This window comes from Prevotella sp. PTAC (genome assembly GCF_013166535.1).
Lineage (GTDB): Bacteria > Bacteroidota > Bacteroidia > Bacteroidales > Bacteroidaceae > Prevotella.
The window spans coordinates 57,672-165,857 of record NZ_JABKKK010000008.1 but is presented as its reverse complement, the minus strand read 5'-3'; the positions used below and the strand labels follow the sequence as shown (position 1 = coordinate 165,857).

The following is a 108,186-nucleotide window of genomic DNA, read 5'->3' as shown; positions in this document are numbered from 1 at the left end:
GTTCATGTTATTTTTTCTGTCTTGTGTGTGATAGTCATCCTCGATAAAGCCTTATCAGGTGGTTATTGCGGCGGGGTCCCACCTCTTCCCATTCCGAACAGAGAAGTTAAGCCCGCCTGCGCCGATGGTACTGCGATGCAATGCGGGAGAGTAGGAGGCCGCCTTTTTTCCGTTCCCCCGGACACGTCATGGTGTCCGGGGGAACTTTTTTTGTGTCCCCGCGTCATGCGTTCCGTCAGGTGGCGGCCTTTGCGGGTCACCCGATAGACATATGGGGCTTACGCATATGAGATTCAATTGATAAAGATAGACCATAGTCCGGCCGCGCCGGTTTTCAATGTCATAGCTAAACCCAATGGATGGAGCAAGGATGTTAGAAGCTCTTCAAGTCAGGTTTCTTCGGATAATAGAACGGATTCGGAGATGGCACGATATGAGTTTTGGTCATCTTTCTGTGAGTATATGGTAGCTAATCCATCCGATAAATTCAGAACCCAATCCCCTTCATACAGCCATTGGATGAATATAGCCATCGGCCGTTCCAAGTTTCAGATCTCACTGCTTTTGAATGCAAAAGAGCGGAAGATCACCGTTCAGCTTTACTTGGGTGGCGAAATGGATAAAAAGAGTTTCGATAGATTGCTTTCCTATAAAGAGGAAGCGGAAGCTGCTATTGGACATGCTTTGGATTGGAGAAGGCTTGAGGGAAAGAAGACATCGACGATAGATTTATATAAGCAGTGTGACTATACGGATAAGTCTGTCCAGCCCGAACTGTTTGAGTGGTTAAAGACATATACGGATAGGTTTGTTGCTTCTTTCAGGCCAATCATCAAGAAATTGTAACATGGTTGTTATTGCCGTACTGTCGTTGTCTTAAAAGAAGCTGGTCTTTATCACATAATTACCCGCTTTCTCATCTTCATGGAGTAATGTGTCTATTCTTCAGTTATACATGTCTGTTGGTATTATGATATGGTTGACACAATGTGAACCGTGAAGTCCATTACGCCGACCGGCGTAATGGACTTTACTTTTATTGTATGAAGCGGCAATTGTTTATATCGGCATAACCGGTCTTTTGCGGGTCAGCAGCAAAATCCGGTTGAAGTGTTAAGAATTTCCGAGAGTAAAAAAATATTAGGCACACAGTTTGGACAGTCGGAAAAGGAAGAATGGAATGTCCGTCACTCCCCGGAACTGGCTTCTGAATGCTTTGACTTTGGCATTGAACGATTCTGCTCCTGCATTTGTGGACCGGTTTATGAAGTAGTTCAGGATAGTATCATAGTGATTGCGGAAAGTCTCGGTGACTGTGCGGAACTGTCCTCCGTCCATTTCATCCACTTTGTTATACCACCGGGCAAGATTTAGCCGTGCTACATCCTTATCTACTTTCTGATTGAAAATGTCAGTCAGATCCATAGCAAGATCGTAGGCTTTTTTCAGCTCCGGGTAGAACTCAAAGATGATGTCGGCTCTCCACCGCTGTGAGTGTGTCCACTTCGAGGCGTGTTTGGTGAGGATGTATTTTGCTCTGGCAAGCAGTTGCTTGCGAGTGTCACCGTTGGCGTAGCGAAACGGGACATAAGCCACGCCTTCCTTACGACAGCGTGCCATTTCATCGTTTTCAATGTCGCGGGCCATCCATCGCAGGGAAATGCGCAGTTCGTCGATGGCATCATAATAGAGTTTATGGACATGGAAGCGGTCGTTGGTGACAGTTGCCTTGGGGAATGACCTCCGGGCTATGAGCATCATGGATGATGACAGATCCAGTGTAATCTCTCTGACGGTATTGCGCTTTACAAGCGGTATCTTTTCAAGAACGGCCATGACGGCCTCGGCCTTTGTGCCGCATATGGCGGCAACCAGTGCTCCCTTGCCGCCATGAGCGTCGCGGTTGGTAACGAAAGTATAAAGCTCGCCGCAACTTAGAGATGACTCATCAATGGCGAGATTAGGACCGATATTCTGAGGATACAGAATATATTCCCCTGCATGGTCAAGCTGCTTACAGCTTCGGTAGTCACTGGACATTTCCTTGTATTGCCTTGACAGATTGGCCCCGTTTACACCATAGTGCGCCCCTATGGAACGGATGCTTTCGGGTGTTGACTCAATCCGCTTCTTTTAAAAAAGCTACGAACTCAGGGGTCAGGCGTGAGCCTTCTTCCGTCATGTCGTAGTCGTAGGTGAATATGCTTCCATCCTCTGTATCTCGCCATTTCCTGCGCCTCACATGCAGGAAAACCGCTTTGCCGCGTATGGGGAAATCCTGTATTTTACGCTCGTCTGTAAATCCATATTCGCGGACTGTCCCTTTCTTGTAATCCTCGAGTGACATATAACCGCGCTCATCAAGCCTGTAGTCCAGTTGATTGTCGCTTTCCTTATAATCAACAAACTCAAAATTCTCTGTTATAAATTCCGGAAATATTGTCCGTAATACTTGCCATTGTTTCATTCGGCAAAGTTCTCCTTTTTTCTCCTTTTTAACAACCGCTTTTTTACATTGACCCTCTTTTGCCATGCTCACGTTTTGTGTAAGACGAAATAACATAATCTGTGGCTGCAGGCACAATACTCATGAGATTTAATTATATAAAATAATATATGGGATATTCATAATCGGTAATCTTGGTTGTTTATTCGGGCAATTGTCCACGGCATATTTTCGGGCATTGCTGTAATTTTGCGGTGGATAGAACGGTTTACGGCCTGTTGTGCCAATACCGTATTTTAATAATGAAATCAAGAAAATCTATTATGAGTATTAAGACAATCGTTGTGACATGTCTGATATCCGCCGCTACTTGCGTTGTGGCGCAGACAAACAGAATTCCGGAGACGGACAATACGGCAAAGTTAAATCTGACAGAGGAATGGGATAAGACTTTTCCGAAGAGCGACAAGGTAAACCACAGTAAGGTTACGTTTGTAAACCGTTTCGGAATAATGCTTGCGGCAGACATGTACGTGCCTAAGAGTGCGGAAGGCCGTCTTGCGGCAATAGCGGTCTGTGGTCCTTTCGGAGCGGTAAAGGAACAGTGTTCCGGGCTTTATGCTCAGGAGTTTGCAGAACGAGGGTTTATCACTGTCGCTTTTGACCCGTCGTTCACAGGTGAGAGCGGCGGAACACCACGCAGTGTGGCTTCTCCCGATATCAATACAGAAGATTTCAGTGCGGCGGTGGACTTTCTTACCACTCTGGATAATGTGGATAAAGAGCGCATCGGGATACTCGGTATTTGTGGCTGGGGCGGTTTTTCGATCAATGCAGCTGCCGTCGATACACGTATCAAGGCTACTGTGGCTTCCACGATGTACGATATCAGCCGTTGTCAGTCGGCCGGATATTTCGATGCTTCCGACAGTGATTCCGCGCGTCATGAAATGCGTGTCCGGCTTAGCGCTCAGCGCACGGAGGACGCTCATACCGGCACTTACAGGCGTACGGTGATGAATCCGGAACCTGACGCCGATGCCCCGCAGTTCATGAAGGATTATTACGGCTACTACAAGACATCCCGAGGCTATCATCCGCGTTCCGTAAACTCCGGTCTCGGGTGGAACGCGACATCATCTATCACATTTGTCAACGCCCCAATTCTTGCCTATGCCGACGAGATTCGTAGCGCCGTGCTTCTTGTCCATGGCGAGAATGCGCACTCGCGCTATTTCAGCGAAGACACTTTCAAGTCGCTCAAAGGCGGCAACAAGAGGTTGCTCATCGTTCCGGGAGCCGTTCATACCGATTTATACGACAAGACAGATGTCATTCCGTTCGACGAGATTGCCGGGTTCTACATGACATATTTGAAATGAAAGTGTTGCCGGAATATACCGTTTGCCTATCGTTCCGGCCGGTATCATGGCGGAGAGAGGATTTGTTGAATTCCTCTTTCCGCCATGATTGTACAATATAACAGCCTCTTTACCGTTTAAAATATATTATCCGAATTGTTATGCAGTGGACAGACCGTATCAGACAGGTGAAGATAATTCTGGTGATTGCCGCCGTGTTGATAGCCGTGGCGTCGCTGGCGGTGTCTCATTTTCTGGTCAGGGATCTGTCTGACGAGGAACGCACGAAGATGGAGATATGGGCGCAGGCATTGAACGCGTTGAACAATGCCGACGAGAACACCGATGTCTCCCTTGTGCTCAACGTCATACAAGGCAACAACACCATCCCCGTGATAGTGATGGACCCGGGCGGACGGGTCACTGACTATCGCAACATCGACATCAAGGCCGGCAACGAGGCCGACTCCATCGCATACGTGGCCGAACTCGGTCGCCGCATGTACAATAGCGGGCGGTATATCCGTGTCGATTTCGGTACCGACCGAAAAGACTACCAGCTCGTTTGCTACGACGAGTCGACGATGCTCAAGCGCCTCTATTCGTATCCTTACGTGCAGTTGGGCATAGTGTTGATATTTGTCGTCGTGGCTATCTTCGCACTTCTTTCTTCAAAGCGTGCCGAGCAGAACAAGGTGTGGGTGGGCCTTTCCAAGGAGACGGCACACCAGCTCGGCACTCCCATTTCGAGCCTCATGGCGTGGGTCGAGATACTGCGCGAGAACTATCCCGACGATGAACTTATTCCGGAGATGAACAAAGACGTGCGCCGTCTGGAACGCATTGCCGAGCGTTTCTCCAAAATCGGTTCGCTGCCGGAGCCTGTCGACGCGAGCATGAACGAGGTGCTCGACCATGTTGTCGACTATATGGCAAGACGGACATCGGCCAGTGTCGACATCGTCCATCGCTTCCCCGACCATGACGTACGGGTGAGGATGAACGCCTCGCTCTTCGAGTGGGTGATAGAAAACCTCTGCAAGAACGCCGTCGATGCCATGGAAGGCCGCGGACGGATAACGCTCACCATGTTCGACGAGCACGACCGTGTGGTCATCGAGGTGGCCGACAACGGAAAGGGCATACGCCGCAAAGACATAAAAAACGTGTTCACACCGGGCTTCACTACCAAGAAACGCGGCTGGGGCCTCGGTCTCTCGCTCGCCAAGCGCATAGTAGAGGAATATCACAAGGGGCGTATATACGTGAAAAACTCGGAGATTGGCAAAGGCACTACGTTCAGGATAGAACTTCAGAAATAGATGGTTGTATGGTGAAAGCCTTGCCGCTTCTTTCAGTCCGATATCCGGTATATTGATTAATATATGTTAAAGACTGTTTGCATGTTATGTTCTTGTGTGTCTTTATATTGTAAACAGCTTTGAAGATATGGACGAAAAATCATTTGAGCATATAGCCGGGCGCCTGCGCGACAGGGCCGCCATGCAGGCACGGCGGTTCGGACTCGACATTGCTGATGCCGAAGACATAGCGCAGGATGTTATGCTGCGCATGTGGCAGATGCGCGACGACCTCGACCGCTTCCGTTCGCCGGAGGCTTTGGCCATGACTATCGCCCGCCGTCAGGTGCTCAACTCTTTCAGACGCAGGCAGCCGGAATCAATGGATGCCGTACCGGCAGACTTGGCGAGCACCGCATACGGCCCGTTAGAGGATATCGAAGACAAGGACAATGAGGAGTGGCTCGCCGCCCGACAGGCCCGGCTTCCAGAGACGTGGCACACCATATTATATATGAGGCAGGTGGAGAGATGCGGTGGTTCGGAGATTGCCGCCCGGCTCGGTATAAAGGAATCGTCGGTGCGTACATTGCTTGCCCGGGCCAGAAAGATATTGCTTGAGAAAATGAAAGAAAGGAGGTAGAACAATGAAGACAAATCACTCAAAAGAGTACATCGCCATACTGATAGACAGGTTTATGGCCGGAGATACCACAGTGGATGAGGAGCAGGTGCTGGGAGATTATTTCCGGACAGCCCGTGACATACCGGAGGAATGGAAGGCGTATAAAGATATGTTTTCATATTTTGACGACGGGATGCGCGAAAGGCGCCCGCCGCTGCGCATCGCATGGCCGGTGCGTTCCCTGTTGACGGCTGCCGCTGTGGTGCTGGTGCTTTTCGGTATCGCCGTTGCGGGGTGGCAGTTCCGCTCCGGTGAAGAGCAGCCGCGCCTTTCATGCAATGCAGATGTGCCGGCGGTCAGTCCCGGCCGCGCTCCGACTGCCGGAATGGAATCCCGTGAGACAGACTTAGACAATCGCCTTGCCGTAACCGGTGTGGAGAAGCCTGCCACAGAAAAATCCGGCGGTAACCCACGGATGAATAAAAAGAATAAAGCCGGACAGAACCGGCTGACGTATGAGAAGCCAATGTCAGACCGCACACCGGCCGCATCTTCGGAGAAGCCGGCAGAGATGACTCCCGAAATGATTTATGCCCGTGAGAAAGCGGAGTGTCTTGCCGCAATGGAGGCCGTCCGACGGGCAGACAACAATGAGGTGATGTTGCAGGCGTATGAGGCTATGATGCAGAGAAATGCAAACTATATACTCGTGAACGATGAAGACGATAACTATAAAATCGTCGCCCGTGATGCTGTTATTGTATTGTGACACATATTCAATTAATAACCTATTATAAAAAGAAGAATTATGAAAATCAGAAAAATCGCAGTCTTGTGCATGGCCGCTGTATGCGCCATGCCGGTTTTCTCTCAGGAGAATATAGTTGAGACGTTTAAGCGACTGGAAAAGCGCGTCGACCTGATAACGGGCGAAAACCACGTGAAGGGCATAGACAAAGCGACGGGCGAGGTGAACAGCACCACGGATGTATACGTTTTTTCGCTCGGTAAGGAGGATGTCAATCTGATTGATGATGTAAAGAGAGAATTTGCCAAAGACCGTGAGTCGGCCGCCAAGATATTCTCCCGCTCAGGTACCGGCGCTCTCAAATCACGGCATTCCGTTATCTCCGTCGGATCGGGCGACTTGAAGATAAATGTGGGGAGCAATGACCCTAAATCCAGTTATATGGTGATGGTCTTCCCTGATGTGAAGGATACGGCCCGCAACCGCCGCCATGTGTATGCCATTGAGTGGAAAGAAGACGGCAATGGCGGAGCCGAAATGTCGTTGATTGCCGATTATGGTGCCAAACCGGAGCCAAAGAAGGCATCGCATTCCACGTTTGAAAGCGATACGGAAGCGGAAACCCAATGGCTTTATACATTCAATATGTATATCAAAAGCATGAAGAGGGCGCTGGAAAGAATCAATAAAGGAGAACTTACAGTATTCCCGACAGAGATATATAAAAGCAGTTTGAAATGTCCGGTGAAAGACGCTGAAATGCGCAAATCATGTGCAGGAGAGTTGCGTGCGATAGCCGCGAAACTGACTTCTCCTGATGCGAAAATAGAGAAAGACCTTCTACTGAGAGCGGCCGATGCGCTCGAGAAATAGCCGCAGGCCGTTGTCCTTACGCCTTTAAACAACAGGGAGCGCCACTAAAAAACGCTCCCTGTTGTTGTATGAATATAGAGACTATTTGTAATTTTGCCGCCCAAGAAATATTGTATCTGTTGTAAATATGCGGTTTACAGCCATTTAAGATTGATATGAAAGGGCTGAAAGACGACTATACACACATCTCGTTTTTGCCCTTGACGACAGCTACTTCGAGGCGATGGACGCTCTTGAGGTGAGAAAGGGCGATGTGGCTGTCGACCTGTTCGTGAGGCGGGCTGCCGAGAGTTGCTTCTATTTGAGCTTTCATATCTCGGGCGAGGTGATGGTGTCGTGCGTTGCCGACCGTTCGGAACTATCTTTACAAATTGCTTTTCAAAACTCACTTGTTTAAAAATAAAAGTCCGGCGTCCGGAAATACGCGAGTTTTCGGATGGTTTGTGTAATTGCCTGTAAATCAGTTGTATATCTATTTTGTGTCTCGAGCGATGCCAGGAAAGCCTCGTTTTGGAAAGTCCGATCCGGCCGTTTAGTATCCCGTTGGGTTGCATTTAGCGTCCCGTTGCTTCCCAACGAGTATCTAAACGCCGCGCAACGGACGGCATAATGCAACCCAACGAGCCGCTGAATGCACGTTTTTGGCAAATCGGCCGATTGTCTGCCGGCCGCTTATCGCGATATATATCACAGTATATATCACATTGTCCACTCTGTTTCGATGAAAAATAAAGTGTTAAATTTGTGATAAAATAATTACAAAATATCATACCGTCGGGGGCCGTCGACAACAGTTTGATATGCCCGTGGCTTGCGCTATTTTACCGTCGTATTACGATAAGCGTCAAAATGTGTTGTGACATGCACCGAAATACACGTCAATTAATATCTCGTTATAACGCAAACAAATAAGTCATTAATTGCGCCGCAATTAATGACTTATTTGTTTGCGACGGTATCTGGCTTGTTTGCCTGTTTCCGATATTATAAAACATTGGTGTCCGGTAAAACTTTTCAATGTATTTTTCGCCATTCTGTTTGTCGGATAGCTGATGTAACTGCTGTACAGGAGTACTGAAATTACAAGAAAGTGGCATATATGGCCTTTATATAGCCATTCTAACGAAGTTCATGCGCTTATATGTTGGTGGATGTTTCAAAAGTAAGGCGCGTTTTACCGGACAGCGAACTTGGCTTGCCCAAAAGAGGGCTTGTCCATGAACAAAACCAGAAGGAATAAGTGCTATGACATGTTTACCGGACACCAAATAATTATAAAAGTAGGTAATCTTGCAAATATTTTGTAGCTTGATACAACACTTTTTAAAGAAACTTAACCCGTGTGGTCTTTTGGCTTTTCTTTGTCCGTTGCCGGAGTTGATATAATCCCAAAATCTTATACAGTTAAGGTGTTCTTAATCTGATTTGTTGTATTTTTTTTATTAATTAACAATCATCATGTAAATGTATCAATTATATTTTATATATTTGTAAAATAAATAAACACAAAAAACACACAGTAATTTTTGTAACTATAACTTTAAACAAATAATAAACAATGGCTTATATGTATTTTTTCAAAAATCTATGCACGTATGTTTTAGGAATTATCTTTATAATATCTGGATTGGCTAAGTTCATGAATATTGACGCTTTTGCCAATGAAGTTGCTCAATATTCGGAAATATATTTTGGGTCATGGCTTGTAAGTGCAAGGAGTTGGATTGCTGTTAGTGTCTGTATGACGGAGATTATGATTGGACTATTGGCCTTTTATAAAAAGCTCGATGTAATTATAGGAATTTTATTTCTTGTCGCGATATCATTTTTTGTTTTTCTAACAGGTGCCAATTATCTTTTCCCTCCGTCAGGAGGCAGTATAGAATCTTGCGGATGTTTTGGGGAATTGTTATCTTTTACAGCCCGGACATCATTTTATAAGAGCATTATATTATGGATTATATCCGTTTCGAATATATTTGTTATTATATATGTGTATAAAAAGAAAAAAATAGCTCTTTGCACAACCTGTGTTGAAAAATAACATGATAGATTGTCTGTTATGAATAATGCAATATATCATATTTTGTTGATAAAACATGGACGAGAGAACATTATATCCGCCATAGTTTTTATAATGACACTTCTTGGTATTTGTATAGAAACAAGCGGAGTGTTTATGGATGATATTGTATTGCCAAAATGGATAGTCTGTTATGTGTTGGCTGGAATTGCGCTGGTATTTGTTTCTATTACGTTAATAAATGCTTCACACTACGCATGTCTTTCCTGCAAGTCCATTGTGTTTTGTATTGGATTACTTGCTATATCATTATCAATGTATGGCGATAGATATTTTCAGTGTGTTTTTATAAAAACTGTATTTTTTTTATCTGTTTTTCTTCTTTTCAGAACATATCGTGATTCTAAAAAGATTGTTGAAAGTCTGAAGAACGCATTGATAGCAGGTTCTTTGTATTCTCTCTTTGTTATATTCTGCTTTCGACAGTCTACTAACGTCCTTATGGCAGGAACATATGACAACAGCGCCGGTCTGGCATTCACATTGTCTGTGACGGCTGTTTTCTTATTTCAAGACTGTAAACGAAATAAAAACTCTTTTTATTTCATATTAAAAATGATGATAGTGACAATGTTAATAATTACCATATTTATTTCCGGCTCGCGTACAGGGGTAATTGCGGTATGTGTTAGCGGAGTTGTAATATTATGTTCACGCCACAGGTATATAATCTCTGTCGTTTGTTTCTTTATAGTACTTACTCTAATGCTATTCAAACCTGCCTCAACAAGCGGCCGTGCACTTATTTATACCGTATCTGTTTCAATGTTAGATTCCGGTAAGAATATATTATTCGGAAGAGGCTCCGGGGGCTTTAGGCGTTCATACATGACATATCAGGCAAGGCATTTACGATGTGAGACAGAGAATAAGAAAATGCTTGCAGACAACGTCAAGCATCCATTAAATGAAATTCTTTTTTTCATGGTAAATTATGGCTTGATTCGTTTTTGTTTCCTTGCAGTATTATTATATATGTGTTTTCGCAGTATATATTCTGGAACATTTGTCATAGGATTGTCTGCTGTGATTATTATATTCACGATATTCTCATATCCATTCAGTTATCCATTGACATGGATTGTCACTGCGTATGCATTAGCTAATATAACAGACAATATTCCTATAAAAAATATGGAATCTCTTAAACCAATGTCGTTGGTAATGTTTATCGCCGGTATTGGTATTATTTCTTATTCTTTCTTATATGCGAAATGGCAGAAAGAATGGGAGAATGCATACGAGGATGTATGGATAGCTCAATATCCTAGTGCTTTACAAGAGTATGAAAGACTTTCAAAATCTGTTTTTGTAAATCCGGAGTTTCATTATAATTATGCGGCCGGTTTATTGCAGGCTGGGCGGAGCCGTCAAGCGCTTGTCGAGCTTGACAAGTGCGACATAATAGATTATGACTCTATGCTTCTTAGGGGAGAAATATATGCGGAGGAGAAAAATTATGACAAGGCTTTGGCCTGTTTTAGACAGGCAGCTGCAATGTGTCCAAATCGCTTTGTCCCTCTATTTGCTATTTACCAGATTTATGAAAAAACAAATGATGTGAAAGCGAAAGAAAATATTGCTAATAAGATTCTTACCAAGCAGATTAAGATACCGTCAGTTCGTATTAACGATATTATAAACTATATTAAGCAAACAAGGTGAAGTTATGAATACAAGATTATTTATCCTGTCACTGATTATTGGGTGGCTGTTTATTGGCTGCTCTGGAAACGGTGAGAAAAAAAGTCGTTCTGTTGGAAACATGTATGTTGAACAGGCTTATTTCAATTGCGGTGAGATGAACAAATCCCAAACACATATCAAGAATTTCCATTTCGTACTAGAGAACAAGGGTGCGAATGTTATATCGATACACAATATAGATGTCTCGTGTGGCTGTGTAAAGATAGATAGTGCTCCCCAAACAATTCTTCCCGGAAAAGAAGAAATGATTTCCGGTCATATTGATATAACGAATCAATCAGGAAAACTAACCAAGCCTATATATGTGAATTTTGATGACAACCAAGTTGTGCTTTTACGTATTATTGGTAGTATAAAATAGTCAAAAAAATAGCCGTCGAGTGAAAATGACAGTATACGTAAAACCTATTTTATGAGAGTAATGTATTTAAAGTATTAGTTCATTTTTTCACGGTAAGTATTAATTTAAATAGTTGTTTTTATGAAAAAAGTAAAGTTTTTTGCGGCAATTTGGATTTGCCAGCTATTTTTTACAGCATGCTCTCAAGACTATGATCCGGTCTACAGTTGTGACAAACAGATTGACGCATGGGTTAAATCCAATGTTGATGAAGTGCATGCCATGACCCGTGCCCAGTGGAAAGGGCTTAGTAATAAGGTCAATGTGGCTGTTTATAGAGCGTTTACTCCTGAACAGAAAATAAAGTTCTGGCAGGAGAAATTCGCTGAAGTGAAGTCCTTGAACTGGGATACAGAAGAACTTCACCATATACAGAAAGCAGAAGACTTTTTTATGGCTCATCATGATGTCTATTATGAAGGCCGAAGAACGGATGAAGAATTAGATGAGATAGATAAGTTCTTTTATACTTGGCAAAAAGAAGCGGAACGTAATTTTGGGTGGACAAAAGAAATAGCTTATTCTATCGCAGGAACAGGTTTGGCATTAAAAGACAGAAAGGGTACACTTGAAATAAGGAAAAAATCACTTCGCTCAAGTGCAAAAATGGCAGTTGCGTCAGAATCCGGAAATGACAAATCAGAGTGTAATTGTAATACGGAAAGTAATATATCTTGTTTTCCTACTGTTAGTTATCCATGTGAAGACGCAGATTGTATAGGAACCACTATGGGCTGTGGCTGGCTTTGGGTATCAGAATGCGATGGTCGTTGCGGTGGCCTTTAATATGTTAAAATTAAATGATTATGAATATATATCGTGAATGGCTTAAAATAGCAGGTCTGTCACTCTTACTGTTTATTCTCACCTGCTGGACAGCCGGAATCCATTTTGCTCTGGCAGCCGGAGTGGAAAGTGTTTGTTTTCTTGTATTCACATGGTATTGCCTGAAAAAATACAAATCGGAAGCCATGACAACAACGATGATTGTCATAGCAATCATTGTTGGTCGTTTTATATGTGAGATACCTCTCAGAATAAATGATTTTGGAGGGACACTTATTTCAATCTCTGTGCCTGTTATCTGTCTTGCAAGTATTTTTATGGGTGTCTTGTGCTTTTATAAAAACAAAATGTATGTTTGGGGAATTTGTCTTGCGCTTATTCTTGCATACAGTTTTGTAGTGCCATGCGAATGGTTTTTATATTGGCGAGAGAATTTCTCTGATAAATAGCACGTGGACATAGCGCGGCGATAAATGAAAGCTGACAGTTCATGCGGCTAAAAAATGATTGGATGAGCCGGAGTTAATGGGCAAAGACTATAGTATATATGTTCATTAACTCCGGTAAAATTCACGGACGAAATGCCGGTTTGGCTTGATTATATATCGTCAAGATACAATGTTATGAGCAAGAATACGAGTATTTCTAATTTTATTATTAATAAAAATACAGATAAATATAATGAGAAAAGCTATTCTCGAGGTTATATGTCCGGTTTTTGCAGCTCTTATATTCATGGCATGTGATGGTAACACCGAAACGGCGATGAATATAGCCCAAAAGAATAGTGGAGAATTGCGGAAAGTAATAAAACATTATAGCGGAACGAGTGGAGATGACCGAATCAAGTGTAAAGCTGCTGTGTTCCTAATCAGCAATATGGCAGCCCATTATACCGTCAGCAGTGCCGGTATAGATTCTTTTGCGACTAAAGTCCATAATTCAGACACGGTAATTGGTACAGGACAACTGAAAAGTATATGGAAAGAAATGAGGAAATATGACATAAACCGTACGAAAATTTTAGATGTGCGTGTATTAAATGCCGATTATATCATAGATAATATAGACAACGCTTTTAAGACATGGAAAAACACTCCATGGCATAAAGATGTGAGTTTTAATTTGTTTTGCCGTTACATTTTGCCGTATAGGGTGCAATACGAACGTCTTGCTCCTATTGGATGGCGTGATTCTCTGTGGCATGAGTATGAAACTCTTATTAGGGATGTTTCTGATATCAGAAAGGCTTATGCTAGGGTGTATACGGCATTGCAAAGAAAAATGTTGATAAAGTCATTTGACTATCCTTATCTGCTTGATGTCATTGACATGGAGCGTATAAATAAAGGTTCTTGCCTGCAAAGATGTGTTTATATGGCGATGGTGATGCGGGCACTAGGTATTCCAGTTGCAGTAGAAACTGTAGACCGTTGGGCAAATTACAGTACATCAGGGCACTCGTGGGTAGCGTTAGTTACAGATGACGGTGTTTTTACTGTGGCGGAAAGAGATTCTGTGGCACGATGCTGCAATCCTGTAGATGCATCGACTTTTCCGTTAAGTTTCAAAGCGGAAAAAGAATTTCCATATAGACTTGACTTTAAGAAAAAGTGTGCCAAAATAAAGCGTATGACATTTGAGATAATTCCATCAGATTATAATGACAATGAGGCGGATGAAGAAACGCGTGGGATGTTTATTAACCCTTATCTCGCGGATGTTTCAGCAAATTATAGGCTTAACAATGTTTTAAGTATCAGAAATAATACAGACTCTAAGTATTGTTATCTTTGCATTTATGAAACCGGACGTGGATGGCGTCCTGTGGCATGGGCAAAAAAGGAATATGGTATGTTCAAATTCAGAGATATAGGAGATTCCATTGTTTATATGCCCGCTGTGTTTAGGAGTGGGGAGTTGACTGCGATAGAAACTCCATTTCTCTTTGCGAACGAGAAAAAATACATGAAAAAAAACGGTAAATTGCGTAGAATTATCATAGACCGTAAATATCCGCTTGTGGGCGCACATGTCAAGAACTGGGTAGAGTTGCGCGGTGGATATTTTGAAGGCAGCAATGACCGGGATTTTGCAAACAGCGACACATTGTATAAAATAAATCAAATACCCATATTTCGCAATAAAATTGTTATAGAGTCTTCGAAGAAGTATAGGTATGTGAGATATGTATCACCGGAAAATCGCCGAAGCCCATTGACAGAACTGGAGTTTTGGAATGAGAATACCATGTTGTGCGGTAAGCCTTTTGCTATGAATGCAGAAAAAGTTGAAAGATGTTTTGACGGTGACACTTTCACGACAATGATAAAGCAAGAGAAAGGATATTCCATCGGTTTGGATTTTGGGAAACAGCAATCAATCAGTCATATTGTATTTTATCCGAAAAATGATGGTAATTTTGTAATCCCGGGTGATAAGTATGATTTGTTTTATTATAATGAAGGATGGCTTTCGCTTGGGGTACAGGTAGCTTATGGCTTCTCACTTGTATATGATGGAGTACCGGAAAATGCCCTATTGCTTTTAAAAAACAAGACTCGCGGTAATGAGGAGCGGATTTTCACATACGAAGATGGTAAGCAAATATGGTGGTAGTCACTTTTACCACTATGGGAGTTATCACAAGTTCTTTCTTTTGTATGGGGCCTAAATCTGGCAAAAACGGCAAGTCTACAGATTTATGTAAGGTACTTATCCTAAACTCACTCTTTCGCATTTTTTCACTTTTCCCGTATGTATGGGCTAAAAAAGCGTCTCTCTTGTTGCCCGAATGAAAAAATATTTGTAACTTTGCCGCCCGAAACAATATTGTATCTATTGTAAATGTGCAGTTTACAACCTTTTAAGATTGATTTGAAAGGGCTCAAAGACGATGAGACACGCATCTCGTTTGCCCTGGACGACAGCTACTTCGAGGCGATAGACGCCCCCGAGGTCAGGAAAGGCGATGTGGCTGTCGACCTGCTTGTAAGGCGGGTCGCTGACAGTTGCTTCGATTTGAGCTTTCATATATCGGGCGAGGTGACGGTGCAGTGTGACCGCTGTCTCGATGACATGCCACAGGCGATAGTTACAGACAACCGCATGGCGGTTAAGTTCGGCGACGAATACTCGGAAGACGATGACCTCGTGACGGTGCCCGAGGACGACGGTGTTCTCGACACGGCGTGGTTCATCTACGAATTTATAGCTTTAAGCATCCCCATCAAGCACGTGCATGCACCTGGAAAATGTAACCGTGACATGATAGAGACGCTCGCAGAGCACTCAGCTACCCGAAGTAGTGAAGGGGAGGCAGATAAGCCTATGGATCCGCGATGGAGTGGACTATTGAAGATTAAAGAACCAAAAGATTAAAATTAAAGAATTATGGCACATCCTAAAAGAAGACAGTCGAAGACTCGTACACTTAAAAGAAGAACCCATGACAAGGCAGTAGCTCCCACACTGGCAGTATGCCCCAACTGCGGCGCTTACTACGTATACCACACAGTATGCCCCACTTGCGGTTATTACAGAGGCAAGGTAGCTATCGTTAAGGACGAAGTGGCTGAATAATGGAAAAGATAAACGCGATAATCACCGGTATCGGCGGCTACGTTCCCGACTATATCCTCAACAATGAGGAACTGTCGAGAATGGTAGACACCAATGACGAGTGGATTATGACGCGTGTCGGCATCAAGGAGCGGCGTATACTCACCGAGGAAGGCCTCGGCACGTCATACATGGCGCGCAAGGCGGCAAAAGATCTTCTCCGGAAGACCGGCGTGGATCCCGACACCATCGATGCTCTCATAGTGACCACATCTACTGCCGATTACAAGTTCCCGTCCACCGCTTCAATCGTGCTGGGCAAGTTGGGATTGAAGAACGCCTTTGCGTTCGACATGTGGGCCGCATGCTGCGGATTTCTCTACACTCTCGACACGGCGGCAACGATGATACAAAGCGGTCGGTACAAGAAAATAATTGTAATCGGAGCCGACAAGATGTCGTCGGTGGTAGACTATAAAGACCGCAGTACATGCGCGCTTTTCGGAGACGGAGCGGCCGCTGTGCTTGTGGAGGCCACCACAGAGCAGAATATCGGAGTGATGGACTCGCACTTCCGCACGGACGGAAAGGGTCTGCCTTTCCTGCACCTGAAAGCGGGAGGCTCGGTCTGCCCGCCGTCGCACTTCACCGTAGACCACCGTCTGCACTACCTCTATCAAGAGGGTCGCACGGTGTTCCGCTATGCAGTGACGAGCATGAGCGACGACTGTGCCCTCATAGCGGAGCGAAACAACCTCGACAAGAGCAACATCGCTTACGTGGTGCCCCATCAGGCAAACATGCGCATCATCGAGGCCGTGGCCAAGCGTCTCGACCTGTCTATGGAGCAGGTTATGGTGAACATCGAGCATTACGGTAACACCAGTGCCGCCACCATACCGCTGGCGCTGTGGGACAATGAGAGCAAGCTCAAGAAAGGAGACAACCTTATATTCACGGCTTTCGGAGCCGGGTTTGTACATGGTGCGTCATACTACAAGTGGGCTTACGACGGCGCGTCGGTAGCGGGAGCGAAATAATAACAACAACAACAATACATCATAAAGAAAACGCATCCTAACTATGATTAAGGTGCGTTTTTTTTCTCCCTCATCATAACATCGTATATATGCATAAGGCAGGATTCGTGAATATTGTGGGAAATCCCAACGTGGGCAAGTCGACGCTGATGAACCAGCTTGTGGGTGAGCGAATATCGATAGCCACTTTCAAGGCGCAGACAACGCGCCACCGCATAATGGGCATAGTCAATACGGACGACATGCAGATAGTGTTTTCCGACACTCCGGGCGTGCTCAAACCCAATTATAAGTTGCAGGAGTCGATGCTCGCTTTCTCCGAGTCGGCCCTGCAAGACGCCGACGTGCTGTTGTATGTCACCGACGTGGTGGAAAATCCCGAGAAGAACAAGGACTTTCTCGACAAGGTGTCGCGCATGAAAGTGCCTGTTCTGTTGCTTATCAACAAGATAGACCAGAGCGACCAGAAGACGCTTGGCGACACGGTGGAGCGTTGGCACAGCCTGTTGCCCAACGCAGAGATTCTGCCTATCTCAGCTCTGAACAAGTTCGGGGTGGACATCCTGTTGCGCCGCATAAAGGAACTGTTGCCAGACAGTCCGCCGTATTTCGGCAAGGATCAGCTCACAGACAAGCCGGCGCGTTTCTTCGTAAGCGAGATTATCCGCGAGAAAATATTGCTCTATTACGACAAAGAGATACCTTACTCGGTGGAAGTGCGTGTGGAACAGTTCAAGGAAGACGACCGCCGTATACACATCAACGTGGTGATCTATGTGGAACGCGATTCGCAGAAAGGCATAATCATCGGTCATCAGGGTGTGGCGTTGAAAAAAGTGAGCAGCGAGAGCCGTAAGGCCCTCGAACGGTTCTTTGGCAAGAGCATTTTCCTTGAAGTGTTCGTCAAAGTGGATAAGGACTGGCGCAGTTCGAAGCGCGAGCTTGACAGTTTCGGGTATAATCCGGATTAGTAAGGCACGGTATGGAAAAATTGGGGTATATATCGGAGTGAGGAAAGTATATAGGGTATAAAAAGTGATAGCATGGCAAATTTAGTAGCAATAGTAGGACGCCCCAATGTGGGAAAGTCGACACTTTTCAACCGTCTGACCAAGTCGCGCCAGGCCATTGTCAGCGATGAGGCCGGAACGACACGCGACCGCCAGTATGGCAAGTGCGAGTGGAACGGACGGGAGTTTTCAGTAGTAGATACCGGCGGATGGGTGGTTAATTCAGACGATATCTTCGAGGAAGAGATACGCAAGCAGGTGATAATAGCCACGGAGGAGGCCGATCTCGTGCTCTTTCTTGTGGACGTGATGAACGGCGTGACAGACTGGGACGAGGATGTGGCGATGATTCTGCGCCGTACCAAACTGCCGGTAATTCTCGTGGCAAACAAGACGGACAATAACGATATGCAGTATTATGCGGCCGAGTTTTACTCGCTCGGTCTGGGTGAGCCGTTCTGCATAAGTGCCGCTACGGGTAGCGGTACGGGCGACCTGCTCGACATGGTCGTGGGCAAGTTGAAGTCAGACAACAGTGAGTTGCTCGAAGAGGGCATTCCCCGGTTTGCCATCGTCGGAAGGCCGAATGCCGGCAAGAGCAGCATAATCAACGCTTTCATAGGTGAGGACCGCAACATCGTAACCGAGATTGCGGGCACCACGCGCGACAGCATATATACCCGTTACGATAAGTTCGGCTTCGATTTCTATCTCGTGGATACGGCAGGTATACGCCGTAAGAACAAGGTCACGGAGGATTTGGAGTTTTACAGTGTGATGCGTTCTATCCGGGCTATAGAGAACAGCGACGTGTGTGTGCTGATGATAGACGCCACTCGCGGCATAGAGGCTCAGGACATGAACATCTTCCAGCTCATACAGAAGAACAACAAGAGCCTCGTTGTGGTGGTGAACAAGTGGGACCTTGTGGAGGATAAGACCCAGAAGGTGATAGACACTTTCGAGAACGCCATACGGAAGCGCATGGCTCCGTTTGTCGATTTCCCTATAATCTTTGCCTCGGCAATCACCAAGCAACGTATATTCAAGGTGCTTGAGACTGCAAAGGATGTCTATCTGAACCGCAAGGCCAAAATCGGCACGTCGAAACTCAACGAGGTGATGTTACCTCTCATAGAAGCATTCCCGCCGCCATCGATAAAAGGTAAATATATAAAGATAAAATACTGCACGCAGTTGCCGAATACGCAGATACCTTCTTTCGTGTTCTATGCCAATCTGCCTCAGTATATCAAGGAGCCTTATAGGCGTTTCCTTGAAAATAAGATACGTGAGAACTGGACGCTTACGGGTACTCCGATAAACATCTTCATCCGTCAGAAGTAAAACCGCTTAACGGGTCTTGAACATGACATTGACATCTTTCAGGCGATTTATGGCAAAGGCCGCTATATTGTTGCAGATGGCAGTCGTTGTGCTTTTTGTGTCGTGTGGCGGTGAAGTATCACCGCAAGAGTTGGCCGCTGTCAGTGCCAAGGGCTATTACGAGCACCTTATATCAGGTGAGTATGAAGCCTATCTGTCGGGTGTGAACATGGCCGACAGTCTGCCCGAGGGTTACCGCGAGCAGTTGCTCACCAATGCCAGGCAGTTCATGGCCCGACAGAAAGAGGAGCATGGCGGCATAACGGGAGTGTCGGTGGTTGGTGCAAGCACAGATTCGGTTGCAGGTCACACCAATGTTTTTTTGCTGTTGTCTTTCGCCGACAGTCTGCGTGAAGAGGTTGTCGTGCCGATGTTGGAGGTGAGGCCTTCGGAATGGCGTATGAAATGATCGCCATTTATTTGGTATACACGTTGTGAACGGTGTATGATGGGATGTTTTCCGATATAAGAGAAATTGGTATGTCAAAACTGTTTTTTCACTTGTCTGGGGCTGTAAACAAACGTTTTTGATATCAGACAAAATAATTAAGCCACGGAGATACAGAGGCTGATGGGCGTAGAACGCTTCCCTCTCTATCTCCGTGGCTTTGTTTATTCATGCGTATTCGATTGGTTTATCTTATGTCAACCGTGAAAAAATGCTGTTCTTTATGCTTGTCGAGAGGCGCAGAGTGATATTTTGTTTTGACGAAATCAATCTTGTTGAGGTCGATACAACGTATGTCGCTGTTGTACATCGTGCGGTAGTATATCTTTCGCCCGCTGATGTCTGTTGCTGCGGTCCACTGTGTGGCGCTTGGAATATCCGGCGGTGTGACGTTGTGTGCGCTTTCAGTTCCTATCGGCACATCAAAGTTGTTTAATATGTGGAAGCATTGTGTTATTGTCTTTTCCGCTGTCGCTTGTCTTGGCGCTGTGGTCTGGAAGTATGCGGCCCTGATGAAGCGTGAAGGCGGTGTGAAATCTCCCGGAAGTCCGAGAAGACCGCTTCCGGCTCCTGTGGAGTTCAGTTCCGTCTCGCCGAGATACTTTGATTTTACCGTGCCGGGAAACAGATTGATGTAGTTGTTGAGATTTGTCATGTGCCACTCGAAGCCGGGCGCGTTTGTCAGCACACCGAGTGTGTTTTCATGGAATGCAGGTTTGCCGTCGGTTATTTCCAGAACGACCTGACGTCCGCTGCTGTCTATGATGCGCCAGTGGGCTGTAGACGCTCTGCTGTCTATCGTTACAATATGTATTTTGGATATCGCTGTTTTCATTTCATCGATGGTCTTGAAGTTGCCGAGGATCCACGGCACGAGTTGAAGATCGCCGACAGACATTGATTTGTGCCGCGGGTCATATTGTTCATACTTACCATATTTCGGGAAATAGAACAGTCCGGCCGACAGTCCGGCCTCGTTTATGCCTTCAACGACAAACTCCTCCATCTCGACGGCCATGCCCACGTATCCGTATTTGGCCTCGATTGTCATACCTTCTTTCTTTCCGGACGGTGTTATTGCGTTCTGTTTGTGTTTTCTCGGCACCACTATAAGCCGGCTGTTCAGGTCATTGCCGTTCCATTCTATCGTGCGGGCCACGACGGTGTTGCCGTCGGCTGTCTTTAATGTGATACCGGTGCATGCCTCAGACGGAGTGGCGCATGCCAGCGACAATACTGCCGAAAATAAATATGTGTATCTCTTTTTCATAATGATGTAATTGTTAGTTGATAACGATTGCAAATATACGGATAAAAGTTCTGTATGCTGTAGCCTTTTTACCATTATTACAATATGTTATGTAGGGTTTGGTTACGCATAGTGAAATAATATGATTTAATATAAAAAGAAGTATTGTATTGAAACGGGTATTGATAATAACCTATAATGGCACGGCTTCTTGCCGTGCCATTATAGGTTATTATCGTATGCGATAGGTGTGCTTTTCGTTAGTTTGCTGGCATCGCTGTAGGTTGGATGTCCGTGGGAAGGACAAGCACGAAGCGTGCCCCTTGGGTATAGGCGGTGTCTACAAATATTTCTCCCGACAGTTTTTCGGCGATTAACCGGCAGATATTCAGGCCCAGACCCACTCCTTGCTTGAAGTCATCGAGTTTCTTGAACCTGTCGAATATGGTCTCGGCTTCTTCCGGAGGAATGCCCACTCCGGTGTCTGTGACAGAGAATGTAAGCTTGCCTGGATTTTCTGTTGTGGAGCAGTGCAATCTTATTTCGCCTTGTTCAGTGTATTTCTCTGCGTTTGTGAGCATGTTGATGAATACTTGGTCAAGTCGTTTCGCATCTGTGACAAACTCATAATCATCGTCTACCTCCGACGTGAAATACAGTTTCACGTTCTCCGGTTTACGGTGTATCACTGTATTGACTGCCATTGCCATCATCTCATTGCATTTGTGCTTGGCGAATGTCAACTGGTAGTTGTTGCTCTCCAACTCAGATATTTTCAGTATGTCGTTGATTAGTGTCATCAACAGCTCCGTGTTGTTGTTTATGATGACACCGAATTTGGCTTTCTCTTTATCTGAAAGTTCCATTTCCTGTTGTAACAGAAGTTGCGAGAATCCCACTATGCTGTTTAGCGGAGTGCGTATCTCATGGCTCATGTTCTGTATGAACTTGGTCTTCATGTTGTTTGCCGCTTCGGCCTCGTTGCGTGCTATTACAAGCTCGTTGTTTTTAGCTTGCAGCACTTTCAGTGTCTTTTCTCTCAGCCGCTTGCGGTTTAACAGATATATAATGAATACGATAAGTATCATTATGGCCACACCGGATAATAGAACTTTCGTCCTTGTACGGTTTTTGTCGGCCTCGAATTTCATTATCTGCTGTTCGTTGAACATCTGGTGCATCACCTTCTCGCTTTCATGCATGCTGATGTTGGCTTTCATCTTCTGAGCCTCCAACTCTGCGTTTTCAAGCATTATTTTTTGTTTTTCAGCATGCTCTTTCTCTGCGAGAATCTTTTGTTGTAGTCTTTGTTGCTCGAACATCGCGTTTTGCATCTCCACTTTCATCTTCTCGTTCTGCAACTTGTCGTATCCCATTTGCGCGTTGATCTCGGCGATATCGTTGTCGTGTATGGTGTAGAATGTCGAGTCGTTGAATCTGTTCAGCCTCGTATGGTATTTGTATGCCTGTTTCCAGTCGTTTCTCTGCTTGCTTATTTCAAGAAGCATGTTAAGTTTTACATCGGGTCTTGATATTCTCTCGGCATATTTCAAGGCTTCATCCGTATTTCCTTCGAGCAGGTTCCTGTATGCTTCCAACTCGTTTGCCTTGCCTGTGTAGTTTTTGGCGAGTGTGAGCTTGTTTTGCCGTGCCGTGATATTGGAGTATTCCTTGTCGAACTTACGCTTGTCTTTTTGGAGAAAATAGATCTTTGCCCTGTCGAACATTGCCAGCAGTTTGCTGTCGTCCGATTTGGTTTCCTTAATGGTTCGGGTACATATATTCTCAGCTTCCGAATAGTATTTTTCTTTTATAAGACATTCCGTATAAGGTCTTGTTATATCGCCAAGATCCTGATCGGGCAGGTTTGCCACGTGGTAATCGAACGCTTTTTTGAATGATTCGAGGGCCAGTTTGTTGTTTCTGCGGTGGCTGTATATATTACCGAGATTTTTCAAACTGTAATATATACCGTAACTGTTGTTGTCACTGATGGCTTCCTTGTGCATGGTCTCCGCTTTCCGAAGTGCCTGAAACATCCTGTTTTGCGCGATGTCGTGAAGTATATCCATCCTCAGGGCGAAATAATAGTATTGCGTGTATCCGAAAACTTTGGCCAACTGTTTCATGTTTTCCACCGTCTTGTCAAACAGGCTTTTGTTTTTCGCGTCTATGCCGTAGTGCTTTACTTGTACCGCAAGTGCGATACACTGTGCTTTTTTATCTCCGTTTTTTACGGCTTCGTCAAACATTTTCTTACTCAGCCTCAAACCTTCGGCGTTGTGCACATTGGCTTCGGCTTCCTTATACATGTCGTACAGCCTGTCGTCTATTTTATACAGGTTGCTTTGTGCGTTTACGGCTATTATGGCAGTAGATATTAATATGATAATAGTAAAAAATCTTTTCATTCCTGATTAGAGTTGATGGGCAAAGGTAATGATTTTTATTTTAAAAGTTATTCAAGTATGTAAAAATACTTCATAATTTGTATTATGTTTACAGTATCTGGCCTTTTATTTATTTTCTTTTGCAGAAGCAAGAGGAGTGCAGGTGTGTTTTTCTTGTTGCCTGTAGATATGCGTAAAGGTCGTTACTGTTGTTTCGGCAGTATGTCAAACTATTGTCTGCCGGTCACCGCTTTACGCATTTTTTTCAATAAATCGCTCGCAAAGATGAAATCCGTGAGTTTTTGATTGTCAGAGTCCATGATGTCTTTACTGTGACCCTGCCATTCCTTGCGGCCTTCATATATATATAGGATATTGTCGCCGATGCCCATCACCGAGTTCATGTCGTGTGTATTTATGATTGTCGTGATGTTAAATTCTTGCGTAATGCCTCTCAGCAGGTCGTCTATCACGAGCGATGTCTTGGGGTCGAGTCCTGAATTCGGTTCATCACAGAAAAGGTATTTGGGATTCAGCGCAATGGCTCTCGCTATCGCCACGCGCTTTTGCATACCTCCCGAAATCTCTCCCGGATACTTGTTTTCAGCCTCGGATAGGTTTACCCTGTCGAGGCATGTACGTGCGCGCTTGATTCTCTCTTTAAGGTTCATGTTCGAGAACATGTCGAGTGGGAACATTACGTTTTCCAGAACGGTTAGCGAGTCAAATAATGCCGCACTTTGGAAAATCATGCCCATCTCGCGGCGCAGCATGATCTTCTCTTTCTTAGACATAGCCACGAAGTCGCGCCCGTCATACAAAACTTCCCCGCTCGTAGGGTCGAGAAGACCCACGAGATTTTTCATCAGTACGGTCTTTCCGCTTCCGCTCTGTCCGATGATAAGGTTTGTCTTCCCGTTTTCAAACACCGCACTGATGTCTTTTAACACCTGTCTGTCCTCAAACTGCTTACAGAGATTTTTTATTTCAATCATAGTTTATAGCTTCTTTGCTTTTTTACACGTTACTTATGCATCCGGCATTCACATAAATATCAAACTCCTCGCTTTCTTCATCTGGTTTATTGCGGTCTCATTGGCATGTATTTTAATTGGCTTGATTGCCGATGGAAGCTTCTTTACCGGTGCTTTGCGGATTTCTTTCCGCTGTTTTACTGATTATTTTCCGGCTTTTCCTTATTTTATTGTCTATGTCTTTCCGCTTTATGACGGTCTTTTCAGTGCTTGCTTCCGCTGCTTACGACAGCAGTTGGGTGAGGAATACGTCTGAGCAGAGAATCAGTACGCTGCTGCTGACCACGGCATCCGTGCTGGCCTTTCCCACATTTACCGAGCCGCCATCTACCGTATAGCCGAAAAACGACGGTACGCTCGATATGATAAAAGCGAAGAATATGCTTTTGATGATGCTCATCCACACGAACCAGGAATTGAAAGAATGCTGCAGGCCGAGTGTCAGATCTTCAGGACTGAGCACATGCCCCACGTATGCCGTAGCGTATGCGCCGAGTATACCTGTGGCCGAACTGAAAATTACGAGAAAGGGCATAATCGTTATCAGACCGAGAATCTTTGGCAGTATGAGGTAGCACGCCGAGTTTACTCCCATTATGTCAAGGGCGTCTATCTGTTGGGTAACCCTCATCGTGCCGATTTCCGATGCTATGTTGGAACCGACCTTTCCCGCGAGGATTAGACACATGATGGACGAGGAGAATTCGAGCAGCATGATCTCACGTGTGGTATACCCAGTCACCCAACGCGGCATCCAAGGGCTTTGTATGTTTAGCTTCATCTGTATGCAGATGACGGCACCGATGAAAAACGATATGAGCAGAACGATACCGATGGAGTTGACTCCCAGTTGCGACATTTCCTTGACATACTCCTTGAAGAACATACGCATGCGCTCTGGCCGCTGGAATGTGCGTCCCATCAGCATGAGATAGCGTCCCAATGTGTTTAGATATTTGAACAATAGCATTTGTCAATCATTTTTATGTCTGCAAAAATAACCAAAATACTCTAAAAACCCTACTTTGGATAAAAGTTTTTTGGATCTCACGGCTGATATTACATTCTATTTAACGTGCGTTTCATCCGTATTACGAATTTTGCCGGCAGACGGAAGTAATACCGCCTGCCGGCAAAATCATTTTAAAGAGATTGGGCGTCATCCCCGGTCGTCGGTTTCGGGGTCTACACTCATTTCTCTTGCGGCGTCCCTCACTTCTTTCTCCGTGGGGTTCTCTCCATCCGTTATCACTTGTTGGATGGGCAGGCCCTGGTTCATTTCAGGGTAGTCCGCGATTGTTGTTTTTCTTGAATAGTCCATAATGTTATCCTTTCATAAATTAGTTAGACATTATCTCCTGTCTGCATGTCGGCCGTCGGCTTCGGATACAGGGAGATGATGCGAAGATACGAAAAACTATGGCAGGCCGGTTCGCTAAGCCGTCGTTTCTAAATCTTTTTCCGCTTTTTTATGAGATTTATTCAGTATCTCACTTTTTTGATGTATTTTTGCAGCGATAAATACGATATGCCTTATGGACGACAGCAAGAATATGGAAACCGTTAACGGCGCGGCAGGAGGCATGACGCTACGTGCCGAAAGCCTCGTCAAGCGATATGGCAAGCGCACCGTTGTCAACGATGTGTCTATAAACGTGAAGCAGGGCGAGATTGTGGGGTTGCTTGGACCTAACGGTGCGGGAAAGACCACGTCTTTCTACATGACTACCGGACTCATCGTTCCGAACGGGGGACACATATATCTTGATGACACCGATATAACCGACTATCCGGTATATAAGCGGGCGCGTGCAGGTATAGGATATTTGGCGCAGGAAGCCAGCGTATTCCGCAAGATGTCGGTGGAGGACAACATACTTTCGGTGCTCGAAATGACGGGCAAGCCGAGAGACTATCAACTTGCTAAATTGGAAAGTCTGATAAAGGAGTTCCGTTTGCAGAAGGTACGTAAGAATACAGGCGACCGCCTTTCTGGAGGTGAGCGGCGGCGTACCGAGATAGCGCGCTGCCTGGCTATTGACCCTAAGTTTATCATGCTCGACGAACCGTTTGCGGGTGTAGACCCGATTGCCGTGGAAGACATACAGCATATCGTATGGCAATTGAAATACAGGAATATCGGCATTCTGATAACAGACCATAATGTGCAGGAAACGCTAAATATCACCGACAGGGCATATCTGTTGTTCGAGGGGCGGATACTATTTCAAGGAAGTCCGGAAGAACTGGCGGCCAACAGCATCGTCAGAGAGAAATATCTCGGACGTGATTTCGAGCTGCGCAAGAAGGATTTTCAAGAGATAGACGAGGAGCGGCGAGCCAAGGAGGCAGCCGAAGAGAACGCTTAGGTGGCGATGATGCCGGTGATGGCATGCCAGGTGATGTCTGCCTGCGGCATTCAGTATGAGTAGGGTAGATGTGTGTCGTCTGTTGTGTATTTATTTTGACAGGATCGTGCTATTTTTGTATTTATAAATCATACTTGCCGATATTGTCGGTAATGTTTACAAAAGTCCGTTATATTTACCATGGGTATCTGGATATCTGTCAATAGTTTGTGGCAACATCATAATAAAAGATTCTTTCTGCAAGAGAGCTGCATACCATGGAGTTTCATTTATATGTGTATCACGTTGTATGCGGTTGCCTGTATTTGTGCCATTTTTTTATTTTGCAAAAGTGTAGTATCGACAGGGCAATTTAAAATGGATGAAAATTTTATCCCCACTAATTTTCTACTGACCCGGAAAATCCGCTGATCCATAATTATTGTGTAAAGCAATTCTGTCGGGATGGCCGTAAAAGAATAATCCGCAATCATCGGCAATGATTGCGGATCGCTTTGTGGGCGCTGAGGGATTCGAACCCCCGACCCTCTGCTTGTAAGGCAGATGCTCTAAACCAGCTGAGCTAAGCGCCCTTACTTGTTGTAAGCGGTTGCAAAGATAGTGTGTTTTTTTGAAACCTCCAAATATTTTTGTTGTTATTTTGCGATTTTATATGAAATATCCATTTTTTTACAGTGCTCTGTCGGGATACATCCTGCTGTAAGGGTGATTTGCCGGGCTTGTCTTCAGATGTACTTTTGGTTTGTGTATTCGAATGGTAATGTTCGAAAAACGATAAAAGGGTGATGAGAAAAATCTCATCACCCTTTTATTATCGAATTTTAAAACTGTTCCTTTGATTTATTTCAGAACAACAGTCGCACGACGGTTGTAAGAAACAGGAGAAAGAACGTTTACGCCACCTGCTGCTACAGTCTCGATGTTATCGCGGTTTACACCCATCTTAACAAGTTCGTTGACAACAGTGTTTGCACGTTTCTCGCTGAGCTTCTGGTTGAATCCTGCGCTACCGGTCTTGCTGTCTGCATAACCTGTAACAACAATCTTAGAACCGTTAGCCTTTGCAACTTCAGCGAGTTCCTTCACGTTTTGCAGGTCTTTCTTAGATGCAACGGTAGACTTGCCGATGTTGAAGAATACAGAAACGGGAGCTGCGACAACTTCCTTAACTGTCTGACCCTGCTGTGCAGCGGCAGCGGCCTTCTGGTTAGCCTCGTTGAGCATGTTCTTCAACTTAGCGTTCTCGTTCTGAGAATCAGAGAGCTGGGCGTTGAGAGCGTCGATCTGACCCTGTGAGAGAGCGTGGATAGCGTCTACGTCAGGAGTCTTGTTCCATTTGGCTTTGCCGAGGTTGTATGTCAAACCGACCTCAACAGTGAACTGATGATCCTTGTTCTTCAGCTTGTTGATACCGCCTCTTGTAGAGCCGCCACCTTTAACTCCGCTGAAATCGGGCTCGTATATGCCGTAACCGAATTCGAGGTTGGCAGCGAGTTTGTCTGTCAGACGGAATGTGTTCAGGATACCTGCGCTCAGACCCATAGCATATCTGTCATAGCTCATGTTGCGGGCAACACCACCACCGATATAGGGAATGAAGTTCCATACGCGTGTCTCGCTGTAACCGCAGAGCATGTTGCTCAGGTTGAAGAGCACCTGCTCGTTCAATGTCCAATATTTGTTTGCGTTGTCTTTCTTGTCTGTGCCCATAACTGTGCGACCCCAAACACCGTTGAACTTGGTACGAAGACCGAGACCCGGAGTAAACCATTTACCGATGGCTACCGAGAAACCGAGGTTGTTGCGGAAACCCTTGAAAGGACTCTTGTTCAGATTCAGACCCAATTCCTCGTCGCAATAGAAAGCGGAACCGGCTACATTAGCCTGAACAAACCAATTACTCCAAAATGAATTTGTAGCGACACTGTATTTTTCTGTCGGTACAGTCTCATTCTCCTGAGCCATAGAGGCTACGGAAATGCCGGCGAATGCCAGCGCGATTAATAACTTTTTCATACCTATATTTAATTACTTAATAATTATGCGCTTTGGTGAATTGTAGTGCAAAAGTATATAATAATTTTTTAACAGCCAACCAAATTTGAAGAAAAATTACATTTTTCCAATATTTTATGCTTTTAATTGTTGTTTTTTCAATAACTGCCTGATATATATGTTTATTTTAATGTTAATTAAGCAGATTTTCTATCTCTTTTTGAGGTAATATCCCTATTATGGCTTTCCCGTCGGGGGTGTAGTTCACGTTCGAACATGCGAACAGTTCGTTTACCACGTTTTCCATTTCGTTGTTGTCCAAAATCTGTCCTTGCGGTATGGCTGTGCTGCGTGCCATGCTCAGTGCGAGCGATTTGTTTATCTCGTCGGCGGAGTCGCCGCTCTTTTCGGTCGCGTCGCTGACAATGCTTTCCAGCAGGGTTGTGAAGTTGAGGCCGTCTATGCCTGATGGCACGCCGTTGATGGCATAGCTGTCGTGTCCCATGTCGGCAAGGTCAAATCCCATATCGGTGAGCTCTGGAATGATTTTGCGCAGCATGACGGCTTCCGACGGGGAGAACCTTATGATTTCGGGGAAGAGCATCTTTTGGGTGCCCCCCGATGTGCGGGAGTGGATGGAAGACAGGTATCTCTCATAGCGTATGCGTATGTCGGCGCGGTGCTGGTCAATTACCATCAGGCCCGATTTGACGGCTGTCATGATGTATTTGCCTTTGTATTGATAGTGCGCGGGCGATTTCTCTTCTATTATCATGTCGCCCGACGGAGTGCCGTCATTGGATGTGTCGGGCATGTCGAACATGGGCAGTTGTTCGGCCTGGCATGCCGTTGCCATCTCCTCGAACGTGGGTTCCGGTTCGTCATACAGTTGTTGCCATCCGGTTGGTACGGAAGCATGGCGGGGCGACGGACTGAACGGATTGTATGTGGGGTTGAGCGATGTCGTTGGCGGAGCCACTGTCTGAGACGGGTCGAAGACCGGAATGTCGGGTTTGCCTTCTGTGTCGAAGTCGATAGACGGCACTTCGCAGAATTTTCCTATCGCGTCTTTTACTGCGGCCGTGAGTATTTGCCATACGGCCTGTTCGTTCTCGAATTTTATTTCGGTCTTTGTGGGATGTATGTTGACATCAATGTCGGCTGGATCGATGTCGAAATAGATGAAGTAGGGTATGTGCATGCCCATCGGCACCAGTCTGTCGAACGCACTTGCCACAGCCTTGTGGAAGTAAGGATGTTTCATGTACCTGCCGTTTACGAAGAAGTATTCGTGCGTGCCCTTGCGTCTTGCCGCCTCGGGTTTGCCCACGAAGCCGCTGATGCGGCACATGGCAGTGTCTACTTTCAGTGGCAGTATATCCTGGTTGAACCGCTTTCCGAACACGTCGGATATACGTTGGTGCAGGCTTCCGGCACGTAGGTTCAGAAGTTCGTTGCCGTTGCTGTACATGATAAAACTTATATCGGGATATACGAGCACTATCCGCTCGAATGCGGTCATGATGTTGTTCAGTTCGGTGGCGTTCGTCTTAAGGAATTTCCGGCGTGCCGGCACATTGTAGAACAGGTTCTCAACAGTGAAATTGCTGCCCACGGGACATGATACCGGTTCCTGGCTCATCACTTTGCTTCCGGCGATGGATATGCTTGTACCGATCTCGTTTCCTTCGAGCCGGGTTTTCAGTTCGACCTTTGCCACGGCGGCAATGGAGGCAAGGGCTTCGCCCCTGAATCCCATCGTGTGGAGTGCGAAGAGGTCGTCGGCCTTCCGTATTTTCGATGTGGCATGGCGTTCGAACGCCAGTCTGGCATCTGTGTCGGTCATTCCGCGTCCATCGTCTATGACCTGTATAGATGTCCTGCCGGCATCTGTCACAAGCACCTTGATGCAGTGTGCTCCCGCGTCGACGGCATTTTCCACGAGTTCTTTTATTACGGAGGCCGGCCGCTGGATCACTTCTCCGGCCGCTATCTGGTTGGCTACCGAGTCTGGCAGCAGTTGTATTACATCGCTCATAGTCTGAAAGTGGTCTGTATTTATATAGGAAACCTCCCCGTCAGCAACCAATAGGCAAATAAAAGCAGTGCGGCTATGGCAACTGTGGATGTGAACCATTGTGTGGTGAGGATGGCTTTGTCTCTTTTTTCTTTTTGGCGTCGCACATGTTTTGTGGCTCCCGAGAATGCTTCCCGGATGTATTCCGGTGCGCGATGTTCGTCGTCGGGCATGCCGGATTCGTGTTTTGCGCGCTCTTCAATCTTTTTGAACCGCTCTTTTCGTTCGTCGGAATATATCAGCCTGTGGTTGAAGCGGCGCGGGCGCGGTGAGTAAAACAAAGTCATTTAACAACCATTCACGTATTGCCGGGGTTTTTCTCCGTTGTGTTTTTATTGTTCTTTTGTTGTGCTTGTTTGTTCTGCCGGCATTTTATCACCGTCATCCATTGGGCCTGTCGCACCTGAGGGTATAGGCTCTTGTCCGTTGCCGTCAATGCCTTGTGCATTGTTTGTCTTTTTGTTTTCCTCGTTTGGCCTGATGTTTCCGCTTCTGCCTGTGTCAGGAAGTTTCGGCACTGGCGCTTCGCGGCGTTTCACTTCTTTCAGTTCCGTTCCTGCCTTCTTGCTCCGCCAGTTGAAGATATCATCTTTGTCGAGCGGCCGTATGTAGTCAAACCATGCGTAGTTGGGCAGATATTTTTTGTCGGGCGGTATCTGGGTCATTGGATAGAACACCCCGTTGGCTTTCGGCGCCCATATCCTTTTGAGTCTTCTGTTTTCGAGAAACATCCTTATTTTGGTCGTTTCCATGTAGTTCATGGCTATCAGCGAGCTGTCACTGTCGTCTATCGGGTGATATATTGCCAGCACATTGTCTATCGCTTCGGCCTCGTATATCTCGCCGTTGTTGAAGTATGCGAACATTTCTGTCGATGCCAGCTGGTTGAAATGAACCGAATCATGCATTTGTTCCACCGAGAGCGCCTGGTTGATTACGTGTGCCCTGTTGATGGTGGAGTCTTTCATATATACTTTTATCATCTCGCCGAGCAACTGCTGGTTTACGTTCCATACGATGGGGTCTCGGTACATTGTCATGCAAGAGTCCTTGCTGTTGTATACCAGAGAGTCGCATACCGCCTGAACGTCAGTTCTGTAAGCCCGCACTTTATTGTATGCGTGTGCCACGCGATACACAGAGTCGGTGTTGATGTTATAGGTATAGATTTTGAATGTGTCGGCGTGCATGTACAGGGTATCTTTTTGCGAGAAGTCCATTGCCACCGCTTTTTTGGTCGCCATTCCGTAGCCTGTCTGCTCGTTGTAGAAACAGTAGTCGCAGGTCAGCCTGTTTTTGTTTACGGTATCTGTGTAAACTACATTCCGGAAAGCCTCGTTCGTACCGCTCTTACTGTCGTGATACACGCTGTCTCCGATGATTGTCTTGCCGTTGTTGGTCACCACGGAGCGTGCGTAGAGTTTCGATTTGTCATGTTTGGTGTCGTAATAACCGTCTTCCGTGTATATCTTGCTTTCTCCCGAGGTTATGTTAGACGGCCCGACGGCATGAGCCATTGATGTGTTTGTATTATAGTATAATGTGTCTGAGGTCAGGATAAAATTCTGTCCTCTCAGTTTCACGTCGTAGTTGAATATCGCCTCTTTGCTGTCGGTGTGGTATTCGCCCCAGTCGGCGGTGAGTGTGTTTCCCTGATCAACGAGTTTTCCGCCGTCGAAGAAATATCCGATGTTGTACAGCCTGTCGTAGTTGAGGCTGTCGGTGTACAGCGTCGACTTCCTGTTTTTCAGCACGACGTTATATCGGGCCTCAGCCATCTGCTCATTACCGTCATAGTAGGCGTACTCGCTGAACAGCGAGAGTGTGTCTCCCTGGTACATCTTCACGTTCCCGAATGCCTTGAACGAGTTTGACATTTCGTAGAAATATGCGCTGTCGCAGTACATTGTGGCTCCGTTGTGGCGGAAAGCCACGTTGCCGGTGAGTATCTGCGCCTCGGGGTTTTTATACATGTCATACCGCAGTTGGTCGGCATGCAGGAGGTAGACACGGTCTTTTTCCGCTTTCTCCTGCCGCTTGTCCCTGTTTTCCTGCTTCTTGCGCACCTGTTCTTGAGAGCCGTGCATCGAGCCGGCGGCGCATAGTCCAAACAGGCATAGAGCCACTATTAATGTGATTCTATGCCCGTTTGTCTGTTTGTATGCGGTCTTTCTGATTGTCATTTAATCCAACCTTGATATTCAAAATCGCAGTTCTTGTACTTGTCGTTTACCCTTACGTAGGTGGTTTTTATCTTATTTGTCACCCAATCGCGTATCTTCTGTTCTCTTCGTTTGGCAAGAACAAGATTTTTCATTACTTGAAAATCTTCCGTGATGGTGGCTTTGTGACCGTCGATACGTTTTTTTAGCTTCACTATCGCGCATATCGTTTTGCCGCGTTTGTTTATCATCAGGAACGGAGCGGATATGTCTCCGATTTTCATCGTGTCGACAACACGTCCTATTTCAGGCGGTAAATCTTGCATTCGGAATTTCGAAGTATGTCCCCTTTCCATTGTGTTGGCCATGAGGCCGTGATTACTTCGTGTATCCTTGTCGTCAGAAATCATCGAGGCAGCCAGTTCGAAAGTGAACTTATTGTCATTGATGTCTGTGCGTATGGAGTCCAGACGGTGTAAGGCTGCTGTCACGGCATCGTCCGATACCTGCGGTTTCCTCAATATGTGGCGCACCTTTATCTTGTCTCCGCGCTTGTCTATGAGCTGTATTATGTGGTATCCGAATTCCGATTCCACGATCTTCGATATTTTCTTCGGGTCTGTGAGGTTGAACGCCACAGCGGCGAACGCAGGGTCGAATGTGCTACGGCCGGCGTAGTCAAGCTCTCCTCCGCGTCTGGCACTGCCCGGGTCTTCGGAGTAAAGTCGTGCGAGCGTAGAGAAAGAAGACTCCCCCTTGTTTATGCGATCGGTGTAATCGCGCAGCTCGTTCTTTATCCTGTTGATTTCCTCTTGTCCGATTTCCGGTGTGTGGGTGATTATCTGCACCTCGACCTCGGTAGGGACAAACGGCAGGCTGTCTGCCGGAAGATCTTTGAAATGGCGGCGAACCTCGGCGGGCGACACCTTGATGTCTTTCACCAGATGTTCTCTCATGCGCTCGATGATCAGCCTGTCGCGGCATGGGTCGTGCATCTCTGCTCTCAGTTGGGTGATGCTTGCTTTCTTGTATTCCTCCAACTTCTCACGAGAGCCGATCTCGCTAATCCAATATTCGATATACCGGTCTATCGAGGCGGATATCTCCGACTCCGTAACCTCGATACTGTCTATCGCCGCCTGATGAAGAAACAGTTTCTGAACAGCAAGCTGTTCGGGCACCATGCAGTCGGGATCTCTTGTCCAGCGTGTTCCCTCTTCTTGCATCTGTTGCCTCATGGTCTCCACGTCCGATCTGAGGATGGCCTCGTCTCCGACCACCCATACAACCTCGTCAATGACACCTTTCCTGTTGTCCTGTCCGTCATCACCGCCGTTTACCTGTGCCGTTGCCGTCATTGCGGCCACCGGCAATATCGCGAGTGCCATGCGGCAGATATTCTTTGTTCTCTTCATCAGAATCCGATTAATGGTTATTTACGGTCTTCAACACTTCCTTGTCAACTGTCACTGTGTATTTCTTGCGCAGCTCTTTCACCCATTCCTTTTCCAGCATGTCCTGATAGTCGGCCGTGACGAGACCTTTCACATCGGTGTACTCTTCCGGTCCTTTCTTCAAAATCTTGCCGTATGTGGCGTCGAAAGGATAGTCTTTCATTGGGGTCGTTTTCACTTTCTGCTTGAATACGTCACGGTCTACAAGCGTGTTGTCTCCTTTCTTGAATATGCCTTTCTCCACACGGATGCGTATCGTGGAGTCGTTGTTGAACGTCTTGCGCAGCGTATCCGCCCAGTCTGTGAAAGGAATTTTCTTAACGCTGTTTTTCACAGCCTTTATATCGTCCTTTGTTTTCACGTGATAGGCCATGCCTTTAAATCTCGGAGTGTTCCAGGCATACTTGCTTTTGTTCTTCTTGAAATATGCTTTCAGGCCCGCTTCGTCTTTTGCGGCCTTCTCCCATACATGCCGGTTGCTTATCTCGTAGAGCAGCAGTCCGTCGTGGTATTCCTTTATCAGGTTGTCCATCTCGGGGTCGGCTGCTCTCAGTGAGTCGGCTCTGCGTGTCATGTATTCCTCTTTCGATATGTCGGCTTGTGTGGCGAGCGTGTCGAGTTTGCGGTTGATTATTCCCTCGCGCAGCTTGCGTTGCTCGATGTATGCCATGATGCTTGTGCGCAGCGAGTCGTAAGGCTCGAGCTGCTTGCGCTCTTTCAGCAACACTATATGATAGCCTGCGGGCGACATGAACGGCTCGCTCATCTCTCCGGCGTTCAGCTTGAAAGCCACGTCCTCAAATTCTTTGAGTGTCTGGTTCCTGCTTATCCACGGCAGTTCGCCGCCGTTACGCGCCGAGCCTGGGTCTTGTGAGAGTTGCCGTGCCAGTTCGCCGAAGTCGGCTCCGGCTTTCAATGCGGCGTATATCGAGTCTATCCGTGTCTTCGCCTTCGCTATGTCTTCCTGCGGGGCTTTCTGACCGAGCATCAGGAATATGTGTGCCGGGCGTATCAGCCCTTGCTCGCCGATGCTTTCTTTCGTCGTCGTGTATATCTTCCTCGCCTCCTGCTCCACGTCATTGTCTGTGATTAGTGTGGGGCGTACCTGCTGGTCGCGGTATTGGGCAAACTCTTTCTTGAACGATGTAAGCGTGTCGAGCCGTGCGTCGAGGGCGGCCGCCACTTTGAGCTTGTAGTTGACAAACAAGTCGACATATTCTTCTACAGTCTTCTTGTCTATCACTCCTCCGGTATTGTTTTTATTATATGAATATTCGAATTCGGAGCGAGATACCGGTTGTCCGTTTACCGTCATCACAGTAGGGTCGCTCTGTGCGAAAGCCGTACTTTGCGCTATGAGCGCGGCGGCAATCAGCGATTTAATCTTTCTCATGCTTGATATTAGTCGTTAGGCCGCGAGTAGTTCGGAGCTTCGCTTGTGATTGCGATGTCGTGCGGATGGCTTTCCATCACTCCCGCGTTTGTTATTCGTGTGAATTTGGCGTCGTGCAGTTTCTCTATGCTCTGTGCTCCGCAGTATCCCATGCCCGAGCGTAGTCCGCCCACCATCTGGTATACCACTTCCTGCACCGTCCCCTTGTAGGGTACACGCCCGGCGATACCCTCAGGAACGAGTTTTTTCGCTTCCTTGGTGTCGCCTTGGAAGTAGCGGTCTTTCGAGCCGTTCTTCTGCTCCATGGCTTCGAGCGATCCCATGCCTCGGTAGCTCTTGAACTTGCGTCCGTTGAAGATGATAGTCTCTCCCGGACTCTCTTCCGTGCCGGCCACGAGCGAACCGATCATCACCGAGCTTCCGCCGGCGGCCAGGGCCTTGACCACATCGCCCGAGTAGCGCAGTCCGCCGTCGGCAATGAGGGGCACTCCCGTGCCTTTCAGTGCGCTGTATACGTCGTAGACGGCGCTTAGCTGCGGCACTCCCACGCCTGCCACCACGCGTGTGGTGCATATCGAGCCGGGGCCGATGCCCACTTTCACTGCGTCTGCCCCGTTGTCTACGAGCAGTCGTGCGGCTTCTCCCGTGGCTACGTTACCCACCACGATGTCTACCTGCGGGAACGATTTTTTTGCCTCGACAAGCTTCTCTATCACGTATTTCGAGTGTCCGTGTGCCGTGTCTATCACAATGGCGTCCGCTCCCGCGTCAACGAGAGCCTGCATGCGTTCGAGCGTGTCGGCGGTAACACCCACGCCGGCTGCCACGCGCAGGCGGCCCTTGCTGTCCTTGCAGGCCATCGGCTTGTCCTTTGCCTTGGTTATGTCTTTATATGTGATGAGGCCGACCAGGTGGTTGTCCTTGTCCACTACGGGCAGTTTCTCTATCTTGTTCTCTTGCAGAATTTGGGCTGCGGCGGTCAGGTCGGCCTGCTGCGTGGTGGTCACGAGATTCTCGCATGTCATCACCTCGTCGATTTTCCTGTCGAGATGGCGCTCAAAGCGCAGGTCGCGGTTGGTCACGATGCCCACCAGCCTGTTGTCTTCGTCTACCACAGGTATGCCGCCGATGTGGAACTCGGCCATCATGTCGAGTGCGTCTTTCACTGTTTTGCCGCGGCGTATCGTCACGGGGTCATATATCATGCCGTTCTCGGCACGTTTCACTATCGCCACGTGACGGGCCTGATCTTCTATCGTCATGTTCTTGTGAATCACTCCGATACCTCCCTCACGGGCAATGGCAATGGCCATCTGCGACTCTGTCACGGTGTCCATCGCCGCGGTTACGAAAGGTATGTTCAGTTCGATGTTACGGGAGAACCGTGTTCGCAACTCTACCGTTTTTGGCAGTACCTCTGAATAAGCGGGGATTAACAGGACGTCGTCGTATGTCAAGCCGTCCATCACGATTTTATCTGCAATAAAAGATGACATATATTATTATGCTTTAAAAATTATTGCGTGCAAATTTAGCACAATTTTTTCACATATTTATATATTTACCGCATTTTCTTTATTTATTAACAACAATTATAGGCCGGATAAGCGACAGGTTCTCATTATGCGGTCGCAGCATGGGGCAAGGTTGTGAAATAATATTACAAACGGTCTCTCATATTTCGTTTTTTTGAAAATAGAAGTCAAGTGCCCGCAAATACGCGGATTATGGGGTGTTTGTGTAATCGCTTGTGTTTTAGCATGTTAGGTTTGATGTGCCGGATTAATTCTAAAAAGCGCCTGTGTTTGCCGTACTTATTTTCCGCAATAAGCACCTCGTTGCGTTGCGTTTGGTATCCCGTTGCATCGTAACGGGATACCAAACGCAACGTAATTGGCAACTAAACGCATTCCAACGGGAGTCCCGTCGCAAAAAAACCGCTTTTCACCATTTGGCGAAAAGCGGCCTGTCGCATTGTATATAGCGATGTATATCGTTTCTGTATTTCTATTTCACGAAAAAACAAAGTGTTAAATCCGTGACTTTTATCTTACAAGTTTTTTTTCTTTGCCGTGCCGTTGCACATTATATGGATACGTGACGTGATGCCGACGGTCTAATTTGCCATTTCGGAGATGAACTTGATGCGTACGAGTCGGATTTCGTCTTCCGGGTAGTCTTCTCCGAGTTCGTCCATGGCGGCCTGCAAGTCATCCGTTTCCGATTCGCGGAAATACTCGTATATCTCATCAATGTTGTCTTCGTCTATCACCTCTTCAAGGAAGTAGTCGATGTCAAGTTTGGTGCCAGAGTATACTATGGCCTCCACTTCCGTGAGCAGGTCGCCGAATTCTATGCCTTTTGCGTTTGCTATGTCGTCGAGCGCTATCTGTCTGTCTATGCTTTGGATGATGCTTACTTTCAGCATTGACTTCTTCGCTACGGTGCGCACACGGAGATCGGCCTGTCTCACTATATCGTTCTCTTCGCAATAGCGTTTTATGAGTTTGACAAACTCAGCCGCATACGGTTGCTTCACCTTGCCTTCACCTACGCCTTGGATGTTTTTCAGCTCGTCGAGTGTCACGGGATAGTCCGTGGCCATCTGTTCGAGCGATACGTCTTGGAATATCACGTAAGGAGGACGTTCCATTTTCTTGGAGACTTTCTTTCTGAGGTCTTTCAGCATGGCGTTCAGTGTCGGGTCGAGAGCGCTTGTCCCTCCGTCGTGATCGGCGGTCACTTCGTCCTCGTCGCCAAACTCATTGTCTTTCACGATCATGAACGGTTGCGGTGACTTGATAAACTTTCTTCCGGCGGCCGTGATTTTGAGCAGGCCGTAGTTCTCCACGTCTTTCTTTATGTATCCGGCAATCTGTGCCTGACTGAGAAGCGGAGCCCATATCTTCGGGTCGTCGTCCTCGCCGGATCCGAACTCGTCCAGCTCATGATGCTTGTGCGCTGTTATCTCGTCGGTTTCCCGCCCGGTGATGAAGTCGGTGACGTAGTCCGGCCTGAAGTTTTCTTTGATTGCAAGGATCGCTTTCAGTGCCGTGACAAGCTGGTTGTCGGCCTGAATTTTCTTTTTCGGATGCAGGCAGTTATCGCAGTTTCCGCAGTTTTCCTTGTCATAATCTTCGCCGAAGTAGTGCAACAGCATCTTTCTGCGGCATACGGAAGTCTCGGCATATCCGGCTGTCTCTTGCAGCAGCTGGCGGCCGATGTCTTGCTCCGCCACCGGTTTGCCCTCCATGAACTTGTCGAGTTTCTGCAGATCCTTGTTCGAGTAGAACGTAATGCACCGGCCTTCTCCTCCGTCTCTTCCGGCCCGTCCGGTCTCCTGGTAGTATCCTTCAAGGCTCTTAGGGATGTCGTAATGCACCACGAACCGCACGTCGGGCTTGTCTATTCCCATTCCGAACGCAATCGTGGCCACTATCACGTCTATCTTTTCCATCAGAAAGTCGTCCTGTGTCTGTGAGCGTTTTGACGAGTCGAGGCCTGCGTGGTAAGGCGCGGCCTTTATTTCGTTGGCGCATAATATGGCTGCCAGCTCTTCCACTTTCTTGCGTGACAGGCAATAGATGATGCCGCTCTTGCCGTGATGCTGCTTGATAAACTTGATGATGTCCTTGTCCACCTCCTTGGTTTTCGGCCTTACTTCGTAGTAAAGATTGGGGCGGTTGAACGAGCTTTTGAATTCCCTGGCATCCGTTATTCCCAGATTTTTCTTTATGTCCGTTCGCACTTTGTCTGTGGCTGTGGCCGTAAGGGCGATTACGGGTGCCGTTCCTATCTCAGTGATTATCGGTCGTATCCTCCGGTACTCGGGGCGGAAATCGTGTCCCCACTCCGATATGCAGTGTGCCTCGTCTATGGCGTAAAAAGATATCTTTACGGTTTTCAGAAACTCCACGTTGTCCTCTTTTGTCAGTGATTCCGGCGCCACGTACAGCAGTTTGGTTCGTCCTGCTTTCATGTCGGTTTTCACCCGGTCTGTCGCCGCCTTGTTGAGCGAGGAGTTCAGGTAGTGTGCTATTCCGCTCGACTCGCTTATGTTGGTGATGACGTCAACCTGGTTTTTCATAAGCGCTATCAGCGGCGATATCACTATTGCCGTCCCTTCCATCAGAAGCGACGGCAACTGGTAGCACAACGACTTGCCGCCGCCTGTCGGCATCAGCACGAACGTGTCGTTGCCGGCCAGCACATTGCGTATTATCGCTTCCTGATCGCCCTTGAACTTGTCGAAGCCGAAATATTTTTTGAGGGCTTCCGTGAGGTTCACTTTGTCTGTCATAGATTATGGTTAGGTTTTAGGTTATTGGTCACCTCTGCTCAGATGTGATTTTTCGAGTTGTGCCTGAGCGTATTCTAGTGATACGTCGAAAGTCTTGGCGCGTTTGGAGGGAGCCTCGAACATGGCGTCTGTCATGATGCTTTCCACGATAGAGCGCAGTCCGCGGGCACCGAGCTTGTATTCCACGGCCTTGTCTACTATCAGCGCCAAAGCCTCTTCGCTGAATGTCAGGGCGATGCCGTCCATCTCGAAGAGTTTTATGTATTGTTTTATTATCGAGTTCTTGGGTTCCGAAAGTATTTTCTTCAATGCCTCTTTGTCGAGCGGATTGAGATAGGTGAGCACCGGCAGACGTCCTATTATCTCGGGGATGAGGCCGAACGATTTGAGGTCTTGCGGCAGTATATAGCGCATGAGATCCTCCTTGTCTATGTTGCGCACGTTCTGCACCGAGTTGTATCCCACCACATGGGTATTCATCCGCTGGGCGATCTTGCGCTCGATGCCGTCGAACGCTCCTCCGCAGATGAAGAGAATGTTTCTCGTATCCACATGGATATAGTCCTGGTCAGGATGTTTCCGCCCGCCCTTCGGAGGTACGTTGACCATTGTTCCCTCGAGCAGTTTGAGCAGTCCCTGCTGCACTCCCTCTCCGCTCACGTCCCGTGTGATTGAAGGATTGTCGCTCTTTCTTGCGATCTTGTCTATCTCGTCTATGAATACGATGCCGCGCTCGGCTGCCGCCACATTATAGTCGGCCACCTGCAGGAGGCGTGACAAGATGCTCTCCACGTCCTCGCCAACGTATCCGGCCTCGGTGAATACCGTGGCGTCCACAATAGTGAACGGTACATCGAGCAGTTTGGCAATGGTTCGCGCCAGCAGGGTCTTGCCCGTTCCGGTGCTTCCCACCATTATGATGTTGCTCTTTTCAATCTCAACCCCGTCGGTGTCTTCGGGTTGCTTGAGTCGTTTGTAGTGATTGTACACGGCCACGGAAAGCGTGCGTTTGGCTTCGTCCTGGCCTATGATATACTCGTCGAGATACTGCTTTATCTCCTTTGGCTTGGGCACTTTCTTTATCTTGAACTTCTCTTCTTTCTTCTCCGGCTCTTCCGCCAGTCCGGCTGTCTCTACAATCTGGTATGCCTGCATGGCGCAATCTTCGCAGATATAGCCGTTTAGGCCGGTGATGAGCAGGCTTACTTCTTTCTCGCTCCTGCCGCAGAAGCTGCATTCTTTCTTCATCGGTGATTATTGCTTCTTCCTTGTCAATACATTGTCTATCATGCCGTACTCCTTTGCCTCGTCGGCCGTCATCCAATAGTTGCGGTCGGAGTCGTTCCACACCTTCTCGTAGGGTGTGTGTGAGTGGTCGGCGATGATGGTGTAAAGCTCTTTCTTGAACTTCATTATCTCCTTTGCCTCGATTTCTATGTCGGATGCCTGGCCTTGCACTCCGCCGAGCGGCTGGTGGATCATCACACGGCTGTGGGTCAGTGCCGAGCGTTTGCCTTCAGCTCCGGCTACGAGCAATACCGCCGCCATGGACGCCGCCATGCCTGTGCATATTGTGGCCACGTCGCTCGATATGAACTGCATCGTGTCGTAAATGCCCAGTCCGGCCGTGACGCTGCCGCCGGGAGAGTTTATATATATGGATATGTCTTTCGCCGGGTCTACCGAGTCGAGGTATAGCAACTGTGCCTGCAACGTGTTGGCGGTGTAGTCGTCTATCTGTGTGCCGAGGAAGATGATGCGGTCCATCATCAGTCGTGAGAACACGTCCATCTGCGTGACGTTGAGCTGGCGCTCTTCAAGGATGTACGGGTTGAGGTATTGAGCCTGGGAGCTTACGACCTCGTCAAGCACCAATCCGTTGATGCCTAAATGCTTCGTCGCATATTTTCTGAAATCGTTCATAATATCTTTATATCTTTGCTTTGTTTCGGTAAAAAACAAAGAAGGTTATCGACCTTTTATCTTTGTTCGTAGGAACAAAATTAATAAAAAAAGTCGATAACCTCCTTAAAATATGAGATTATTTTTGATGGTGCGCTTTATTTTTCCTGCATCATCTTGTTGAAATCATCGAGTGATACCTGTTTGTTGTTCAGTTTGACAACGTTTTTGAGAGCGCCGATGAGTTTGATGTCGATGGCGCGGTCTACAAGGCTGTCCACGTTCTTGCGGTCTTTGAGCATCTCGGTGGCGTAGTTGTCGAGATATTCCTCCGGAACGTTCGACATGCCATACTGGGCAAACTGTATGCGGGCGGTCTCCTTGGCTACGTTTTTGATGTCGTTGTCGTCGATCTTGATCTGATTGGCGGCCACGAGCTGTTCTTTGATGAGATGCCATTTCAACTCCTTTACGCTTGCTTCATAGTTGTCCTCAACGAACTTCTCGCCCTTGTCCTTATTGTTGTTGAGCATGATACGTTTGAGCAGCGCGTCGGGGAACTGCAGTTCTCCAGCCTTGTTCTCCAGGTAAGCGCGTACGTCGAGCAGGAACTTGTAGTCTGTGTCTGTGGCAAGCTGCGCCTTGATTCCCTCTGCTATCTTGCCGCGGAACTCAGCCTCGTCTTTCACGGTATCCTTGCCGTATACCGAATCGAACAGTTCCTGGTTGATTTCGCTTTTCACGAAGCGTGAAACCTCTGTCACCTGGTATGTGAAGTCTGTGGTTGCCGCAGCGGCAACGTCTTTCTCCACCTTTAGCAGGGCGGCCAGCTCGGTGTCGCTTTCATAGGCCTTGCGGGGATTGAAAGTGATGATGCTGCCTAAGGCCGCGTCGTTGAAGAGGGCCTTCTGTTCGTCTACCTTGATATACTCGGGCATGATGACGGCGCCTTCTACCGTGATACCGCCTTCTTTTGTGCTGCCGTCGGCGTCAAGCTCGCGGAGGTCTCCTTTGAGCATGTCGTTCTGTGCGGCATCGTATTTTTCTACCTTGTCATAGTGTCCGGCACGAGACTGGAACATTTCGATTTGGCGGTTTACCAGCTCGTCGTCCACGTCGATGTCGTAATAGTCGATGCTGTCGTCGGCAGTCAGGTCGGCCTTGAACTCAGGAGCCACGGCGATGTCAAACACAAACTCGAATGTCTCGCCTTTCTCGAAGTCAAGCTCTTTCTGCTTGTCGCTCGGCAGCGGGTCGCCGAGCATCTGGATTTTGTTCTCGCGCACATACTCATAGAGTTTCTCTCCGAGCATCTTGTTGATTACATCCACTTTCACGGATGTGCCGAACTGACGCTTAACCAGTCCCATCGGAACCTGACCCGGGCGGAATCCCGGTATGTTGGCCTTTTTGCGATAGTCTTTCAGTGTTTTGTCTACCTCTGTCTGATAGTCTTCTTTCTCGAAAGTCATGGTCATCAGACCGTTGATCTTGTCGGGGTTTTCAAATGAAATATTCATCTTTTTGCTTTTATTTTTATTTATATATGTGCAAATTTGAGGTGCAAAATTATAGATAAAAGGTGTAAAAGCCTAACAATTACATAAATTTAACAATTTGTCGTGATTGTGTTTGGATGATGGAGTGTTTTGATTGTGCGGTTGGTGAAATACAGTGCTTATAGTCGTTATCTGTCAGGTTGGCGGGTGGGTGGTGGATGAAGAGGAGTTATTGGAAAACGTTTTTTTGTAGAAAGGAGCCTACTGCTTTATGTTCTCGGTAATCCGGTGTGTTGCAGCTGGACGGTGGTTGACGTGCGTTTAACATGCTGTGAGGGGGTGTTGATGTCTTCTCTTTGGCGAACTTGGATGTGTCGGGTACGTTTTGGTATGTATTAATGGTAACTTGTTGAAAAAACATTTGCGCATGTTGGGACAGGTAGTGCCTATGTTGTCGCGCACGATATGCCCCCTTGCTCTTTCAAGCATGAAACAGGCGCGCTTGTCGGATTCTTTTCTTTATTGAGCCGATAGCGGCCATAATGTTTGTTCCTTTAGTATGGGCAGTCGTATCTATGGAGTGTGCGTATTTCAATTTCAGGGTGTTGAGGTCTGCCAGGGAAGTCAAGCTTGCAAGATTGTGCATATACGTTGTGTTTTCAGTATGTTGGCATACAGCTTTCCGTATGTGTACGGTTTAGTGTTTGTTTGTGTCTTCTTTGTATGTTTGGGATTTTTTTTGCCTTGAAGATTACGAAAAAAACGGCTTTTATATGCCGTGATTGAAAATTTTCACGAAAATGTTTGGCGGTTTCGGAAAAACATATTACCTTTGCAACCGCTTACGACAAGTAAGGGCGCTTAGCTCAGCTGGTTTAGAGCATCTGCCTTACAAGCAGAGGGTCGGGGGTTCGAATCCCTCAGCGCCCACAACGTTGATCCCGCAGTCTGATTTCAGGCTGCGGGATGTTTTTATATATATGATATGTAATTTTGGCGGATAGTTTTGCTGTTAAGTCGAATTTAATGCTTAACTTTGCGGTCTGAATAGTATTTATAGCAAGTATATGGACTTAAATTTGTTGACAGCCGTATCGCCCATCGACGGGCGTTACAGAGGCAAGACGGAGCCGCTGGCGGAGTATTTTTCCGAATATGCCCTCATCCGCTACCGCGTTCGTGTGGAGATAGAATATTTCATAACCCTCTGCGAGCTTCCATTGCCACAACTGGAAGGTTTCGACCATGAGTTGTTCGGGCGTCTTCGCGATATATACCGCAATTTTACGACAACAGACGCTCAACGTGTTAAAGACATAGAGAAAGTGACAAACCACGATGTGAAGGCTGTGGAATATTTCATAAAAGAGCAGCTTGACGCTATCGGCGGTTTCGATGAATACAAAGAGTTCATACACTTCGGACTCACATCACAGGATATCAACAATACAAGTGTCCCCTTGTCTGTTAAAGAGGCACTTGATGATGTGTACTGTCCCGTGATAGAGGAGCTTATCGCACAATTGCGAAGCTATGCCGAGGAGTGGAAAGACGTGTCCATGCTTGCCAAGACCCACGGTCAGCCGGCATCTCCAACACGTCTCGGCAAAGAGATTATGGTATTCGCATACCGTCTCGAAGAGCAGCTTGGACAGCTGAAAGCGGTGCCCGTAACGGCCAAGTTCGGCGGGGCAACGGGCAACTACAATGCCCACCGTGTGGCATATCCGCAGTATGACTGGCGCGCGTTCGGCAATGATTTTGTCAGCGGCAAGCTCGGCCTTGTGCGCGAGCAGTATACCACCCAGATAAGCAATTATGACTATATGGGCGCGCTGTTCGATGCAATGCGTCGTATAAATACAATTATAATAGACCTCGACCGGGATATATGGATGTATATCTCAATGGAGTATTTCAAGCAGAAGATAAAGGCGGGAGAGGTAGGTTCGAGCGCCATGCCCCACAAGGTAAACCCGATAGATTTCGAGAATAGCGAGGGCAATCTCGGCATGGCGAACGCCATTCTGCAATTCTTGGCGCAGAAGTTGCCTGTGAGCCGTCTGCAACGCGACCTGACGGACTCTACCGTACTGCGTAATGTAGGTGTGCCGATGGGGCATGGACTGATAGCGATGCAAAGTACCCTGAAAGGGCTTCGCAAGCTTATTCTCAACGAAGAGAAAATCAGCGCAGACCTTGACGACACGTGGGCTGTGGTGGCTGAGGCCATACAGACTGTGTTGCGCCGTGAGGCTTATCCGAACCCCTATGAGGCGCTGAAAGCGCTTACCCGCACGAATGAGAAGATGACAGAAGAGACAATACACCGATTTATTCAGGAACTGAACGTGAGCGAGAGCGTGAAAGCCGAGTTGATGGCCATCACCCCGCATACATACACAGGAATATAAACAGCAAATAATCAACCCGGGTCGTGAGACCCTATATTTAACAATCAAGTAAACAATGGAATTAGAAAACGAAAAGAGACAAGAGGAAATGTCCGCAGAGCAGAAAGCCGGCGGCCGTGAGGGTTACCGTTCATCAGAGTCTTCGGACGGTTATCAGAATTATCGAAGTGCAGGACGCTCGCCGCGTCCCCGCATCAATCAGTCGCGTCCTTACAACCAAGACAGGCGCGGCGGCTATTCAAGGTATAACAACAGCGACAACGATGAAGGCGGTTTCCGGCCCGAAGGATTCGGAGCGGGGCTGCAAAGTACGCAGCAGCGCCCTTATCGTCCGCGTTACAATAATAATGACGGCGAATACCGTCAGCCACGTAACAACTACGGTGGCAATCGTGGCGGCTACAACCAGGAACGCCCCTCGTATCGTCCACGTTTCAATAATGGCGGCGACGGTGAGCAGGGCGGCTATCAGCCACGTAACAACTACGGTGGCAACCATGTCGGCTACAATCAGGAACGTCCCTCGTATCGTCCACGTTTCAATAATGGCGGCGACGGTGAGCAGGGCGGCTATCAGCCCCGTAGCAACTACGGTGGCAATCGTGGCGGCTATAATCAGGAACGTCCCTCGTATCGCCCCCGCTTCAACAATGGCGGTGATGGCGAGCATGGCGGTTTCCAGCCCCGTGGAGGATATAACAACCGAGGAGGTTATGGGCAGCAGCGTGGCGGCTATCGTCAGCGCACTGCCGACTACGACCCGCATGCAAAGTACAGCATGAAGAAGCGTATTGAGTATAGGGAGGAACACTATGATCCAAACGAGCCGATACGTCTCAACAAATATCTTGCCAATGCGGGAGTGTGCAGCCGTAGAGAGGCCGATGAGTTCATACAGGCTGGTGTGGTGAAGGTAAACGGAGAGGTGGTGACAGAGTTGGGCACCAAGGTTATGCGTACTGATAGTGTCATGTTTCATGAGCAGCCGGTGTCGTTGGAGAAGAAAGTTTATGTGCTTCTCAACAAGCCCAAAGATCACGTGACCACGAGCGATGACCCGCAGCAGCGCAAGACGGTGATGGATCTTGTGAAAGACGCATGTACGGAACGTATTTATCCTGTGGGACGCCTGGACCGCAACACCACCGGTGTGCTGTTGCTCACAAACGACGGCGATCTGGCCAGCAAACTCACACATCCCAAGTTCTTGAAGAAGAAAGTATATCACGTATATCTCGACAAGAACGTCACTGCCCATGACTTGCAGCAGATACGCGACGGTATCACTCTTGAAGACGGTGATATAAAGGCTGATGCGGTGGAATATGCCGATCCGGTGGACAAGAAACAAGTGGGAATAGAAATACACAGCGGCAAGAACCGTATCGTGCGCCGTATCTTCGAACATCTCGGTTATAAGGTGACGAAGCTCGACCGGGTGTTATTTGCTGGACTGACAAAGAAGAATCTGCGCCGAGGCGACTGGCGATACCTTACTGAAGAGGAGGTAAACCGCCTGCGCATGGGTGCTTACGAATAAACGTAAAAGACAAGGAATTATGGAAAGGACAAAAGTTGTTGACGTATTGAGGCTCACCGACTTCGGTGCCACCGTCAATGTGAAAGGTTGGGTGCGTACCCATCGCAGCAGCAAAGCGGTGGACTTCATCGCCCTCAACGACGGCTCGACGATAAAGAACGTGCAGGTGGTGGTAGACCCCGCCAAGTTTGATGAGGAGACCTTGAAACAGATAACTACCGGCTCGTGCATCAGTGCGACAGGTACGCTGGTGGAGAGCATGGGTGCAGGACAGACTGTAGAGATACAGTGCGCCGAGATTGAAGTATACGGACTTTGCGGAAGCGACTATCCGATGCAGAAGAAAGGACAGAGTTTCGAATACATGCGGCAGCACGCCCACATGCGTTTGCGTACCAATACGTTCGGCGCCGTGATGAGAATACGTCACAATATGGCCATTGCCATACATAAGTATTTCCACGATCACGGTTTCTTCTACTTCCATACACCGCTCATCACTGCCAGCGACTGCGAGGGAGCGGGGCAGATGTTTCAGGTGACGACGAAAAACCTGTATGACCTTAAAAAGGATGAAGAGGGAAAGATAACGTATGATGATGACTTCTTCGGCAAGCAGGCGTCACTGACGGTCAGCGGACAGCTCGAAGGTGAGCTTGGCGCAACTGCGCTCGGAGCAATCTATACTTTCGGCCCGACGTTCCGTGCGGAGAACAGTAACACGCCGCGTCACCTTGCTGAGTTCTGGATGATTGAACCCGAAGTTGCCTTCATAGATCTCAAAGATTTGATGGATCTTGAAGAAGATTTTATCAAATACTGTGTGCAATGGGCGTTGGACAACTGTGCCGACGATCTTGACTTCCTGAACAAGATGGTGGACAAGACGCTGATAGAGCGTTTGAAATCAGTCGTTTCAGGCTCGTTTGAGCGACTGCCGTATACCGAGGGTATCAGGATACTTGAAGAAGCGGTGGCAAATGGACGCAAGTTCGAATTCCCTGTAAGCTGGGGTATGGACTTGGCGAGTGAGCATGAGCGTTATCTTGTAGAGGAGTATTTCAAGAAACCGGTAATCATGACCGACTATCCGAAGGAGATAAAGGCGTTCTATATGAAGATAAACGAAGACGGGCGCACCGTTCAAGGCACCGATGTGCTTTTCCCGCAGATTGGCGAGATAATAGGCGGCAGCGTGCGTGAGGAGAACTATGACAAGCTGATCGGCGAGATAGAAGAGCGCAATATTCCGATGAAGGATATGTGGTGGTATCTTGATACACGTAAGTATGGAACATGCCCGCACGGCGGTTTCGGTCTCGGTTTCGAGCGTCTGATACTCTTCGTCACCGGAATGCAGAACATACGCGATGTCATCCCGTTCCCGAGAACACCGAAGACGGCAGAGTTCTAATCGCCAATGTCAAAGAGGAGATTAGGGATAATAGTATAAAAGGTTAATCTTATAAAATCAAGCGGCGCGAGAACGAAAGTCCTCGCGCCGCTTGATTTGTGTTATGATGCCGTACGTGGTATCACACCAATGTGATCCCGTTTTCATCGATGCTTATCAGTCTTTTGCGGTACAGGTCGCCGATAGCTTTTTTATATGCTTTCTTACTCACTTTAAAGCGGTCGGCAATCAGTTCTGCAGGGCTTTTGTCTCCCAGTTCGCAGTGTCCGTTGTTCTCTTGTAGATACCGTAGCAGCGTCTCGGCAAACTCTTCTGTGTGCCGGTGCCCGGTAGGCTGTAGCACAATATCTATTTTCCCGTCCTGACGAACGTGGTCGATATAGCCTTTCAGCCGGTCGCCTGTGGTCAGCGGTCGGAAGATGCGGTCATCATATACCAGTCCCGAAAACTTATTGTCCACTATAACCTTAAATCCGAGTTCTGTTTTCTGCCACACGAGTAAATCGACCTCGTCATTATGTCGATACAACGGGCGTTCATTATCCAGATACCGGTCAACCTTTGCGGTCGCCATCAGTCTGTAACTGTCCTCGTCTACCGTCACATATACTATATACGACGAGCCTGTAACCATACGCTTTTTCTGCTCGCGGAACGGGCAGAAAAGGTCTTTCATCAATCCCCAGTTGAGAAACGCGCCGTATTCGTTGACCCAGGCCACTTCGAGATGCGCAAATTCTCCCACCTTGGCCAATGGCTGCTGGGTGGTTGCTATGAGGCGCTCGTCTTGGTCGAGATAGATGAATACGTCTATCTCATCGCCTGTTTTGGCGCCTTTCGGTACATAACGTGTCGGCAATAGTATCTCTCCTTCGTCTCCACCGTCGAGATAGAGTCCGAAATCCACCGATTTTACGATGGTCAGTTTGTTGTAGTCGCCTAATTTTATTCTGTTCATTTGTCGTCTTCTTTTATTTGGTTTATTATGGTGGCTGATGCCGTCGGGGCAGTGGAAGTGATGTCCTCTGTGGAATATGCCGGGCTTTCCGATCCGGCGTTGGTAGATGTTTCCTCTGCCGTGCCCGTGTCGGCGTCAGTGTCAAGCAGTCCGTCGCGCATTTTTATTGTTCGGTCAGTGGTCGCCGCGAGTTGTTCATCGTGTGTCACTATGACGAAAGTCTGCCCGAACTTGTCGCGCAGTTCGAAGAAAAGCCTGTGCAGCTCGGTTTTGTTTTGAGAGTCGAGACTGCCCGAAGGCTCGTCTGCCAATATCACGGCCGGGTTGTTGACAAGAGCCCGTGCCACCGCCACCCGCTGCTTTTCTCCGCCCGACAGCTGTCCAGGCTTGTGGTCGGCACGGTCTGCCAGCCCCATGAATTCCAGCAGTTCCTTTGCTCTTTGTCTGGCCTCTTTGGTCGGTTTACCTGCTATATATGCGGGAATCATTATGTTTTCGAGTGCCGTAAACTCGGGCAGCAGCTGATGAAACTGGAATACGAAGCCGATGTTGAGGTTTCTGAACTCAGCCATTTTGTTTGCGTTGAGGCTGCCTATGTCCACACCGTCGATTATCACCGAGCCGCTGTCGGCTTTGTCGAGTGTGCCCATTATCTGCAAAAGTGTGGTCTTTCCGGCTCCGCTCGGTCCGACGATGCTCACCACTTCGCCTTTGTTTATTTCAAGGTCTATTCCTTTCAATACTTCGAGCGTGCCGAAACTCTTTTTTATTCCTTTTATCGTTATCATAATATTTTATGCGTTTCGTTGATTTGTAAATGATGTTTTTTTTATTGAAAACTATTGTTGTGGCATGCGGGGATATGTGCGGACGGGAATTTCTTTTATGGAAATGTTTTCTTAATGATAGGGTGGCAGAGGATGTTAATATCGTAGAAGGGATTTTCTTATGGCGGGTATGTGGAGCAGTTGTCGGGTAGGTGTTATTGGGTTGGTAGGTTATAGTGACATTACAACAGCATGTGTTTTTTTCTCATCTCCTTCTTCCTTACTTCCCATCTCCTTACTTCCCATCTCCTTCCTTTACTACTTCTTCTGAAACAGTTTCATGATAGTGGAGTATGCGCTTTCCTGTTCCTGGCGTTGCGGAGCGGTGAATGTCATTGCATCCTGCGGCTGTCCGTTTTGGTCGGGATATACAATCATCAGACTGCAACCGGAAAAGTTGTCGGTCAGTTCTTCAGGCAAATGCTCGAATGCCGGTTTGTAAGACACCGTGCCGGGGCGTGCCGTTATCACTACAAGCAGGTGATCGTCGGCCACTGTTCTCGACAGTCCGGTAAACTCTTTCCAGTGCTGCATAAGCATGTATTCAGCCCTTACCTCGGGATACCTGTTGCGTAAATATTCAGCTATGAGCGTTGTAGTGTTCTCCCTGCCGTGGAAGATGATGCGGCAACCGAGGGCGTCTGTAAGTCTGGCGAGCCGCTCTGTCCACCGGTAGAAGCCCGGTTCAAACTCCACTCTCGACGGCACGGCCACGTGTATGCGCCGCAAGGTGCTTATAGGGGCTGTCAGCCGGCAAATCATTATCTGGTTGTTTATCTCGCTGATGAGTCCTTGTGTATACGCTCCCCAGAAAGTGTCTCCCGGACTTGTCAGCCTGTGAAGTCCCATTATTATTTCAGATGCGTCGTTTTCCTTGAACGCGTGCTTTATCCCGTTGGCGATGTTGATGGCAAGCCTGCTCTGTGTCTGCATCCTCACGTCGGCGGCTATGGCCGTGGCTTCCGCCATTTCGAGAATTTTTCGTCCGGCGTTGCGGTTGCGGCTGCTGTATATGTCATCGTATACCACGTTCAGGCCCACCAGGCCGCGGTTCAGCTTCTTGTTGCGCATTATGATGGCCATGCTCACCAGTCCTTGCGCGTCTTCCTCGTGTTGCAGCGGCAGCAGTATTTTCTCGTCGTCTCCCTGCTCCTTGTTGCCGTCAGGCTGCATTTTCTCTTTCAGCAGTATGCTCCGTGCCGAGCCTTCCACCATAACCGAACTTATGATGCACGTGAAGAGAATCATCATCACCACGCCGTTCAGCATTCCCGAGTCCACGAGATATGTGCCGTCCGGCATTTTCAGGTTCATTCCCACCATCGTCATGGCTATACTGCCGGCGGCGTGCGCTTCGGTGAGTCCGAACATCATGTGTCCCGACAGCAGCGGCAACTTGAAGCCGAGGCACGACACGTATGCGGCGGCGGCCTTGCCCAGCGTGCCCACTGCCACTATGCAGAACACCACCCACAGCGTGCCTAAACTGTGAAAGAGCACCCCTATGTCGATCAGCATTCCCACACCGATGAGGAAATATGGTATGAACAGGGCATTGCCGATAAACTCGATCCTGTTCATCAGCGGTGATACGCCGGGTATGAACCTGTTGAGCGTCAGTCCGGCAAGGAAAGCTCCGAAGATGCCTTCCAGACCACAGAACTCAGACATCGCGGCACTGAAAAACAACACCAGCAGCACGTATATATACAGCATCACCGAGTCGGCGCAGCGGCGGAAAAACCACCGTGTTATTCTCGGGATTATGAAAGTCAGTCCGATGCAGAATACCGCCACCTTGGCTGCGAACGCTATCCAGAATGTGATGCCCGCCTCACCTTCGTTCACTCCCACTATGGCGGCAAGCAGCAGCAGTGACAGCGACAGGGCTATCATCGACGAGCCTACGCTGAGCGCCACGGCGGGATGTTTTTGAAGACCGTATTTCAGCACTATCGGATAGGCTATCAGCGTGTTGGATGCCAGTATGCACGAGAGCAGCAGCGATGCCATCGGCGAGTAGCCCAGCAGCGAGATGCCCGTGAAATAGCCGAGAACGAAAGGCAATATAAACGTCAGCAATCCGAAAACCACAAAGCGCGTCTTCTTCTGCATGATGTCTTTGAGGTTCATTTCGAGGCCGGCCAGAAACATGATGTACAGCAATCCCACCTTGCCGAACAGCTCGAACGACGAGTCCCGTTCAAGAATGTTCAGCCCATACTGCCCCACGAGCGTGCCGGCGAGTACCATCCCGATGATGTGCGGGATGCGGAAACGTGACATGATGAATGGTGCGAAGAGTATGATAGACAGCACGACAAGAAATATCAGCGTCGGGTCTGTTATCGGGAAATAACTGGATATATCTGGCATGGTTATTCATTGGTTTACAATTCGGGTGCAAAGTTGCAAAAAAAATATCATATATAGGCTCGATTTACCTCAAAAGTTGTAATTTTGCACAGTCATTGAGAGATAAATTTTACATATTAATATAAAAATACCAATGAGAGTAGCAATAGTTGGAGCGAGCGGAGCGGTAGGACAGGAGTTCCTGCGTGTGCTCGCAGAGAGAGATTTCCCTATGGACGACCTCGTCTTGTTCGGATCCGGGCGCAGCGCCGGTACCAGATACACGTTCCGCGGCAAGGAGTATGAAGTGAAGCTTTTGAAGCACGGCGATGATTTCAAGGATATTGACATAGCCTTTACTTCTGCCGGAGCAGGCACGTCGAAAGAGTTTGCCGACGACATAACCAGATACGGTGCGGTGATGATCGACAATTCGAGTGCGTTCCGTATGGACGATGATGTGCCTCTCGTTGTGCCCGAGTGCAATGCCGCCGACGCCCTCAACCGTCCCCGTGGCATTATCGCCAACCCCAACTGCACCACAATCATGATGGTGGTAGTACTGCAGCCGATAGAGCGGCTAAGCCATATCCGTCGCATACACGTGGCAAGCTACCAGAGTGCCAGCGGTGCCGGAGCGGCTGCCATGGCCGAGTTGCAGCGGCAGTATGGCGAGATTATCGCCGGCCGGCCGGTGACAGTCAGCAAGTTCCCGCATCAGCTGGCGTATAACGTGATACCCCAGATAGACGTGTTCCAGCCCAACGGATACACGAAAGAGGAGATGAAGATGTTTAACGAGACCCGCAAGATAATGCACAGCGACGTGAAGTGCTCGGCGATGTGCGTGCGAGTGTCGTCGCTCCGTGCCCATTCGGAGTCGGTATGGATAGAGACCGAAAGTCCCGTGACGGTGGAGCAGGCCCGTGAGGCTCTTGCCGCCGCCCCCGGTGTGACGCTTCAGGACGACCCCGACAACCTCGTATACCCGATGCCGCTCGACACTGCCGGCAAGGACGATATCTACGTGGGTCGTGTGCGTCAGGACCTTGCCGATGATTGCGGGCTTACTTTCTGGCTCAGTGGCGATCAGATACGCAAGGGTGCCGCGCTTAATGCCGTGCAGATAGCCGAGTACCTCATCAAGGTTGGCAGCGTAAAATAGTCCGACGGTAAAAAAAGGTCTAAGTGTAAGTAAGGTAAAAACACGTGACGTCACAATTGAACCGCGTCCCAAAAGTTTGATGGAAAACTTTTGGGACGCGGTTTGTTGTCGTGTGCCTTTTCCCTGCTAAGATAAATGAAATACGCGCCCGGTCTGTTAATTAAGCATAAATATCAGGCGGTGGCATCGTCAGCCGGCGCAACAAGTCGTATATTTACATCGAAATAAAAACCAAGTAATACATAAAACCATGAACAGAATTAAGGAAGCGGCTATCATAGCCATCGGAATCATAGGTCTCGGCCTGTGCATAAAAGGGGGAATAGACGATTTTGTAAATAAAGACCGCAAGGTTACAGTGAAGGGACTTGCCGAGAAAGAGGTGGCGGCCGACAAGGTGACATGGCCTATACAGACCAAGGAGTTGGGTGATGACCTGCCCGCTCTGTACGACAAGATCAGCGAGACCACGGCCAAGGTGAAAACGTTTCTGCGCCGTAATGGAATAGCGGAGAGCGAGATAAGCGTGAACGCGCCGCTCGTCACCGACCTCAAAGCCGATCAGTATAATGCCGACCGGCACAGGTACCGTTACATCATAACATCTACAATCACCGTTACGTCGCGCAATGTCAAGCGCGTGCGCTCGATAATAGCCCGCCAGGGTGAGCTTTTGAAGCAGGGAGTGGCCGTGGTAGACGCATACGCCGGCAGCGTGGAGTATGAGTATGTGTCGTTCCAGAAGATGAAACCGAAGATGATGCAGGAGGCCATACGCAACGCCGAGAAGACGGCAGAGCAGTTTGCCGAGAACAGCAATAGCCGCCCAGGAAAGATTATGACCGCCGATCAGGGCCAGTTCTCCATCTCAGACCGTGACTCCAATACGCCGTACATCAAGAAACTGCGTGTCGTAACTACTGTGACATACTCTCTCGAAGACTGATGTCCCGTACTGTGCGATATAGCCGATACTCATCTTTTTCTCCAAAGAATTTGTCTGTTTTACGTAAAAGTTGTACTTTTGCCAACTGAAACAAACAAAAATAAAGATGACTCACAATTTATTGAAAGGAAAGCGCGGCATAATCTTCGGCGCGCTCAATGCCGAGTCCATAGCATGGAAAGTGGCAGTGAAAGCAGTTGAGGAGGGAGCTACAATCACGTTGAGCAACACTCCGATGGCACTCCGTATGGGAGAACTGGACGAACTGAGCAAGCAGTTGAACGCCCCCGTTATCCCTGCCGATGCCACGAGCGTGGAAGATTTGGACAAGGTGTTCCGCGAGTCGGTGGAACTGCTCGGCGGAAAGATAGATTTTGTGCTCCATTCCATCGGTATGAGCCCCAACGTGCGCAAACACCGCACCTATGATGACCTTGACTATGGTTATCTTCAGAAGACACTCGACATCTCGGCCATATCATTCCACAAGATGCTCCAAGTGGCGAAGAAGCAAGATGCCATAGCTGATTACGGCTCGGTAGTGGCTCTCACATACGTTGCTTCGCAGCGCACGTTCTTCGGCTACAACGACATGGCCGACGCAAAGAGCATGCTCGAAAGTATCGCCCGCAGTTTCGGATATATCTATGGTCGTGAGAAAAATGTACGTGTGAACACCATTTCACAGTCGCCCACACCTACAACTGCCGGTAAAGGCATAAAGGATATGGACAACCTGATGGACTTCGCAAGCAAAATGTCGCCTCTCGGCAACGCTTCGGCAGAAGAGTGCGCAGAGTATTGCGTCATGATGTTCTCCGACTTCACGCGTAAAGTCACGATGCAGAACCTCTTCCACGACGGTGGTTTTTCGTCGATGGGTATGAGTCTGCGTGCCATGAACCAGTATGCCAAAGACCTTGCGCCTTACGAAGACGAGAACGGAAACATCGTTTACGGATGATTTAAAGGTAAAAAAGTAAAAAGGTGGAAAAGTAGAAAGGGTAAGACATTGCGGAATACGCGATGATATTAATTAAAAGGTGGGGAATAACGGCTTGGTCGTTTTCTCCACCTTTTTTATTTATTGTTTATCGGTCTTGTAGGAACGGAATTATGGATTATAGAATCTTGTTTTATTGCTCATGGATATGCCGTCGGCGCTTTTATTAAGCGCTTTCCGTTTTTCCGCAATGTTTTCCCCTTTCTACTTTTCCACCTTTCTACTTTTCCACCTTTTAACTTTTATTATCTTCCGCTTTCTATTATCATGCTCTTTGTCTTGCTGTTGAACCCGTCTGCCTCCATGAGTTGCTCTATGGTGAGGTGCATGCGGTATCTCCAATAGTGGCGTGGGTTTGCCGGAATGTTGATGCGCTCAGCGTCTTTGTCGGGCAGCCGCAGTTTTTCATCTGTGGCGAGCCAGTCTTGGAGCGACAGAAGGCATAGCATGGATGGACTTGCGAGCTGTCTGTCAACAATGTCCTCGGCCAGCCATCCGGGCAGAGGATGCGGGGCGTCGCCGGCCTTGTGTAGCACGGTGTTGAAGTATTCGCGTGCCCGTTGTTCGTCCTCGTCCCACCATTGGCGCAGTGTCGGCATGTCGTGCGTGCTGAAAGTGCATACCGAGCGATACGGGTTTTGGCTCAGATCGCCGAACCGTAAGCCCTCCGTTTTCGGCATCGACTGTATTTCAAGGCTCAAAATGCGCAGCTCGTTCATCACTCCCGGCACGCAGGCGGGCACCATCCCGAGATCTTCCGCGCATACGAGCATACGGGTGGCCTGGATAAGCAGTGGCAGCTTCTTCATCGCCTCGTCGTGCCAGAAAGAGTTGTTCCTACGGTAGAAATAGTCGTTGTAAAGGCGGTTGAAAGCGTGCCTGTCTTCGTCACATAACGTTTCGTATACGAAGTCGCCCTGTACCCCGATGCGCGGGTGAAATTTGTCGTTGTCATTATGGTCCCGCACGAAGAGCACATCACTGATCAGTGCGTACAGCCCGTCACGCAGTTGTGTGTCCGCCGGTGCCGTCATGCCCTTGAAGGCGGCTTCCACTTTGCGCTGTGTGTCGTATTCGGGTCTCATCCTCCACATGTCGCCATGGCAGTGTTCGAGATATTTCGCTTTCACTTCCGGGGCCTTGTCGCCGAACGACTGCTCTATCGCACGGTCGGATATGAACGGCTCGGTGAAGTGCTTTTCGTTGAATGGCAGTCCGTATGCCTCAATCTCGCCCCGCGTCATTCCGAGCGACGGCGCAAACTGTCCGAGCAGTCCGTGTACCGAGTGCGACGGGATTTCCCATATCCTGAAAAAGCCCAGCACGTGGTCTATTCGGTAGGCGTCGAAGTATTGCGCCATCTTTGTGAACCGGCGCACCCACCACCGGCATCCGTCGGCCGTCATCTCGTCCCAGTTATATGTCGGGAAACCCCAGTTCTGGCCGTTTGCCGAGAAAGCGTCCGGTGGCGCTCCGGCCTGTCCGTCCATGTTGAAGTATCTCGGTTCCACCCACGCTTCCACTCCGTCCCGGCTGATGCCGATGGGTATGTCGCCTTTGAGTATCACCCGTTTGCTGCGTGCGTACTCATGTACTTCACGCATCTGGGTGTCGAGATTGAACTGTACGAAATACCAGAAAGCCACCTCTTTGTATTCCGTCGTGCCACGGTTTCCCATCCGCTCACGCTCATCGTCGGTCAGTGTCTTGTGGTCGGGCCACTCGCCGAATGTCGCCGTGCCGTACATGTCGCGGTAATGGCAGAACGCCGCGTAGGGTACCAGCCACTCCCTGTTGGCGTCGAAGAACGTCTTGAACTCCGCCGACATCATCACCGTGGCACCCTCCTGTGCGAACAGTTCGCGCAGATATTCCGTTTTCGCCCTGTTCACCCGTTCATAGTCTATCTGCGGCAGCGCGTTCAGTTCCCTCCGCAATCTCTCGAAGTGTTTCCGCCGCGCTTCGTCTTTCAGGGCGGGCAGCCGGCGGAAGTCGGTATACTGCGGGTGCAGCGCGTATATGCTTATGCTGTTGTAGGGATAAGAGTCTGTCCATGTGTGTGTCATGCCGGTGTCGTTTATCGGCAGCACCTGTATCACCCGCTGTCCCGTCATGTCAGCCCAGTCTGTCATCAGTCTGAGGTCGCCGAAGTCGCCCACTCCGAAGCTGCCTTCCGAACGCAGCGAGAATATCGGGATTACCGTTCCGGCCGCTCTCCACGGTGCCCGGTCAAACCGTGCCTGCGGCAGTTCCAGTACAACCGTTTCACCCTCCTTTACGGTGGGTATGGCGATGCGCCTGTTGCTACCGGTCTCCCATGCCGTCGAACCGTCTATGTCATCAATGGTTACAAACTTGAACTCAGTCTCTTGTCTGCCGAGTGCGGCCGCGTCGATAACCGCCACCCACTCGTGGACTCCATGCTCTTTCATCATTATGGCCTCTTCGGGCCGCCAGCCGCCCATAGCCGCGTCGTTGCCGGTAACGGCCAGCCGCTCGCCCTGTCGCAGTTGCGGTGCCCGCACCTTGATGCGCAGCGTGGCCGCGAATTCCGTAGCGGCGCTTGTGTCCCGCTTGCGAGCCTCCACGCAGTCGGTAAAGGCAGCGCTGTACATGTATGCGTCGTCGGGCGTGTCTGTCCAGTTGTCGTACATCGTGTACCGTGTGACTTCCGCGCCGGCAAACTCAACCCGGTGACGCTCCACCGGCCATTCCTTGCGCACCATGCAGCCTTCACGGCATACGGCATAGAAATAGTCCATGTATGTTCCAGGCCGTGCGTCGGCCGTAATCTCGCACGTCCAGTGCATGCCGTCTGTGGTGCTCATGCCGTGTGCGGCCACTGTCCCGGCGTCTCCGTCGGTGATGTTCAGGGTTAGTTCCTCGCCGAACACCGTGCGGTATTCCAAGTGAAAGAGTAGTTTCATTATATCGGTTATAAGTTTATCTGTTTCTGTATCGTGGCTTGCCGCCACATTATTTATAACGTTGTTTTACGTTAAAACAATACATGGCGTTGTGATTTATTTATGTGATCGGCATGTACTCTTCACCGTGTGCGGGTGTGACAGCCTTGAATGCTCATATTTGTGACAGACTGTGTGACGGGTATGATGGTCTTGAAACCACGGTCTGACGTCTGTCGTCCCGTGGCTGCGAATAATATTTACAAAACACCTTTCAAAACTCGCCCGTTTCAAAATTAAAGTCCCGTGGGCCGAAAATACCGCAGTATTTTACCGCTTGGTGCAACCGGTTGATACTCAGTGTGATATGTTGGTGTCGTATGTCTGCGGAGCCAAACGGTCCGCCATCGTTTCGCAACGGGCATCCCGTTACCTTGCGTTTAGCGTCCCGTTGCGGCGCGACGAGCGTCTAAACGTCTTGCGGTTAACCGCCAAACGCATTCCAAAGAGCGCCCCGTCGCGAAAAAACGGCGTGTTTTTCATTCCGCGCCGGCCGTTCTATCGTGATGTGTATAGCGCTCCGTATCGGATTGTTTTTCTATTTCAACGGAAAACAAAGTGTTAAATCCGTGACATTTTATTTACTTTCTTACGTCATGCTGAGAGCCGGTTTCGTGCCGTCGGGTGATGCCGCAATCCAATTATAAAGGCATCATGGCACAATATAGCGGCCGAAAATGCGTTTTAAGTCATGAAAATATGATAGTGAGTGAAAGCATATATATACTGAAAGAAGCGCTCGTGTGGCTCAGCCGCATAGGCCGGTGCAGGGGATTTGGCGTGCAGTCGCCCACAGACTACTCGTTCATACGCTATGTGGTGAACGAGCATTATCCGTATTATGCCTATGCCGACCTTGCCGCACGTCATCCCGCCGACGGCAGGCTGCAAAGGAAGCTGGGACGCCTCTGCATGAGGATAGCCAACTTTCTGCAACCCTCCGTGATTGTGAACGGATGTGTGTCCGACAGCCTGCCCGATTATCTGCGTGCCGGTTGCCGCCGTGCCGCCGTGCGTAGTGATGCCGCTGATGCGGATACGGCAGATCTTATTGTCGTTCCGGCCACGGCCGGCGGGGAGCGGCTTTTTGCCGATGCGGTAGGGAAGACGACCGGGCGGTCTGTCCTCGTGGTCACGGGGATAAAAGACAGCCGTGCCGCGCGCCGTTTCTGGCGTGCCGTGGCGGCCGACAGGCGTGTAGGTGTCACTTTCGACCTGTATTATGCCGGAGTCGCTTTTTTCGATACGAAGAGATATAAGCATAACTATATAGTGAACTTCTGACAGTCCCCGCTGTCAGGTTTTTGGCGGCGGGGCGAGGAATTTTGGATATCAAGACGATGAAAATAACAAAGGTATATACGAAAACCGGCGACGAGGGAGCGACAAGTCTTGTCGGCGGAATACGGATAAGCAAGGCCGACATACGCCTTGCCGCATACGGCACGGTAGACGAGCTTAACTCGCAGTTGGGGCTGCTCGCCGCTCATATTTCGCACGAGGCGGAAGCCTGCCCGGATACACGGCCCGGAGCACACGGGCCGGAGTGCGGCCCGGCCCACGATATTGAAGTGATAGAGCGCATACAGTGTTGTCTGTTTAACGTTGGCACGCATCTTGCCACAGACCGGAGCCGCACGCCTCTATATGACTCGGCGAAGCTGCCTGCGGGCGAGGTGGAGCGCATGGAGAGGGAGATAGACACCCTGATTGCCTGTGTGCCCGAGGTGTCAGGCTTCATACTGCCCGGCGGTACTGTCGCCGCGGCCACGGCACATGTATGCCGCACGGTGTGCCGGCGTGCCGAACGCGAGATTGTGGCGCTGGCCGCGCAGGCCGAAGTGGCTCCCGAGATATGCCGGTATGTCAACCGCCTGTCAGACTATTTGTTTGTTTTAGCTAAAAAAATAAACTTTATGGCAGGTAAAAGTGAAAAAATGTGGACAACTCCTTGTGATTAAGAAGAAAATTACTACTTTTGCGACGAATTCAAAACTGATAAAATTTAACCGCTATGTATTGGACACTTGAATTAGCATCAAAGCTCGAAGACGCGCCATGGCCCGCCACGAAAGATGAGCTTATCGACTACGCTACCCGTTCGGGAGCACCGCTCGAAGTATTGGAAAATCTGCAAGAAATAGAAGACGAAGGTGATGTATATGAAAGTATAGAGGACATCTGGCCCGACTATCCCACGAAAGAGGATTTTCTATTCAACGAGGACGAGTATTGAAATGTAAAGATATGTGAGCACGGCAACAGTGTTTTCACGTATAGAAGAGGCAGCCCCGTATATCCGAAAGGAGTCCGGGGCTGCTTCTTTATGCGTCTCCGGCTCTGTGGCCGGATATAGTCATGGCACGTGGGTGTTTTGGTGTTGATGCCGGTTATTAGGCCGTTATGGTTGGACAAATGTTAAATTATATATATTTTATTGGTTATTAACAATTCGGCAACTCGTTGATAATCAGTATTTTAAAAATCGGGGGGGGTGGTTTTTAACGTTAAATAACTTTTTATCCCTTTGTTTTTCTGTTTCTGATAATTAATTTTGCACAACTTTTTAAATAGCTCCGCCTTGTGGGGCATCGGAAATCCTGTCTTGGGATGTGGATTTGTTAGACATATAAGACCGTTTCCCGGCTCGGTGTTTTCATCGTGAGGGAGGGATAACAGCGAGTTGAGGATATTTTTATATCACGATTTGGGTACTTTGTATACTTAGAAGGCAAAACAAAATTAAACGACATATATTAAAATAATTCTTTTGATATGAATGCCAGACTTAAAATAATGTTATTATCGTTGGGCATGATGTTTGTCGTATCGAAGTCGGCTGGACAAGACGTTGCTTTGAAGACAAATTTACTTTATGACATTGCGGCATATACCGCCAATGCCGGTGTGGAAGTGGGGCTTGCTCCACGCTGGACAGTGGATGTCTCCGGTAATTACAACGCATGGACACTTTCGCATGATCGTAAATGGAAGCACTGGTTGGTGCAGCCTGAGGCACGGTATTGGCTGTGCGACCGCTTCGCCGGGCATTTCTTCGGTGTCCATGCTCTTGGCGGCGAATACAATGCGGGACATATTAAAAACAGCATATCCTTTCTCGGTACGGACTTCTCGCGGCTTTCAGACAAGCGGTTTCAAGGCTGGTTTGCAGGTGCCGGCATAGCATACGGCTACGCATGGATACTCAGCCGGCACTGGAACCTTGAGGCAGAGGTCGGTATCGGCTACATATATACCAAGTACGACAGTTATCCCTGTGCCACGTGCGGCAAGAAGATAGACGAGGGTAAGTCGCATAATTATGTCGGGCCGACCAAGGCTGCGGTTAATTTGGTATACGCATTCTAATCGAAACAAACGTTTTTTATCTGATATGAAAAGTATTATAGCCAGGATATATTGCGTGTGCCTGCTGCTTGCGGCCTGTCTGGCGGATGCCGGCGCGCAGGCCATACTCGACGAGCGGGTGCGGATCTCGGATCTCTCGGTGTCTCGTTCGGACGGGAAATTGTTTGTGGCGATGAGCATCGACGTGACGGCGCTTGACGTGAAGAGCAACAACGAGATTATAATCACGCCGGTGGTGCGGGGCAAATCGGACGAAGTGAGGCTCAAGCCGGTGATGATTGCCGGCCGAAACCGTTATTACCACCATCTTCGCAATACCGGTGCGGATGCCGACAGCATGGATGTTTATCGTCATGGCAGTGTGTCGGTGGTCGAATACCGCACTGTGGCACCCTACCGGTCATGGATGGGAGGAGCCGATATGAACGCCGTATGCGAGACCCGCGGCTGCTGCTCCGAGTCGGAAAGCATGGGCGTGGACCGGCTTGCGCGGCTCGACGTCGAACCGAAAGTGTATGAGCCGAGGCTCATCTATGTCTCTCCGAAAGCGGAACCGAAGATACGTGACATGCAAGGCTCGGCATACATAGACTTCCCCGTGAACCGCACGGAGATATATCCGGGCTATCGCAATAATCCGGCCGAGTTGCAGAAGATATGGCATACGATAGACACAGTGAAGAGCGACCCCGACGTGGAGATCATTGCCCTTACCTTCAAGGGATATGCCTCGCCGGAAGGATCGTACTCTAACAATACCCGCCTGGCCAAAGGTCGCACGGCGGCGCTTAAAGAATATGTGCGCAAGCTGTATGACTTCCCCGCAGGCCTGATAGCCACGGACTATGAGCCGGAAGACTGGGAAGGACTGGAGAAATACGTGGCGGAGTCTTATATGGACAACAAGGAAGACATACTTGCCATCATCCGCGGCGGTCTCGAACCTGATGCCAAAGACCGTAAAATCAAGACGGCATATCCGAGGGAGTATGCTTTCCTGCTTAAGAATGTATATCCGGGACTACGCCACTCGGACTATGTGGTGAGATACAAGATCAGGCAATATACCGACATAGCGGAAATAAGGCGCATGTTGAAGACACAGCCGCAGAAACTGAGCCTGCAAGAGATGTATATGGCAGCCGGGGAGATGGAGCAGGGCAGCGACGAATATGCCGAGACGTTCGAGATTGCGGTGAGAATGTATCCCGATGACGCTACGGCCAACCTGAATGCCGCTTGTACCGCCCTGGCGCGCAGGGACATGAAAGCGGCCGAACGCTATCTGGCGAAAGCCGGCGATACGGCCAATGCCGTATATACGCGTGGTGTGTATGCCGCGATGAACGGCGACTACGACGCTGCCGGACGGTTGTTCGCTGAGGCTGAGCGCGGTGGATTGAAAGAAGCCGGAGCCGAGATCAGACGGCTCGAAGAGTTCAGATGAGCATGATTATAATTCGAATAACAATCAAACAGACCAAGACAATAAAAGGTAGAAACTAAAAAACAGAACAAAAAAAATGAGAGTCAAGAGCAGATTTTTATCGGGTATCCTTGCCATCGGCATGTTGACGGGATGCAGTAACGACGAGATTTTGGTAAACGACGGTAGCGACAATCCTGTTGTAAACAACGGAGAGAAGGTTTACATGGCGGTGAACGTGAAGCTGCCGACTGCGGGAGGAACACGCAGTGAGACCGAAGGCGGCGGACAGTCGACAGGCGGAAACGAGGTGGGAAAGGACTACGAGAACAATGTCTCGACGATGCTTATCGTCCTTGCTGACAAGGACAACAAGATTGTCACCTACTCAACGGTGGACAACCTCAATACCGATGACGCCGGTGTGGTGGATAAAGGAGATGGCTCGCTTGAAATAAAGAATGCCACGGTGACAGCCACGGCATCGTTCAAAAAGACGGCAATAGCCACATATTACACGGGAGACCACATGGATGCAGGTACCGGACAGTTGAAGTCGGAATATGCCGATGTCCATGTGTTCACGTTCTGTAATTATACGGAAGATTTGAGAAAAGCGGTGGAAAAGTCAAGCGGTGCCACCACAGACGCGGAGGCCACGGCATGGACAGACGCTGTTTGTACTGTCAACGAGACTAAGACAGGTGTGGCAGGTGTCAACCCCTGGGCAAAGAATGCAGTATTGATGTCCAACAAATCTTTGGAGACAAAGGCCATACCTTCCAAACTCGACGATTGGAATGCTTATGCTTTCGTGACATCGCCTTTCAACCTGTCGGGCAGCAATGCCAATATTAACAACGGCGGGGCAATTAGCGTGGAGCGCTCGGTGGCGCGTTTCGATTTCAAGGACGGCAGTCCGGCGGCGACACCCGCCAATACTTACTATGTAGGTAAGGAAACGGATGCTACACTGATGATGGAGCTGACGAAGATGGCTCTTGTGAACATGAGCAAGAAGTTCTATTATCTCCGTAGGGTATCTGACGATGGACTGCCCGGTGGCGCCGGCTTCGGTATTTGCGGCAACGAGCATTCTGAAAACTATGTTGTCGACGTGTTCGCTCAGGACAAGTATGACCACAAGGTCGGTGATAATACTGCCGGCAATAAGTTCTCAAACTATTTTAATTTCTGCCTTGGATATGGTGAAAGCCATGCCGACTGGACTATAAATGAGTATGCCCGCAATCAGTGGTTCACATCGGAGATAAGCGAAGTGCTTGGAAATGAAGATGATAATGACGACACTTGGAACAAGCCGGACAGCAAGGGTGATTACAAGATATGGCGCTATGTGACGGAGAATACTGTCCCTGTGGCTCCCAACGGCCAGATACGTCAGAACAACGGCATAACAACGGGTGTGGTTTTCAAGGGTAAGTTTATGGCGATAGACGGTAAAACGCCTGCCCTTCTGAAGGGTGCCATAGAAAAGGCGGCCGGATATAATAGCGAGACGGAACTTAAAAACGGTGATACCCCGGTGCTATACGTGTTTGATAACACCATATATGTAGGTTGGAAAGGTGCTGCGGATGAGAAAGACCCGCAGGATGTCATAGCCAGTGCGTCTGCCGCCGCGGAAGGAACGGCTCTGTTCCGTGCCGTATTCGGAGAGGGTGCCAAGAAAGACGAGACAACCGGTGAGGTGACTCCCGTAGCGGGATCGCTTGCCGACATATATGATAAAAACGGAGGATTTAACGATGACTTCTGTGCCGCGGCGACCAAGGTTGGCTTCACTATGTATGAGGCAAGCTATGATGAGGAAGATGGCGGCGGATACTACTGCTACTATTACTACTGGAACCGCCACAACAACAATGACGACCCGACAGTGATGGGCCCGATGGAATTTGCCGTTGTACGTAACAACGTCTATAAGCTGGCGGTGACGGAGATCGGCAAGTTGGGTCATCCGCGTGTGTCGAAAAACGATCCCGATCCGGTAGACCCCGATACTCCGGATGAGAAAGGCGACCTGTATATCCGTGTTTCGGTTGAGGTCTTGCCGTGGGTTGTCCGTGTGAACGATATTGTCTTTAACTAATCGGACGATGAGAGAAAACAGACGGAATATGATTTCAAGGCTCATCGGCGCGGTTCTCGCCGCGCTGATGACAGCCTCTTTTTCTTCGTGCGAACGCATTTATGAAGACTTGGAGGCCTGTCCGCATGGCGTGTCACTGCGTTTTGTATATGACTACAACATGGAGTTTGCCAATGCTTTTCCGTCAAAGGTGGATTGCCTTACGCTTCTTGTGTATGACAGTGAGGGCAACTATGTGACGACGATAACGGAAAAAAGCGATGCTTTGGCCGACGAATCATACCGTATGAGACTCGATCTTGCCGCCGGTACCTATCGTTTTGTGGCATACGGCGGCATCGCCTGCGAGCGGAGCTCGTTCTCGATGATACCCGAGCCGGTTGCCGGCTTGCGCCATTCGGACCTACGTGTTGTCATGGATGCCGATTGCCTTACGGTGCAGGAACGTAAGAACCTGCACGGGATGTATTGGGGAGAGCTTACTCTCTCTACCGCAGACCTGTATAGAGAGGGTGTTGTCAAGATGATGAAGAACACCAATAATCTAAGGATAATGCTTCAACAGGTGGACGGTATCAAGGTTGACAATAATGATTACGACTTCTTCATCGAAGACGATAACACTCTTTTCGGACCGGACAACGATTTGATTGCCGCAGGAACGGTTACATACACGCCGTGGACGAAAGGGCAGGCGGTGGTCGGCAGACTGCCGGACGGCAGCGACGTGGAGGCTGCCTATGCCGAGTTGTCCGTTTCCAGACTGATGACGAAAAACAGTCCCAGGCTGATTGTGCGCCGTCATGCCGACGGTTCGGAAGTGATCAACATTCCGTTGAACAATTATCTGCTCGCTTTCAAGAGCGATTTGTATCCTAATATGGGCAAACAGGAATTTCTCGACCGCAAGAGTGAGTGGCCGATGGTATTCTTTCTCGGCCACGACATGGAGTGGATGAGCGCCTATATAAAGATTGAAGACTGGGTTGTGAGGATAAACGATATATCTGGAATATAGATACGAAATGTTTAAGTCCATACATATACATACTATTGTATTATGGCTTTCCACTTTCCTGTTTGCCGGATGCGGCGAGAGCACGGATGACTATGCTTTCGTCGACAAGCCTGTTTGGGTCAATCTGGCTATAAGCGTTTCGATGACCGATGTGTCTTTGCCTGTGGTAAAGACCGTTGCCGATGCCTCTTCGACCGTTGCGGGGAACGTTGCCGATAGCCCGATGCCCGGCACGAGGGCTGCCGAAGACGCTCTTCCGGCCGGCAACAACGAGAAGATCAATACGCTGCGCATCGTCATCGTGCGCCCTGACGGCATTGTGGAATACAACCGTTTTATCAGTCTTTCGTCAGCTGTCGACAGTTATGGTGATGAGAAGTTCGAGGTATTGGGTAACGAGAAGAAGAGAATTTACCTTTTTGCAAACGAGGGCACTGAGATAAAGACGGCCGAAGGCACGATGCGCAAGGTGGTCGATTACGACCTCGCTGCCATAAAGGAGGGTGAGCGGTTTCCGGCCGCCGACATATCAGGCCTGCGCATCAGGCTCGAAGACAATACCGAACAGCTTGCAGGGCCGTTGCCCATGAGCGAGTGTCATGACATCACGGTGGGCGGGACAGACAGCCGTCATGAACTGTTTGTCACCCGTGCCGCGGTCAAGTTCTCTTTCAATATCACCAATAACAGCGGCCGGAACATCGTTCTCAAAGGTCTGACGATAGCCCGGATGGCTAAGGAAGAGTATTATCTTCCGAAGAACACCATCTATAATGATGTCGTGATAGACGGGGTAGACTGCAAGGAAATCACTTCTTACGATGTACCGTCCGATGTCGGTTATTATGAGTATGGCAGCGACAAGGGGCTGAGCGAGACCCTGTCGGCGGGTAGCAAGGTGTCATTGTCACCAATATATCTTCTCGAAGGTAAGTATACGGCGGTCGATGACGAGCGCAACTATTCCATGAAGATATTTTTCGACGGCATGGAACTTGGCGACTGGTTCCCGAAACTGTCGCGCCTTCCCCGCAATACACACGTGATTGTCAACATAACGATAGGCAAGACGGCCGTCGATTGGGATGTAGACGTATTGCCTTATATACCGGTAGACCTTGATCCGGAGTTCGGTTTGTAAAATATCAAGTTCATGTTATTCAGCAAGATGAAACGAAATCTCCTTTATCTTATTATCTCAGCGTTGTTTTTCGTATCGTGTACCGATGATTTGTTTGAAGGCGGCAGCACTATTCCCGAGGGGCAAAGCCTTGTCACGGCGACAGTGGAGTTCAGTCCGTTGGTGCCTGCCCTGAGCGGCAAGACCCGCTCGGAAGGAGATGCCGTAAAGAGCATAAACAGCCTGTGTGTGCTGTTCTACGATGCCGACGGCAATCTGGCATATCACCGTCCGCTGACAGCGGGCGGCACATCGGGTGTTCCGGATACGTATGTAGTGACCGACTCGGCCCGTGTCTCCGATACGGAGAGCGTCACTCCGCACGCCGATCTGACAATGTCTGTGCCTTACGGGCGCTATTATATATATGTGGTGGCCAATATGGGCGACCTCTCCGGCTATGCCGACAGGATAAAGACAGTATCCGGCCTGAAGAGCCTTCCGCTGCGGTGGAATTCCGACGACATATCCGCCAATGGACAGATGCTCGGTCATTTCTGTGATGATAAGACGATAGAAGATACCGCTCCGCTGCTCACTATCGACAAGAAAAACACCACTTTCCATTCATGGATACGCCGCGCGGCCTCCAAGGTGACTGTGGCTTACGACGGCTCGAAACTCGAAGAGGGTGTGTTCATCTATCTGAAGTCGGTACAGATAAAGGATATTCCGCTCAACTGTCCGCTCGGTGACAGTAATGAGCCGGGCGAGAACGATCGGCTCATTCCCGATGGTGAGACCATCACGTATGGAACAGGCACTAACTACGATGAGTTCTGGCCGGCAAGAATAACCAAGGGACGTGCATACTATCCTTATGATAAGGATACATACGGGCTTAGTGCCGACGCACATACGGAGAAAGCCGAGGCACTGTATTTCTATGAGAACATGCAGGGCGAGGGCGAGAGCAAGAAACAAGACTGGAAAGATCCGGGACACATCACCTATCCTGAGGGCAACGATCCCTCAAAGCCGGGATTTAAGGATAACAAGAAGTACGGCACGTATATAGAAGTGAAGGCGTTTTACCGCTCGATCAATTCCGACCGTGTGGGCAGCGGCGACATCGTCTATCGCTTCATGCTCGGAAAAGACACCGAAAAAGATTATAATGCCGAGCGCAACCACCACTATCGCCTTACGCTTAAGTTCAACAGATACGCTAACGACGTAGACTGGCATATCGACTACGAAGAGGAAATGCCGGGAGTGGAGATACCCGATCCGTATTTCATCTCGTATCTCTATAACCACTCGATGATGTTGCCCTTTAAGATAAACACCGGCTCATATAAGGTTGATAAAATCGTGGCGCATATCGACTCGAATGCCTGGGCTCCGTATAATCCTGATAAAGATTTCGAATATTGTAAAGAAGCAGATCCCGATGTATATCCGAATTTGCCGGCCGATAGATGGAAAGGCTTTCTTTCCTTGAAGAAGACTGTGGGGCTAAATATAGACGATAACGGTGTATTTGAAAATAAAAAATTGGGCGACAGGGAATATCCTTATGTGGATAACGGTAATCTGGTCGGAAGCCTGGATTCGGGACAATACCGGGTCGTGACTGATCCGGAGGCGAAAACCGTTACATACCATATACCGTTGTTCACGCGTGAGAAACTGTTGGTGACAACTACGTCATTGACCGGTAATAATCCGTATGAGGCATACAGGCGCAAGGCTGTGCTAAATTTAGATGTCAAACTTAAAGATGCGGAGAATAATTTGCGTATCGTCAAGGCAAAGACGCATATAATGCAGGTGCGTCGTATTACAAATCCCAAAGGGGTGTGGCGCAGGCATGACAATATAAAACCGTTTCGTGTGGTTCTTAAGCACAGACTTAGTGAAACAGCAAAAGACTATTCTACATTTACTTCCGAGGGGCCGTGGAAAGCTTATGTTGTCACAGGTGACCGCCAAACCATTCATTTGGATGGAGATACCGTGAAAGGCTCTACGGGAACACCTGTAGACTTTAAAATTCGTTTTAAAGGCTGTGGAGAAAAGGAAACACGCTGTGCCATTATTCGTGTTGAGTACAATAATTATAGTTGCTACCATCTCATATTCGTATGTCAGGGCAGTGCGCCGATAGAGTTGATTAAAGGTGGGGCAAAGTGGCATCTTTGCAATATGCGTACCGGAACGGAAGAAGCAGGGCAACCTACCGAAGAAGGCTCCATGTTTAAGTTCGGAAACTGGGATACCCCTATTGACGCCAAAAGTAACGTTAATGATCTTGGTAATTGGAATACGAGAAATGTGCAACCGAAAGATTTCGCTAACCATGCAAATACAGATTTTATAATAGCGGGAAAGTCTGGGACAATGAAATGGAGTGAGATAAGAGCCGCGAACCATAGTGGAGAATTTGTCAATCCGGTTGTAAACGGAAAGGAGATACAGGTTGCTACATATGAAGATTATGCCGCACTGTTGGGTGATTCCAGTATAGCTCAAGGTTACGGAGTGCTTTACGGTGACGATGCAGACTCAACCCTGTCTGATGTGGACGAGGTATATGGATATTGTTATGACAATGAAGGCAAAGGGTATGGAATGCGCGGTTGCTTTGTCTACAACAAGTCTTTGACAGATTCTCATGGTGGCAGGAATGTATTTTTCCCTATGGGCAGGTCCGGGTACGGACATCGTAAGCATTCGGAAATAGAACTTTGGAAAAACAACGAAAAGTTCACAGCTGTGCTTAGATATTCTGCAGGTCAGACACAAGTAATAGGAAATCCGACGGGTCGTCCTCTTTTTTATGATTTTTACAAGCGACCCGGTGCTACCTATTGGTTAGGCAAGAGGTTCGGATCAGAACAGAGAGGTACCATTGGTTGGGATATTAATTATTATACGTTGGATTTTAATATTTTGGGTATCAATAATCTGTTTGATAATCCCCTTAAACCAGGTAGTAGTACTGATAAAGAGAATTTAGAAGACGTGAGCCATGCTTGTTTTGTTCGCTGCATTGAAAAAAAACAGTCTTCTCGTTGAAAATGATTGTCAATGAAGCCAAATAATTCCGTGATGGTAAAGGCCGTGAAGCTCATTCCTGTGACGCTTGCTTATGGTTTAACATGCGTTGCTGGCATGCACGGTCCGTGCGGTACAGGCTTTTTGAGTGTTGAAGTCTCCGATTCTGTTGCCGCTGTAGCCGACCTTCCGTTGCCTGCCGTTCCCGACACACTCCGTGTTCCGACGGAACGTGCCGCATACGTGGCGGCACATTTCTGGGATGCTCTCGACTTTTCCGACACGTTGCGTTGCCGCGACGAGCGGTTCATGGAGCGTAATCTCGTAAACTTCTTTTCTCTATTCCCACATGCCGATACTGCCGCCGTGGAGCGTTCGGTGGATTTGCTCATGCGCCGTGCCGGTGCCGACACCGCGGCGTATACGTCGCTTTGCCGGCTTGCCGCCAAGTATCTGTATGAAAAAGCTTCGCCCATGCGTGACGAGCGGTATTATTCCATGTTTCTGAAGAATGCCGCAAAGTCGCCCGTTATCGGTGCCGCCGGCCGTGACCGTGCCTCATTTCTTCTCGATGCGATAAGCAAGAACCGTCCGGGAACCGTGGCGGCTGATTTCGCTTTTATTACCCGCGACGGCCTGCCGGCCACTCTCATGCAGATGCCCGCCCGCATCACAATCCTCATTTTATACGACCCCGACTGCGACCATTGCGCCACTGTCGTATCACGTCTTTCGGCCGAAGCCTCGCTGCGCCGTCTTGCCAAGGAGGGACAGCTCGCCGTGCTTGCCGTATATGCCGATGGCGACACCGCTACGTGGCAACGCACGAAGCATGCCATGCCCAATTGGTGGACCGTGGGGCTTGACACCGGCGACATATCACGACGTGACCTTTATTTCATGCCCGAGATGCCGTCGCTCTATCTGCTCGGGGCCGACAAGACCGTGCTTCTGAAAGACGCCTCGGCCGACGAGATAGTCAAAGCGGTAGACGATATGTTTTCAGGTGTGCGTTGATTGTGAAAATAATGTTACGGATTTTACACTGTGTTTTCTCTTGAAATAGAAAATCCTGCGCGATACCGGTGATTGTTCCGAGTCTTTTTTCGTGTCTCCGGTCTGAGGTGTGACGATTTTCATACTTATACAATAAATAAATGTATTTCACGTTATATATACGTGTTTAAACGATATATCGTAATATTATGTGTCTTTGCCCTTGCCTCGCAGTGGGCAAGAGGGCAGTATGACCCTTCCTTTTCCCACTATTGGGCGATGGAACCGTCGTTCAATCCGGCAGCTGTGGGCAAGGAGTCGAAGATTAACGTTACTGCCGCATACGCCATGGCTCTCACCGGATTTGAGAATAATCCCCGCACAATGTATGCCGGAGGCGATCTGCCTTTCTTTTTTCTCAAATCGTATCATGGAGTGGGAGTGCAGTTCATGAGCGACGATATCGGTCTTTTCTCTCACAAGAAATTTGCCTTGCAGTATGCTTTCCGGCATAAGCTGTTCGGCGGAATGCTCGGTGCCGGTATCCATTTGGGGCTGCTGAGCGAGAATTTCGATGGGTCGAAGGTGGACACGGACATGCCTGACGATCCGGCATTCCCCTCATCAGAGGTCACCGGGACGGGGCTTGACCTCGGTGCCGGCCTCTACTATACTCATCGGAACTGGTATGCCGGCCTGTCTGTCATGCACATCAACGGCCCTGAGATAGAACTCGGCGAGCGGCAAAACTTCAAGATAGACGCTGCATATTATTTGACAGGCGGATACAATATTAAGCTGAGAAATCCGTTTCTAACAATACATCCGTCACTCTTGGCGCGTACAGACGGCAATGCCTATCGGGTGGATGTGTCCGGTAGGGTGAAGTATACCAACGACAAGAAGGTGATGTATGCCGGCCTGTCTTACAGCCCAGCCAACTCTGTGACGGTGATGATAGGCGGCGACTTCCACGGAGTGAGTCTCGGTTACAGTTACGAGATATACACCTCGGCCATCAGCATAGGCAACGGCGGGCATGAGCTGTTCATGAGCTACCGTACCGACGTGAATCTGGGCAAGAAAGGACGCAACAAGCATAAAAGCGTAAGAATACTATAAACAAAAGTGTGAGAACAGCTAAATTATGAATATGAGAAAGAGCATCATACTCCTTTGTGCCATTGGCACGCTCGCGCTCGCGAGCTGTTTTGGCGGCAAGACGGCCACGGCTTCGGGCGGAGAGGTGACCGGCACCGGAGGCAGAGCCTTCACGGAGCCTACGCCATACGGCATGACTCTCGTCAAGCGCGGTCACCTCAGGATGGGAATAGAGAAGCAAGACAGCCTCTGGGGCAAGCAGACACCGGTGAAAGACATCTCGGTCGAAGGCTTCTGGATGGACGAGACGGAGATCACCAACTCACAATACCGCCAGTTTGTATACTACGTGCGCGATTCCATCATCCGCGAGCGGCTCGCCGATCCGGCCTACGGAGGCGATGAGACATACAAGATAGAGGAAGACAAGAACGGAGATCCCGTCAAGCCGTATCTCAACTGGAAGAAAGCGTTGCCACGCAAGCCCAACGAGGACGAGCAGCGGGCGATAGAGAGCGTATATGTCACAAACCCGGTGACGGGCGAGAAGATGCTCGACGCAAGCCAAATGAACTATCGCTATGAGGTATACGACTATACCGAGGCGGCCAAGCGCAAGTATCGTCTTGACCCGAGAGAGCGTAATCTCAACACCGATATAAGCGTAGATCCTGCCCGGCAGGTGTGGATATCGAAAGACACGGCATATATCGACGATGAGGGACGCATCATAAGCCAGACTATCAACAGGCCGCTCAGCGGGCCGTGGGATTTTCTCAATACATATATAGTGAACATATATCCCGACACGACGTGCTGGGTGAACGACTTCCCCAATGCCGACAACGAGACATACATGCGTCTCTATTTCAGCAATCCGGCATACAACGGCTATCCGGTGGTGGGAGTCACATGGGAGCAGGCCAACGCCTTCTGCGCATGGCGCACCGAATATCTGCTCAGAGGACTCGGCGCCGCGGCCCGCTATGTGCAGCGTTACCGCCTGCCCACAGAGGCCGAGTGGGAGTTTGCCGCGCGTGGCAAAGACCAGAACGAGTTTCCGTGGGAAGACGAGCAGGTGGTGAGCGGCAAGGGATGCTTCTTCGCCAACTTCAAGCCCGACAACGGAAACTATACGAAAGACGGCAATCTGATAACCAGCAAGGTGGGTATATACACGGCCAACAGTAACGGACTGTTTGACATGGCGGGTAATGTGGCCGAGTGGACAAGCACCGTGTATACCGAGGCGGGAGTGGAAGCGATGAACGACATCAATCCTCAGCTGAAATACAACGCCGCCAAGGAAGATCCGTACAGACTGAAAAAGAAGAGCGTGCGTGGCGGCTCGTGGAAAGATCCCGAGTCATATATCCGTTCGGCATGGCGCTCGTCTGAATATCAGAACCAGCCACGCTCGTACATCGGCTTCCGCTGTGTGCGCAGTCTGGCCAATACAACAAGTGAGAAATCTAAAAAATCGAAGAAGAGATGACAGAATACAGCAAATATAATGTAGTCTACCGGTTGCAGAAATGGCTCGACAGCGTGCCGGGACAGACATTCATGAACTATGCTTACAGTTGGGGCGCGTCTATCGTTATCCTCGGTACGATGTTCAAGCTGACCCACCTTCCGGGTGCCAACATTATGTTGTATCTCGGCATGGGCACCGAGGTGGTGGTGTTCTTCATATCGGCTTTCGACCGTCCGTTCGACAAAACGGCCGACGGCAAGGATCTGCCCACGCATGTGACGGATGAGGAAGATGACAGCATTGCCGGTGAGAACGGTACGGATACAAGCATTGCTGCGGGAACCCGGGCGGGCGGCACTATAATAATAGGTGGTGTCAGCGGTATGGCGGCCGGAGGAACAGATGCGGGAATGGCGGCAGATGGAATGCCGGTGGCCGGCGGCGACAGACAGACAGACGTTTCCGGCGGTGCGGAGGCATGGATACGGCAGCAACAGCAGGTATCGCCAGAGATGGAGGAGGCCACGAGCAACTATGTGGACGAGTTGAACAAGCTCACCGAGATGCTTGCCAAGGTGTCGGAGCAGAGCCAGCGGCTCACCCGCGACTCCGAGGAAATGGAAAACCTCAACCGCACGCTCACCGGTATATGCAAGGTATACGAAATGCAGCTTAAGGGAGCGAGCGCACAGATAGGCACTATCGACCAGATTAACGAGCAGTCGCGCCGTATGGCCGAACAGATAGCCGAATTGAACAAGATATACGCCCGCATGATAGAGGCGATGACCGTAAACATGAAGAGCGTCAACGTTTAAGACCAAAAGCTTATGGCAATAAAGAAAAGACCGGTGTCTCCGCGCCAGAAGATGATAAACCTTATGTATGTCGTCTTGATGGCAATGCTTGCGCTGAACGTGTCGACGGAAGTGCTCAACGGCTTCTCCATAGTGGAAGACAGCCTCAACCGCACCACCGCCAACTCGTCGAAGGAGAATCAGGTCGTATATGATGACTTCGAGGCGCAGATGAAGGCGAACCCCGCCAAGGTGAAGGCGTGGTTTGACAAGGCGCGTGAGGTGAAGCGCATGAGCGACTCGTTGTATAACTTTGCCGACGAACTGAAAGCCGCCATCGTGGCTGAGGCCGACGGAAAGAACTTTGACGTGAGGAACATCAGGAACAAAGAGAATCTCGAGGCGGCCAATCAGGTGATGCTGTCGCCTGGGCGTGGACGTGGAGCCGAACTTTACAAAGCTGTCAATTCGTTCAGGAACAGAATCGTGAAGATGATTACCGACCCTGCCAGACGTGCGGCAATAAACGACAATCTGGCTACGGTAATACCGAAAAACGCCACTGCAATGGGGAAGAACTGGCAGGAATACATGTTCGAGGATATGCCCGTGGCAGCGGCGGTGACGCTGCTTTCCAAGTTGCAGAGCGACATACGGTATGCCGAGGGTGAGGTACTTCACACGCTCGTGGCTAATATCGACGTGAAGGATATACGCGTTAACTCTCTTAATGCCTTTGTCATACCCAATTCGCAGACTATCGTGCGGGGAGACAAATTCTCGGCGCAGATTGTAATGGCGGCGGTGGATACCACGCAGGTACCTGATATATACATAGGAAACAGGAAAGTAGACCTGAGCGGCGGACTGTATGAGACGGTATGCAGCCGCACCGGTGACTTCACGCTTGCCGGATATATGGAGGTTGTCAACGGCGGCGGTGAGCGGATAAGGCGTGATTTCAGCCAGAAATATACCGTAGTGGATCCGAGCGCCACGGTGTCGGCCGACCTTATGAACGTGCTCTATGCCGGATACAGCAACCCGATAAGCATCAGCGTTCCTGGCGTACCGCTCAGCAAGGTCACGGCCTCGATAAGTGGAGGGACACTCACACCGGTAGGACCGGGCAGGTACATAGCACGCCCTTCGGCGGTGGGCAAGGATGTGACGATAACGGTAATGTCTACCAATACGGGACGCGCCCAGCAGATGGGACAGTATACTTTCCGTGTGCGTAAGTTGCCCGACCCGACAGCATATATAGCCATGGCCGATGAACACGGCAACCCGACACGGTATAAGGGCGGCGCGCTAAGTAAGGCGTCGTTGCTCGGTGCTGCGGGAATAGGAGCCGCAATAGACGACGGAATACTTGACATCGGTTTCAAGGTTCTCGGTTTTGAGACGGTATTCTTCGACAATATGGGTAATGCTGTGCCGATGGTGAGCGAAGGAGACCGGTTCTCCGCACGGCAAAAGGATACATTCCGTAAACTGACCCGCAACCGGCGCTTTTACATATCGCGCGTAACAGCAGTGGGACCGGATGGAATACAGCGTAAGTTGCAGGCTTCGATGGAAGTGATAGTGAAGTGATATTGAAAACAAAAAGAATTTATATATATGAAAAGACTATTGTTCATATTTGCCATAACGCTTGCGGTTGTGTCGGCTGCGGCACAGCCCAAGGCTCGCCGTAATGCCGAGAAGCAGGCTGCCGCAGCCCGTCAGGGTGCACCGCAGTTGTCGCAGCGTGCGCAACTGATGTTTCCAACGGCGATAGACATGCCTGAGGATGTGGTGTGGCGCCGTGACATATATCGGGAGATAGATCTCAACGAGGATGCCAATGCGGGTCTTTACTATCCCGTGGAGCCGATAGACAAGCAGTTGAACCTGTTCACATTCGTGTTCAAACTTGCCCTTAACGGATATATTCCTGTATACGAGTACAGGCTCGACGGCAGCGAGGTGTTCAGTGATGCGGCCAAGGTGAAGATAAAGACAGTGCTCGACAACTATCATATATTCTATGAGGAGAAAGACGGTAAGTTGCGGGTGGATAACAGTGATATACCTTCGGCCGAAGTAAAACTGTATTACCTGAAAGAAAGCGCATATTATGATCAGGCCAACTCGACTTTCCATCGCAAGGTGTTGGCTTTCTGTCCGGTGATGATGCGTGAAGACGATTTCGGCGGAGAGGCATCCAAATATCCGTTGTTCTGGGTTAAGTACAGTGACGTGGAACCTTTTCTCACAAGGCAGACCGTGATGACGAGCAATCTGAACAACGCCGCCACCATGACGATGGCCGACTTCTTCACGCTTACCAAGTATGAGGGCAAGATATACAAGACCAACAACATGCTCGGCCGCACGCTCGCGCAGTATTGCACCACAGACTCGGCGATGGCGAAAGAGCAGCGTAAGATAGAGGGGGAACTGACCTCGTTTGAGAAAAATATCTTCGGGGATCAGGCAAAGAAAGATTCTCTCGACAGCATAGCCAACCTCGACCCCAAAGCGGCCGCCAAAGCACGGAAGGTATCGCGCCGCAGCGGTTCGAAATCGGAAACGGAGAAAACGACGAAAGTACGCCGTCGCAGCTCATCGCCACGGTCGTCGGGCGGCTCTTCGGCAGCCCGTGTTACCGTCCGACGCCAGAGACATTGAAAAGTCTGTATGGTGCGGTAATGAACATCAGACCGTCAATAAGTGCATAGAATATATCATCCAATACATATAAACTATTGTAGCATAACATTTAAACCGTTATTATATGAAAAAGATTTTTACTATTATGGCTCTTGCCGCAGCCTTGGTTTCAGCGGCTCCTGCTAAGGCACAGATTAAGTTGGGACTCAAAGGTGGTCTTAATGTGACAAGCATGAGTTTTGACAAAGAAGTTTTTAATGGCTCAAATCAAACGGGATTTTTCGTAGGTCCTACCGTGAAAGTTACTCTTCCGCTCGTAGGTCTCGGTCTTGACGCCGCCGCACTCTATGATCAGCGTGATATTGAATCGAAAGATGAAGACGGAGCAGAGACAATATCCCAGAAGAACATCAACATTCCTATCAACCTGCGTTACGGCATAGGCCTGGGAAGTATGGCAAGTATTTATTTCGCTGCCGGTCCTCAGTTCGGTTTCAATGTGGGTCAGAAGAACTTCTTTGATGGCGATTTTGAGATGAAGAAGTCAAACCTGAGCGTCAATCTTGGCGCAGGCGTTTCACTCGTCAACCATGTTGAGATTGGATTTACATATAACATCGCATGCGGTAAAACGGGTGAGTTCAATATTTGGGAATCTGTCGGTAATCAGGTCTTTCATCGTACTAAGAGCGCTCGCATGAACGCATGGCAGATTTCAGCTGCTTACTATTTCTGAAATCAATAGCTTTTAAATACCATAATGAAAGGCGCAACCCGTGAGGGCTGCGCCTTTTGCTTGATGTCGTGGTACGTAGTATCGTTTATTATTTTAATATGGTGACGGCTTTTCGGGCATTCTCGTCATTAGGATCTATGTCCAGGACTTTTTGGAAATAGGCTTTCGACATCTTTATATCCGACTTTTTCTTTCTTAGATAGTAGTTTGCCATATAGTTGTACGCAGTAACCAGACGTGCGTTGTCTGTTGTGTTCCGCTCTGCTTTAGCCAGCATCACGCTTATTAACTGTTCCGCAATCGGCCCGGCCAGTCCGGCATCAAAATCTCCTTGTTCAATCTTTGAGTTTATTACCAGTCTGTTAATCAAGGCAAAATCAATGTTGTTTGGGAACTTATCGGCCATCTCTTTATATATGGCATCGGCTTCTTTATATGCTTGCAGTTTCTCTTCACCGTTAAGCTCTTTCGATTGCTCTAAATACATTCCGGCATATTCGCTGAGATCATAGGCGGTTATAGTTCCGAGTTCGCCTTTCTTTTGCATATATGACTCGTATTCTCTCTTCGCGCTTGCCCAGTCTCCCATATCCTTCCGGCATTGTGCGATAAGCAGATATACCGGCAGTTTCTTTTCGTCGCTTATCGAATCGTTGCCGGTCAGTTGCCTTGAAACGGATATGGCCTTATCGTACTTTTGGGTATTCCGGTATGCTCTCGCCAAATTCCAATAATCATCGAGTGATATTTTCGTGCTGTCCGATTTTAATAATGCTTCTCCGAATAATACTACGTCACTCCATCTTTGCAAGTTGAAATTTGCCATCATTGCCAGTCTGTTGAAACTTCCGTTCACTGGATGATATTTCTTAATACCGAACTTGGCAACCTCGATGGCTTTGACATAGTCTTTGCTGTTGGCATATAGCATGATACCGAATGATTCCAATTTCGCCTTTGGAATATAATCAAGATTGCACTTGCCGTAAAACTCAATACTCTTTCCGTATGCTTCCTTTTGTTCTTCGCTGTCGGCTTCCATATTGTCGCCGATTCTTTCATACATCTTTGCCAGTTCGAGGTTTACCGGATAATCAGGGTTATGCGTCAGCAACTCTTCTATTTTCCTTTGCGATTTGGCTGGATCTTTCATGCTTATGAGTTTGGCGTATGCCAGATAGCATTCGGGAGCGGCAGGATCAGTATGGATTCCCCGCTCATACCATCTGATGGCCTTGGCGGTGTCTTTTGCCGATTCCTCTATTTCACCGCCAAGCAGATATGCCGGTGAATATTTGCTGTTTATGGATAATGCGATATTCAGATACCTGTGTGCCATTGCCGTGTCGCGCTGGTTGTATAGATATGCGTCTGCAATTCCCACCGCAACCTCGGGGCTTTTCTTGAATTTATCACATAGCTCATCCATGATGGGTGCCGTATATTTGGGTGCATACTTCTTGATAACGGCTCTTGCGGCGCCGACTGTCGCCTTGGCGCTTGACTGCGCCAAGGCTGTTGAACAGCATGTTATCGCCATTGCGGTGCAGATTAATACATTATTTCTCATCTGTACATTTGTTTTGTTACGTGTGTGTTGAAGCTGTATCTTACGCCAATGTTGATGCTTTCAATGATCCTGCCTTTTTGAAAATCGATCGTTTTCATGTCGGTAGTGCCGAGCATGTAGATTACAGGCTTTGCCACAAGGGCTATTTTGTTGTTTAGCTGATAGTGAAGCTGCAGGCCGGCATGTGCGCCTATGCCGAGTTTCGTTTTCGGATTTTCGGCGATTTCAATGACGTGTCCTTTTCTTACCGGTTGTGTGCCGTCGAGTGACGATGAGTGACTGAGTGTGAATATTGCGGTAGGGCCTGCGATGATGTTGACTCCGAATCTATTGCTGCCGCTGAATCCGACGAACAGGCTTCCGAGGTCGATACCATATCCGACGGACAGCAGTCCGAGCGAATACTCATGTCCCAACAGCCCGTTTGCCGATATGCGTGTCTTTTCCGGTTCTTCGGCCATCATGTTCAGGTCGTAATACTTGCCGAGTGTTCTACCTGATATGGTGAGATATTCGAATGATGCGTTCAACGATGAAATGGTGTTGAAGTTGTATTCTCCGAAAATCATGGCGTTCCATGGTATGGAAGAGGCACCGTCGAGGCTCGTTTTGGTATGTGTGATGTTGAAACCTCCCGCCACACCGACACTCAGACGGTTTTTCATGGTGACGGCTTTTTGCTCGTCACGACCGGTCTGCCTTCTGAATGCCTTGCCGCATGTAAGTACTGTGAGGCCGACATTGACGTTGAGACCGTCGTCGCTGAAGCTCTTGTTCCACTTCACATTGCTGTAAGGGATGTTGTAAACGTAATGTGTATAGCGTGGCTCGACAAACAATTGCAGGCCGTTGCCGAGTTTTTTCCACAGATGTATGCCTGCGGTATATGCCTCGCTGTTGCAATTCAGTCTCTCTGCCTGGTATTTGACCATACGGCCGTACATGCCACCGGCTACGAGATATGCGCCCATGTCGCTGTCCCAATCGAAGTCTTTGAGGAAACCGAGCGGGTTGAACATAGCCTCGGCACGTACACCGGCATAGACATTGTTCAGGTTTTGGGTATATATATTGTCATCGGTGCCAAGTTTGATAGGCTCTTGGTTCCAACGTGTGGAAGAAAGTTCTCCGGTCAGCCGCAGGCCTACGACCGGTGAAAACCATTTGCCCACGCCCACGGCAATGTTGCTGCCCAAGGTCTGCCCGATGCCGAGAGTTGGGGAGCTTATCATGGATATGCCCGTGGAGAACTCGGCAATCCAAGGCACACGCCACGATGCGGGTTCCAAGTTTTCGGACAATATGATGTCATCGGGAACTTTACTCATGTATCTCAGGCGGGCTTGTGCCGACAGGTTGTTGTGCAGGTAGTAAACGTAGCTTATATTGGCTCCGTAGAACATGTCGGTCTTGCGCCAGTTCCTGTTTGTGTTCAAGTCCATCTTGTCTGTCGAAAAGCCGAAGTAAGGCTCGAAGTTGATATATCCCTGCGGGCCGGTGAAAAATTTAACCTGCATGCCGAGATGAACTTCGGCCGACATGCCGCTACGTATATCCTTGCCGAGTCGTGAATGATGCACGCCCACCCCCACGAGTGTGGAGAAGTCGGCAAGGCGTGTAGGGTCATATCCTGTGAAATAAGAAGAAAGCGAGAATAGGTGGTCGACCGTCGCTCCTAACCGATTGAAGGATATATCGCGGTCTTGCTGGTATCCGAATGAGTTTTGAAGGATGACTCGCACCGAGTGATACTCGGTGAACTCTTTGCCGGCACCGAGCTGGATGGTTGTCAGTGCGTTGAAACGATAACCTTTTTCGGGAGCGACCATCTGCGTGGTTCCAAGTCCGAAAAGGATATAAAGATGATCGTTGAGTCTTTTCGTGAATTGGTCTCCGTAGCCGTGATACCGCTTGTCGAGCACGTATCTCAGTGCGTTGAAGTTGTTGGCGGTGTTCAGGCGGCTTTTGCCGACGGTATCGTTGTCGCTCTCTTCAATGTCATCGAGTGCGATGGTGTCGTTGCCAAGTTCCGTCATAGCCGGTTGCATAGTGCTTGCTTGCGCTCCGATGGCTATGCCGATGAGTGACAGCAGTAATGTTGCGGCCTTACTTTTCATTGGTGTTTGTTTCTTTTTCTTCATTTGTTTCCGGTTCGGTCTCCGTGCCGTTGTCATTTTCGTCTTTTGTGGTTTCGGGCTTTTCGCCTTCGCCGGTCGTCTGCCGTCCTAGCTGTTCGTCGGTTTCACGTTGTTCCATGAGCAGCTTGAACAGTTTGCGATATGCCGGTATGTTCTTTTTCTTGTATTTGTAAATTTTTCGTGTTTCGTCGGGTACGTTACCTTCATTGAAATAGTAACGCTTGTATTTCGGCTCGATATCGAACGAGTGTTGGAAGTAAGCGAGATAGTGGGGTATGCTGTCCAATTTGATGCCGTCGTCCTCAACTTGTTGTTTCGGATTTCTGAGCGCTTCCGCTTCCTCTGGGTGTTCCTTGACATACAGATTATACTCGGCATATTTTTTCGGGTCGGTAATCATCAGGATTGACAGCTCGTCTTCCGACATTAGCCTGAAACCGTTACCAAGGTCATCACCTGTCGTATCATCATGTCTTATTTTCGGCTCTTTGCCTGCTTCCTTGCTCCAGATGATTCCTTTAAGATACCATTTCTTCGGATTGTTGTCGTCCATTTTGTCTATTATAGGCTCTACATCCTTGCGGGTCTTGCCGAGGCTCTCATGCAGTTCGGAGAAAAGTATGGCGCGGTTGTCTTTGTTTGTATTCAGCACCATATTGAATGCCTGTTCGAATTTTGCCGCATCATTTCCGTTGAGTTGGCCGCCGATGCCGAGAAATATGTTACGCACGAAAAAGAGTACTTGTGACAACTGTGCGCTTTTCACTGTCTTTGAACCTACAAAATCGATAAGCGTCTCGGCTGTGTCGAGTTTCAGTTCCTGAAAATACTGTATGGCCTGGTTTATGAGTATTTCGTGACGGTTGATGACAGAAGAAGTATAGGCGTCGATATGTCTTTCTTTGTCGACGGCCTGCACTTTCCAATCGATAAACGGGCGTAGCACTTCAAGGTCGGGCATTCCGCGGCGTATGTTGAGCAATGCCATCTTGTTGGCTATATATGGCGACATCTTCAAAACCTCGTATCCGTCTTGTCTCACCATGTGGCGATAAGCGATCATCGTGAGCGTGTCGACCTCTGCGCTGTCGGTTATTTCGTTGAAAAGATTATAGAAATCACCGTCTGACAAGTCGTCTTTCGCTCCGCTGATGAAATCTTTTTTATGAGTGTAATATGTCTCGACGGCTTCTTCGGGAGTAAGAACACGTTTGTCTATATACTGGTAGCTGCATTTCATGTTACGCATTGAGGCCAGTATCGGTTCTATATCGCTTTCATAGAAAGGTAGGTTTTTGATTTGCGGATAAGCCATGTTGGGGTCGGGCTGTCCTGATATGAGATTGTTGAGCATTGATGCTTTAGTGGTGTCTCGGGCCGCAAGCTGCGTAACAACGTTTTCCCAAGTGAAAATTTTTGTCTCAGTGCTTACGGATGCATCTTGTCCGCGTACTGCTCTTCTCAATATTCCGGCAGCGAAATTGGTACGTTCGCGGGCTAAGGCGGCGTTTCGTTCTCTGCTGCCTTCGGGTGACGATGAACCTGTTACCTTAACGCTGAATAACAGATTGCCGTATGATTTCAACTCGCGTCCCATCTTTCCGAACTCTTCCATATTGGCCGAATCAGGTGTCAGTTCACTCTTTCCCGTGACAAATTTTATATTAAGTGTTCTCGTCACGTCGTGGGCGCGTTGCTCGGCATTCTCTTTAAAATCTTCGGTTAGCGGAATATCTTCGGCTGCCATGGTGAAATCGAGAAATTTCAATGGCCTGAACGAAAGGCATGAGCCTGTTCCCTCGCCGCCGTTGTTATAGAAGACATGGTGGTAGTCTTCGAGGATAGCGTAATATACGCCTTTGTATGTCTTGTCTTTGTCGGGCTTGCGGAATACAACCTGTGTGTCTATCCGGAGGTATTGCCCGTTGAGCACGGGACTTGGATTATAGTACTGTGCGAGCGAGTCGTTTTCATCGTAATCGAAAGCCATGCGTTTGTCTTGCAGTTCGTGGTATTTGGCTCCCTCATATACAAGCGGCGTGAGATAGCTCACGGTATCTTCCGTCTGGCAGTCGATCGCCATGGGCTGTATGATAAGGCGCGAATTATCGCCCGCCCAGCCTTCGGGCAATTCGAGATTGACGTTGAGTGACACCTCAAAACCATTGTCTTGTCCGGGGACTTTCTTTATTCTTGGGCCTGTAAACTTGTTCTTGCCTCTTACCTCAACGTCGCGTAGAGATTTTTCGTCTTTCATCTCTATTTGATATTCGGTTTTTCCTTTCTCCACGTTGACGATATCCAGTAGGTGTATGACATTGTCTGTATAGTGGACGAGAATGGCCTGGCCTTCAAATGCCTCGAACTTAAACTGTCCGTTGGGCCTTGATTTGCTCCATGTGATACCCAATTTGGTTATGGCGTTGTTCCATTCGTTTCCAGTGGCATCGGGTTGTTCCTCAGCCGTGGCGGCTGTCTTCAATATGTTACGCGCGTTTTCGGCCTGTCTTTTGTTTTTGTAGATATGGAAAGAAACAGTCTCGTGTTTCTTGTCGTTGGATTTTATTATTGTTGTCCGGCATGTGCCTATTACCACGTTTTGTGCATTGGCCGTGATGCCGAATGGCATCAACAGGCCTATTAGCACAAATCTGATATTATATATTGCTTGTGTTAGTTGCATGGAGATATTATTTGAGTATATATGTAACGGACACGCCTATTCTTGTCGGCAGTATGTAATAGCCTTTTGCATTGGTGCGTTGTTCGCCGTTGACGGAATAGTCCGTATCGTACTTATCGCCTACATAATATTCTTTGTGATTGTATGTTATCAGGCCGAAGCCTGCATGGCAATCGATATTCACCCTCTTGGTGAGCGAGAAAACATATCCGAAGGTCATGCCTACACCCAATCCGATACCTTCGTAAACCTTTCCGGACCATGTTATGTCGTATGAGGCGGCCAGTCCGCCGATACCGATAAACTCGCGGTGCATGGGCCGGCCGGAGAAATAATAGCGATATTCGGGTTGTACTCCCAATATGTGCATCGTCTTCCCCCAGGGATTACGGTTGAACAGCGCGTTCAGTCCCACCGTGGAGCGCTCGCCAACAACAAGTTCGGCACCAAGCGAAGGCGTTTGTGCCAGATCCATGAGCAGGTCTGTGTTCACAGCCACAATCTGGGCTTTGATTTGCGAACACATCGTTGCCAATGCAATGATGAGGAGTAATCGTTTCATGATTTTTATTCTTGGATAATGTTTTGTCTTTATTGTTTTTAATCTGCTTGTGTGCCCGAGAGAGGCACACAAGCAGATTGATAGTGAGATATGGTTCTGTTTGTATTAATATTGAACATCATATTCCTTGTCGTCTGTAATCCACGGCGCGAGGGTGGCATTGAGACGGATATCCTCTGGAGAATATATTGTGAGTACGACATTGTATAGTGTTCCGGCCTTTGTGAATTTACCTTCCTCGGAGGTCAATACCGCATCGGGAAACACGTCAAGCATTTTCTCTTCACCACCGGTTGCTTGAGCCAGTGTTATCCTCACTCTGTACTGCTGTTTCAGGCCGTTTGCGCCATCCGTGTTCAGTGGAGGCAGCATAATGCCTTGACCCAGTTCCTGTTTGGTTTCCGAAACCCGAACCGGTACGAATTCGCCGTCATTATCGCCACGCACGGTGTACTTGGTATCGGTAGCTTCCGTGATGCTGAGAGTGCCGTTGGCCTCTTTGTCGGTGGACGCGACGACGAGGCGTACTTTCTCCGGAACGTCACAGACCTCGACCTTCTTGATGATCAGGTCTTTGGCTTTTTCATCGACAACCCCGCCTTTCATTCCTGCGATGCAATGAAACTGCACCTGGATGAGTTTATGTTCAAAAGCCATTTTGGCGGATGTGTTGATGTTTGCCGTTTCGCGGAAATACTTGGCACTGTATGCGTTTGGTGCGGTGTTGTCTGTATAACCGTGAATGACGTCTTCCTTGCCGGTGATGGGAATATCGGCATACACATTGTTGGCGTCGCCTGTTATCTCTGTTGTTCTCGGATAATAGCCGTAGAACTGATATGTGAGCCAGTTTGATAGGGGATAATACTTTATTTCCTTTTCTGTCCCGTTATCGGCGTAAAACTCAATGTCCGTATATGCCGTGCCGTCTTCTGTCTTTGTCTTCTTTACGGCGTCGGCTTTTACATTGTCCAACAGTCTGTAATATTTGGCATGTTGATGCAAAGGGTCCCAGGTGATGGTTTTATCGAATTTGGTATTCTCGACAAAGCCGTTAGCCAAACAGAATATTCCCAAGTCGTTGGCTTCGAATGTATTTGTGCCGTCATCGGAGTCCAGAGCGGCACGAGTGCCGCCTGAACCTGATGAGAGTTGTATTCTAACGTCGCTGTTGCTTGGTATTACAGGTATTACCATGTCGTTTTCATTGTCGGAAGTATCGTCACTGCCGCAGCCTGTGAATGATACCAAAGCAACGCAAACTATTAAAAATATTCTATTTATCATATATATATAAACTTGGAGTTAAGGATTAATCCTGACCGATATTTATTTCACCGCCGTCTTCCCATGGAGCGAGTGTTGTTGTGACAACGATACGCTCGAAGCCGTATATCGTGATGATTACGTTATAAGACTTGCCAGCCTCAAAAGCAGCAATGCCTGTCGCCTCACCTTTCTTGACCAGGTCGGGAGTAATGTCGAGGGTATAAACTTTTGTCTTGAATCTGTAATCGTCGTCAGTGGCTTCCGAACCGTCTGCTATCGGGTTTTTCAATATTTTTTGTTTTACGGTGATTTCCAATGTATATTTATCCAGACCGGGACTTACGAGAAGGGCTTCTCCGATATTTTTAGCTGCTGATGCTCCGTCTATCCACATATTTGGAAAACCTGTTGCGGCTTCTGTCGGTAGAGACACATTGGCGTCTTCCACTTTTTTGTCGTTCTCTTCTTCGTAACCGTCTTTAAGCACGTCATTTTCCTTTGCTTCCGATTCTTCCACCTCTACTTTTTTAGTGGCTGTGCGGTTTCTCAATGTTAGATAAGGAAGAAACTCTCCTTCCTCTGTCGTTATGCCTTTGACCGTTTCTGACTCTGTCTCGTTTTTAGACCATGTGATGTATTCGTCGTTCTCAGGAGCGTTTGCGGGCAGATGGGCAATGGTCAGTACGCCGTTTGTTCTTGATGAAAGTTTTATGCTCTCGACTTTTACAGCCGTTTCATCGGTATTGTTTTCATCTTTTGGACAAGAGTTCTCATTGCCGCCTTTGATCTGGAAAGTGAAGCGAGAGAGCAAGTGATTGAACAGAAGGTTGGGCTGGATGCCGTGACGGGCTGCCTTTGCGGAGTAGACATCCTCAGCTTTCACGGTGTTACTCTCACTTTCGATTATATTCCGGTCGGTGTCTGAAAGAAGTGTGGTCGCTCTCATGACGTCTTGCGTTCCGTCGATGGTGAAGTCTACCGTATAGGCCGTTTCTTCTGTGTTAAGAGCGGCCGGGCTGTTTTGTACGGCGTCATCCAGACGGTAGCCATAGAAATCGAAAGAACCTGATGGAGGATAATACTTGTATTCACTTTGCGGAAGAGTGGCTTCGCCTGTTGACTCTCCGTCGGGAGTTGTCATGATTGCATCTTTGTACAATGCTTCTGTAGGATTGTCTGTGCCGTCGGAAGTGGCTAATTTCAGAGTTCCTTTTCTGAACATAAATACATTTACGGATTGTCCGGACCATGCGTTAGGAGAAATGACGGTCTCTCCGTCCATAACGCCTCCCACGGTTCCTGTACCACGGGTCTGAACTTCCGATGCGACAGAAGCCACTCCGATTTTGATTGCCTCACGACTTTCATTGCCTGTAGCATCACCACTTGCGAAATCATCGCTTGACGAACATGCAGATAACATGCCTACGGCTGCGGCTGCATAGAAAAATAACTTTTTCATAAGGGTTAATTTAATTAATATTAAAGAATAACATTTCGTATTCCGTTATTTGTCTGAAAATCATATATAAGTTCGTATCTTCACTTTCATGCAGGGATTACTCTCCGCCTATTGAGATGTCTCCGCCGAATAGCCAACTGTCTATATTAGAGTTGACTTCTATCTTTTGCGGTCCGTATATCGCAATATTTATATTGTAAAGGTTGTTTGGCTTGAAATCTATTTTTTGGTCATCTGTCGGCAGGCTGTATTGGTAAACACGTTCTTCTTTATCGTCAAATCCGGGAAGGGAGCATGTGAAGTATATGCGTAGTGTGCATTTTCCCACTGCCGGTATGAGCAGGCCTGTTCCGGCTTCTTCCCGCTTTCGCTCTTTCCACGGCATGTTTGTGTATGAATCTTCCCACGGCAGTTTTAATCCCAAGAAATAAGGATCATTATAGTTGCCGGTGTCTTCGGTGTGGACATCTTCTTTATCTTCTGTTTTTGTGTCATTGGTAATGTCACCCGCACTGTCTGTCTTTTTCGTATCTTTTCTTATCCATAATTCTTTTCGGTCGCTTTCCTTTTTATCGTTCCAGGTCAAGGCCATGTCTTCCGCATATCTGCCGGCAACTATAAACTCGCCTTTATAAGGCAATTCAACCGATATGCGGGTGACGTTCACGTATTTGCAGTCGGCACTGCCCGGATAGAGGAAAAACTTTAATCGTGCCAGTTTGTGTTCAAGCGGTACTATCGGATAAATACCATGTCTGGCAGAGTATGTACTGAAACCGCGTGTATTCAGGATTCTACTGTATTCTGCGTCATCGAGATCGTTTTTTATATCAATGAAGTGCTTGTTGAGATATTCATCGTTCAATACGGGTGATGTACCGCACATTATGTCTTGGCTTCCGTCTATCTCAATATGATGCACAATCTTGTCGGCGGTGCGCTCGGTCATGGTCTCACTGTCGTCAATGTGGTATACAAAGAAATTGTATGCTCGATCGATATATTCCTTTTTGTTGCTGTAATTAAGTATCTTAGGATGCTCGGTGTAGTATCTGTCATATTGGAATACAAGCTCTTTGTTTCTGTTTGTATTCAATTTTGCCGGCATGCCTAATCGGTCATATCCGTCTACGAGACAGTGCCTGTGTTCTATATCCCGTTGACCGCCTGACGTTTTGAAGAATGATTGTGTCAGGTCGGTAGTCTCATCCACTCCGTTATGGAATGCGAATACATGAAAGGTGAATTTCTGCTCATCCTCTATCGGCCTTGTCTCGTTTCCATTCTCGTCTTTTTCATTTTCAAATACTCCTATTCCGCGTGTGTTGTCGTTTTTGACAGGGTTGGTCTCGAAGAATTTTTGTTCTTCAAGAAATACTTGTACTTCTGTGGCATTATTGTTTTCATTATTGCTGATGTTTATCTCTTGATCGTAGTCGAGTCCTGGGTAAGACTCCGAGCCGCATGATATTAATATCGGAAGTATCATTGCCATGGTCGTAAGCAGGACCTGTATGTTTGTCTTTGCTGTCATTTATCTTTTATATTACACATTCATTAAATATATATGTATTTTGTTTGTTGGGGGTATGTCGGTGCGGATGTCATGCTTTGTGCGTGAGCGGCGTGACTTTAATCACAGTTCTATGTCAATGTCGTTGCCTTTTTTGTAAATCCACCCTTTTATACCTTCCGCCGACGGGCTTTCCAGCATTTTTTCGCCGTCTATGACTATTTCCGATTCAATGTCAATGGTGTGCTTTTTGCCTATGCGCCGTGCGTGATTTCCGTCTTCGGTGATTTCGATAAGATTTGCTTTTGTCAGTTCTTTATGTATATTCAGAATGCCTTGAATGCTTTTCTTGTGTTCCTTTCCGTTCTTGTTTATTGTACAGTATACTATGGCTTGCAGCATTCCTGGACCTATGACTGCCTCTTCATCATTGTTTTTCACAATGCTTGGCACGTTTATCTTTGCCGTGTATTGGGCATACTCGTTAGTCTTGCTGTCTTCCTCCATGCCGACAATATGGAACGGGAACATTATTTTGCTGGTTTTAGTTATGTCGATATATCCGTTTGATATGTTGATAGACTGCGGAATACCCGATACTTCTCCGAGTATACCCTCGATTTTGAAAGTGCAGTTGTCTGCCGATACTTTCCTTACCTTTATGTTTATCGTGATTGTTTGTGTGGCCTGTTGCGGACGGAATGTAATCGATTGGATATGTCCTTCAACGACGGGAGTAATGTTTACGCTGTCTATAAACAGCGGGCATGAGCTTGGCAACATGTATGACGAATATGAATTGAAGTCTGTCCACCCTTGAAATCCTTTGTCTTTCAATGGCTTGGATATCTTATCCATCTCATATGTTATCTCCCGGCTTGTTCTGTCGTATGTGTTGTATTCAAGGGCAAATCCCTCATTTGTCATGTTATTGTCGTCCGTTGAGATGAATTTGTCTATGTTTTTCATCTCCATTTTGTTTGTCGCTGTAAACGTGTAGAACTTATATTCTCCCGCTTTCACATCGAAGTCGCTGTATTTGTATACGGCCTTTTCCGTGTTCTCGCCGTTGTTCTCTTTATCGTTTTCGTCACTGTTTCCCATATTGCCTGTATCCGTATCGTCTTCTTTTTCCGTTTTGATTGCCGGAGACTCTTCGTGGGTATCTTGTAGAGGTAGCCGATTGAACACATACCGCCCTTTGCCTTCATTCGGTTCACCTTTCTTTGTATATATGGCCGCTGTCATCTTCCAATAGTTTATCACCCTGTTTGCTATTACGAACATTGAGTCCGGGCGTTCTATGTCAATGTCCGATAAATCCCAGTTGTATTCAAATCTCACTTGTGCCCTGTGTGGATGTTGTTCGGTCGGGCATATATCGACATCAGTGCATGCCGATATTAAGGTAGAGAACATAATAAGGAGAGCTGCGGTTTTTATATTTTTCATGGCCTGTCCTCCTTTCTTTCTTCTGTGGCAGATATTATTGGTTCTGTCGACGCAGATTGATTTTTATCGTTTGACGATGTCTCTGAACCGGATTTGTCTTTTTTCGTTTCTTTGTTTTTCTTGCTTTCCCGTTCTTTCGTTTTTATTCCTATTTCCGTCTTATTTTCTTTTTCAGACATTATACTGTCGTTTTTCCAGCCTGTCTGTTTCTCTTGATTTTCTTTCTTCCCGGCTTTTCCTTCATTTCCTGTTTGTTTTTTCATCTTGCGGTTTATCGCTTTTTGTGATTTAAGAAGTGCCGCTTGTGCTTTTTGTTCCCTTACTTTGATTTTGTTGAGCGAGTCAGTGTTGGCTCGTTCTATTGTCAACAACGAATCGTATACAGCCCAGAATTCCTTTCGTATCAGACCCTGAATGCTGTCGGTGTTGCGTACGTCGATATCATGCGCCACTTTAGTGAAATGTATGTTGTCATGTTTCTCCTGATATTTTGTGTCCACCTCGTATCTCCACCTGTACTTGCTTGTGCTCGGAGTTTTGCCTAGCCGGTATGTCAGGGCACATCGCAATTCGTTTATCATAGGCATTATTTGTCCGTCGGCGTGTCCTGTCGTCGGGTAGCAATTGCTTTCCCGGTCGAGTCGGTATTTGTCATAAGAAGTATATGTGACACCGATGGCTACACCAAGGTCTAAATCAAGACTGTGCCCGTTTCGGAATACATATAATGGTTTTACTATTCCGAACTGGTATCCGGCGCTTATGGCTGTTCCCTGTTTGCCGTCATTACCGAGCATCATAGAGTATTTGGTAAATGCGAGGTAGGCTCCGCGATAGAACATCGCGTTCGGGTGCTTGGATGTTTTATGGCGTGCCGAGAACGGTTTGTCCCATATATGCTTGTGTCGGTTGTATTTCCAGTTCCTGCTGTCTTTGTCGATCGTCTTTACTCTGAAATAGTTTCGGTAGTCTATTCTCGCCTCCGCTATATTATATACCGTTCCGGGATTGTAGGTGTGGCTTGTCTGCCAATTATATCTGATGTTTATGCCGAGAGTGTTTCTGTTGTAGTTCACGTTTTTAAGGTCAAATTCAATCCCAATGTTGGGTATGAGCATCAGCCAGTCTGCCGCATTGGTACGTATTCCGATGCGATCATTAAGCGTCAAGGTGTCTATACCCGATTTGCTGTCAATAAGCATCGGCTTTTCCGTTGGTATTACGGCCTCTATCGGCGGCTTCTTTGTTTGCCTTGCAGATTTTTTGTTTGTTTCTTTTGTCGTCTGGGCCTTTACCGGTATGGTTATAATAATTAGGAAGACTAATATAAGTCTTATTCTATTTGCCATTAAAAAATGATTTATGTATCAGGTACAAAATTAAGAATAATCCTTATGGGGGGGTAAAAAGAGTGTATCAGATTAATAACGTATGTGTAACAAATAAATCACGTTTTATCGGTGCTTTTATTGCGGTCTTCCTTTAGTTTGACGCAGTATGGATTAAAGAAGTTTTTGTCAAGAATAATACTTATTCTATAAAGCATGGAGCAGTCGATGCTTTTTCTCCTGAAGATGCTGTATACGTTTGTTCTTTCACAGCATAGCATTCTCGCAAACCAAGAAACGCTGCGTTCTTGGTTTCTCAGTTCTTGTTCTATTAACTGCCCGATGTGTATTTCTTTCATATTGCCCGGTTTTTGCGTATATATCCAAATTGCATAAAAAGAAAAGTGTGAGCCTTTTACCTCTATTATCCCCAAGAAAGGCTCTGGACTGCCTGCACAACGGACAATAGAACACAGCTCACACCTTGGGGATATATAAAACTTGATGGCATGGCATGCCGTCAAATATATAATCACACCAAGGATGAACGTTAGCGCTGTTCCGTATTGTGCATGAATTGTCCAGATTCATCTTAGAGGAACAAAGCATAAACGCTTCCTTAATATGTCTGCTGTTTACGGATAAACAGCAATGCAAAATTAAGAAAAGTTTATGAACTAACATTCTTTTGTGAGCTGTTTTTGCAAAATTACGAATATTTTTCAGGAAATAAGCAGGTAATGTCCGGAAACTGTAAAGATTTTACTTGGTTGTATAATTGTTTTCAACAACCGTCCGTATATAATCCCATGAATAATTATTTGTAAACTTTTTTACCCGTAAAATATGGTAGGGTAAAGTGTGGATGATATAATACAAAAAAAGGGTGTCCAAACCTAATGGATACCCTCTTTGACTAATGTGCGCCTGATAGGACTCGAACCTACACGTCGCAAAACACCAGATCCTAAGTCTGGCGCGTCTACCAATTTCGCCACAGGCGCATTTGCGAACTGTTGAAGACCGGCTCTCCGGTGTTGATTTCACATTTGCGGATGCAAAGATACGCAGAATTTGGGTATCGGCCAAATAAAAAAGGGATTTTTATTGCGATAGCAATACGCGGGCGTACTCTATTATCGTGTCATGTCCGCGTGCGAAGTCTCCGTCTGTAAGCGATACTTTGTGGTCGGGAGATATGCCGAATTCCGTCGATTGCTTGTTTCTGTCATACATCGGGCATGCCGAGAAGCGTACTCCCCATCCGTTTGGGAGCATGCTGCTGAATGGCAATCCGGCTCCGCCTCCCGTCCTGTCGCCTACGATAGTCGATTGTGGGGCGCATTTCATGTATTTCACGAACTCGTTGGCCGCACTGTATACTTTCCTGTTCGTAAGCACGCATACACGTTTCTGCCATCTTATATTTGAAGAGGGGCTGATGCGTTGCTCTTTCATCTCCGAGAAATCATTATGTCCCATGCCGGTCTTGTGCCTTATGTATCCCACTGTTGCCGGTTCGTTGAAGAACCGTGCCGCAAACCGCTCCGCTGTGGTCAGCGTCCCTCCGCTGTTTCCTCTTATGTCTATTATCAGTCCGCGGCAGGTCATCAGGTGCATGAACATCTCGTCGAGATTGCCTTCTCCTATGCCGTTTGTGAAGCTCTCGTATCTCACATAGCCTATGTTGTCGTCGAGCACTCGGTATTTCAATCCCGCCGCAATCTTGTAGTCTGTGCCGAGGTAGCGTCTCAACAGCGTGTCGCTGACGTTTGCCGGAAAGTTCTCGTGCCAGCTCCAGTAGCGTGCGAAGTCATAGGATGTCGACAGGTTGACATGCCCGTCGCGCAGTTCGCCCAGCATGTCGGCCAGCACCTCGAAGAGTTGGTCGCTTGTCATGCCGTTGTTTATCCTCACTTTATATTTGTTGTATGTCTCGTTCCAGTCGAGGCCATACTCCTTGTTTTTGTAGTCGAAGAAACAATAATGCTCGTCTATAATCCTCCATAGTGCCTCGAAGTTGCCTTGCGGGGAGTTGTCATATTCCTCTTCGTCCACGCATGCTGTCATGGTCGCGGCGATGATAATTGCCGTCAGCATGGCGCGGCATACGTTCAGTGCGTTTTTTAACATGCTCATGGCCTGTAATGAATTAGTTTGAATTGCTTCACAAATCCTATCATGAACCTGTGCGAATAGACGTGCGATTTCAGATTGTTCACCTGTGCCTGGCGGTAATCGCCGAGGTAGCCTGCTCTCAGCGTCGTGCGCCTGCCAATGTTGACGTCTATGGAAATCATCTGTCTGAAATTGGGCATGCTGACAAGTGTTGTCGGAACGATGTTGTGATCGTAGTCACCTCGTGAAAATATTTCGTAGTACGATTGCCCGTAGTTGGGACTGAACATAATTCCGGCCAGCGGCACGTCGAGTTCGTAGCGTACGGCCAGCGGAATGTTTCCTGCCTTGAACCTGTATGTTGCTATTCCAGACGGCATAATGCCGATGCCCATTCTTGCCTGGGCCGGATTGTTTCCGTTTGATGTGTTGTAGATAAAGCCCAGTTCTGCGTTTGCCAGCGCTCCCGCCTGCAGTGTGAGCCTGTCGCCGAGCAGATCCCATCTTCGGTATTTGCCCCAGAAGAAACTATATGAGCCTTCCATTTCGTCTGCCGTGTCGCTGCGATTGTGTGTGAGTGACAGTCCGGCCTGATGCTGTATGACAGTGCTCCACCGCCTTTCCGGTTTGCGACGTTCGGTGACGGACAGGAAAGACATGCCCGTGCCGCTGAAATGTTCTTGCGAAAGATAAGTGTCGAGCAACTTGGTGGTTCCGGCTCCGATCATGTATGCAGACGTGGTTGTCCTGCCGTCTGCCACAGAGTCTGTCTGTGCCGATATTCCCGTGCAGCACAACAACAACAGTGCGGCGGGTATGGTTTTAATTGTTTTCATCAGGGAAAAGGCTCAACTGTCCGGTAATCTCGTCTATCACTTGCTGCTCCGACTTGCCTGCGTCGGGGTCCATGTTTTCCGGTTGCGTTACCGCGCTGCCGGTGGCTTTGCCATCGTCCGTTTTGCCGTTTCCGTCGTTTCCTTCATCCTGTTCGTTGTCACTCATGTCCTGTTCCGGCTCGGGAAATCTTATCGGTTCCAGCTCCTCTATGCTTTCTATGTGCCATGTGGTTATGCGCTTGCCTTTGGCCTTGAAGCCTTTTACGGCGATAAACTGTTCGGCATCTATCTCCAGCGGTTCCCGGAACTCGTCCGCTCCGTTGAACGTGACTTTTATCCTCGGGTAAACCTGGTCGGTGAGCAGCACCGGACGACTGTTGGCGTTGTCTCCCAGATAGCTTTGCTTGCGCCGTGTGGCCTCCATTTGGAAACGCTTTATATATGGGTATCCGTCATTGTCCGCATCGAACAGCACGGCCGTCCACACTTTGGCGGCATCGAATTTCTCTATTATCTTAATATTGTCCTCGTAGTGGTTGTTCACGTCGAAGTTGGTGAGATAGAACTCGCCGTTGGTCAGTATCACCAGTATCATGTCGTCGTCATTGAACTCTCCCAGCAGCGTGCCGTGGTCATCATAGTTCAGTCGCTTCACGTCGGCGTCGAACCAAACCTTGCGCCCGCCGAGCGTTGAGTGCCCGTGGCTCTTCAGTCCAATTCTGTTTACCTGTTTTTTTGTCAGAATGTTGCCTTTTGACGTGCGGCCTTTGATTATCACTTCCGAGAAGTCCTTTTCGAGGAATATGCTTGTCTTGCGTTTCGACTGCACCTCCATCGGGTCGAGCGTCACTTTGATAATCTCGGCCTCGCCGTTGGGATTGGCCGTGAAGTACATCACTTTCGAGCCCGGTGTGCCTGAGGTGAGGTCGTTCTCGCGGTCGCGCGATATTCCCGTCACGTTGAAGCGCTTGATGTAGCAAGGGCCTTTTCGGCCGTCTCGGTATACCACGTTGTATATAGTCCGCTTGTCGTTCTTTTTGAAAACGCCGAGATGCAGTATGTTTTTGCCCACGAATATCTTGTCGGCCACGCGCACCACCTTGTATTTTCCGTCTTTGTAGAAGATGATGATGTCGTCTATGTCGGAGCAGTTGCACACGAACTCGTCTTTTTTCAGGCTTGTACCGATAAATCCGTCCTGCCGGTTGATATACAGTTTCTCGTTGGCTTCTACCACCTTCGATGCCTCGATGGTGTCGAAGTTCCTTATCTCGGTGAGTCTCGGGTGGTCTTTTCCGTATTTGTCTTTGAGGAAGGTGAACCAGTTGGCCGTCACCTCCACCATGTTGGCCAGGTCGCGGTCGATATTGTCTATCTCGGCTTTTATGCGAGCCATGAGTTCCTCGGCTTTCTCCTTGTTGAACTTCAGTATGCGCTGCATCTTTATTTCAAGCAGTTTGAGAATGTCGTCTTTCGTCACCTCGCGCACCAGTTGGGGATAATACGGCGTGAGACGTTCGTCTATATGCTCGCACACGGTGTCCACGTCGGGCGCCTGTTCGAACTTGCGGTCTTTGTATATGCGTTCCTCGATGAATATCTTTTCGAGCGAGCTGAAATGATATTGTTCGAGCAGTTCGCCCTTGCGTATTTCCAGTTCCCGGCGGATGAGGTCTTTCGTACGGTCGACAGAGGCTCGCAGCACGTCGCTCACATTGAGGAATTTTGGCTTGTCGTCCTCTATCACACAGCAGTTGGGCGATATGTTCACCTCGCAGTCGGAGAAGGCGTAGAGTGCGTCGAGTGTCTTGTCGCTCGACACTCCCGGTGCCAGATGCACGATAATCTCCACCTGTGCCGCCGTGTTGTCTTCCACCTTGCGTGCCTTTATCTTGCCTTTCTCTATCGCCCTGAGAATGGAGTCTATGAGCGTGGCCGTGGTCTTTCCGTATGGTATCTCGCGTATCACGAGTGTCTTGCTGTCGCGCTTTTCTATCTTAGCCCTTACTTTGAGGCTTCCTCCGCGCTGTCCGTCGTTGTATTTTGATATATCTATGCTTCCGCCTGTGGGGAAGTCGGGATACAGCCGGAAGTCCTGGCCGTGCAGATAGCTCACGGCCGCATCGCAGATGTCACAGAAATTGTGCGGCAATATCTTTGAAGACAGACCCACGGCGATGCCTTCGGCACCCTGCGCCAAGAGCAGCGGGTACTTGACAGGCAGCGTGATAGGCTCTTTGTTTCGCCCGTCATATGATAACTGCCATTCAGTGGTCTTCGGGTTGAACACCGTGTCGAGAGCGAATTTGGACAATCGTGCCTCGATGTATCGCGGAGCGGCGGCCCGGTCGCCGGTAAGTATGTTTCCCCAGTTGCCCTGCGTGTCCACGAGCAGGTCTTTCTGTCCTATCTGCACGAGGGCGTCGCCGATGGAGGCGTCGCCGTGCGGGTGAAACTGCATGGTGTGTCCCACGATGTTGGCCACTTTGTTGTATCGTCCGTCGTCCATGCGTTTCATCGAGTGCAGTATTCTCCGCTGCACGGGTTTCAGCCCGTCCTCGATGTGCGGCACGGCTCTTTCGAGTATTACGTATGACGCATAGTCGAGAAACCAGCTCTGATACATGCCGCTCAGGTGGTGCACCGCCGATGCGTCGAACCTGTTTACCGGTGTGTAGTCGGAGTGTTCCCCGTTAATGTTCTCTTCGATAATCTCGTTGTCTGTAATCTCGTCGCTCATAAATATTGTTTTATCTCAAATTTGCCTCAAAGTTAATGATTTTTTTTCAGTCGGCCAAGTTTTGTGCCAAAAGCCTTTGTCGCAGGCAGTCCGTCGTCCGATTGCCATCAGGTGCCAGTAGGGTGTTTTAATTTGGCTGATGAAATCGCTGTGTTCTTTCAGTATAGGATAGTAGTTGTAAAAAAATATCCGCAAACCGACGGTCTGCCGCTTGTGCATATTTATGCGGTTTATGGGTGCGGTCGTAGGGAAAATCCTTTGCTTTTTGATAGAAATACGGTTGCCGGCGGCTGTTTTTGTGTCGGGATGGCCGTTGTCGTGCAACGGGCGGTCCGTTGCAATGCGTTTAGACACCCGTTGCCTTCCGTTTAGTATCCCGTTGCAAGGTAACGGGTATCCGAATGCAAGGCAATAAATGCCCTATAATCATTAATAATATGCAAAAAGCAACAGGCTCGCGACAATCAGTGTCGCGAGCCTGTTGGCAAAGCCACGGTAAAGGTGGCTAATGGTATTAATATGTGACAGGCGGCAGCGGGGAGTGTGGCATCTCTCTTGCATGTCAAAAATCACGGTGTCAAAATTTGCATATTTATGCGCTTGGGAGGTTCGGATATACGATCGTGTATGTCATGTTTGTAAAATTTTATCATAATCATGGGCGATAGGATGATTGTTCTTACCGGCAAATTTAGCAAAAAACGCATCGTCATGCAAGCATCATCACGATACACTTCGCTATATATCGGCGTGTAATTGGTATTGGCGGCAGGAGTGTGAATATGCGTCCTGTTGGCGTAAGACGCACATACTGATGAGTGTTTTTATCCTTTTGCCTCTCATTTTTATATGGAAAATACCCTTTACTCTCGTGAAAAAAAGGTATCTTTGCATGCAGATTTCGAAATTTACAAAATATATTATGGCACAAGAAGACGTTTTTAAGAAGATTGTATCCCATTGCAAGGAATACGGTTTCGTGTTTCCCAGCAGCGACATCTATGATGGATTGGGAGCCGTTTACGACTACGGTCAGAACGGTGTGGAACTGAAAAACAATATCAAGGAATACTGGTGGAAAAGCATGGTGCTGCTGCACGAGAACATCGTGGGCATAGACTCGGCCATATTCATGCATCCCACGATATGGAAAGCCAGCGGGCATGTGGACGCGTTTAACGACCCGCTCATCGACAACCGTGACTCGAAGAAGCGTTATCGTGCCGATGTGCTGATAGAGGACCAGATGGCCAAATACGACGAGAAGATCGAGAAAGAGGTGGCGAAAGCCCGCAAGCGTTTCGGAGACTCGTTCGACGAGGAACAGTATCTGGCAACGAGTCCGCGCGTGCTCGAGATCAAGCAGAAACGTGATGCGCTGCATGAGCGTTATGCCGAGGCAATGCAGGGTCCCGACTTGGAGGCTCTCAAACAGATAATCATCGACGAAGAGATTGTAGACCCTATATCGGGCACCAAGAACTGGACCGATGTGCGCCAGTTCAACCTTATGTTCTCCACGGAGATGGGAGCGTCTGCCGACAGCTCGAGCAAGATATACCTGCGCCCTGAGACTGCACAGGGAATATTCGTCAACTATCTCAACGTGCAGAAGACCGGCCGCATGAAGATACCTTTCGGTATAGCCCAGATAGGCAAGGCGTTCCGTAACGAGATTGTGGCGCGCCAGTTTATCTTCCGCATGCGCGAGTTTGAGCAGATGGAGATGCAGTTCTTCGTGAAGCCGGGCACCGAGCTTGACTGGTTCCCGAAATGGAAGCAGACCCGTATGGCATGGCATCAGGCTCTCGGCTTCGGAGCTGATAACTATCGTTTCCACGACCACGACAAACTGGCCCACTATGCCAACGCCGCCACGGATATCGAGTTCCGCATGCCGTTTGGTTTCAAGGAGGTTGAGGGTATACACAGCCGCACCAACTTCGACTTGTCGCAGCACGAGAAGTTCTCAGGCCGGTCAATAAAATACTTCGACCCGCAGAGCAACGAGAGCTACACTCCGTATGTGATAGAGACGTCTATCGGCGTGGACCGTATGTTCCTTTCCATCATGTGCCACTCGTTCGAGGAAGAGAAACTCGAAAACGGCGAGACACGTACTGTTCTCAAACTGCCAGCGGCCCTCGCTCCGGTGAAACTGGCCGTGATGCCGCTTGTCAAGAAAGACGGCCTGCCCGAGAAAGCCCGTGAGATAATAGACAGCCTGCGTTTCCACTTCAACTGTCAGTACGACGAGAAAGATACCATAGGCAAGCGTTATCGCCGTCAGGACGCAATAGGTACGCCATATTGCGTGACAGTGGATTACGACACGCTGAAAGACAACACCGTGACACTGCGTTTCCGTGACACGATGGAGCAGGAGAGAGTGAGCATCTCTGAGCTGAACAGCATCATCGAAGACAAGGTGAGCATTGCGAGCCTTTTGAAAAAACTGCAATAAATGAAGAAAACCAAGATATTAACGCTCGCCATGATGCTGTTCTCGATAATGTTGGGAACGGCATCGTGCAGCGAGGAAGACGATACGGTAGAGGAATTTCCCGACTGGCAGGCTAAAAACAACACTTTCTTCAACCATCTGAGCGATTCGGTGAGCTCACTGCTCGCCGCTGACCCTGCACGGACGGATTGGAAAAGGATAAAAAGCTGGTCGAAGCCGTCGGATGTGGCAGGCGTCAACGCCGACTATATCATCGTTCACGTGGAAGAGGCCGCTGCGCCCGAAGTGACCGGGTCGCCCATATATACCGATACGGTTACGGTGAGCTATATGGGCAGACTGCTTCCTTCCGTATCTTATCCTTCGGGCTTTGTGTTTGACAGGACGTTCGAGGGGGAATATGACAAGGAGCTTAGCGCAAGTGTGAAATTCGCTATCGGCGACCAGAACGGAACCGGTCTTGTAGACGGTTTCGCCACGGCATTGCAGAACATGCGCCGAGGTGACCGTTGGACGGTGTACATCCCTTATCAGCTTGGCTATAAAAGTACGGCCAGTGGCGGCATTCCCGCATTCAGCACTCTCATATTCGAGATTGTGCTGCAAGACTATTGGGGAGCGAAAGAAGTTTCTTGAACAGGAGATTTTTTTAGAAATTAAGGGAGTTCTTTTTAGAGAAGTTAAGGGAGTTAAAGAAGTTGTCGCAGGCTGTCGCCTGCTTGAAGTTAAAGACATTACTCTTGTTGCGTGACCGTATCACGGTGTTTTCAAGAGATACACAATATACAAATAATCAAAGCATTTGTCTTTAATTTCAAGCAGGCGACAGCCTGCGACAACTTCTTTAACTCCCTTAACTTCTCTAAAAAGAACTTCCTTAACCCCTTAATCTGCCTTGTTCCATGCCTGTGATGCCTGATATTTGAAGATAAATTTATTCAGAAACATTTAACCGTACAAATGTACGACTCTTAATATATCATTACTGCCGCTTCTCCCCGTCCGCCCTGCTTCTCGACTTTGTCACGAGCCATACGCCTGAGAAAACAAGGACAACAGCAACGGCGTGGGCGGGTAGAAAAACGCCGAGACCGGTGATTACGCTCACCAATACGGAGACGAGCGGCTGCACGTAGTTGTATATGCTGACGACTGTGGGCCGCAGGGTGTGCTGTCCTATCATGGTGAGAATATAGCTTAGATATGTCGCCACGAAGACCACATATCCGGTTTCAATCCATGTCTTGACATGCACTGCGGCGAAATCTATCGCCGTGACGCTGCCGAAAGAAAATGGCAGGACCATGAACGTGGCGAAAGTGAACATCCACTTGTTTATCGTGAATACCGAATAGCGCTTGATGAGCGGACTGAACAGCGACAGGTAGAGTGCGAACGAGAACTGGGCAAACAGGCACAGCAGGTCGCCGCGGATGTCGCCGACACGGGAATTCACGGCGGCTGCGCTGGTGAGGATGAGTATCAGCGCGCCGCTGCATCCCATGAGCACGCCCGTGGCTTTCTTGCCGGTAATCGGCTCTTTGAGAATGAGCGCCGACAGGATCATGGCGAATATCGGCATTGATGTGGTCACGATACTGGCGTTAATCGGAGAGGTGATGCTCAGGCCGATGGTATAGCAGCACTGGTTGAGAACGAGGCCGAGAAGGGCGGCGAAGAAAAACATCGCTATGTCCTTGCCGGGTACATGCTCGCGCCTCACAAAAAATGAAGTGAGCCAGAACAGCACTGCCGCCCCGCATACCCGAAACGTGACTAAGTCTATACCCGTGATGCCGTGGGTCATGGCATCTTTGCCGAGAGGTGCCATCAGCCCCCAGAACGCGCAGGCAAAGAACATACTGAGATGAGCGGTCAACGCTCTTTTGTTATCCATCTTTTTCTTTATTATTGAAAAACCGCTGCAAAATTACATATTTATTGAGAATAATACGTATATTTGCGGAAAGGAATTTCATATTGACGGATATGCAGAAATACGCTGACTACATCGCCCAGATAGAGATAGACTCACTGTGGAGCGGCAAGAAGCACATTGTGTGGAACCTTGACCAGAAGGTGAACATACTGAGCGGAATAAACGGGGTGGGCAAGAGCACTATATTAAACAAGGTGGTGAAAGGGCTTGTCCATGGCGGAGAGTTTACCAGCAATGTGGTTGCCGGAGTGCGGATGAAGGTCGTTCCGGAAGACGCGCGGTGGATAAGGTATGACGTGATACGCAGTTTCGACCGCCCGTTGATGACGAGCGAGCTGGTAAACAAGGTGGTGGACGCGTCGGTGACAACGGAACTGGACTGGCAGTTGTATCAGTTGCAGCGCAAGTATCTTGACTATCAGGTGAACATCGGTAACAGGATAATAGAGGTGTTGCAGTCGGGTGAGGCAGACGGAGCGCAGCGTGCGCAAGAAATCTCTGAGCCGAAAAAGAAATTCCAGGATATGATAGACCGGTTGTTTGCAGAGACCGGTAAGCGGTTGATACGCACGAAGAATGATATCGCATTCTCGCAGATAGGCGAGGTGCTCACACCGTATCAGCTGTCGAGCGGAGAGAAGCAGATGCTCGTGATACTGCTGACCGTTCTCATAGAAGACAATCAGCCATATGTCCTTTTCATGGACGAGCCGGAAGTGAGCCTGCACATAGACTGGCAACAAAGGCTTATAGACATGATAATAGACCTTAACCCCAATGTGCAGATAATACTGACGACCCATTCTCCGGCAGTGATAATGAACGGATGGATGGACAAGGTGACGGAGGTAAGCGACATAACAATATGAATATGGGCAGGCGGTTGAAAGACAGCATCACGTCTGGGTATTTCGAGGCGGCCAACAGGATGACCTCGAAAGACGCGCGGCGGAGAATCGTGGCTTATGTGGAAAGCTACGATGATGTGTTCTTTTGGCGTACGGTGCTCAGCGGCTTTGAGGACGATACCTGTTATTTTGAAGTCATGCTGCCGTCGAAAGGCACTTTGCGCAGAGGCAAGAAATCGGTTCTGATGAGCGTGATTGCCGATAACGCTGGGAAGGACATGATAGCGTGTGTGGATGCCGACTACGATTATCTGATGCAGGGACGGACCGTATCGTCGCAAAAGATACTTGAAAATCCTTTCGTGTTTCATACTTATGTCTATTCGATAGAGAATTACCAGTGTTTTGCCGCCTCGCTGCATGATGTGTGTGTGATGGTGACGCTAAACGACCATGCAATTTTCAACTTTACGGAATATATGCGGCAATATTCAGAGGCATGTTATCCGCTGTTTGTATGGTCGATATGGGCTTATCGCACTGAAAATTATGATTATTTTTCTCTGTCCGATTTCACGAAAGTGATAGATCCGGGAGGGTTCAACGTGTTTGCTCCGCAAGTGGCGATAGACAATCTGCGGCGCAAGGTGTCACGTAGGGTTAATGTTTTGCGTCAGCATTTTCCCAGGGCGAAAGAATCCTATCTTGCGCTTAAGGACGAATTGCGGCAGCTCGGAGTCACTCCCCAAAACACATATCTGTACATACAAGGTCATCATATATTCGATACCGTGGTGGTGCCGATAGTGACAAAGGTGTGCAATCAGTTGCGAATGGAGCGTGAAAGGGAAATACAGGTTACGTCTGCACACCGGACGCAGATGCGAAATGAATTGTCCTGTTATGAAAACAGCATCGAGGATGTTCGATCGATGCTGAAAAAAAATGTTGGTTATATTAATAGTCCGCAATTCAACAGGCTGCGGAAAGAAGTGGAATTGTTTGTCGAACGGTTGAAGACCGGTAGGTAATCATGTGTCGTTTGTCAGTTGTTGACGCATTAATCGTATAGGCGCCCCATGATATGTATCATGCCTGTTCATACTGCCTTAAACATGGATGGTACATCGTGATTTGGTTTTATGGAGGCCAAGAAACAATGGACATGCGTTATTCATACGTGTATGGATTCTCATTTCAGATGTATGTTTCAAGGAATTTTATGTCTCCGGTGATGTTCACGTGGTTCATTTCGGCCGGGATGAGCAGTGTTTTACCCATTCCGAATATTGTCTCGTTGCCATCTTCGTCTGTCAGGGTTCCTTCTCCTTTAAGTCCGATGAGTATCACGAAACTGTCGAGTTCGGAGTAGTCGAGGGTCATCGGCTCGTCTATATCGTATACGGCAGTGTTGAACAACGGACTTTCCACGATTTGGACACCCTCGTTTTTGACGGGAGTATAATCGGTCTTATATGACTCTTTCACCTCGTAATCTATGGATTCGGCCGCCTTTTCGGTATGCAGCTCCCTGAGATTGCCGTCTTTGTCTTTTCTGTTGAAGTCATAAATACGGTATGTGACATCACTTGTCTGCTGTATTTCGGCGAAGAAACAGCCTTTGCCTGTGCTGTGAATACGTCCTGCGGGAATAAAGAAACAGTCTCCCTCGTTCACCTCATATTCGGTAATGACATCGCATATAGTGTTTTTTCGCACCATGTCCTTGTACTCTTCGGGAGTGATATGCTGTTTGAGGCCCAGCAAAATCTTTGCGCCCGGCTCAGACTTCATCATATACCACATCTCTGTTTTACCGTTGGGATGGCCGTGTCGGCCGGCAGTTTCGTCATCGGGGTGTACCTGTATGGATAAATCGCGGCATGCGTCAATGAATTTTATGAGTAGCGGAAACCTGTTTCCGAAACGTTTGTAGTTGTCGTTTCCCACCAGTCTCCCTTTCAGCTCGGCCACGACATCATTCAGTCTTCGGCCTTCGTATTCACCGTCGGCCACCACGGTCTCATTGTTTTCAAGGCCGGAAATCTCCCAGCTCTCTCCCACTTGTTTGAGAGATTGGCTTGAATGCTTGAACGGTAGGATTTTATCGCCTCCCCATATCGTTTGCTTAAACAGGGGAACAAATGTTAATACTCTCATATTCTTGCAACTTTTTATCATTCTTTTGTATGTGTTGACAGCATATTAAAAGGTGTGGTCTAAGTTCGGTTTCCTTTATTTGTCGGTGTCATTAATTCTATTTCTCAAGGTTCTTTTCACTATCTGTCAGTTGTCTTTCCAGTATCCTGGTGTGAAAAGCACGAATACCGACATAATCTCTATACGTCCCATGAGCATCAAAAGGGAGCATATCCATTTTATACCGTCCGGCAACGTGCTCCAAGACATTTCCGGACCTATTTGCGTTCCGAGCGTGGGGCCTACGTTACTCATGCAACTCAAGGCTATGGTTATGGCGTTGGTGTTGTCTATTCCCACGGAAATCATTATTGTAGCGGCAATCAGGCACATGAGGACGTATGCGGCAAAGAACGCAAGCAGGGTGGAAATCTTTGATTGGGATATACTCATTCCGTTTACTTTCACCGGCAATACGGCATTGGGATGCAGTATTTGTTTGAACTCATTGCGTATCACTTTCAATACAATGACACCGCGGATACACTTGAACCCGCCGCTTGTCGAGCCTGCGCATGAGCCTATGAACATGCACGCTCCCAGTATTACCCATGTGATGTGGGGCCATGTCCCGGCGTCATCGTTGAAAAGTCCGGTGGTAGTGATGAAAGAGATGACTTGGAACAATGCGCTTCTGAAAGCCCTTTCGATGCCATAGTCCATTCGTGTTATCAGCAAAAACATTATCATTGCCGTGGCCGTGACGATGATGCCGATATATAATCTGAACTCTGAGTTCTTCAGCATTGTGTCAAACCGGCCTTTGAATATCATTATATAGAGCAGCGTGAAGTTGAGGCCGGCAAGGAACTGGAAGAGAATGCCTATGTATTCTATTATCGGCGAACCGAAGTATGCCGTACTTTCATCATGCGTTGAGAAACCGCCGGTGGCCGTTGTAGACATGGAGTAGTTCAAACTGTCGAACAGACTCATTCCCGCAGCCCAGAACGCGCCCATGCATGCCACGGTAAGGGCAAGATAGATAGACCATATCCACTTGGCATTCGTGCTGAGCCTGGGGTGCATCTTTGAACGGATCGGACCGGTGGCTTCCGCTGCAAACACTTTGACGCTGCCGCCTACCATCGACGGTAGGATGGCAATGGTGAAGAATACAATACCGAGGCCGCCTATCCATTGCGTCAGCGAGCGCCAGAACAATATGCCGTGGGGCAGTCTTTCCACGCTGTCGAGTATTGTGGCTCCGGTTGTCGTAAATCCCGACATCGTCTCAAAATAAGCGTCGGCCACGTTGGTTATGTATCCGCCGATCAGGAAAGGGCACATACCGAAGAAACTGAATATTATCCACGTTGCCGTGACCACGAAGTAAGCATCCCGCCTGCTCATGTTGTTTGATGCCCCGCGACCCAGATATTTGAAAATAAAACCTATTCCGATGGTCGCTATCATTGATATTAGGAATGCCATGGAGTCGTCTTCCCCGTAATATAACGATATGATAAAGCAACAGAACATGAAGCCGCATTCGAGAAAAAGCAACTGGCCGATGATTTTCGATATGGTTCTGAAGTTTACCATAATGAACTGGTCTTAAAATATTTCTCCACCTTTTTCAGATTATGTTCATGGAAGAAGACCATGACCGAGTCACCCTCTTCAATCTGCGAGTTTCCGTTCACGAGCATGCCAACCCCTTTTCTTACCAGTCCGCCGATTGTCACTCCGAACGGCAGTCCGAGCGATTTTACCGGCTTTTTTGTCACCGGCGAACCTTTTGCGGCCGTGAATTCGGCCACGTCCGATTCCACCATCATGAGCGAACGCATGTTGCTGACATCGGCGTCAAGCATCATTTGGTGTATGTGGTTTGCCGCTATTGTCTTCTTGTTGATTATTGTTCCGATATCAAGCTCTTCCGCCATGTTGACGTAATCAAGGTTCTCAACCGTGGCAATGGTCTTGTGTACACCCAGTCTTTTTGCCGTCAGGCATGCGAGTATGTTTGTCTCGGCGTTTCCTGTCAGTGCCACAAAAGCC

The 108,186-nt window shown here is 48.4% G+C and carries 85 protein-coding genes, 3 tRNA genes and 1 rRNA gene (1 of these 89 cut by a window edge); 48 read left to right on the top strand and 41 right to left on the bottom strand.

Annotated features, from left to right (window positions below; all coding sequences use genetic code 11):
• The first annotated feature begins 54 nt into the window (after positions 1–54).
• Both rrf and HPS53_RS08040 read left to right on the top strand, forming a co-directional pair.
• A 5S ribosomal RNA gene (gene rrf / locus HPS53_RS08045) occupies positions 55–167 on the top strand.
• A gap of 130 nt (positions 168–297) precedes the next feature.
• Positions 298–846, top strand: coding sequence for a DUF4268 domain-containing protein (locus HPS53_RS08040; RefSeq protein WP_172205535.1), 549 nt, complete (start codon positions 298–300; stop codon positions 844–846).
• A 294-nt stretch (positions 847–1,140) separates the two neighbouring features.
• Here the strand turns inward: HPS53_RS08040 and HPS53_RS08035 are convergent, their stop codons facing one another.
• The gene (locus tag HPS53_RS08035; RefSeq protein WP_216651902.1) at positions 1,141–2,040 is read right to left on the bottom strand and encodes a transposase; all 900 of its coding nucleotides are present in this window, start codon (positions 2,038–2,040) and stop codon (positions 1,141–1,143) included.
• Positions 2,041–2,119: 79 nt separating this feature from the next.
• Entirely contained in the window at positions 2,120–2,467 is a 348-nt protein-coding gene (locus HPS53_RS08030; RefSeq protein ID WP_172205534.1) for a transposase family protein, read from the bottom strand.
• 302 nt (positions 2,468–2,769) lie between these two features.
• On the opposite strand from HPS53_RS08030, the gene HPS53_RS08025 reads away from it, so the two are divergent.
• The 18 genes from HPS53_RS08025 (at position 2,770) to HPS53_RS07940 (ending at position 19,736) form a co-directional block, all read left to right on the top strand.
• Positions 2,770–3,828, top strand: coding sequence for an alpha/beta hydrolase (locus tag HPS53_RS08025; protein WP_172205533.1), 1,059 nt, complete (start codon positions 2,770–2,772; stop codon positions 3,826–3,828).
• A 140-nt stretch (positions 3,829–3,968) separates the two neighbouring features.
• Positions 3,969–5,129 (top strand): PAS domain-containing sensor histidine kinase, encoded by a 1,161-nt coding sequence (locus tag HPS53_RS08020; protein ID WP_172205531.1) that lies wholly within the window; start codon positions 3,969–3,971, stop codon positions 5,127–5,129.
• Positions 5,130–5,256: 127 nt separating this feature from the next.
• Positions 5,257–5,751, top strand: coding sequence for an RNA polymerase sigma factor (locus HPS53_RS08015; protein WP_172205530.1), 495 nt, complete (start codon positions 5,257–5,259; stop codon positions 5,749–5,751).
• Positions 5,752–5,755: 4 nt separating this feature from the next.
• Positions 5,756–6,502 carry a hypothetical protein gene (locus HPS53_RS08010; RefSeq protein WP_172205529.1) on the top strand — a complete coding sequence of 249 codons (747 nt, stop codon included), beginning with the start codon at positions 5,756–5,758 and terminating at the stop codon, positions 6,500–6,502.
• A 39-nt stretch (positions 6,503–6,541) separates the two neighbouring features.
• On the top strand, positions 6,542–7,354 hold the full coding sequence (locus tag HPS53_RS08005; RefSeq protein ID WP_146078687.1) for a hypothetical protein: 813 nt from the start codon (positions 6,542–6,544) through the stop codon (positions 7,352–7,354).
• Positions 7,355–7,577: 223 nt separating this feature from the next.
• Entirely contained in the window at positions 7,578–7,751 is a 174-nt protein-coding gene (locus HPS53_RS08000) for a hypothetical protein (RefSeq protein ID WP_172205528.1), read from the top strand.
• A 1,161-nt stretch (positions 7,752–8,912) separates the two neighbouring features.
• On the top strand, positions 8,913–9,398 hold the full coding sequence (locus tag HPS53_RS07995; RefSeq protein ID WP_172205527.1) for a MauE/DoxX family redox-associated membrane protein: 486 nt from the start codon (positions 8,913–8,915) through the stop codon (positions 9,396–9,398).
• A 135-nt stretch (positions 9,399–9,533) separates the two neighbouring features.
• Positions 9,534–11,102: a tetratricopeptide repeat protein gene (locus tag HPS53_RS07990; RefSeq protein WP_172205526.1), complete on the top strand. Its 1,569-nt coding sequence runs from the start codon at positions 9,534–9,536 to the stop codon at positions 11,100–11,102.
• A 4-nt stretch (positions 11,103–11,106) separates the two neighbouring features.
• Positions 11,107–11,505, top strand: a complete 399-nt coding sequence (locus HPS53_RS07985) for a DUF1573 domain-containing protein (RefSeq protein WP_172205525.1) — start codon at positions 11,107–11,109, stop codon at positions 11,503–11,505.
• Positions 11,506–11,625: 120 nt separating this feature from the next.
• Complete coding sequence (locus tag HPS53_RS07980; protein WP_172205524.1) at positions 11,626–12,330, top strand: bacteriocin fulvocin C-related protein; 705 nt, start codon at positions 11,626–11,628, stop codon at positions 12,328–12,330.
• Positions 12,331–12,350: 20 nt separating this feature from the next.
• Positions 12,351–12,779, top strand: a complete 429-nt coding sequence (locus HPS53_RS07975; protein ID WP_172205523.1) for a hypothetical protein — start codon at positions 12,351–12,353, stop codon at positions 12,777–12,779.
• Between the two features lie 232 nt (positions 12,780–13,011).
• Positions 13,012–14,949 carry a WWE domain-containing protein gene (locus tag HPS53_RS07970; RefSeq protein WP_172205522.1) on the top strand — a complete coding sequence of 646 codons (1,938 nt, stop codon included), beginning with the start codon at positions 13,012–13,014 and terminating at the stop codon, positions 14,947–14,949.
• Positions 14,950–15,177: 228 nt separating this feature from the next.
• The gene (locus HPS53_RS07965; protein ID WP_172205521.1) at positions 15,178–15,711 is read left to right on the top strand and encodes a DUF177 domain-containing protein; all 534 of its coding nucleotides are present in this window, start codon (positions 15,178–15,180) and stop codon (positions 15,709–15,711) included.
• 12 nt (positions 15,712–15,723) lie between these two features.
• Positions 15,724–15,912, top strand: coding sequence for a 50S ribosomal protein L32 (gene rpmF / locus HPS53_RS07960; protein ID WP_104369462.1), 189 nt, complete (start codon positions 15,724–15,726; stop codon positions 15,910–15,912).
• A complete protein-coding gene (locus tag HPS53_RS07955; RefSeq protein ID WP_104369463.1) occupies positions 15,912–16,931 on the top strand; it encodes a beta-ketoacyl-ACP synthase III in 1,020 nt (339 codons plus the stop codon). Before rpmF ends, HPS53_RS07955 begins: the two co-directional genes overlap by 1 nt.
• An 89-nt stretch (positions 16,932–17,020) precedes the next feature.
• A complete protein-coding gene (gene era, locus HPS53_RS07950; protein ID WP_104369464.1) occupies positions 17,021–17,902 on the top strand; it encodes a GTPase Era in 882 nt (293 codons plus the stop codon).
• Positions 17,903–17,974: 72 nt separating this feature from the next.
• Positions 17,975–19,288 carry a ribosome biogenesis GTPase Der gene (gene der / locus HPS53_RS07945; protein ID WP_104369465.1) on the top strand — a complete coding sequence of 438 codons (1,314 nt, stop codon included), beginning with the start codon at positions 17,975–17,977 and terminating at the stop codon, positions 19,286–19,288.
• Positions 19,289–19,310: 22 nt separating this feature from the next.
• Positions 19,311–19,736 (top strand): hypothetical protein, encoded by a 426-nt coding sequence (locus tag HPS53_RS07940; protein WP_172205520.1) that lies wholly within the window; start codon positions 19,311–19,313, stop codon positions 19,734–19,736.
• 226 nt (positions 19,737–19,962) lie between these two features.
• On the opposite strand, the gene HPS53_RS07935 is transcribed toward HPS53_RS07940, so the two are convergent.
• The 5 genes from HPS53_RS07935 to HPS53_RS07915 form a co-directional block, all read right to left on the bottom strand.
• On the bottom strand, positions 19,963–21,045 hold the full coding sequence (locus HPS53_RS07935) for a linear amide C-N hydrolase (RefSeq protein WP_172205518.1): 1,083 nt from the start codon (positions 21,043–21,045) through the stop codon (positions 19,963–19,965).
• A gap of 239 nt (positions 21,046–21,284) precedes the next feature.
• Positions 21,285–23,435 carry a sensor histidine kinase KdpD gene (locus HPS53_RS07930; RefSeq protein ID WP_253942846.1) on the bottom strand — a complete coding sequence of 717 codons (2,151 nt, stop codon included), beginning with the start codon at positions 23,433–23,435 and terminating at the stop codon, positions 21,285–21,287.
• A gap of 209 nt (positions 23,436–23,644) precedes the next feature.
• On the bottom strand, positions 23,645–24,409 hold the full coding sequence (locus tag HPS53_RS07925; RefSeq protein WP_172205516.1) for an ABC transporter ATP-binding protein: 765 nt from the start codon (positions 24,407–24,409) through the stop codon (positions 23,645–23,647).
• Positions 24,410–24,671: 262 nt separating this feature from the next.
• Complete coding sequence (locus tag HPS53_RS07920) at positions 24,672–25,418, bottom strand: ABC transporter permease (RefSeq protein WP_104369469.1); 747 nt, start codon at positions 25,416–25,418, stop codon at positions 24,672–24,674.
• Positions 25,419–25,607: 189 nt separating this feature from the next.
• A complete protein-coding gene (locus tag HPS53_RS07915; protein WP_158249578.1) occupies positions 25,608–25,769 on the bottom strand; it encodes a hypothetical protein in 162 nt (53 codons plus the stop codon).
• 214 nt (positions 25,770–25,983) lie between these two features.
• Between HPS53_RS07915 and lptB the strand changes: the two genes are divergently transcribed.
• Positions 25,984–26,817: an LPS export ABC transporter ATP-binding protein gene (lptB, locus tag HPS53_RS07910; protein ID WP_233210205.1), complete on the top strand. Its 834-nt coding sequence runs from the start codon at positions 25,984–25,986 to the stop codon at positions 26,815–26,817.
• Between the two features lie 497 nt (positions 26,818–27,314).
• On the opposite strand, the gene HPS53_RS07905 is transcribed toward lptB, so the two are convergent.
• The 12 genes from HPS53_RS07905 to tig form a co-directional block, all read right to left on the bottom strand.
• A tRNA-Val gene (locus HPS53_RS07905) sits at positions 27,315–27,389 on the bottom strand.
• A gap of 268 nt (positions 27,390–27,657) precedes the next feature.
• Positions 27,658–28,833 (bottom strand): OmpA family protein, encoded by a 1,176-nt coding sequence (locus tag HPS53_RS07900; RefSeq protein ID WP_172205514.1) that lies wholly within the window; start codon positions 28,831–28,833, stop codon positions 27,658–27,660.
• Positions 28,834–29,005: 172 nt separating this feature from the next.
• Positions 29,006–30,850, bottom strand: coding sequence for a DNA mismatch repair endonuclease MutL (gene mutL / locus HPS53_RS07895; RefSeq protein ID WP_104369175.1), 1,845 nt, complete (start codon positions 30,848–30,850; stop codon positions 29,006–29,008).
• Positions 30,851–30,870: 20 nt separating this feature from the next.
• The gene (locus HPS53_RS07890) at positions 30,871–31,176 is read right to left on the bottom strand and encodes a hypothetical protein (protein WP_104369176.1); all 306 of its coding nucleotides are present in this window, start codon (positions 31,174–31,176) and stop codon (positions 30,871–30,873) included.
• 45 nt (positions 31,177–31,221) lie between these two features.
• A complete protein-coding gene (locus HPS53_RS07885) occupies positions 31,222–33,072 on the bottom strand; it encodes an OstA-like protein (protein WP_172205512.1) in 1,851 nt (616 codons plus the stop codon).
• Entirely contained in the window at positions 33,069–34,466 is a 1,398-nt protein-coding gene (locus tag HPS53_RS07880; RefSeq protein ID WP_371741810.1) for a peptidylprolyl isomerase, read from the bottom strand. Before HPS53_RS07880 ends, HPS53_RS07885 begins: the two co-directional genes overlap by 4 nt.
• A gap of 10 nt (positions 34,467–34,476) precedes the next feature.
• Complete coding sequence (locus HPS53_RS07875) at positions 34,477–35,898, bottom strand: peptidylprolyl isomerase (RefSeq protein ID WP_104369178.1); 1,422 nt, start codon at positions 35,896–35,898, stop codon at positions 34,477–34,479.
• Positions 35,899–35,906: 8 nt separating this feature from the next.
• Positions 35,907–37,394: an IMP dehydrogenase gene (guaB, locus tag HPS53_RS07870; RefSeq protein ID WP_172205511.1), complete on the bottom strand. Its 1,488-nt coding sequence runs from the start codon at positions 37,392–37,394 to the stop codon at positions 35,907–35,909.
• A gap of 620 nt (positions 37,395–38,014) precedes the next feature.
• On the bottom strand, positions 38,015–40,198 hold the full coding sequence (gene recQ, locus HPS53_RS07865) for a DNA helicase RecQ (RefSeq protein WP_104369180.1): 2,184 nt from the start codon (positions 40,196–40,198) through the stop codon (positions 38,015–38,017).
• Between the two features lie 21 nt (positions 40,199–40,219).
• A complete protein-coding gene (gene clpX / locus HPS53_RS07860) occupies positions 40,220–41,446 on the bottom strand; it encodes an ATP-dependent Clp protease ATP-binding subunit ClpX (protein WP_104369181.1) in 1,227 nt (408 codons plus the stop codon).
• Between the two features lie 6 nt (positions 41,447–41,452).
• Entirely contained in the window at positions 41,453–42,121 is a 669-nt protein-coding gene (gene clpP, locus HPS53_RS07855; RefSeq protein WP_104369182.1) for an ATP-dependent Clp endopeptidase proteolytic subunit ClpP, read from the bottom strand.
• A 137-nt stretch (positions 42,122–42,258) separates the two neighbouring features.
• Entirely contained in the window at positions 42,259–43,620 is a 1,362-nt protein-coding gene (gene tig, locus HPS53_RS07850) for a trigger factor (protein ID WP_104369183.1), read from the bottom strand.
• An 834-nt stretch (positions 43,621–44,454) separates the two neighbouring features.
• Between tig and HPS53_RS07845 the strand changes: the two genes are divergently transcribed.
• From HPS53_RS07845 to asnS, 4 genes are all read left to right on the top strand, one after another.
• Positions 44,455–44,529 (top strand) — tRNA-Val (locus tag HPS53_RS07845).
• Between the two features lie 137 nt (positions 44,530–44,666).
• The gene (gene purB / locus HPS53_RS07840) at positions 44,667–46,013 is read left to right on the top strand and encodes an adenylosuccinate lyase (protein WP_172205509.1); all 1,347 of its coding nucleotides are present in this window, start codon (positions 44,667–44,669) and stop codon (positions 46,011–46,013) included.
• Between the two features lie 55 nt (positions 46,014–46,068).
• Positions 46,069–47,553, top strand: a complete 1,485-nt coding sequence (locus tag HPS53_RS07835) for a pseudouridine synthase (protein ID WP_172205507.1) — start codon at positions 46,069–46,071, stop codon at positions 47,551–47,553.
• A 19-nt stretch (positions 47,554–47,572) separates the two neighbouring features.
• On the top strand, positions 47,573–48,967 hold the full coding sequence (gene asnS, locus HPS53_RS07830; protein ID WP_104368829.1) for an asparagine--tRNA ligase: 1,395 nt from the start codon (positions 47,573–47,575) through the stop codon (positions 48,965–48,967).
• Between the two features lie 121 nt (positions 48,968–49,088).
• Here asnS and HPS53_RS07825 read toward each other — a convergent pair whose 3' ends face one another.
• The 3 genes from HPS53_RS07825 to HPS53_RS07815 all read right to left on the bottom strand — a co-directional run bounded on the left by HPS53_RS07825 (position 49,089) and on the right by HPS53_RS07815 (position 53,128).
• Positions 49,089–49,925, bottom strand: coding sequence for a S1 RNA-binding domain-containing protein (locus HPS53_RS07825; RefSeq protein WP_104368828.1), 837 nt, complete (start codon positions 49,923–49,925; stop codon positions 49,089–49,091).
• On the bottom strand, positions 49,922–50,713 hold the full coding sequence (locus HPS53_RS07820; protein ID WP_104368827.1) for an ABC transporter ATP-binding protein: 792 nt from the start codon (positions 50,711–50,713) through the stop codon (positions 49,922–49,924). The genes HPS53_RS07825 and HPS53_RS07820 overlap by 4 nt, the downstream gene beginning before the upstream one ends.
• Before the next feature lie 297 nt (positions 50,714–51,010).
• Positions 51,011–53,128, bottom strand: coding sequence for a cation:proton antiporter (locus HPS53_RS07815; protein ID WP_104368826.1), 2,118 nt, complete (start codon positions 53,126–53,128; stop codon positions 51,011–51,013).
• Between the two features lie 133 nt (positions 53,129–53,261).
• On the opposite strand from HPS53_RS07815, the gene HPS53_RS07810 reads away from it, so the two are divergent.
• The 3 genes from HPS53_RS07810 to HPS53_RS07800 all read left to right on the top strand — a co-directional run bounded on the left by HPS53_RS07810 (position 53,262) and on the right by HPS53_RS07800 (position 56,182).
• A complete protein-coding gene (locus tag HPS53_RS07810) occupies positions 53,262–54,272 on the top strand; it encodes an aspartate-semialdehyde dehydrogenase (protein WP_172205505.1) in 1,011 nt (336 codons plus the stop codon).
• 250 nt (positions 54,273–54,522) lie between these two features.
• Positions 54,523–55,218, top strand: a complete 696-nt coding sequence (locus HPS53_RS07805; protein WP_104368560.1) for an SIMPL domain-containing protein — start codon at positions 54,523–54,525, stop codon at positions 55,216–55,218.
• A gap of 106 nt (positions 55,219–55,324) precedes the next feature.
• The gene (locus HPS53_RS07800) at positions 55,325–56,182 is read left to right on the top strand and encodes an enoyl-ACP reductase (protein WP_172205503.1); all 858 of its coding nucleotides are present in this window, start codon (positions 55,325–55,327) and stop codon (positions 56,180–56,182) included.
• Between the two features lie 284 nt (positions 56,183–56,466).
• Here HPS53_RS07800 and HPS53_RS07795 read toward each other — a convergent pair whose 3' ends face one another.
• Entirely contained in the window at positions 56,467–59,148 is a 2,682-nt protein-coding gene (locus HPS53_RS07795) for a 4-alpha-glucanotransferase (RefSeq protein ID WP_172205502.1), read from the bottom strand.
• A 738-nt stretch (positions 59,149–59,886) separates the two neighbouring features.
• On the opposite strand from HPS53_RS07795, the gene HPS53_RS07790 reads away from it, so the two are divergent.
• The 16 genes from HPS53_RS07790 (at position 59,887) to HPS53_RS07715 (ending at position 79,061) form a co-directional block, all read left to right on the top strand.
• Complete coding sequence (locus HPS53_RS07790) at positions 59,887–60,471, top strand: hypothetical protein (protein WP_104368747.1); 585 nt, start codon at positions 59,887–59,889, stop codon at positions 60,469–60,471.
• Positions 60,472–60,527: 56 nt separating this feature from the next.
• Positions 60,528–61,148: a cob(I)yrinic acid a,c-diamide adenosyltransferase gene (locus HPS53_RS07785; RefSeq protein WP_172205501.1), complete on the top strand. Its 621-nt coding sequence runs from the start codon at positions 60,528–60,530 to the stop codon at positions 61,146–61,148.
• 53 nt (positions 61,149–61,201) lie between these two features.
• Positions 61,202–61,423 carry a DUF2795 domain-containing protein gene (locus HPS53_RS07780; RefSeq protein ID WP_004342485.1) on the top strand — a complete coding sequence of 74 codons (222 nt, stop codon included), beginning with the start codon at positions 61,202–61,204 and terminating at the stop codon, positions 61,421–61,423.
• Positions 61,424–61,983: 560 nt separating this feature from the next.
• Positions 61,984–62,556, top strand: coding sequence for a DUF3575 domain-containing protein (locus tag HPS53_RS07775; protein WP_371410494.1), 573 nt, complete (start codon positions 61,984–61,986; stop codon positions 62,554–62,556).
• Positions 62,557–62,581: 25 nt separating this feature from the next.
• Positions 62,582–64,003: a DUF3868 domain-containing protein gene (locus HPS53_RS07770; protein ID WP_104368750.1), complete on the top strand. Its 1,422-nt coding sequence runs from the start codon at positions 62,582–62,584 to the stop codon at positions 64,001–64,003.
• A 76-nt stretch (positions 64,004–64,079) separates the two neighbouring features.
• The gene (locus HPS53_RS07765; RefSeq protein WP_172205500.1) at positions 64,080–66,095 is read left to right on the top strand and encodes an Mfa1 family fimbria major subunit; all 2,016 of its coding nucleotides are present in this window, start codon (positions 64,080–64,082) and stop codon (positions 66,093–66,095) included.
• A gap of 7 nt (positions 66,096–66,102) precedes the next feature.
• Entirely contained in the window at positions 66,103–67,113 is a 1,011-nt protein-coding gene (locus tag HPS53_RS07760; RefSeq protein WP_104368751.1) for a FimB/Mfa2 family fimbrial subunit, read from the top strand.
• 7 nt (positions 67,114–67,120) lie between these two features.
• Positions 67,121–68,254 carry a hypothetical protein gene (locus HPS53_RS07755; protein ID WP_104368752.1) on the top strand — a complete coding sequence of 378 codons (1,134 nt, stop codon included), beginning with the start codon at positions 67,121–67,123 and terminating at the stop codon, positions 68,252–68,254.
• Positions 68,255–68,281: 27 nt separating this feature from the next.
• Positions 68,282–71,314: a DUF4906 domain-containing protein gene (locus HPS53_RS07750; RefSeq protein WP_172205499.1), complete on the top strand. Its 3,033-nt coding sequence runs from the start codon at positions 68,282–68,284 to the stop codon at positions 71,312–71,314.
• Between the two features lie 12 nt (positions 71,315–71,326).
• Positions 71,327–72,310 carry a DUF5106 domain-containing protein gene (locus HPS53_RS07745; protein ID WP_172205498.1) on the top strand — a complete coding sequence of 328 codons (984 nt, stop codon included), beginning with the start codon at positions 71,327–71,329 and terminating at the stop codon, positions 72,308–72,310.
• Positions 72,311–72,472: 162 nt separating this feature from the next.
• Complete coding sequence (locus HPS53_RS07740; RefSeq protein ID WP_104368754.1) at positions 72,473–73,411, top strand: type IX secretion system membrane protein PorP/SprF; 939 nt, start codon at positions 72,473–72,475, stop codon at positions 73,409–73,411.
• 25 nt (positions 73,412–73,436) lie between these two features.
• A complete protein-coding gene (locus HPS53_RS07735; protein WP_104368755.1) occupies positions 73,437–74,885 on the top strand; it encodes an SUMF1/EgtB/PvdO family nonheme iron enzyme in 1,449 nt (482 codons plus the stop codon).
• Positions 74,882–75,685 (top strand): gliding motility protein GldL, encoded by an 804-nt coding sequence (gldL, locus tag HPS53_RS07730; RefSeq protein WP_104368756.1) that lies wholly within the window; start codon positions 74,882–74,884, stop codon positions 75,683–75,685. The genes HPS53_RS07735 and gldL overlap by 4 nt, the downstream gene beginning before the upstream one ends.
• 12 nt (positions 75,686–75,697) lie before the next feature.
• Positions 75,698–77,263: a gliding motility protein GldM gene (gldM, locus tag HPS53_RS07725; protein WP_104368757.1), complete on the top strand. Its 1,566-nt coding sequence runs from the start codon at positions 75,698–75,700 to the stop codon at positions 77,261–77,263.
• A gap of 27 nt (positions 77,264–77,290) precedes the next feature.
• Positions 77,291–78,343 (top strand): gliding motility protein GldN, encoded by a 1,053-nt coding sequence (gene gldN, locus HPS53_RS07720; protein ID WP_172205497.1) that lies wholly within the window; start codon positions 77,291–77,293, stop codon positions 78,341–78,343.
• 106 nt (positions 78,344–78,449) lie between these two features.
• Positions 78,450–79,061, top strand: a complete 612-nt coding sequence (locus HPS53_RS07715; protein WP_172205496.1) for an outer membrane beta-barrel protein — start codon at positions 78,450–78,452, stop codon at positions 79,059–79,061.
• An 88-nt stretch (positions 79,062–79,149) separates the two neighbouring features.
• On the opposite strand, the gene HPS53_RS07710 is transcribed toward HPS53_RS07715, so the two are convergent.
• From HPS53_RS07710 to HPS53_RS07645, 14 genes are all read right to left on the bottom strand, one after another.
• Positions 79,150–80,631 carry a lipopolysaccharide assembly protein LapB gene (locus tag HPS53_RS07710; RefSeq protein ID WP_172205495.1) on the bottom strand — a complete coding sequence of 494 codons (1,482 nt, stop codon included), beginning with the start codon at positions 80,629–80,631 and terminating at the stop codon, positions 79,150–79,152.
• Positions 80,628–82,748: a hypothetical protein gene (locus tag HPS53_RS07705; RefSeq protein WP_172205493.1), complete on the bottom strand. Its 2,121-nt coding sequence runs from the start codon at positions 82,746–82,748 to the stop codon at positions 80,628–80,630. Before HPS53_RS07705 ends, HPS53_RS07710 begins: the two co-directional genes overlap by 4 nt.
• On the bottom strand, positions 82,738–85,452 hold the full coding sequence (locus tag HPS53_RS07700) for a hypothetical protein (RefSeq protein WP_172205491.1): 2,715 nt from the start codon (positions 85,450–85,452) through the stop codon (positions 82,738–82,740). The genes HPS53_RS07705 and HPS53_RS07700 overlap by 11 nt, the downstream gene beginning before the upstream one ends.
• Positions 85,453–85,459: 7 nt before the next feature.
• Positions 85,460–86,014, bottom strand: a complete 555-nt coding sequence (locus tag HPS53_RS07695; RefSeq protein ID WP_104368762.1) for a DUF3575 domain-containing protein — start codon at positions 86,012–86,014, stop codon at positions 85,460–85,462.
• A gap of 105 nt (positions 86,015–86,119) precedes the next feature.
• On the bottom strand, positions 86,120–87,301 hold the full coding sequence (locus tag HPS53_RS07690; RefSeq protein ID WP_172205489.1) for a fimbrillin family protein: 1,182 nt from the start codon (positions 87,299–87,301) through the stop codon (positions 86,120–86,122).
• A gap of 25 nt (positions 87,302–87,326) precedes the next feature.
• Positions 87,327–88,745 (bottom strand): fimbrillin family protein, encoded by a 1,419-nt coding sequence (locus HPS53_RS07685; protein WP_172205487.1) that lies wholly within the window; start codon positions 88,743–88,745, stop codon positions 87,327–87,329.
• A gap of 97 nt (positions 88,746–88,842) precedes the next feature.
• Entirely contained in the window at positions 88,843–90,279 is a 1,437-nt protein-coding gene (locus HPS53_RS07680) for a hypothetical protein (protein ID WP_172205485.1), read from the bottom strand.
• A 102-nt stretch (positions 90,280–90,381) separates the two neighbouring features.
• Complete coding sequence (locus HPS53_RS07675) at positions 90,382–91,710, bottom strand: hypothetical protein (protein WP_104368766.1); 1,329 nt, start codon at positions 91,708–91,710, stop codon at positions 90,382–90,384.
• Positions 91,707–93,059: a DUF3575 domain-containing protein gene (locus HPS53_RS07670; protein ID WP_172205483.1), complete on the bottom strand. Its 1,353-nt coding sequence runs from the start codon at positions 93,057–93,059 to the stop codon at positions 91,707–91,709. Before HPS53_RS07670 ends, HPS53_RS07675 begins: the two co-directional genes overlap by 4 nt.
• Before the next feature lie 98 nt (positions 93,060–93,157).
• On the bottom strand, positions 93,158–93,397 hold the full coding sequence (locus tag HPS53_RS07665; RefSeq protein WP_104368768.1) for a hypothetical protein: 240 nt from the start codon (positions 93,395–93,397) through the stop codon (positions 93,158–93,160).
• 563 nt (positions 93,398–93,960) lie between these two features.
• Positions 93,961–94,042, bottom strand: a tRNA-Leu gene (locus HPS53_RS07660).
• A 100-nt stretch (positions 94,043–94,142) separates the two neighbouring features.
• Positions 94,143–95,177, bottom strand: coding sequence for a S41 family peptidase (locus HPS53_RS07655; RefSeq protein ID WP_104368769.1), 1,035 nt, complete (start codon positions 95,175–95,177; stop codon positions 94,143–94,145).
• Positions 95,174–95,992, bottom strand: a complete 819-nt coding sequence (locus HPS53_RS07650) for a DUF3316 domain-containing protein (protein WP_172205481.1) — start codon at positions 95,990–95,992, stop codon at positions 95,174–95,176. Before HPS53_RS07650 ends, HPS53_RS07655 begins: the two co-directional genes overlap by 4 nt.
• Positions 95,979–98,732, bottom strand: a complete 2,754-nt coding sequence (locus HPS53_RS07645; protein ID WP_104368771.1) for a DNA gyrase/topoisomerase IV subunit A — start codon at positions 98,730–98,732, stop codon at positions 95,979–95,981. Before HPS53_RS07645 ends, HPS53_RS07650 begins: the two co-directional genes overlap by 14 nt.
• Before the next feature lie 922 nt (positions 98,733–99,654).
• Between HPS53_RS07645 and HPS53_RS07640 the strand changes: the two genes are divergently transcribed.
• Both HPS53_RS07640 and HPS53_RS07635 read left to right on the top strand, forming a co-directional pair.
• Entirely contained in the window at positions 99,655–101,196 is a 1,542-nt protein-coding gene (locus HPS53_RS07640) for a glycine--tRNA ligase (protein ID WP_172205479.1), read from the top strand.
• Positions 101,197–101,832 carry an FKBP-type peptidyl-prolyl cis-trans isomerase gene (locus HPS53_RS07635; protein ID WP_172205477.1) on the top strand — a complete coding sequence of 212 codons (636 nt, stop codon included), beginning with the start codon at positions 101,197–101,199 and terminating at the stop codon, positions 101,830–101,832.
• Positions 101,833–102,178: 346 nt separating this feature from the next.
• Here HPS53_RS07635 and HPS53_RS07630 read toward each other — a convergent pair whose 3' ends face one another.
• Positions 102,179–103,093, bottom strand: a complete 915-nt coding sequence (locus tag HPS53_RS07630; protein WP_172205475.1) for a DMT family transporter — start codon at positions 103,091–103,093, stop codon at positions 102,179–102,181.
• A gap of 92 nt (positions 103,094–103,185) precedes the next feature.
• Here HPS53_RS07630 and HPS53_RS07625 point away from each other — a divergent pair, with 92 nt between their 5' ends.
• Both HPS53_RS07625 and HPS53_RS07620 read left to right on the top strand, forming a co-directional pair.
• Positions 103,186–104,004, top strand: a complete 819-nt coding sequence (locus HPS53_RS07625; protein WP_104368600.1) for an AAA family ATPase — start codon at positions 103,186–103,188, stop codon at positions 104,002–104,004.
• Between the two features lie 2 nt (positions 104,005–104,006).
• Positions 104,007–105,014, top strand: coding sequence for a DUF4435 domain-containing protein (locus HPS53_RS07620; RefSeq protein ID WP_172205536.1), 1,008 nt, complete (start codon positions 104,007–104,009; stop codon positions 105,012–105,014).
• Between the two features lie 166 nt (positions 105,015–105,180).
• Here the strand turns inward: HPS53_RS07620 and HPS53_RS07615 are convergent, their stop codons facing one another.
• The 3 genes from HPS53_RS07615 to trkA all read right to left on the bottom strand — a co-directional run.
• Positions 105,181–106,143: a type I phosphomannose isomerase catalytic subunit gene (locus HPS53_RS07615; protein WP_172205474.1), complete on the bottom strand. Its 963-nt coding sequence runs from the start codon at positions 106,141–106,143 to the stop codon at positions 105,181–105,183.
• A gap of 126 nt (positions 106,144–106,269) precedes the next feature.
• Complete coding sequence (locus HPS53_RS07610) at positions 106,270–107,727, bottom strand: TrkH family potassium uptake protein (RefSeq protein WP_172205472.1); 1,458 nt, start codon at positions 107,725–107,727, stop codon at positions 106,270–106,272.
• On the bottom strand, positions 107,721–108,186 hold the 3' end of the coding sequence (trkA, locus tag HPS53_RS07605; protein ID WP_104368597.1) for a Trk system potassium transporter TrkA. 893 nt of this gene lie beyond the right edge of the window; 466 of the gene's 1,359 nt are visible here — the last part of the coding sequence; its start codon lies beyond the right edge, outside the window; it ends in the stop codon at positions 107,721–107,723. Before trkA ends, HPS53_RS07610 begins: the two co-directional genes overlap by 7 nt.

What these genes read in the sequence shown, in the direction of transcription:
- HPS53_RS08035 (WP_216651902.1), bottom strand. Translation starts at nt 2,040, where the DNA reads ATGTCCAGTGACTACCGAAGCTGTAAGCAGCTTGACCATGCAGGGGAA.
- HPS53_RS08030 (WP_172205534.1), bottom strand. Translation starts at nt 2,467, where the DNA reads ATGAAACAATGGCAAGTATTACGGACAATATTTCCGGAATTTATAACA.
- HPS53_RS08025 (WP_172205533.1), top strand. Translation starts at nt 2,770, where the DNA reads ATGAGTATTAAGACAATCGTTGTGACATGTCTGATATCCGCCGCTACT.
- HPS53_RS08020 (WP_172205531.1), top strand. Translation starts at nt 3,969, where the DNA reads ATGCAGTGGACAGACCGTATCAGACAGGTGAAGATAATTCTGGTGATT.
- HPS53_RS08015 (WP_172205530.1), top strand. Translation starts at nt 5,257, where the DNA reads ATGGACGAAAAATCATTTGAGCATATAGCCGGGCGCCTGCGCGACAGG.
- HPS53_RS08010 (WP_172205529.1), top strand. Translation starts at nt 5,756, where the DNA reads ATGAAGACAAATCACTCAAAAGAGTACATCGCCATACTGATAGACAGG.
- HPS53_RS08005 (WP_146078687.1), top strand. Translation starts at nt 6,542, where the DNA reads ATGAAAATCAGAAAAATCGCAGTCTTGTGCATGGCCGCTGTATGCGCC.
- HPS53_RS08000 (WP_172205528.1), top strand. Translation starts at nt 7,578, where the DNA reads ATGGACGCTCTTGAGGTGAGAAAGGGCGATGTGGCTGTCGACCTGTTC.
- HPS53_RS07995 (WP_172205527.1), top strand. Translation starts at nt 8,913, where the DNA reads ATGGCTTATATGTATTTTTTCAAAAATCTATGCACGTATGTTTTAGGA.
- HPS53_RS07990 (WP_172205526.1), top strand. Translation starts at nt 9,534, where the DNA reads ATGGATGATATTGTATTGCCAAAATGGATAGTCTGTTATGTGTTGGCT.
- HPS53_RS07985 (WP_172205525.1), top strand. Translation starts at nt 11,107, where the DNA reads ATGAATACAAGATTATTTATCCTGTCACTGATTATTGGGTGGCTGTTT.
- HPS53_RS07980 (WP_172205524.1), top strand. Translation starts at nt 11,626, where the DNA reads ATGAAAAAAGTAAAGTTTTTTGCGGCAATTTGGATTTGCCAGCTATTT.
- HPS53_RS07975 (WP_172205523.1), top strand. Translation starts at nt 12,351, where the DNA reads ATGAATATATATCGTGAATGGCTTAAAATAGCAGGTCTGTCACTCTTA.
- HPS53_RS07970 (WP_172205522.1), top strand. Translation starts at nt 13,012, where the DNA reads ATGAGAAAAGCTATTCTCGAGGTTATATGTCCGGTTTTTGCAGCTCTT.
- HPS53_RS07965 (WP_172205521.1), top strand. Translation starts at nt 15,178, where the DNA reads ATGTGCAGTTTACAACCTTTTAAGATTGATTTGAAAGGGCTCAAAGAC.
- rpmF (WP_104369462.1), top strand. Translation starts at nt 15,724, where the DNA reads ATGGCACATCCTAAAAGAAGACAGTCGAAGACTCGTACACTTAAAAGA.
- HPS53_RS07955 (WP_104369463.1), top strand. Translation starts at nt 15,912, where the DNA reads ATGGAAAAGATAAACGCGATAATCACCGGTATCGGCGGCTACGTTCCC.
- era (WP_104369464.1), top strand. Translation starts at nt 17,021, where the DNA reads ATGCATAAGGCAGGATTCGTGAATATTGTGGGAAATCCCAACGTGGGC.
- der (WP_104369465.1), top strand. Translation starts at nt 17,975, where the DNA reads ATGGCAAATTTAGTAGCAATAGTAGGACGCCCCAATGTGGGAAAGTCG.
- HPS53_RS07940 (WP_172205520.1), top strand. Translation starts at nt 19,311, where the DNA reads ATGACATTGACATCTTTCAGGCGATTTATGGCAAAGGCCGCTATATTG.
- HPS53_RS07935 (WP_172205518.1), bottom strand. Translation starts at nt 21,045, where the DNA reads ATGAAAAAGAGATACACATATTTATTTTCGGCAGTATTGTCGCTGGCA.
- HPS53_RS07930 (WP_253942846.1), bottom strand. Translation starts at nt 23,435, where the DNA reads ATGAAAAGATTTTTTACTATTATCATATTAATATCTACTGCCATAATA.
- HPS53_RS07925 (WP_172205516.1), bottom strand. Translation starts at nt 24,409, where the DNA reads ATGATTGAAATAAAAAATCTCTGTAAGCAGTTTGAGGACAGACAGGTG.
- HPS53_RS07920 (WP_104369469.1), bottom strand. Translation starts at nt 25,418, where the DNA reads ATGCTATTGTTCAAATATCTAAACACATTGGGACGCTATCTCATGCTG.
- HPS53_RS07915 (WP_158249578.1), bottom strand. Translation starts at nt 25,769, where the DNA reads ATGGACTATTCAAGAAAAACAACAATCGCGGACTACCCTGAAATGAAC.
- lptB (WP_233210205.1), top strand. Translation starts at nt 25,984, where the DNA reads ATGGACGACAGCAAGAATATGGAAACCGTTAACGGCGCGGCAGGAGGC.
- HPS53_RS07900 (WP_172205514.1), bottom strand. Translation starts at nt 28,833, where the DNA reads ATGAAAAAGTTATTAATCGCGCTGGCATTCGCCGGCATTTCCGTAGCC.
- mutL (WP_104369175.1), bottom strand. Translation starts at nt 30,850, where the DNA reads ATGAGCGATGTAATACAACTGCTGCCAGACTCGGTAGCCAACCAGATA.
- HPS53_RS07890 (WP_104369176.1), bottom strand. Translation starts at nt 31,176, where the DNA reads ATGACTTTGTTTTACTCACCGCGCCCGCGCCGCTTCAACCACAGGCTG.
- HPS53_RS07885 (WP_172205512.1), bottom strand. Translation starts at nt 33,072, where the DNA reads ATGACAATCAGAAAGACCGCATACAAACAGACAAACGGGCATAGAATC.
- HPS53_RS07880 (WP_371741810.1), bottom strand. Translation starts at nt 34,466, where the DNA reads ATGAAGAGAACAAAGAATATCTGCCGCATGGCACTCGCGATATTGCCG.
- HPS53_RS07875 (WP_104369178.1), bottom strand. Translation starts at nt 35,898, where the DNA reads ATGAGAAAGATTAAATCGCTGATTGCCGCCGCGCTCATAGCGCAAAGT.
- guaB (WP_172205511.1), bottom strand. Translation starts at nt 37,394, where the DNA reads ATGTCATCTTTTATTGCAGATAAAATCGTGATGGACGGCTTGACATAC.
- recQ (WP_104369180.1), bottom strand. Translation starts at nt 40,198, where the DNA reads ATGACAGACAAAGTGAACCTCACGGAAGCCCTCAAAAAATATTTCGGC.
- clpX (WP_104369181.1), bottom strand. Translation starts at nt 41,446, where the DNA reads ATGAAGAAAGAATGCAGCTTCTGCGGCAGGAGCGAGAAAGAAGTAAGC.
- clpP (WP_104369182.1), bottom strand. Translation starts at nt 42,121, where the DNA reads ATGAACGATTTCAGAAAATATGCGACGAAGCATTTAGGCATCAACGGA.
- tig (WP_104369183.1), bottom strand. Translation starts at nt 43,620, where the DNA reads ATGAATATTTCATTTGAAAACCCCGACAAGATCAACGGTCTGATGACC.
- purB (WP_172205509.1), top strand. Translation starts at nt 44,667, where the DNA reads ATGGACTTAAATTTGTTGACAGCCGTATCGCCCATCGACGGGCGTTAC.
- HPS53_RS07835 (WP_172205507.1), top strand. Translation starts at nt 46,069, where the DNA reads ATGGAATTAGAAAACGAAAAGAGACAAGAGGAAATGTCCGCAGAGCAG.
- asnS (WP_104368829.1), top strand. Translation starts at nt 47,573, where the DNA reads ATGGAAAGGACAAAAGTTGTTGACGTATTGAGGCTCACCGACTTCGGT.
- HPS53_RS07825 (WP_104368828.1), bottom strand. Translation starts at nt 49,925, where the DNA reads ATGAACAGAATAAAATTAGGCGACTACAACAAACTGACCATCGTAAAA.
- HPS53_RS07820 (WP_104368827.1), bottom strand. Translation starts at nt 50,713, where the DNA reads ATGATAACGATAAAAGGAATAAAAAAGAGTTTCGGCACGCTCGAAGTA.
- HPS53_RS07815 (WP_104368826.1), bottom strand. Translation starts at nt 53,128, where the DNA reads ATGCCAGATATATCCAGTTATTTCCCGATAACAGACCCGACGCTGATA.
- HPS53_RS07810 (WP_172205505.1), top strand. Translation starts at nt 53,262, where the DNA reads ATGAGAGTAGCAATAGTTGGAGCGAGCGGAGCGGTAGGACAGGAGTTC.
- HPS53_RS07805 (WP_104368560.1), top strand. Translation starts at nt 54,523, where the DNA reads ATGAACAGAATTAAGGAAGCGGCTATCATAGCCATCGGAATCATAGGT.
- HPS53_RS07800 (WP_172205503.1), top strand. Translation starts at nt 55,325, where the DNA reads ATGACTCACAATTTATTGAAAGGAAAGCGCGGCATAATCTTCGGCGCG.
- HPS53_RS07795 (WP_172205502.1), bottom strand. Translation starts at nt 59,148, where the DNA reads ATGAAACTACTCTTTCACTTGGAATACCGCACGGTGTTCGGCGAGGAA.
- HPS53_RS07790 (WP_104368747.1), top strand. Translation starts at nt 59,887, where the DNA reads ATGATAGTGAGTGAAAGCATATATATACTGAAAGAAGCGCTCGTGTGG.
- HPS53_RS07785 (WP_172205501.1), top strand. Translation starts at nt 60,528, where the DNA reads ATGAAAATAACAAAGGTATATACGAAAACCGGCGACGAGGGAGCGACA.
- HPS53_RS07780 (WP_004342485.1), top strand. Translation starts at nt 61,202, where the DNA reads ATGTATTGGACACTTGAATTAGCATCAAAGCTCGAAGACGCGCCATGG.
- HPS53_RS07775 (WP_371410494.1), top strand. Translation starts at nt 61,984, where the DNA reads ATGTTATTATCGTTGGGCATGATGTTTGTCGTATCGAAGTCGGCTGGA.
- HPS53_RS07770 (WP_104368750.1), top strand. Translation starts at nt 62,582, where the DNA reads ATGAAAAGTATTATAGCCAGGATATATTGCGTGTGCCTGCTGCTTGCG.
- HPS53_RS07765 (WP_172205500.1), top strand. Translation starts at nt 64,080, where the DNA reads ATGAGAGTCAAGAGCAGATTTTTATCGGGTATCCTTGCCATCGGCATG.
- HPS53_RS07760 (WP_104368751.1), top strand. Translation starts at nt 66,103, where the DNA reads ATGAGAGAAAACAGACGGAATATGATTTCAAGGCTCATCGGCGCGGTT.
- HPS53_RS07755 (WP_104368752.1), top strand. Translation starts at nt 67,121, where the DNA reads ATGTTTAAGTCCATACATATACATACTATTGTATTATGGCTTTCCACT.
- HPS53_RS07750 (WP_172205499.1), top strand. Translation starts at nt 68,282, where the DNA reads ATGAAACGAAATCTCCTTTATCTTATTATCTCAGCGTTGTTTTTCGTA.
- HPS53_RS07745 (WP_172205498.1), top strand. Translation starts at nt 71,327, where the DNA reads ATGAAGCCAAATAATTCCGTGATGGTAAAGGCCGTGAAGCTCATTCCT.
- HPS53_RS07735 (WP_104368755.1), top strand. Translation starts at nt 73,437, where the DNA reads ATGAATATGAGAAAGAGCATCATACTCCTTTGTGCCATTGGCACGCTC.
- gldL (WP_104368756.1), top strand. Translation starts at nt 74,882, where the DNA reads ATGACAGAATACAGCAAATATAATGTAGTCTACCGGTTGCAGAAATGG.
- gldM (WP_104368757.1), top strand. Translation starts at nt 75,698, where the DNA reads ATGGCAATAAAGAAAAGACCGGTGTCTCCGCGCCAGAAGATGATAAAC.
- gldN (WP_172205497.1), top strand. Translation starts at nt 77,291, where the DNA reads ATGAAAAGACTATTGTTCATATTTGCCATAACGCTTGCGGTTGTGTCG.
- HPS53_RS07715 (WP_172205496.1), top strand. Translation starts at nt 78,450, where the DNA reads ATGAAAAAGATTTTTACTATTATGGCTCTTGCCGCAGCCTTGGTTTCA.
- HPS53_RS07710 (WP_172205495.1), bottom strand. Translation starts at nt 80,631, where the DNA reads ATGAGAAATAATGTATTAATCTGCACCGCAATGGCGATAACATGCTGT.
- HPS53_RS07705 (WP_172205493.1), bottom strand. Translation starts at nt 82,748, where the DNA reads ATGAAAAGTAAGGCCGCAACATTACTGCTGTCACTCATCGGCATAGCC.
- HPS53_RS07700 (WP_172205491.1), bottom strand. Translation starts at nt 85,452, where the DNA reads ATGCAACTAACACAAGCAATATATAATATCAGATTTGTGCTAATAGGC.
- HPS53_RS07695 (WP_104368762.1), bottom strand. Translation starts at nt 86,014, where the DNA reads ATGAAACGATTACTCCTCATCATTGCATTGGCAACGATGTGTTCGCAA.
- HPS53_RS07690 (WP_172205489.1), bottom strand. Translation starts at nt 87,301, where the DNA reads ATGATAAATAGAATATTTTTAATAGTTTGCGTTGCTTTGGTATCATTC.
- HPS53_RS07685 (WP_172205487.1), bottom strand. Translation starts at nt 88,745, where the DNA reads ATGAAAAAGTTATTTTTCTATGCAGCCGCAGCCGTAGGCATGTTATCT.
- HPS53_RS07680 (WP_172205485.1), bottom strand. Translation starts at nt 90,279, where the DNA reads ATGACAGCAAAGACAAACATACAGGTCCTGCTTACGACCATGGCAATG.
- HPS53_RS07675 (WP_104368766.1), bottom strand. Translation starts at nt 91,710, where the DNA reads ATGAAAAATATAAAAACCGCAGCTCTCCTTATTATGTTCTCTACCTTA.
- HPS53_RS07670 (WP_172205483.1), bottom strand. Translation starts at nt 93,059, where the DNA reads ATGGCAAATAGAATAAGACTTATATTAGTCTTCCTAATTATTATAACC.
- HPS53_RS07665 (WP_104368768.1), bottom strand. Translation starts at nt 93,397, where the DNA reads ATGAAAGAAATACACATCGGGCAGTTAATAGAACAAGAACTGAGAAAC.
- HPS53_RS07655 (WP_104368769.1), bottom strand. Translation starts at nt 95,177, where the DNA reads ATGAGCATGTTAAAAAACGCACTGAACGTATGCCGCGCCATGCTGACG.
- HPS53_RS07650 (WP_172205481.1), bottom strand. Translation starts at nt 95,992, where the DNA reads ATGAAAACAATTAAAACCATACCCGCCGCACTGTTGTTGTTGTGCTGC.
- HPS53_RS07645 (WP_104368771.1), bottom strand. Translation starts at nt 98,732, where the DNA reads ATGAGCGACGAGATTACAGACAACGAGATTATCGAAGAGAACATTAAC.
- HPS53_RS07640 (WP_172205479.1), top strand. Translation starts at nt 99,655, where the DNA reads ATGGCACAAGAAGACGTTTTTAAGAAGATTGTATCCCATTGCAAGGAA.
- HPS53_RS07635 (WP_172205477.1), top strand. Translation starts at nt 101,197, where the DNA reads ATGAAGAAAACCAAGATATTAACGCTCGCCATGATGCTGTTCTCGATA.
- HPS53_RS07630 (WP_172205475.1), bottom strand. Translation starts at nt 103,093, where the DNA reads ATGGATAACAAAAGAGCGTTGACCGCTCATCTCAGTATGTTCTTTGCC.
- HPS53_RS07625 (WP_104368600.1), top strand. Translation starts at nt 103,186, where the DNA reads ATGCAGAAATACGCTGACTACATCGCCCAGATAGAGATAGACTCACTG.
- HPS53_RS07620 (WP_172205536.1), top strand. Translation starts at nt 104,007, where the DNA reads ATGGGCAGGCGGTTGAAAGACAGCATCACGTCTGGGTATTTCGAGGCG.
- HPS53_RS07615 (WP_172205474.1), bottom strand. Translation starts at nt 106,143, where the DNA reads ATGAGAGTATTAACATTTGTTCCCCTGTTTAAGCAAACGATATGGGGA.
- HPS53_RS07610 (WP_172205472.1), bottom strand. Translation starts at nt 107,727, where the DNA reads ATGGTAAACTTCAGAACCATATCGAAAATCATCGGCCAGTTGCTTTTT.